The organism is Pseudooceanicola profundi, from assembly GCF_050897955.1.
Lineage (GTDB): Bacteria > Pseudomonadota > Alphaproteobacteria > Rhodobacterales > Rhodobacteraceae > Pseudooceanicola.
Genome location: NZ_JBPAXZ010000001.1, coordinates 1,779,217 through 1,889,538, shown reverse-complemented (window position 1 = coordinate 1,889,538; position 110,322 = coordinate 1,779,217). Strand labels below are relative to the sequence as shown.

The window sequence follows — 110,322 nt, the reverse complement described above, 5'->3', positions numbered from 1 at the left end:
CCGGCAAATCCGTCTCGGCGCTCTCCACCGTGCAGCTTCTGGGCGACAATGCGCATGTGGAGGGCTCCGTCACCTTCAAGGGGCAGCAGATGATCGGCGCCACGCAGGCGCAGCTGCGGTCCGTGCGCGGCAATGACATCTCCTTCATCTTTCAGGAGCCGATGACCTCCCTCAACCCGCTGCACACGCTGCAGAAGCAGCTCGCCGAATCGATTGAGCTGCATCAGGGCCTGCGCGGGGAGGCCGTGCGCGACCGGATCGTTGATCTGCTGACCAAGGTCGGTATCCGGGATCCCGAAAGCCGGCTCAACGCCTATCCGCACCAGCTCTCGGGCGGGCAGCGGCAGCGGGTGATGATCGCCATGGCGCTGGCCAACCGGCCGGAGCTCTTGATCGCGGATGAGCCGACCACGGCGCTCGACGTGACGATCCAGGCGCAGATCCTCGAGCTGCTGGCAGAGCTGAAGGCGTCAGAAGGCATGGGGATGCTCTTCATCACCCATGACCTCAATATCGTGCGCCGCATTGCCGACCGGGTCTGTGTGATGAAAGACGGGGAGATCGTGGAGACCGGCCCGACCGCCGCCATCTTCGACGCACCCCAGCACCCCTATACGCAGAAACTGCTGGCGGCCCATGCCACCGGCGCGCCGCTGGCCGCGGCCCCGGATGCGCCCGTGGTGGCAGAGACGGACAGGCTGCGCATCTGGTTCCCGATCCAGAAGGGCCTCTTCAAGAAGACCACGGGCTATGTACAGGCGGTGAACGAGGCCTCGATCTCCGTCCATGCCGGCGAAACCCTGGGTATCGTGGGCGAGTCGGGCTCCGGCAAGACAACGCTGGCGCTGGCGATCATGCGCCTCATCGGGTCCAAGGGGGATATCCGCTTCCTCGGCGAGGATGTGCATGGCTGGAGCACGCGGGAGCTGCGCGCCAAACGTGCGGAGATGCAGATCGTCTTTCAGGACCCATTCGGCTCCCTCTCGCCCCGCATGACCTGTGCGCAGATCATCGCGGAGGGCCTCTCCGTCCATCGCAAGGCCGTGGACAAACCGGTCCGGGCGCTGGTGGCCGAAGTGATGACAGAGGTCGGGCTGAACCCCGCCACGATGGACCGCTATCCGCATGAATTCTCCGGCGGCCAGCGTCAGCGCATCGCCATCGCCCGCGCCATGATCCTGCGCCCCAGGCTGGTCGTGCTGGACGAACCGACGTCAGCGCTCGACATGACGGTGCAGGTCCAGATTGTCGACCTGCTGCGCGATCTGCAGCAGAAATACGGGCTGGCCTATCTCTTCATCAGCCACGATCTGAACGTGGTGCGCGCCATGTCGCACCGGGTCATGGTGATGAAACAGGGCGACGTGGTGGAGACGGGCACGGCGGCGCAGATCTTCGACGCCCCGCAGCATCCCTATACGCAGCAGCTCCTGTCGGCAGCCACGCTGACAGCCTAGGCCTTACCTCGACAAAGGCCCGGCTGAAACCAAAAATCCCTCAGCTTTTTCTTGCCGAAAATATCCCGAGGGGTGAATTGGCCGCAGGCGAAGAGGGGGGCAGCGCCCCCCTCCCGTCGCGCGGGCCGAAGCCCGCGCCACCAAAATCAAAAGAACGCCTGCAGCCCGGTCTGCGCCCGGCCGAGGATCAGCGCATGCACATCATGCGTGCCCTCGTAGGTGTTCACCGTCTCAAGGTTCGCGGCATGCCGCATGACCTTGTATTCGATCTGGATGCCGTTGCCGCCATGCATGTCCCGCGCGATCCGCGCGATATCCAGCGCTTTGCCGCAGTTGTTGCGCTTGATCAGGGAGACCATCTCGGGCGCCGCCTTGGCCGCGTCGAACAGACGGCCCACGCGAAGTGCTGCCTGCAGGCCCAGCGTGATTTCGGTCTGCATATCGGCCAGCTTCTTCTGGTAGAGCTGCGTGCCCGCCAGCGGTTTGCCGAACTGGGTGCGGTCGAGGCCATACTGGCGCGCCTGGGTCCAGCAATCTTCTGCCGCGCCCATGACGCCCCAGGCGATGCCATAGCGGGCGCGGTTCAGACAGCCAAACGGACCTTTCAGGCCGGAGACATGCGGCAGCAGGGCCTCTTCGCCCACTTCCACATTGTCCAGAACGATTTCCCCGGTGATGGAGGCGCGCAGCGACAGCTTGCCGCCGATCTTGGGGGCGGAGAGGCCCTTCATGCCCTTCTCCAGCACGAAGCCACGGATCGCGCCGTCATGCGCGTCGGACTTGGCCCAGACGACAAAGACATCGGCGATCGGCGCGTTGGAGATCCACATTTTCGCGCCGTTCAGCACATAGCCGCCCTCGGTCTTCTTGGCGCGGGTCTTCATGCCGGCGGGGTCCGATCCCGCATCGGGTTCGGTCAGGCCAAAGCAGCCGATCCATTCGCCGGAGGACAGTTTCGGCAGGTATTTCTGGCGCTGCTCTTCGGAGCCATAGGCGTAGATCGGGTACATCACCAGCGAGGACTGGACGGAGCACATGGAGCGGAAGCCCGAATCCACGCGCTCGACTTCCCGCGCGACGAGGCCATAGGCCACATAGCCCGCGCCCAGACCGCCGTATTGTTCGGGGACAGTCACGCCCAGCATGCCGGCCTCGCCCATTTCGGCAAAGATCTCGGGCTCCACACCTTCTTCGAGGTACATCTTCTCGACCCGGCTTGCGAGGCGGTCCTGAGAGAAGGTGCGCGCCGACTCGGCGATCATGCGTTCCTCTTCTTCCAGCTGATCGTTCAGCAGGAACGGGTCTTCCCAGGAAAAGCTCGCCATATTGGGGCGGTCTTTGTCTTTCAGGATCGGGCGGTTTTCAACATCCATGATACTCTCCCTTATGAGTTTGACGAGACTTTATAGGATTGAAGCGGTGGAAGCTAACGAGTAATCATCCCAAATTGATGAGCTAAACGCATAGAGGTGCCGCCTTGCGTCATGGATATACCCCCACTGTAGCCGAGCTTGAGGCCTTTTGCGCCTGTGCGCGCGGCGGCACGACCATCCAGGCGGCCCGTGCTCTGGGCCTGACGCAGAGCGCTGTGTCGCGGTCGATCTCGGGGTTGGAGACGCGGCTGGGCGTGGCGCTTTTCATCCGGGCGCGGCAGCGGCTGACGCTGTCGGATGCGGGGCGGGCCTTCCTGCGCGAAGCAGAACCGCTGCTGGAGCGGCTCAACGATGCGGCCATGGCGGTGATGGCCTTTGGCGGGCAGGCGCGGGTGCTGCGCATGGCCGTGCTGCCGACCTTCGGGCGGATGTGGCTGATTCCCCGTCTGCGGTCCTTTCAGGCCTCCATGCCCGGGCTGTCGATCGACATGGCCGCGCGGCTCTCGCCCGTGGATTTCGAGACGGAGCCTTTCGATCTGGCGATCCAGCGAACCCAGCATAGGGCCAGCGGCGCGCATCATGTGCATCTGCTGGATGAGGAGCTGATCGTTGTCGCCTCGCCGGCGCTGGCGGGGGCCGGGCCGATGCAGACCGAAGATATCCTGCGCCTGCCGCTCTTGCAGCAGTCCACACGCCCGACGCTCTGGCCCGACTGGTGCCGGCATTTCGGGTTTGACCCGAGGGGGGCGCTGCGCGGGGCGCGGTTCGACCATTTCGACATGGTGCTGGATGCGGCGGTCGGGGGCCTCGGCGTGGCGCTGGTGCCGGAGATCCTGTCGCGGGGTCCGCTCGCCGAAGGCAAGTTGCGCAAGCTCAGCCCGCGCGATTTTGCAACCGGTCAGGCCTATTCGCTGATCTACCCTGAACGCAGCAGTGCCCTGCCGCATTTCGAACGGTTCCGCGACTGGATCCGGGCGGAGATCGAGGGGATCTGGGCCTGAGCCATGTCCTGATCCCGGGCAGCGGGGCATGTCCACTGTTCGATGGCCGTGGCGCCTCCCCGTTCTGACTTACCGTTATCGGATTGTGATTTGTGCCCTCAAAGGGCAAGTCTATGCTCAATCTGACAAGGAGCCGCCATGACCCCCGAAGAGATCGCGAAACTGCCCTATCGCCCCTGTGTGGGCGTCATGCTGGTGAATGCAGAGGGCCATGTCTTCGTGGGCCAGCGGATCGACAATCCCGGCCCGGCCTGGCAGATGCCGCAGGGCGGGGTCGACAAGGGCGAGGACCCGAAAGATGCCGCGCTCCGTGAGCTGTGGGAAGAAACCGGGGTCACCGCCGACAAGGTGACGATAGAGGCGGAAACGGCGGGATGGATCCCCTACGACCTGCCGCATGATCTTGTTCCCAAAATCTGGAAAGGGCGGTTCCGGGGCCAGGAACAGAAATGGTTCCTTCTGCGGTTCAACGGCACTGATGCCGATGTGAATATCGCCACGGAGCACCCCGAATTCTCGCATTGGCAATGGTTGGCGCCCACGGCTCTGGTCGACAATATCGTGCCGTTCAAGCGCGGCGTCTATTCTGCGGTTCTTGCGGAACTGGGGGGAAAGATATGACACCGCTTCGGATCGCGGCCCTAGCGCTCATGACTGGGGCATCGGCCGGGCCGTCGCTGGCCCTGTCCTGCATGCGGCCGGATGTGGCCACCAGCTACCAGCTGGCGCAAAAAGAGGCGGCGGACTACGTGATAGTCGAGGGGCATCTGTCGCATGACATAACCGGCGTGCCGCGCAACAGGCCCAAGGGGGCGCCGCCGGTCACGTTTCCGGCCCGGATCGAGGGGCGGGCGCTGACATCTGGCGGGTTTACTGCGCCGTTTTCCGGCCCCGTGACGGTCACGCTGACCTGCCAGTCGATCTGGTGTGCGCCTGCGCCGCCGCAGGAGGCCGAGGTGATCGTATTCCTGCGCAAGGCGTCAGGAGGGGCGTTCGTCCTGGAGGCCCAGCCGTGCCGGCGCAACATCTTTGTCGATCCGCCGGCAGGCTCGGCCGCGCGTATACTGGCCTGCCATCAGGGGCGCGACTGTCCCCGGCCCAGGCCGTGACCAGAGCCTGATCCCTCAGGTACGGAAGTCGAAAAAGCCGTCGCCCGCCCGCGCCAAAAGACCGGCTGCCATGGCGCGTCCGAGCTCGGCGCCGTCTTCGATCGGGGCGGTCTGATCGTCGTTCAGGCTTTCGGAGCCATCGGGGCGCAAAATCTCACCCCGCAGGCGGATCTGACCATTGCCGAGCTCTGCCAGGCCGGCGATCGGTGTCTCGCAGGATCCGTCGAGCGCCGCGAGGAAGGCGCGCTCGGCCGTCAGGCGCTGCGCGGTTTCCGGGTCGTGGATTGCCTCCAGCAATGCGGCTGTGGCGGTGTCGTCCGCCCGCCGTTCGATGCCGATGGCCCCTTGTGCCACGGCCGGCAACATCTCTTCCGGGGTCAGCGCAGATGTCGCGATCTCCGGGCGGTTCAGGCGGTGAAGCCCGGCCATGGCGAGAAAGGTCGCAACGGCCACGCCTTCGGACAATTTGCGCAGACGTGTCTGCACATTGCCGCGGAATTCCACGACAGTGAGGTCGGGGCGACGGATCAGAACCTGTGCCCGCCGCCGCAGCGAGGAGGTGCCGACGGTCTGGCCAGCCGGTATGACCGACAACCCGCCATAGAGGGTTGAGACAAAAGCGTCACGCGGGTCCTCCCGCGGGAGGTAGCAGTCCAGAACCAGCCCCTCCGGCTGCAAGACCGGCATGTCCTTCATCGAATGCACGGCAATGTCGATGCCGCCGGTCAAAAGGGCATGCTCGATCTCCCGGGTGAACAGACCTTTGCCGCCGATTTCCTTCAGGGGGCGATCCTGTACACGGTCGCCGGTGGTCTGGATCACGCAAATTCTGAAGGCGTCGGACGGGAGCTCGAACGCCGCCATGAGCCTGTCGCGGGTCTCATGCGCCTGGGCAAGCGCAAGCGGAGATCCCCGGGTCCCGATCTTGAGAGGTGTGGCAGAACTGGGCAAGGCGCGTGTCATGGTGCCGGTCTAGTGCCGCGGCTGCTGCGTGACAAGGTGGCGCTGTAGGGGTGCGTCGCCTTGACTCCCGCCGGTTGCGCGGCGACGAGAGGCGGAAGGAGGCCGCAATGACCGAAAGAAAAACAATCCTGAGAGCTCTGGACGGGGAGACGCAGGCGCGCCCGCCGGTGTGGATGATGCGCCAGGCCGGACGGTATCTTCCGGAATATAAGGCGACACGGGCACAGGCGGGCGATTTCCTGTCGCTGTGCTACACGCCCGATCTGGCGGCCGAGGTGACGTTGCAGCCGATCCGTCGCTATGGCTTCGATGCCGCAATCCTGTTTGCGGATATCCTGCTGCTGCCTCAGGCCCTTGGTGCCGATCTGTGGTTTGTGACGGGGGAGGGGCCGCGGCTGTCGACCCTGACGACAGAGCAGGAGTTTGCGGCCCTGAAGCCGGCTGAGGCTGTGCATGACACGCTGGCCCCGGTTTACGAAACCGTGTCCATTCTGAAGCGCGAACTGCCGTCGGAAACGACGCTGATCGGGTTCGCCGGTGCACCCTGGACTGTCGCGACATATATGATTGCGGGACGCGGGACGCCGGATCAGGCGCCGGCACATGCGCTCAAATCCGAGAACCGGGCCCTGTTTACATCCCTCATAGACAGGATCACCGAAGCAACGATCCTGTATCTCTCGGCTCAGATCGAAGCGGGGGCAGAGGTCGTGAAACTGTTCGACAGCTGGGCAGGGTCATTGTCCGGTCAGGATTTCGATGATTTTGCACTGGCGCCGACGCGGCGGATCATCCAGGCGCTCAAATCCCGGCATCCGGAGGTCCCCGTGATCGCCTTCCCGCGGGAGGCTGGCGATCGCTACATCGGGTTTGCCCGGGAGACCGGGGCGGATTGCGTCGCGATTGACAATTCGGTCTCGGCTGACTGGGCGGCGCGGCAGGTTCAGGTAGACGGATGTGTTCAGGGTAATCTGGCGCCCGGGCATCTGGTCACCGGCGGGGACGCCCTGATCGAAGAGACGCGGCGGATCGTTCAGGCGTTTTCGGGTGGTCCGCATATTTTCAACCTCGGCCACGGGATAACGCCGGATGCCGATCCGGAGAATGTTCAGCTGATGATCGATGCGGTGCGCGGCTGACCCAGGCCATCGCGGTCAGGTGGTCTGGTCAGGCGGTCTGGGCGGTTGTCGCGCCCGACTGCCGCATGGCGGAGAGCTGCAGGTTGACCACCGCACCCAGCAGGATCAGGAAGGCCGAGATGAACAGCCACATCTGCATGGCAATGGCGGCGCCAATTGATCCGTAAACCTCGTTATAATGCGCGAAATTGCTGAGGTAGTAGGAAAAGCCAAAGGATGCCACAGCCCAGAGCGATACCGCCATGGCAGCCCCCGGTGTCACCCATTTCATTCGCTCGCCGCGATTGTTTGGACCAAACCGATAGAGAAGGGCCACTCCGGCCAGCAGGACAAATATCGCGGCAGCCCATCTGAAGCCTTCGATCAGGATTGCGGAGACGGGCCCAAGCGGGACGAAAGTCAGGACAATGGGCAGGATGACGACGGCCGACATTGTCACCATTGCCACCCCCAGAAGTGTCAATGTCAGCACCAGCGCCGTCAGATAATGCCGGATCGAATTCCGGTTTGTGCGGCCATGGATGGCATTGAGCCCCAGCATCAGCGCCGCAACGCCAGAGCGGGCCGACCAGATGGCAACCATCGTCGACACGAGGCCGGTCCATCCAAGAGTATCGCCGCTGGTCGAGGCGAGCGCCTGCATCTGACCGGTCACCAGATCGCGGACCTGATCCGGCAGCAAGTCATCCACGGTCGACAGCTGTTCGACGAGCACACCCGGGTCAGAGATCAGCCCCCAGACGGCGATAATCGCCGCCAGCCCGGGAAACAGGGCGAACATGGAATAGAAGGCAACGCCCGCCGCGATCAGAAACAGGTTCTTTTCTCCGACCTCGCGGATGACGCCCAGGATCAGGTCTCTGGCATGAACAAGTTCTTGTCTGATGGGCATGGGTTCCGTGCTGTCGCCGAAATGACCTCTCGTTTGGTCTTATGCTCTTCGATCCATTGGCTGGTTGCAACGACTGAGCGTCGGTAGCGCTGGCCCTGTGCGTCGTGCGATTGGTATCGGGACGGCGCGAGGGCAGGGCTCAGGCCAAAGTTTTCCGGCTTCGCGGGCCGGCGAGCAACCAGATGATAAAGCCGAGAACGGGCAGGATCAGGACAAGCAACACCCAGAGCACTTTCTTCCCGGTCGATGCGGAAGATCCGATGATGGAAACGATGGCCCAGATATCCAGGGCCAGGATGACAAGACCGCCAAGGCTGCTGACTTCTAACATTTTCAATCTCCTGTTGGTTCTGCTTGCTAACGCCTGATCCGGGAAAGCGTTCCCGGAGCGTCCCGGAAAGCGCAGGCAAGGCTCCAGATCGCGCAATCCTTAAGGCAGATGCAGGGCGGTCGAACGGGGCCACGCGCGTCGAACGGCACCGTGTAACGTGAGGGTCAAAGCTGTCGGGCTTTGTCGCTTTGGGCTGATGCGCTGGATGGGGATAGAGACTGGCGGGGAGAGGTAAATCGGGGATGTCCCCGCCAGTCTTAACAGGTGCTTGGGGGTCACCTGTGTGTCGAACGCGGACGAGGAGCAAAGGTTCCATGAGAAAACAATTTTTTTTGAAACTGGGATGCTGCTCCGGTCGGGTGTTCCGTCGCGCGGGGCAAACCGACACTAAAATTGCGGTCAATGTGGCTGGACGCAGGTCTGAGTGTTCTCTCATGAGCTCCGTCTTAAATGCAGCCCGTCTCAGCAGCTTTTTGCGAAAGGGCGGGAACTGACTCGAGTTTGAAAAGGTTATCAAGCCAGAACTCACTAATTCAGTGAACAAAATTAGAAAGGAAATCCAATGCTTTATTGGGCGCTAACTTTCTTCGTGGTTGCAATCATTGCTGCGGTGTTCGGGTTTGGCGGTATCGCCAGCGCATCGGCAGGGATTGCACAGATCCTGTTTGTGATCTTCCTCGTGCTCTTCGTCGTGGCGATGCTTGCCCGTGCGGTGCGCGGTCGGACGCCCTGATCCCGAAATCACGAAGCGGACAATCGGCGATGCCGGGCGGTACGCAATCGCCTGGCCGCAGGACCCAGTATGAAGAACGGGCGCCGGAATTCCGGCGCCCGTTTCGTTGGAGAGAGACCGTGTCAGGTCCGCAATGTTTCGGTCGAGGAGAAGAACATCGCCTGGCTGGCGGCGAGTCGGACCTGCTCTTCCGTGTAGGGCTTGGTAATAAGGAAGGCGGGCTCTGCCTTTTCGCCGGTCAGGAGCCGTTCCGGGAAGGCCGTGATGAAGATGACAGGCACATCGCCCAGCATCGCCAGCAGATCGTTCACCGCATCAATACCGGAGGAGTTATCGGCCAGCTGGATATCGGCAAAGATCAGATCGGGGCGCTGCGACTTGCCAAGCGCCACGGCTTCGTCGCGGGTGCGGGCAACACCAGTGACCGCATGGCCCATTTCGGTGACGATCGATTGAAGGTCCATCGCGATGATGGCCTCATCTTCGATAATCATCACGCGTCCGGTCACGCTTTCCGCCAGTTCGCGCTGGGCAATGCTGACCAGTTCCTGAGCCTCGGCCGTGCCGATGCTCATGATGGTCCCGATCTGTTCGAAAGAAAACTCTTCGATCGTCGCCAGCAACAACGCTTCTCTCGTATTCGGGGTCAGTCGTCCAAGGTGATGCTGCGCCCGTGCGGCGATGCCGGATTCGTCGGCGGTCACCGGCGCGCCGGAGCTGTTCCAAATCGCATGGAATGCACCAAAAAGAGCGACCCGGGTGTTCTTTGTCCTGTCGACCATCTGAGGGTCTTCAAGGATCGCCTCAAGCGTCGCGGCCGCGTAGTTGTCGCCCGACGACTGAGAACCGGTCAGCGCGCGCGCGTAGCGCCGCAGATAGGGCAGTTCCGTTGCCACGTTCATCGCAAACTCTGCGGACCCCACCGTTTGGTTCATTTTTGACACCTTTTTTCGCATTTCCTTGGAACTTAACTCGCAGTTACGGGTTAAGTTCCCGGAAAATCGGAAATGTGGCGGCAAAAAAGTAGGCATAATGGCGCACGATAGTGAAAACGATCATGTTCTGAGGCAGATCGACGAAAATTTGAAGCGTGTCTATCAACAGCGCGTCGAGGAAGAGCTGCCCGACCGCTTCAAGGACCTGATCGCGAAGCTTAAAGATCAGGATCGGAAGGATTCAAACGCATGACATCCGATCCTCGTGAGGAGCTCGTCGAGCATCTTCCCTCGCTGCGCGCCTTCGCCATGAGCCTATGTCGCAACTCTGCCCAGGCGGACGATCTGGTCCAGGATACAATCGTCAAAGCCTGGTCGAATATGGACAAGTTCAAGGTTGGCACGAACCTGCGCGCCTGGCTTTTTACCATCCTTCGTAACACCTTCTATTCGTCGCGCCGGCGATCCGGTCGCGAGGTCGCGGATGTTGACGGTGCCTTTTCGGCCAATCTTGCGACCAAGCCGGACCACGATGGCAGGCTGGCGCTGCAGGATTTTGAGGTGGCGTTCAAGACATTGCCCGACGAACAGAAGGAAGCTCTGCTGCTGGTCGGCGCCTCCGGGTTTTCTTATGAAGAGGCGGCCGAGATGTGTGGCTGTGCCGTGGGAACCATCAAAAGCCGTGCGAACCGGGGCAGATCCCGGTTGAGCGAACTTCTCGGACTGGGCGAAAACGAAACCATGGAACTGACGGACCAGTCCACCATGGCCGTGATGTCAGCAGCGCAAATGAAATCCATGTGACGGTCGGAGATGGGCGTTAATATTCTCGATCGGCTCGGCGTCAGAGTTGTCGCCATGCTGTCGATCGCGCTGCTTCCGATCGGGCTGATCTCGCTGTATCAGACAAATTCCGTGGTCAAGTCTGCGGCCGAATTGACACGCTCCGCCTATCTGGGTCAGACGCTTTCCGCGACAGAACGTCAGAGCGACCTGATTCACGAAGGGTTTGCCTCGGCGCGTGTGCTTGGGGGGGCGCTGCTTCCGATCCGGGCGGATACGACGGCGTGTTCGGAACTGCTTCAGGGGTTCATCCGGTCGCATCCGGCGTTCAGCCTTGCCATGTTTATCCGCGCCTCCGGCGTATCCGTCTGCAATTCCCGGAACCAACCGTCGGATGTCCGGAAAGCCTCTTCCTTTGTGGCGATGCAGGCAGATCCGCGCCCTATGATGAAGGCAACGGAGCGGGGGCTCGTCAGCCAGCAGTCTGTAATGGTTATCGCTCAGCCGATTTTCGAAGGTGGCAAGTACCTGGGCTACGTCGCGCTGTCTCTGCCACGCGCGAATGCGCGGTTCGAGCCGGAATTCGCCGGCCCGACCCAACCGATTGATCTGATCACCATCAACGCGACTGGCGAAGTTCTCCTGTCGATGAGCGATCTTGAGGTGGCCGAGCGTCGGCTACCAGCGTTTCGGGATCTGAACTCTCAGTTGTACCGCCAGTTCAACGGCTTCCGGGCGCTCGATGCCGATGGCAATGCCTTTGTCTATTCTGTCACGCCAATTGTGCCCGGCGTCGTCTTTGCCGTTTCTGTCTGGCCGGAGACCAATCCGGAAGCTTCTGCTTTTGGCCGATCCGCGGTCGCCTTTCCACTGTTGATGTGGTTGGTCTCGCTTGTTGTGGCGTATTTCGCCGTGCACCGGCTGGTCATCCGCCACATCCGTATCCTGCGGCAGAAGATGCGGCGGTTCGGGGCGACATACAGCCATCAGGAACCGGGGTTGCTGGCGGGCGGACGGGCGCCGGTCGAAATCACCCAGATGGAAGAAACCTTCGACCGCATGGTCGAGCGGATCACCCGCGACACTGCGGAACTGGAAAACAACCTCCATGAAAAGAATGTCCTTCTCAAAGAGGTCCACCACAGGGTCAAAAACAATCTGCAGCTGATCGCCTCCATCATCAGTATGGAGGTGCGAAAATCCAGCGCGGCCGAAACGCGGCAAACCCTGCGGCGGGTTCAGGACCGGGTGCTGGGGCTGGCGACCGTCCATTCGAACCTCTATCACACGGCGCGGCTCGCCAATCTGAGGGCGGACGGGCTGCTCGAGGATATCCTGGAGCAGGTGGTTCAGAGCGCCCTGCCAGAAGAAGGCACAGCGCGCGTCAGCATGGATATCGAAGAGGTGGTCCTGTCGCCGGATCAGGCTGTCCCGCTGTCGCTCCTGGCCACGGAAACGGTCACAAATGCGATCAAATACATGGGTCAGCCTGAGGATGGCACGCGGCCATGGATCCATATCGGGCTTCACAAAACCGGCGACAATTCCTGCCGCTTCAGCGTCGAGAACTCCAAAGGGCCAATGGTCAACGGGAATGAGGCGGCTATTCCCGGCGGGCTTGGCCGACAGCTGATCGAAGCTTTCGCGTCGCAGCTTGGCTCACGTCCCGAGGTCCGAGAGACCGAAGAAAGCTACTGCCTGACCGTCGATATCATTCTGAGCCGGGCCGCGGTCGTGTGACACTCTGCGGCGGCCCGGGACTCAAGAGCCGCGCCGTCAGACCCATTTCGCAAGCGGCGGCAGGCTCATGAGAACGGCATTGGCGTCATGTCCGGTCTCAAGGCCAAACTTCGTGCCGCGGTCGTAGACAAGGTTATATTCGGCATAGAGGCCGCGATGCACCAGCTGGGTGTCCTTGTCCGCCTCAGACCAGCGCGTGCCGCGCCGCTTCTCGACCAACGGCAGATAGGCCGGCAGAAAGGCGCGGCCGATGTCCTGGATCAGCGCAAAATCCGCCGCCCAGTCGCCGCTGCAATGATCGTCGAGGAAAATTCCCCCGACGCCGCGCGCCCGGCCGCGGTGCGGAATGTAAAAATACTCATCCGCCCAGGCCTTCAGCCGCGGATAAAGCGCCGGATCATGGGGGTCGAGATAGGCCTTCTGGGTGGTGTGAAAATGTGCCGTGTCCTCTGCATAGTCCAGGCAGGGGTTCAGATCTGATCCGCCGCCGAACCACCAGCCATGCGGCGTCCAGAACATGCGGGTATTCATATGCACGGCCGGGCAATGCGGATTCTGCATATGGGCGACAAGACTGATGCCGCTGGCCCAGAACCGCGGATCCTCGGCCATGCCGGGCAGGCCCCGGCGCGCCGCCATGGCCATCTGCGCCCGCGCGCCCAGTTCCCCGTACACGGTGGAAACATTGACGCCGACCTTCTCGAAGACCCTCCCGCCGCGCATCACGCTCATCAGCCCGCCGCCAGCCTCGCCGCCATCCGGCGCCGCGCGCTTAGTCGGCGTCACCTCGAACCGCCCGGCAGGCTGATCGCCCAGGGGTCCGGTCTGGCTGTCCTCCAGCGCCTCAAAGGCGGCGACGATCTCATCGCGCAGCGCCCGGAACCAGCCCGCGGCCTGCGCCTTCTGCTCCTCCATCGCTCCGCTCATCGCGCCCCCTCCTTCATCTTTCCAAAAATACTCCCGCCGGAGGCATCCACCCTCTCCGGCGCGATGCGGCCCGGTCAGTGCGCCGGAACGGCCACCGGGTCCAGCAGGGTGCGCCCGCCGTCCACCGTCACGATCTGCCCGGTCATGAACCCCGAGGCGTCGCAGGAGAGATATTGCGCCGCCTCCGCCAGCTCGCCCGGCGCGGCGATGCGGTTCAGCGGCGTGTGATCCTGGATGCTGGTGCGATATTCGCCATGATCCTTGAGGGTGGTCTTCAGGCTCTCGCTCATCACCGATCCGAAGGCGATGGCATTGACGCGGATCCGATGCGGTGCCAGTGCGACGGCAAGCGAGCGGGTCATCTGCTCCAGCGCGGCGGTGGAGACGGAAAAGGCCAGCAGGTCGGGATGTGTGCGCCGCGCGGCAATGGAAGAGAGGTTCACGATGGAGCCGGCGCTGCGGTCCTCCTGCCCTTCGGACTGCTTGATCATGCGTTTCGCAACCGTCTGGCTGAGGCGCAGAGCGGCGATCATGTTCTGTTGCAGCAATGTCTCCACCGCGTCGTCATCCGGGTTCAGAGGGTCGGACCGGACGACCTGCCGTGCCGCATTCACCAGAATGTCGACCTGTTCAAACGCGTCAATCGTGGCGGAGAGCAGGTTGGCGATCGTCAGCTTTTCACGAAGGTCGCCGGCGAAATAGCGGACCTGTTCGCTTTCGGGATGTTCGCCCAGTTCACGGACCAGCGCTTCCTCGTCCAGGTCGGCAAAAACGACGTTGGCGCCGCGATCCACGAAATGTTTGCCGATGGCCAGACCGATGCCATTGGCGGCTCCGGTCACGATGGCGGTCTTGCCGGCGATGGAAAAGGACATGTCTGTCTCCTCTGACCCCAGGGGGTGCGGTTCAGCCTAATCGGCCGCGCTTTGGGGCGCGCGTGGGTTGGGTGGCGCGGATCACCTTGAACCGGGTGTCACCGGCGATCTCTTCGCTCTGGCGGAAGAGCTCCGCGATGAGCGGCTCGTAGGGCAGGTGGCGGTTGGCGACCAGCCAGAGCTCTCCTTTGGGTTTCAGCGCGGTGGCGGCGGTGCGGATAAAGCTGCGGCCCAGTTCCGGGTCAGCCTTGCGGGCAGTGTGGAAGGGCGGATTGCAGATCACCATGTCGGCATCGGCCCGCGGCTGCCAGGTCGTGGCATCGGCCCAGTGGAACCGGGCGGCCTCGCTCGTGATGTTCTGGCGGGCGCAGTCGAGCGCGGAGTGATCCGCCTCCACCAGTTCGATCGACTCGATCCCCGGACGGGTCAGCGCCTGGGCAGAGAGGTAGCCCCAGCCCGCGCCCAGGTCGATCACGCGTTTCGGCATATGGGCAGGCAGGGCTGCGGCCAGCATGGCCGATCCCGCGTCGATCCCGTCGGCAGAGAAATTTCCCGCCGCGGTGACGAACCCGTCGGGCATCTGATGTTCGGACCCGGCCCAGTCGGTCAGATCGCCGCCGGTGAACCAGAAAAGCTTGCCATGCGCCTTGTTCACCGGGCCCGCGACCTCTGCCCGTTTGCGGGCATCCTTGAGGACCGACTCGATCCCGTCCTCTTTCATGCCGTCGACGATGACGGGACCGTCGGTCACCGCCGCGGCCTCCGCAATGCGCAGGCGGGCCAGCGCCTTGGCGCGGGGCAGGATCACGACGGCAGCGGCAAACCGGCCCTCGGGGGCGAGCGCCGTGTCATAGCCCATGTCCCGGAACCAGGCATGGTCCGGGAAGACGGGGGTGATGACGGTGGTCAGGTCACGCGGGAGGGGGTCGAGGCTCTGGCCCGCGCGGGGACCAAAGACGGCAATACGGCCTTCGGGCAGCACCAGCCCGCCAGGGGCCAGCGCGAGGCCAAGCCGGGGATGCTGGGCCAAAGCCGGGTTATTCCTTTTCCATGGTGCACTGCAGCGGGTGCTGGTGCTGGCGCGCAAAGTCCATGACCTGCGCGACCTTGGTTTCCGCGATCTCGTGGCTGAAGACGCCGACAACCGCGACGCCCTTCTTGTGCACGGTCAGCATGATCTCGAACGCCTGGGCGTGGGACATGCCAAAGAACCGTTCCAGCACGGCCACGACGAATTCCATCGGCGTGTAATCGTCATTGAGCAGCAGAACCTTGTAGAGCGGCGGGCGCTTGGTCCGCGGCTTGGTGTCGGTCACAACGGAGATGTCGCCGTCATCGTCCTTGGACGACAGGCGGGTCATCTGCGCGGCGATCGCGGCAGGACGCATATGTTCGGGCGTCTGGGTCATAGGTTGCGGATGGCTCTGGCCTGGATGGGTTTCGGCGTTGGAGACTTCTATATAACGTTCCCGCATCGCAGGTGAAGGGGGCGCGCGGGCGCTCTTATCGAAAGCAGGGGCGAGATGCCACAAATTTTGACGACCGTCGGCTTCGACGCAGACGACACGCTCTGGCAGAATGAGCGCTTTTTCCAGCTTACGCAGGAAAGGTTTAACGAACTCCTGAGGGACCATGCAGAGCCCGACCATCTGGCAGAGCGGCTTCTGGCGGCAGAGCGGCGCAACATCGGGCACTACGGATTCGGCATCAAGGGATTCGTTCTGTCGATGATCGAGACCGCGCTGGAGGTGACGGAGAACCGGGTTCCGGGCACTGTCATCGCCGAACTTATCGCCGCCGGTCAGGAGATGCTGTCGCATCCGATCGAGCTTCTGCCCCATGCCCGGTCAACGGTGGAGCAGATCGCCGGCAGCCATCGGGTTATCCTGGTTACCAAAGGCGACTTGCTGGATCAGGAGCGCAAGCTGGCGCAGTCCGGCCTGGGCGATCTGTTCGACGGGATCGAGATCGTGTCGGACAAGACAATGCCTGTTTATGCGCAGATTTTTGAGCGGCACGGCGATGGCGCCGATCGTGGGCTGATGGTGGGCAATTCGATGAAATCGGACGTGCTGCCGATGATCGAAGCCGGCGGCTGGGGTGTCTTTGTGCCCGGCCAGATCACCTGGGCGCTGGAACAGGCCGAGGCTCCGGCCGGGTCAGACCGGTTCCGTGAGATTTCGGACCTGTCTTACCTGCCGGAGGTCGTGGCGGGAGTCGGGTAGTCCGGAGAGGCGGACGAGACGCTTTTTTCATCTGCGCGATTGGCCGGACCTGCCTGTCTGGTTCGTTGGGCCGACCCGACCGCTAAATATTGTAGCCGATTTTTATTTATCCTGCCTCTGCACAGATCGACTCTTTGAAAGAACGCCGGGTCTGTGTTATAGATAACGAAACAAAAAGTTGACTGTAATAGCAGCAACAAAAATCGACAGTCATTGTGAGAGGCAGCATGACGCGTCCCAGGCAGGCAACCCGGTTTCGGGTATTCCTTAGCGTATTCCTTTTGACCTTGGGTCTTGTGGGCCCTCTTTTGGCCGTTCGACCGGCCCTGGCGGCACCCTATGCGGCCATGGTGATGGATGCCCGCACGGGAGAGGTGCTTCATTCGCGCAATGCCGATGCGCGGCTGCATCCGGCTTCGCTGACAAAGATGATGACGCTCTACATCGCGTTTGAAGCGGTGCAGAATGGCCAGATTTCGCTCGACACCAATGTCACGATTTCACGAAATGCTGCGGCAGAGCCTCCGTCGAAGCTGGGGCTGAAGTCGGGCCAGAAGATCAAGCTCAGGTATCTGATCCGCGCCGCAGCGGTTAAGTCGGCAAATGACGCCGCAACTGCGATCGGCGAGGCGATCGAGGGCAGCGAAGCGGCATTTGCAAGACGGATGAACCGCACTGCCAAGGCGCTTGGCATGACACGGACCACATTCAAGAACGCGAACGGGCTGACGGAGGAAGGGCATCTTTCCACCGCGCATGACATGACAATCCTCGGTCGTCATCTGCTGTTCGACTACCCGGAGTATTACAACCTCTTCTCCCGGACAGAGACCGATGCCGGGATGAAAACGGTCTATAATACGAACCGCCGGTTGCTGGCGGCCTATCGGGGGGCTGACGGGATCAAGACAGGCTACACGCGGGCCGCCGGGTTCAACCTTGTCGCATCGGCCGTTCGGGGCGACGAGCGGATCATCGCAACGGTGTTCGGTGGCCGGTCGTCCGCATCGCGCAATGCCCAGGTGGCAGAGCTGCTGGACATGGGGTTCAAGCGGGCGCCGTCGCATGCACCGAAAAAAGCCCCCGCGGCGCCGGTTTATGCCGCTGTCAAAACTCTGGACGAGGCTGATGGTGAAACGCGGGCTGCGGGCAAGGTGATCCGTTTGCAGACGGCTGTGAAAGTTAGCCTGCGTCCCAAACTCCGCCCCGGATCCGGCACCGAAGCCGTCCAGGTCGCCGCTGACGATGTGATCGAAAAGGCCGTGGAAGAGGCGTTGTCGAATACGGCCAGTTTGCATCCCGCTTCCAAGGCATCGACGGCGGCTGTGCTTGAAAATTCCGTCCTGCCGAAAGCGCGGCCGGCCGGCCTGTTCAATACCGCTTTCGACATCGATCCGCAAAGCGACGGAGAGCGCGTTGTCACGCGGGTCTCGACCTCTGGCGGGCGGCACTGGGGCATCAATATCGGCCGGTTCAAATCGCATTCCTCGGCTGAAAAGATGCTGATCCAGACCGCGCTGAAGGAATCGGATTCACTGGATGGCGCGTTGCGCAAGGTTGTGCAGCGTCCGCAGGGGTTCGACGCGAATTTCCTCGGGATGGAGCGGGAGCGGGCCGATCTGGCCTGCCGCCGGCTTCAGGCCCGCAATGTCACCTGTTTCATGATCGGGCCGAGCTGACGGCCTCCCTCCAAACGGTAAACGGTAGGACCGCCGGTCGCAGGGACGCGACCGGCGGTTTCCTTTTACGGGTTCGGCAGGCGGTCAGGGTTTGGGATGGTCGTCCCAGTCGTCCGACAGGATGCGATTGGCGTCGCCTTCGGGGTCGTCATACTGGTTGGATTTCAGCGTGTAGAGGAAGCCCAGCAGGCCAACCCCGCCGAGGATCAGAGAGATCGGGATGAGCCATGTGAGGACGTTCATCGGACTTACCTCAGGCGGAGCGCATTGAGCGAGACGGTGATCGAGGAGAGCGACATGGCCAGCGCCGCGATCAACGGCGTGGCGAGGCCCGCGATGGCCAGCGGCACGGCGATGACGTTGTAGACGGTCGCGATGCGGAAATTCTCCCGAATGCGTTTGGTGGCGGCGCGCGCGGTCGTCAAAGCCGCCGGGATCGGGGAGAGGTCGCCGCCCAGCAGCACGATGTCAGAGGCCACGCGGGCCGCATCCAGCGCGGAGGCGGGGGAGATGGAGACATTGGCGGTGGTCAGCGCGACCGTGTCGTTCAGCCCGTCGCCCACCATCAGCACATGCGCGCCCTCGGCCTGAAGCGCCGTGATGCGGGCGGCCTTGTCGCCGGGCAGGGCGCTGGCGGTCCAGTCGTCGATGCCCAGCGTTTCGGCCAGGGCGCGGACGGCGGGGGCGGTGTCGCCGGAGATCAGGATGACGCGGTGACCGGCGGCCTTGAGCGCCGCAACGGCCTCTGCCGCGCCGGGGCGCAGGTCGTCGGCAAAGGTGAGGGGGACGGCACCCTGGCCCTCGATCTCCAGCCAGCTGGCAGTGCCGGTAGCCATGCCGTCGCCCGCCCAGCCGCTGCGGCCAAGCCGGACGCGGCGGCCTTGCCAGAGCGCCTCTGTCCCGTAGCCGTGCTGTTCGGTCAAGTCGGTGATGGCGGCGCGGGGGTGATCGGCCAGCGCCTTGCAGAGGGCGCGGGCCAGCGGATGGGCGGACCCTTCGGCCAGCGCATGGGCCAGCGACAGGGTGACCGCATCGTAGCGGTCTAGGTTGGTGGGCACGGGCGTGCCTGCGGTCAGCGTGCCGGTCTTGTCGAAGACGACGGTATCGACCTGAGCGAGGCGTTCCAGCGCGGTTTCATGTTTCACCAGCATGCCACGTTTGAAGAGCCGTCCGGAGGCGGCTGTGGTCACGGCAGGCACGGCGAGGCCAAGCGCGCAGGGGCAGGTGATGATCAGCACGGCAGCGGCGATATTGAGCGCGACACGCAGGTCGCCCGCCCAAATGAGCCAGCCGAGGAATGCCAGGGCCGACAGGATATGCACGCCCGGCGCGTAAAGCTTGGCGGCCTTGTCGGCGAGGGAGGTGTAACGCGAACGCCCGCTTTCAGCGATGGCGACGAGGTCGGCCATGCGGTGCAGCGATGTCTCCTGTCCGACGGCAGTAGCGCGGACGGTCAGCGGGCCGGTCAGGTTGACCTCCCCGGCCGAAACGGCAGTGCCCGGCGTTGCCTGCACGGGCAGGGTTTCCCCGGTCAGGAGGGAGCGGTCGAGCTCCGACCGGCCCTCCGTGATCTGCCCGTCGACGGGCATGCGGGCGCCGGGGCGGATGCGGATCAGGTCGCCGATCCTCAGCTCCGCCACGGCGGTCTGCACCTCTTCACCGTCGCGCAGGACCCAGGCGCGGGGCACCTCCAGCGCGGCCAGTTCTTCGGCGGCGGAGCGGGCGATGGCGCGGGTGCGGTGGTCGAGGTAGCGGCCTGCCAGCAGGAAGAAGGTCAGCGTCAGCGCGGCGTCGAAATAGGCATGTTCGCCCGACAGCGTGGTTTCCCAGAGCGAGGTCGCCAGCGCCAGCAGGATCGCCAGCGTGATCGGCACGTCCATGTTCAGGCGGTGCACTTTAAGCGCTGCCCAGGCATTGCGGAAGAAGGGCTGGGCGGAAAAGGCGATGGTTGGCAGGGTGATAAACGCGCTGATCCAGTGGAAGAGGTCACGGGTGGCATCGGTGGCCCCCGACCAGACAGAGACCGACAGCAGCATGACATTCATCGACGCGAACCCCGCCACGGCCAGCCGCATCAGCAGATCGCGCCCGGCGCGGTCGGTGGCGGTGACGGCGGCGCTGCCCGCGTCCAGCTCATGCGCCTCATATCCCGCTCCGGCGAGGGCGGCGATCAGCGCCTCTGGCGTGACCTCCGGCCCGGCCTCTACCTGCGCGCGCTTCTGGGTCAGGTTCACGCGGGCCTCCTGCACGCCGGGCTGGGCGTTCAGGACCTTTTCGACCGTTGAGATACAGGCGGAGCAGTGGATTGTCGGCAGGGAGAGGGTCAGCCGTACATCGCTGAGGGCGGCGCGGCTGGCGATATCTTCGGCCGAGGGGGCGGCGGAACAGGCGGGGCAGGCGGAGATCGCGGTGCTCATCTTATCGTTTCACATGCAGGATGACGCGCTGGATGAATTCCGTGCCGTCTTCGGCAATCGCGGTCATGCGGATGTTCCAATTGCCGGGGCCAAGGTCCAGCGGCGCCTCGTAGCGTTCCCCGTTGAAGGCAAAGACCGGCTCCACATCATCGGCGATCTGGGTGGCGCGGCCAACCACGGCGTGCAGGTCCTTCACCCGCACAGCGCCCTCCGCATCGTTGATATAGAGATGGACCATGCCATCCACCCAGTCGGCATAGATCTCCCAGCCGAGCGCCTGCTGCGCGGCGCGGCGGGTGTCGAATTCCTGGCTGGCGACATAGGAGTTCTTGACCTCCAGCCCGGGAAAGGTGCGCACGGCCTGCGTGGCCATGAAGACATTGACGGCGATGATGATGCCGAAGGCGCCGACAAAGCCCGTCAGCACATGCCAGCCCTTGAGGCGGAAACCAGTTTCGGGCGTGTCGGTCATATGGGACGTATCCATCAATTTTCCCTCCCATTGAAGACGGTATCGCGATAGGCGCGGTCGCCATTGGTCGTATCCTCGACCCAGAGGCGGAATTCGGTGCGTTCGGCCTCTGCCTCGGCGGTGTCGGCGGGGGCGGTGACATAGACCCTTTCCAGCTTGGCCGTGTCTGCGGGCACTGTCACGGTCTGATCCTCGCTGCCTTCGACCTGAACCACAAGATCGGGGCGGCCGTCGATGGTCAGGCGGAAAGGCCGCTCCTCCCCATGCTTGTTGCGCAGGCGGACGTCGTAGGTGTTGCGGATCGACCCGTCAGACAGCGTCACGAAGGTCGGGTTGCGAACGGGGGCGACTGTCATGTCGATATCCGAGCGGATGAAAAGCGCCACGACCAGCCCGATGCCCACCAGCGACCAGAGCGCGGTATAGAGGATCGTGCGGGGCCGGAGGATATGCTTGATGATGGGGCGCGGCGCGGCGCCGGCGCGTTCGGCCTGTTCATCGGTCAGCGCCATGTAGTCGATCAGCCCGCGCGGCTTGCCGATCTTGGCCATGACATCGTCGCAGGCATCGATGCAGAGCGCGCAGGTGATGCAGGCCAGCTGCTGGCCGTCGCGGATGTCGATGCCCATCGGGCAGACATTGACACAGGCGTTGCAGTCGATGCAGTCGCCCAGCTCCTGCGCCGGGGGCTTGCCGACGCCCGACGGCATGCCGGGCATGGGGATCAGCGGCGAGGTCCCGCCGTGTTTTTCGCCCGCGGCATAGGTCACTGCCTCGGGCGCGTCGGCGGCAACGGTGCGGCGCTTGCCCTTACCGCGCGGCTCCCCCCGCCATTCGCGATAGGCGACGGTGATCGTGTCCTCGTCCATCATCGCGGCCTGGATGCGGGGCCAGGGGCAGGCGTAGATGCAGATTTGCTCCCGCGCGAAGCCCCCGAAGAGGAAGGTCGTCATCGTCAGGATCAGCATGGTCGTATAGGCGACCGGATGGGCGTTGAGCGTGAGGAGGTCTTTCAGCAGTGTCGGCGCATCGGCGAAATAGAAGACCCAGGCGCCGCCTGTGGCGAGGCCGATGAAGAACCATGCGACCCATTTGGTGACCCGTAGCCGCGCCTTGTGGAAATCCCATTTTTTCTGGCGGTGCAGGCGAATACGGGCATTGCGGTCGCCCTCGATCCAGCGTTCGACAAGGATGAAGAGGTCGGTCCAGACGGTCTGCGGGCAGGTATAGCCGCACCAGACCCGGCCAAGCGCGGAGGTAAAGAGGAAGAGGCCAAGCCCCGCCATCACCAGAAGTCCCGCGACGAAATAGAATTCATGCGGCCAGATCTCGATCCAGAAAAAGAAAAACCGCCGGCTGGCGAGATCGACCAGCACCGCCTGATCGGGCAGGTTCGGGCCCCGGTCCCAGCGGATCCAGGGCGTCAGGTAGTAGATGCCAAGGGTCACCAGCATGATGACCCATTTCAGATTGCGGAAACGGCCCGATACGCGGCGCGGAAAGATCGGCTCGCGGGCGGCATAGAGGTGTTCCGGTTGGTTCGGCGCGCTGAGGGACACGGGCGACTCACTCCGTATGTATCTAAAAGTTTGAATGCTTCTCGCAGGGTCGATCCGTGTCCACCTTGACCTGTGTCAAATATGGGGGCCGATATGTCTTACGTGTCAGGCGCGTTTGTACGCAGCCAGCGGTGCAGTGCGCGGGCCGAGGGGCGCATGACGCCGGGGCGGGACACCAGATAATAGCCTTTCTTTCGGGTATCTTCGAAGAGCAGGCGCAGGCGCCCGGCCTCGAGATCCTGTTCGATGAAGGCCCGGGCAGAGACCGCGACACCCTGTCCCAGCCTTGCAGCCTCCACCATGAGGTGACCGGGGAGGGAGGAGACACCCCTCGCCCTGTTCAGGACGGAGCCATGAAGTTCGAGGAAATCCGAGGCCTCGTTCGTGCCGAGCTCCTGGAGCCAGTGGAACTCCGTCAGCTCTCCGGGTTCGGCGAATTGCCTGTCGCCGACAAGGGAGGGGGCGGCGACCACGGCGATGGGGGTTTCGACCAGCAGTGTCGCCTCCAGCCCCGGCCAGCTGCCGGAGCCATAGCGCACGGCCATGTCGAGCCCACCCGGTTGGATTGCTCGCAGCGCCGGGGAGGGGTCGATCATGAGGGAGATATCGGGGTGCCTTTGCCGGAAATCGGCAAGGCGCGGCATCAGCCAGAAAGAGGCGAAGGAGGGGGTCGTGGTGATCTGCACCGCCCGTTCGGCATCGCGGCCGGTCAGTTCGGCGACAAGGCTGGCGATGGTGTCGAAACCCTGCAGCGCGGCCTCGGCCAGGGCGCGACCCTCGGGGGTCAGGTCGCGGGAGGCGCCTTTGCCCTCCAGCAGGGTCAGGCCAAGGTGATCCTCCAGCGCGCGGATTTGCTGGCTTATGGCGGCATGGCTGACGTTGAGGCTGTCGCCCGCCCGCGCCATGGAACCGGTTTCGGCATAGGCGGCCAGTGCACGCAATGAGGTGAGCGGCGGCAGGCTGGTCCAGTCCATCGTAAGTTTTCCTTACATTGTCGCAACATTCCTGATTCGACGGTAAGGCAGGTATTGCTCATATTACAAGCATCGAAACGCGATAGATCAGGAGGTCGCAATGCTTGGAATTTATGCCAGAACTTTCATGGGCGCTACCGGGTTTCATCGCCCGCAGATCCGCCCTCTGCACGAAGATCACAAGCGGCATCGCCGCTGGAAGGCCGGTCGCTGGATCGATCCGCCGGAGGAATTCTGATCTAACGGAGGGCCCGCCCCTTCAGGATCGCGTCGGGGCCGAAGCGTTTGCGGATCGCATCCGTGGCACGTTCGGCATCGCCCCGGCGCCTGGCATCCGGATCGAGCAGGTCACCGGAGGCGCCCCCGTTGCTCTCCGGTACGAGGTCCGAGATGCCAACCCCTATCAGCCGGTAGGGGCCTTCGGGCCCCACGGCGTCAAACAGGCCCCGCGCGGTGCGATAGATCGTATCGGCCAGCTGCGCGGGGTCGCGCAGTGACACCCGCCGGGTGATCGCGGTGAAATCCTTCCGCTTCAGCTTCAGCGTCACCACGCGGCCCGCGGTGCGCTTGGCCTTGGCGCGGTCGGCCACCTGTTCCGACAGGCGCCATATATGGCCGTCGAGCAGGTCCGGATCGCTGGTATCCTCGTTGAAGGTCGTCTCCTTGGAGATCGACTTGACCGGCGCATGTGCCGAAATGCGGCGAGCATCCTGTCCGCGTGCGAGATGCCAGAGCCTGTCGCCCATCGACCCGAAGCGGGCGGTCAGGTCGGCCCGGTCCCATCTCAGCAGATCGGAAAATGTCCGGATGCCGGCCTTGTCGAGGCTCGCCTGCGTGGCGGCGCCGACGCCCCAGATCAGCCGGACAGGCTTGTCGCGCAGGAACTCCGCCGTCTCCGCCTTGCCGATCACCGAAAACCCGCGCGGCTTGTCGAGATCGGAGGCGACCTTGGCCAGAAACTTGTTATGTGACAGGCCGATGGAGCCGGTCAGCCCCAGCTCGTCCCGCATCCGCCGGATCAGCCGCGCCAGCATATAGGCGGGCGGGTGGCCGTGCAGCCGTTCGGTGCCGGTCAGGTCGATGAAGGCCTCGTCGAGCGAGAGCGGCTCGATCACCGGCGTCAGCTCTTCCATCATCTCGCGGATGGCTTTCGACGCCTCCACATAGGCGGACATGCGCGGCTTGATCACCACCGCCTCCGGGCAGAGTTTCAGCGCCTGGAACATCGGCATGGCCGAGCGGACGCCCCGGATGCGGGCGATATAACAGGCGGTCGAGACGACGCCGCGCCGCCCGCCGCCGATGATCACCGGCTTGGTCCGCAGCTCCGGGTTGTCGCGCTTTTCGACGGAGGCATAGAAGGCGTCGCAATCCATATGGGCGATGGACAGCGTGCCCAGCTCCGCATGCGCAATGACCCGGCGGCTGGCACAGGCGGGGCAGCGGGGCGCGCCGCCCGCGCGGGGCGTGAACCAGTTGAGGCAGTCGCGGCAGAGGGCGTCCATGGTCGGCACTTCGGGCATCGCAATTCGGATGGGCTGCATTATATCTGACCCAGAATGCAGCAACAGTCCCCCCGATCCGAAATGGAAACAGAGTTCAACGGTGCCAAGCTCATCCTGTTTGTGGGCCGGTCCCTGCTGGTGATCGAGCGCGACGATATCGACACGATCCCCTGGCCCGGCCATCTCGACTTTCCCGGTGGCGGGCGCGAAGGGGAAGAAGACCCGGAGGGCTGCGTCCTGCGCGAAACGCAGGAGGAGCTGGGGCTGGTGCTGATCCGGCGCGATCTGATCTGGTCGCGGCGGGTGGAGCGGTCCAATGGCGTCTCGTGGTTCTATGTCGCGCGCCTGCCCGACAGCGCCGCTGCCAAGATCGTCTTTGGTGACGAGGGGCAGGGCTGGTTCCTGATGGAGCCGGACCGCTATCCGCCGCATCCCCGGGCAATTCCGCATTTTGCCGATCAGCTGCAGGCCTATCTGTCAGCAGCCTGAGCCTCAGACGCGTCAGCCCTCTTGCACATGTGCACAAAAAGGCATTTCCTCTGCGCTCAGGGTTCCTCAGCGCACGAAGGGTATCATGGAGAACTGGGACGAGGTCCGCACCGCCTATCAGGTTGCCCGTCTGGGCACGGTCTCCGGCGCGGCCGAGGTTTTAGGTGTGCACCATGCCACCGTGATCCGGCATATCGACGCGCTGGAGACGCGGCTGGGCGTAAAGCTTTTCCAGCGCCATGCGCGCGGCTACACGCCGACAGAGGCCGGGCAGGATCTGCTGCGGGTCGCCCAGGCGACGGATGATCAGTTCACCCAGCTTTCGGGCCGGATCAAGGGGCGCGGGTCGGATGTGTCAGGCGAGCTGGTGGTCACCACGATCTCCGGCCTGTCGAGCTTCCTCGTGCCGGTGCTATCGCGGTTCCAGTGCGACTATCCCGATGTCACCCTGCGCTACCTGACCTCCGCCCGGCTCTTCCGGCTGGAATATGGGGAGGCGCATGTGGCGATCCGCGCCGGCTCCGCGCCCAGCCAGCCCGACAATGTCGTCCAGCCTTTCCTGCATATGCGTTTCGCCATTTACGGCAGCAAGAGCTATATCGAACGGCATGGCATGCCCTCCATCCCCGGCGATATGGAGGGGCACCGCTTTGTCGGCGCCGATGATCCGGCCAGCCGCGCGCCCTTTGCCCGCTGGATGCGAGAGAATATCCCCGAACGTCAGGTCGTTTTCCGCACCGGCGACGACAAGGCCCAGCGGGAGGCGGTGCTGAATGGCGTGGGCCTCGGCTTCATGCGCACCTACGAGAAGTCGGAAAACCCCGATCTGATCGAGGTGCATCCGCCGCTGGAGGAATGGGACAGCCGGCTCTGGCTCGTGACCCATATGGATCTGCACCGGACCAACAAGGTGCAGACGCTGCTGCGCTATCTCAAGGAGCATACGCAGCATCTGAAAGACTGCGACTGATCCCATGACGCAGGCGCTGCGCGGGCATCTGGCGATGCTGCTCTTTTCCTTCATCGTGGCGGGGTCGTTTTCGCTGGGAGCACTGGCGGCGCCGTTTATCGCACCGGCGGCTCTGAATGCGCTGCGCTTTGTGATCGCGGCGGTGCTGGTCGGGGTGGTCGCGCTGGCAACGACGGGCATCGACCGCAGCGCCCTGCGGGCCCCCTGGCGCTACCTGCTGATGGGCGGTGTCTTCGGGACCTATTTCGTCTTGATGTTCCAGGGGCTGAAGACGGCCGATCCGGTCGCGGCGGCCGCGGTCTTTACCCTGGTGCCGGTCATGGCGGCCGTGTTCGGCTGGCTTCTGCTGCGCCAGCGTACGACGGGCCGGATGATCGGGGCGTTGGCAATCGGGGCCACCGGGGCCATGTGGGTGATCTTTCGCGGCGATCTCGCGGCCTTCCTCCGGTTCCAGATAGGTCATGGCGAATGGATTTATTTCTGGGGCTGCGTGGCGCATGCGCTCTACACGCCGCTGGTGCCGCGGCTGAACCGCGGCGAGCCGCCGGTCGTCTTTACCTTCGGCATGCTCTGTGGCGCGGTGGTGATGGTCGGTGCCTATGGCTTTGGCGATATTCTCGGTACGGACTGGCTGGCGCTGCCCGGGATCGTCTGGATCACGATCCTCTATATCGCGGTCCTGTCCTCCGCCGTGTCCTTCGTGCTGATGCAATATGCCTCGCTGCGTCTGCCCTCGGCCAAGGTGATGGCCTATACCTATCTCGTGCCGTCCTGGGTCATCCTGTGGGAGGCCGGCTGGGGGCGCGGCTTGCCGCCGCCTTTCATCCTGCTGGGCGTGGCGATCACGATCCTCGCCCTTGTCCTCCTGCTCAAGGACGAACACGCCTAGGAGGGATCGGCCTCCGGCAGTTCCGCCTGGAGAAACCGCTCAAACGCGTCGAGGTTCACCGGCTCGAACTGTCCGAACCCCTGCATCCAGACAGAGGCCGCACGCAGCGCGTCAGGCTCCAGCTTGCACCATTTCACGCGGCCGCGCTTGTCCTGACTGATCAGCCCGGCCCGGGTCAGAATGGTCAGGTGTTTGGAGATCGCGGCCAGCGACATCTCGAAGGGTTCCGCCACATCGGTCACAGCCATGTCATCCTCCAGCAACATGGCGAGGATCGCCCGGCGTGTTGGGTCGGCCAAAGCGGCAAAGACGGTGTCGAGCGTATCGGACATGCCTCCATCTGGGCCCGCAACCCGCCAACGGTCAACCATCCGGTTGAGAATTCCCTTCGGCGTTGCGCGCTAAACTCAACCGCTGAGTTGAATATGCCTGACGCCCCCGTTAGCGCCGATAGTGGGGCAAAGGGCGCCCGACCCCCTCTTCATATTTCCAAAAATACTCAAAAAATTCCGTAACTTAATCTCATGTTCCGCATCCATTGAGTCAGCTTGACTTAACCATTCCTTGACCTTAGCAAGACCCAGAGAATTCCGAGGGGACAACCGTGTCTGACCACGATGCCAACCGGCTGGCCGATCTGGAAACCCGGATTGCCGCCGCCAAGGGCAAGCAGGCGCCAAAGCCCCGTGAGGACGATCACTATTCGGCGGCGAACCTCGCCTGGCGCATGGTGATCGAACTCGTGGCCGGTCTTGGGATCGGTTTCGGCATCGGATACGGGCTCGACGTCCTTCTGGGCACGATCCCGGTGATGATGCTGATCTTTACATTGCTGGGCCTCGCCGCCGGCATCAAGACCATGATGCGGTCGGCGGCAGAGATCAGCGCGGACAAGCCGGCGGGGGCTCCTCCCGCCACAGACGAAGGGAACCGAGATGGCGACTGAAACGGCAGCGGCACACGGTGAGGCAGCAGCGCACGGCGAAGGCGGCGGGCTCGTCTTTCACCCGATGGACCAGTTCATCGTCAAACCGCTGTTCGGCGACGGCCCGGTTCACTGGTATACGATCACCAATGTGACCCTCTGGATGGCGATCGCGATCCTCGGCATTGCCGCGTTGATGGTCATGATGACATCGCGCCGCGCCACGATCCCCTCGCGCGGCCAGTCGGTCGCGGAAATGGCCTATGGCTTCATCTACAAGATGGTCGAGGATGTGGCGGGCAAGGATGCGCTGATCTTCTTCCCCTATGTGATGACGCTCTTCATGTTCATCGTTTTTGCCAACTTCCTTGGCCTGATCCCGATGTCCTTCACCACGACCTCGCATTTCGCGGTGACGATCATTCTGGCTCTGGCGGTTTTCCTGACCGTCACGATCTACGGGCTGATGAAGCATGGCACGCATTTCCTGGGGCTCTTCTGGGTGACCTCCGCCCCGCTGCCGCTGCGTCCGGTTCTCGCGGTGATCGAGCTGATCTCCTACTTCGTGCGCCCCGTCAGCCACTCCATCCGTCTTGCCGGTAACGTCATGGCCGGTCACGCCGTGATCAAGGTCTTCGCGGGCTTTGCCGCCATTGCCGTGGTCTCGCCCGTGTCGATCCTGGCGATCACCGCGATGTATGGCCTTGAGGTCCTCGTGGCCTTCATTCAGGCCTATGTTTTCACCATTCTGACCTGTGTCTACCTGAAGGATGCACTGCATCCTGGGCACTAAGGTCCGGACCCGTTTCTTAAAGAACGCCAACTTCCAATCGTAAGGAGATACACCCATGGAAGGTCAACTCGCACATATCGGCGCAGGTATCGCAGGCCTCGGCACCGGCATCGCAGCTCTTGGTGTGGGCAACGTTGCTGCCAACTACCTGGCCGGCGCGCTGCGCAACCCCTCTGCCGCGGCGTCCCAGACCGCAACGCTCTTCATCGGCATCGCCTTCGCAGAAGCGCTCGGGATCTTCTCGTTCCTGATCGCGCTGCTGCTGATGTTCGCCGTCTGATCTGAAGACTGCTATCCTTACGCAGGGGCGGAGCCTTGGTTCCGCCCAATGCGCCCCGGACGGAGGTTCCGTCCTGACCCCCGGGAAAGACCGACCGAATTTCACCCGATGGTCCGACGGAGGACGATATGGCCACAGAACATTCAGACGGTCTTGCCGATGCGACCGGCGTTGCAGAGCATGCCGCAAGCACGCCCGGCATGCCGCAGCTGAACTTCGACCACTGGGGCAACCAGATCTTCTGGCTGATCGTCACTCTGGTCGTCATCTACTTCATCCTCAGCCGAGTGGCCCTGCCGCGGATCAGTGCCGTTCTGGCCGAACGCGCCGGTGCCATCACCAATGACATCGCCGCCGCCGAGGATCTGAAGCAGAAGGCCAAGGACGCCGAGGCCGCCTATGAAAAGGCGCTGGCCGATGCCCGGGCCGAGGCGAATGAGATCGTCGCCAAGACCCGCGCCGATATTCAGGCCGATCTGAACGCTGCCATCGCCAAGGCGGATGCGGAGATTTCCGCCCGTCAGGCCGAGGGCGAAAAGGCCATCGCAGAAATCCGCGCCAATGCGCTGGTCAGCGTGGAGGCCGTGGCCAAGGACACTGCCCAGGCCGTCGTTGCCTCCCTCGGCTTCAGTGCAGACAGCGCGGCCATCGACAAGGCCGTCACCGACCGGATGAAAGGCTGATCCATGCGTATTCTCGCCACCCTCGCCGCCATCCTCATGGCCCAGCCGGCCTTCGCCGCGACCGGCCCGTTCTTTTCGCTGACCAATACGAACTTCATCGTTCTGCTGGCCTTCATCCTGTTTGTCGTCATCCTGATCTACTTCAAGGTGCCGAAGACGATTGCCGGGCTGCTCGACAAGCGGGCTGACCAGATCAGCGCCGAGCTGGACGAAGCCAAATCGCTGCGCGAAGAAGCGCAGGCTCTGCTGGCCTCCTACGAACGCAAGCAGAAAGAAGTTCAGGCCCAGGCGGACCGCATCGTCGAGTCGGCCAAGAAAGAGGCGGCCGATGCTGCTGCTCAGGCCAAGGTCGATCTGGATGCTTCGATCAAGCGGCGCCTTGCCGCTGCGGAGGACCAGATCGCGTCGGCCGAGGCTTCGGCCGTGAAAGAGGTCAAGGACCGTGCCGTCATCGTGGCCGTGGCTGCGGCGCGCGAGGTCATTGCCGGTCAGATGAAGGCAGCGGATGCCAACAAGATGATCGACGATTCCATCGCGACGGTCGAGACGAAGCTGCACTGAGCCGGCGCGTCATAATCAAAGAAAAACCCGGCGCATTGCAGCCGGGTTTTTTTATGGCCTATCGGCTGTCGCGCTGACGGATCACACAGCGGGTTCTGCGGGGGTCGCGCCGGGCCGGGCGCCCTTGCTGCTGGCTTTGTGTTTCTCCCTGATGCGGGCCGCGGCTTCGTCGAAGAGAAACGGCAGGAAAGCGTATCGCCGCCCGCGTGAGACCTGGCTGACCGCATGCAGAAGCGAACAGGAGAAAACGACGGCGCCGCCCGGCGGGGCGCGGAAGCTGCGGGACCCGAATTCCGGGAAGCTGACCTCGCCACCGTCGAAATCGTCGTTCAGGTTGATTGATACGGCAAACCTGCGATGTGCGGTCGCATAGGTTGTGTCGTCCCGGTGCGGCGCAAAATGCCCGCCCTCTTCGGCGGCATAACAGGACACGATGTAGCGCTCCATCCGGGTGACCTGGAATTGGTACGCCTTGGCAATGTGCGGCATGACCCGGTCCCGGAAGCGTTGCTGAAGGGTAGAGATCAGCGCCTTGTCCGCGATTTCGTGATCGCGCCGGCTTTTGTAGGTGTGATCGGCGACTTCCACGGTCCGGCCGGCGACATTGCGCATGACCCCGCTTTCGGCACTGCCCTGTGTCTGATGGAGCGCGACCAGCCGTGTGCAGAGATCGGCTTCGAACACATTGGGGAGGAACAGGATCGGTGCCATGATCTCAGGCCCGGCCGGCGCGCCGGGCCGCGGCTGACGTTCGAGCAGCTGAATGACATCCGAGATATCCGACATGTCATCGCGAAAGGAGATGCGGGCGACAGTTTTCATCTCCGGGTCCACGATCAGCCAGAAACGGGTCAGCCGTTTGCGCCCGTCGGCGGCGATCGCATCGGGCCGTGTGCTGCCGAAGAGGTCGCTGACTTTGCCATCAAGGTCGAGGACAAGCTGGTAAGAGCCCGGAGCACCGTAGATCTGATCAGCGGAGGCGTCGCCGGGATTTGTAGAAATCAAAATGCAATCCGCGAGCTGCCCGTCGAACAGATCGGGACGCGCCTTCATCGCCTGGGCGGCGGCTGTCGACTGTCTGTTGCCGAGACTGCCCAGAAAACACAGTACAGTGAAGCGCCCGGAGCTTCCGTCAAACTCGACCGGCTGCGCATTCGGGCCGGTCTGGGTGAAGGTCGGTACATGTGTACCGGGAAGAAAAAGTCCGGGGGAATTCTGGAGCATTATCGTCTTTCAGCCAAAGGTAGCAGAGTGACGATCCATTCTCGCTTAAATTGTGACGAAAGTATGGCGGCAGCCCGATTGTCTCGGTGAGACCCCGTCCGGACTCGTCAGAATTCGACGCCGATCTGCGCTTTGATGCCAGAGCGGAAAGGATGTTTGACCAGTTCCATTTCGGTGACGAGGTCCGCGGCCTCGATCAGTTCGTCCTTGGCATTGCGACCGGTCAGGACGACATGGGTCATGTCCGGCTTTTCCGTTTGCAGGAAGGCTATGACCTCGGCCACGTCGATATAGTCGTAGCGCAGTGCGATGTTGATTTCGTCCAGCAGGACCATGCGGTTGGCAGGATCGCGGATCAGGTCTTTGGCCTTTTCCCAGGCGGCCTGGGCCATCTCCGTGTCGCGGGTCCGGTCCTGGGTTTCCCAGGTGAAGCCTTCGCCCATCGTATGGAAAGCGCATCTGTCAGGGAACGCCGACAGGATCAGGTCGCGCTCGCCGGTGGACATGCCGCCCTTGATGAACTGGACCACGGCGCAGGGCATCTCATGCGCGATGCAGCGAAAGATCATGCCGAAGGCGGCGGTCGACTTGCCCTTGCCCTTGCCGGTGTGAACGATGACCAGACCCTTTTCATCCGTCTTGGTTGCCATGATCTTGTCGCGGGCGGCCTTCTTCTTGGCCATCTTTTCGGCGTGGCGGTCGGGATCGGTGGTCATGGCTGTCTCCTGCATGGCGCGGAACAGAGGTATCGCGCGGGGCAGGGGCGGGCAAGCGAAAGGGCGGCCCGGCGGGGCCGCCCCTGATCTCTACTGCTCCGGGATTATTCCGCGGGAACTGCCGCTGTCGACCGGGGCCGTCCGAAATGCTGCCGGTTGAGCCGGAAGACGAGCAGAACCATGGCGGCCTGCGCGGTCAGTGCGACGGCCGTCAGACCCCAGTAGGCGGGCGAAAACTTGTCGATGATCTGCGCGGCCACAAGCCCCTTGTTGATGAAAAAGAACATCAGAACCTGAAAGGCGACCCCGGGGCAGACCAGCGCGTAGGACCCGGGCGAGGTTTTGTGGCCAAAGACAAAAGATTTGAAATAGCCCTGCCGGGTCATGACAACCAGGCCAAGCGCGAGGAACAGCAGCTGAACAGAGACAAACCGCGCGAGAAACATCAGCGTGTCGGCCGTGGTGGTGTGACCGCCGAATGTCGTGTGCAGGCCATGGTCCTGACGCATGATCAGAATGCCAAGGATGGTCATCAGGGGCACAACGATCATAAGCGTCGGCGCGGCTTCCTTCGCGGTACCATGGTGCAGCATGGACGACATGGCCGTGATCAGGGCAATCGCTGCATAGATGGTCGAAGCCGTCGCCAGAAATGTCGACAGGATCAGCGCAACGCCCACGGTTGTCGGATTGGTGGACATGGCAGCCGGTGCGGCCAGCCCGACGCCGGTCATGGCCAGGGCGAAGGCGGGCAGAAGCTGCCCGAAGCTGTTGTGCTGCGTCATATCGAAGGCGCCGCCCGAGGACAGGATGCGGCCGAGAAAGACCCCGATCTCGCGCAGGGCGAGGCCCGCGATCAGGACAAAGGCCAGCATGGCGGCGGGAAAGAGGTATTCGACGATATTCCAGAGGTCCGGCACGAAGACGAGGCCGACGATAAAGAGCGCGTTCACCGACATGGCCAAGGCGAGGGGGCGGGCGAGCAGGGTCGCCTCGGCATTCGACTGGCGCAATGCGGTATAGGCCTCCGTCCTGGCGAATTCTGCAAAGGCCGCGAGGTTCCAGAGCAGGGCCTTGATGTTGAGGAAGGCAAAGACCGCAATGCCGGTCATGGCGATGACAATTGCGATCTGCCGGGGCGGGGTGCCGGTGGACCAGGCGGCCAGGATGTCATTGAAGACCGGAACCGGGGCGTCTGGATGCGGCACCCAGAACATCAGGTACATGAAAAATGTGACGGCCAGGCCGCCGGCCCCAACCGAGGACAGGAAGTACAGCGGCGTGTATCGATCCGCGGGACGTGTTGGCTGTGTCATGGCGATCTCCTAAACATTCACAATTATGAATGTATATAACATTCAAAAATGTGAATGCGTGTGGGCAAGATGTCGCAGCCCGGTCTTTCCGTTAATCACATGTTAATCGGCGGGTGGTCTGAATAGAAAATGACCCGGATTTATTCTTCTTTTGCTGTGCTTTTAGCCGTCTCTACTGTCGGCGGATGCGATGCGCCGACCCCCGGATTCGGCAATGGGGCTGTCAGCCGGCACAGCGTCGAAGGCAGTGATTTCACGGTATATGTCACCGGGGATATCGCGGAATCCGTCCGGACGAACCCGCAGTTTGCGCCGCGTATCGGACCGCTTGCCGGTCGGGGGGCCATTGCAATGCAGATGGCCAGCGGATGCCGGGTCACGCAGCTTGCCGGGGATGCTGCGGTTCTTGTCGGCCGGTTGAATTGCGGCGGGCGTGCTGCCCCGGCCTGTGAGGTCGAGGCGGTGCTGAAGGGGCGGCGCGGGATCAGTCTGCCGGTGGTCCGTCACTGTTGACAGCGCGTTCGTAGGTGATGCTCGTCGGCCGGTCATAGCCCGAATGCGCCGTCCGGCCGACCTCCTGAAATCCGAGGGCCATGAATGTTGCGTGGTTTTCGGTCAGTTCGACTCGCGTCTGCAGGCGGAGCAGTGGCAGGCCAAGCGATCGGGCGCGGGTCCCGGCGTGGTCCAGCAGGACCCGGGCGAGGCCAAGGCCGCGCGCCGTTTCATCCACGGCGAGCTTGCCAATGTAGAGGTGGTGTTGATCTGGGGTCAGGATGACGCAGGCAAGTGGAGCGCTGATGGACTGCCCCGGAAGGCCCGGGCCGGGAATGATCCAGAGCTCTTTTTCCTCTGCGTCCCGCCGCAGGCTGCCCTCCGTCATACGACCAAGGGAAGAGGGCGGGTCGATCCGGCCCTCCATATAGGCGAAGGCACGTATGAGCAGGTCGCGCGTTGCCGGAATTTCGGGGGCGTTTGGGGACAGTCGGATCGGGGCTGGGACAGGGGTCATATCGCGCCAGGTTCGCTTATGGGGACAGGGGCGCGGCCGCAGCGGTTCCGCGACTGTCGGACAGAGTGCCGCTCTGGATATTCGCGGCAAGACGAAGATGATGTGCAGCGGGGGTCACGTCAGCGCCGCGATGCGGGCGCGGGCGGAGTTGGAGCGCGGCGTCCAGAGGTTGCGGTCGATGGCTTCCTGCAGGCGTTCGGCGATTTCCTTCAGCGCGGCCGGGTTGGCGTCTTGGATGAAGTCACGGGTGGCCTCGTCTTCGAGGAAGGCCTGTTCGACCAGGTCGAAATGGTGGTTCTTCACGGCACCGGTCGTCGCGGCAAAGGCAAAGAGGTAGTCGACAGTCGCGGCGATCTCGAAGGCGCCCTTGTAGCCATGGCGTTTGACCCCGTCGATCCATTTCGGATTGACCACGCGGGAGCGCAGGACGCGGGCGATCTCTTCGTCCAGCGTGCGGATCACGGGCCGTTCGGGGCGCGAGTGGTCATTGTGATAGACCGGGCGGGCGGCCCCCTGGAGGTGCTGGATCACGGCAGAGGCGCCGCCTTCGAACTGGTAGTAATCGTCGCTGTCCAGAAGGTCGTGTTCGCGGTTGTCCTGGTTCTGGACAATCGCTTGGGTCTGCGACAGCCGCTGTTCGAGGCCCGCGCGGTCCGCTGCGCCTTCGGTTTTCGCGCCATAGGCATAGGCGCCCCAGGTCAGATAGGCCTCTGCCAGATCGGCAGGGTCGTTCCAGAGCCTTTCGTCGATCATGGCCTGCAGCCCCGCGCCATAGGCGCCGGGTTTGGAGCCATAGATGCGGTGCTCTGCCTCGCCGGCGCGGGTGCGGGCGGCGGCGGGGTTGATGTCCTCGGGTTCGTCCAGCTGCTGGACCGCGCGGGCGGCGCTGTCGAAGAGTGCGATGAGCTGAGGGAAGGCATCGCGGAAGAAGCCGGAGATGCGCAGGGTCACGTCGACGCGGGGGCGGCCGAGCGTGGTGGCGGGCAGGATCTCGAACCCGGTGACGCGTCGGTTGGCGGCGTCCCAGGTGGGTTTGACGCCCATCAGCGCGAGGGCCTGAGCGATATCGTCGCCGCCGGTGCGCATATTTGCGGTGCCCCAGGCGGTGATCAGCAGGGTGCGGGGGTAATCGCCATGGTCCTGCAGGTGGCGGTCGATCAACAGGGTCGCGCTCTTCCAGCCGAGTTTCCAGGCGGTGGGGGTGGGCACGGCGCGGCTGTCGACGCTGAAGAAATTGCGCCCGGTGGGCAGGGTGTCCAGCCGGCCCCGTGTGGGCGCGCCGGATGGCGCCGGGTCGACGAATTGCCCTGAAAGGGCGGTGAGGAGGCCCGAGCCTTCCTGCAGGCCGCAGCTGCTCAGCACTGGCGCGATGGTGTCGCGGATGGCGGTGAGGACAGGGGTTGCGGCGGGGCCGGGGGCGGTCGGGCGGTTGTCGAGCCATTGGTCGAGGAGCTGCGCGGCCAGCAGTTCGAGACGCTCCACCGTGTCGCCAGTGCTCCGCCATGTCTCTGTCGAGAGCGCTTGCAGAGCCTCCGGGCGGGGGCCGGTCCAGGGAGCCGCCATGTCGCAGTCGAGCGGGTCGAAGTCCAGCGCCAGATCGGTGGCCAGCGCGCGGGGGAGGGAGGCGTCCGCCCCCTTGCCGTCGCCGCGCGGGATGCGGGTCAGGGCGATGAGCAAGTCACGATGCAGCCGGCCTGTTGGCGACTGGCCGAAGATGTGCAGCCCGTCGCGGATCTGTGCCTCTTTCAGCTCGCAGAGCCAGGCGTCGAGTTTCGCGAGGTCGGTCTCCTCCGCCCCGGTGAAGCCCGCGTCCTGATCGACGCCGGTGGCCGCGGTGAGCGACAGGATCTCGCGGCGCAGGTGGGTGATGCGGCGGGGGTCGACGCCGGCGGCTTCGTAATATTCATCCACCAGCGCTTCGAGATCGCGCAGTGGACCGTAGCTTTCGGCGCGGGTCAGGGGCGGGGTGAGGTGGTCGATGATCACCGCCTGAGCGCGGCGCTTGGCCTGTGTCCCCTCGCCCGGGTCATTGACGATGAAGGGGTAGATATGGGGCAGGGGGCCCAGCACGGCCTCCGGCAGGCAGGTTTCTGACAGGGCAATGGCCTTGCCGGGCAGCCATTCGAGATTGCCGTGCTTGCCCATGTGGATCATGGCCTGGGCGCCCCAGGCCTCTCTCAGCGCGATGTAGAAGGCGAGGTAGTTGTGCGGCGGCGGCAGGTCGGGGCTGTGATAGGTCTCTTCCGGGTCGATATTATAGCCGCGGGCGGGCTGGACGCCGATCATCACATTGCCATGCGGGTGGAGGGAGAGTTTGAAGCCCGCTGTGCCCTTGGCAGGCGGCGCGCTTGTGGTGGCGTCGGATGCCTCCGGCGGGGATATTTCAGGCAAGAAAAAGCAGGGGTCGGTCTTTGGGTCGGCCTCTGTCAGGAAGGGGTCGTCCTCGGGGCGGCCCCAGCGGGTGGTGATCTGTTGCTTCACCTCCCAGGGAAGGGCGTTGAAATGGTGGAGATAGGTGGCGAGGGGCAGGAAGGTGCCGCCCTGTCTTTCGGTGCGGTCGGTGAGGTGGTTGGTCGGGCCCGCGGTGATTTCCGCCATCAGGCCGGCGCTGTCGGCGGCGGCGTTTTTAAGGGTATAGCCGTTTTCCGCCAGCAGTCTCAGCACATGGACGGTGGCGGCGGGGGTGTCGAGGCCGACGCCATTGGCGAGGCGGCCGTCCTTGTTGGGGTAGTTCGCCAGGATGATCGCGGTTTTGCGGTCGGCGGGGGCGGTGCGGCGCAGGGTTGTCCAGTTCGCGGCAAGGCGGGTGACAAAATCGATCCGGTCGCCCCGGGTCTGCCAGCCGGCGATGGGGCATTGGGTGTCGGGGTCGAAATGGACCTCGCCCTTGAAGGCCACGGCGCGGGACAGGATGCGGCCGTCGACCTCTGGCAGGGCGACGTTCATGGCGATGTCGCGGGCGGAGAGGCCGGTGAGGGTGTCGGACCAGACCTCCTCCGACGTGGCGGAGAGGACGACCTGGAAGACCGGGCTCTTGTTGGCGGAGGCGGCGGTCAGGGGGTTCTGACCGGTTTCGTCGCCATGCGGGGAGCCGACCGCGAAGCTGGTGAGGTTGAGGATGAGCTCCGGCGTGGTTTCGGTGAAGAGGTGGTCGAGCGTGGCGGCGGAGACCGGGTCCTTCAGGGAGGCGACGTAGACGGGAAGCGGGTTCAGACCGGCACGCAGGAGCTGGCGGGTCAGGCGGTTGACCGGGCCGAGGTCCCCGGCCTGCAGGAGGGCGCGGTAGAAGACAATGGGGACGGTGGGCGCGCCTTCGGTCCAGCTCTGACGGAGCATCGTCAGGTCAGGGCCCTCGGCGCCGGGCCAGTAGAGGCCGGATTTGAGCAGGGGGCGGGGCGGGGCCGGGCGCTCCGTATCGGCGATGATGGCGCGGGCATGGGTGAGGAAGGTGGTGGCATTTTCGGGGCCGCCTTCGACGAGGGCCTGCCAGAGAGCGGTGTAGTCGTCTTCTTCGATGGTGGAGAGGGCGCGGAGTTCCGCATCGGGTTTGTCGTCGCCGGGCAGGGCGGCGAAGGGCACGCCGGCCTCTCGCAGGCGGGCGGCGTATTGGGTCAGGCCGTAGGACCAGTAGGCGGCGCCGCCGAGGATACGGGCGATCACGAGTTTCGATTTTGTCGCCGTATCGTCGAGATGCAGGTCCACGGACATCGGATGCTGCAGGTTCGACAGGTTGGCGAGGCGGAGGGTTGGCGGGTGCTCCATCGTCGCACGGGCCTGGGAGAGGGCGGCGAGTTCGGTATCGGCGGCGGAGATCACGATCAGATCAGCCGGGGTCTGGTTGAGATCGACCGCTTCGGTGTCGTCGACACGTCCGGGGGTGGCGGCGAGAAGGTGCATGGCGGGCTCCGGATCGCCTCTGCGAGGCGAGGCCTCCGGCGGGAGTATTTCGGGAAAGATGAAGGGGGCGGTCAGGCCGGGGTGGGAAGGGATTTTTCCATGAATACCGAGGTATTGTTATCTTCGTAATCGCCGAAGGGGCCGCGCCGGGTGAAGCCGTGGCGTTCGTAGAGGCGGCAGGCGGCGTCAAGTTTGTCGGCGGTTTCGAGGCGGAGGAGGGTCAGGCCTTCCGCGCGGGCGGTGTCTTCAATCTGACGCAGGAGGGCGGCACCGACGCCACGGCCACGGGCGGCTTCGGTGACGAAGAAGCTTTTGACCTCGCCATAGCCGTCGCAGAGTTTCAGGGCCGCCGTGCCGAGGGTTTCGGTCCCGTCGCGGGCGGTGAAGAAGCGCACGTCGGGTTTGGCCAGCGCGGCATGGGAGAGGAAATGGTTCTCCTCCGGGTTGAAGAGGCGGCGCATCAGGGCCTGGCTGGCATCGAGAAGATCGGAGGCGGGCGGGATCAGCGGATTGCCGGGTTCGACGGTGATCATGCGGGAACTCCGTCCGATACCAGGGCCTTTTCGATGGCGGCGCGGTCGAGGCCGGTCTGGCCGATCACGACGAGGCGGGTTTCACGGGGGGCCGTGCCAAAGGGCTGATCGTAATAGGTGTCGATGCGCGGACCGACGGCCTGCAGGGTCAGGCGCATGGGTTTACCCGTGACGGCAGCAAAGCCTTTGAGGCGGAGAATGCCGTGGGTCCGGATGACCTCGGCCACCTGTTCGGCATAGGCTTTGGGATCGGCGATTTCGCCGCGGGTGACGACGAACGACTCGAATTCGTCATGGCCGTGGTCGTGCTCATGGTCGTGGTGGTCGTCGTCTTCGTCATCATCATGGTGGTGATGATGATGGACCTCGTGGCGGGCCTCCATATCGGCCTCGGCGGCGGTCTCAAGCCCAAGCAGGACCTCGGTCGGCAGGGCGCCCATGGCGGCCTGGACGATGCGGACACCCGGGCGGACGGCTTCGGTCAGGGTCTGGGTGGTGGCGGTGAGGGCCCTGCTGTCCATCAGGTCGGACTTGTTGACCACGATCATGTCGGCACAGGCGAGCTGGTCTTCGAAGAGTTCGGACAGGGGCGTTTCGTGGTCGAGGTTCTCGTCCATCGCGCGCTGCGCATCCACGGCGGCCACGTCATGGGCGAAGGTGCCGGCGTGGTGGGCCGGGCCGTCGACCACGGTGACCACGCCGTCGACGGTGACGCGGGTGGAGATCGCGGGCCAGTTGAAGGCGCGGACCAGCGGCTGGGGCAGGGCGAGGCCGGAGGTCTCGATCACGATATGGTCGGGGCGGTCGTCGCGGTCGAGGAGCTTTTCGAGTGTGGGGATGAAATCCTCGGCCACGGTGCAGCAGATGCAGCCGTTCGACAGCTCCATGATGTCTTCTTCGCGGCAGGTCTCGTCACCGCAGCCGCGCAGGATGTCGCCATCGACGCCGAGATCGCCGAATTCATTGATGATGAGCGCGATCCGCTTGCCGTTTGCATTCTGCAGCATATGGCGGATCAGCGTGGTTTTGCCGGCGCCGAGGAAGCCGGTAACGACGGTGGCGGGGATCTTGGCGGGCATGGGGGCCTCTTCAAAAGGGGGAAAGGCGGCCCTTGCGGGGCCGCCCGTAACGGTACTCGACTGGCCTGCGGATCAGGCGGCGGCGAAGAGCCGTGGTGTGAAGAGCTTTGCGAAACCGGTGTCGCGCAGGGTCTTGGCGCCAGCGAGGACGGCAAGATCGGCCAGCGGTTCAATCAGGACAACCATCATATAGGCGGCGCCGAAGGACATGACGGAGGCGACGGTGGTTGCACCAAAACCCTGGCCGTAGAAGGCCCAGAAAGCGACCCATGCGACAACTCCGGCCTGGAAGGTGGTCGAGAGCGCAAAGGCTTGTTTGTAGCTCACATCGGCATAGCGGGTGCCTGCGGGAATGATCCGGCGGGCCAGCAGCGACATAGCGTAGAGCGGCGCCAGCAGGGTGGTCACGTTGATCGTGTACTGCGGCAGGTCGAAGGGTGCGAAAAACACGCCCTGAGCCAGAAGGCCAAGCGCCAGACCGATGGCCGCAGGGGCCGCGCCAAACAGCAGGAAGAGGGTCGAGCCCAAGATAAAGTGGACCTCTGACACGCCGACTGGGAAATGCGGCAGGATCTGGAAGAAGACAAAGGTCAGGATGGTCGACGTGACCGTGCCGATGGCGAGCCGGGCGACGTCGCCGGTCTTGACCTGATCCCATACCAGCTTGGCGGTATAGGTCGCGGCGGCGGCCGCTGTTCCATAGCTCAGCACCATTTTGGCGCCAGTGACAATTCCGGGTTCGATATGCATGTTCTGTCCTCCTGGACCGTCATCCCCGACGGCCGGTTGATATGGCGCAGGGCTGGTCTCCTGGCTGGCGGGTCTCTGCGCTGTGCCGCCTTCCCGGTTTCCCAGTGGCTCTGGCACGCGCTCTCCGCTGACAGTCGCGGGGGCGGCTGCGGCTGAAGGCCCCGGATTGGGTCACCTGTTCCGCATTCCCATTTGATCCTCGGGTGGTGTGCACCCTGATGAGGAACCTTGCCCTTTTGTAGTGACGTGGCGGCACGATCCGGTCAAGGGGCGAAAATGGCGGATTGCGGCGCAGTGGAGGGGGGCTGGGCAGAGCGTTGCTAGGGATATGCGCAATATATTGGGGATAACCTGCATGAGTGACCCATATGCTGAGGGCGCAAAGTTGACAGAAGGGGGGCGGTTCCGTCACCCTTCTCCGACAGCCGGAATCACCGACAGGCCCAGAATTTGCGCTTTTCCAAACTCAGACTGACCGGGTTCAAAAGCTTCGTCGACCCGACCGACCTGCTGATACAGGACGGGCTGACCGGCGTTGTCGGCCCGAATGGCTGCGGCAAGTCCAATCTGCTGGAGGCGCTGCGCTGGGTCATGGGGGAAAACCGCCCGACCGCGATGCGGGGTGGCGGGATGGAGGATGTGATCTTTGCCGGCGCGTCGTCGCGCGGGGCCAAGAACTTTGCCGAGGTGGCGCTGCATATCGACAATAGTGAACGTCTGGCGCCCTCGGCCTTCAACCATGCCGACGGGATCGAGATCGTGCGGCGGATCACCCGCGATGTGGGCTCTGCCTACAAGGCCAATGGCAAGGATGTGCGGGCGCGGGATGTGCAGATGCTCTTTGCCGATGCGTCTACGGGGTCGCATTCGCCCGCGCTGGTGCGGCAGGGCCAGATCTCAGAGCTGATCAATGCCAAGCCCAAGTCGCGGCGGCGGGTGCTGGAGGAGGCGGCGGGGATCTCCGGCCTCTATCAGCGGCGGCACGAAGCGGAGCTGAAGCTGAACGGGGCGGAGCAGAACCTGACCCGGGTCGATGATGTGATCGAGGGGCTGGCGCAACAGATGCAGACGCTGGAGCGTCAGGCCCGCCAGGCGCAGCGCTACCGCGCCATCGGTGCCGAACTGCGCCGGGCGGAGGGAATGCTTCTCTTCCGTCGCTGGCAGGAGGCAGAGGAAAGCCGCAGCGTGGCACTGGACGCGCTGAAAACCGCGGTGATGCAGGCAGCTCAGGCCGAAAAGGCGGCGCTGGACGCGGGCAAAGGTCGCGCGGCTGCCGAGGCCGCGCTGCCCCCCCTGCGGGAGGAAGAGGCCATCGCAGGCGCGGTTCTGCAACGGCTGGTCGTGGAACGGGATGCGCTTTCCGAAGAGGAGACGCGGGCCGCCGAGCGGATCGAGGCGCTGCGTGCGAGACTGGACCAGCTGGTTCGCGACCGCGACCGTGAGCAGGGGTTGAACCGCGACGCAGGCGAAACGATTTCGCGGCTTGAATGGGAACAGAGAGAGCTGGCCAAGGCCAGTGAAGGCCATTCGGAGGCGCTTGCCGCTGCTGCGGAAACCGCGCGGCAGGCCGGGGCGATCCTGACGCAGCGCGAAAACGATCTGTCGCAACTGACGGAAGATGTCGCACGGCTTGCGGCCCGGCATCAGTCGGCCCACCGGGTTCTTGATGACAGCCGCCGTACCATGACGCGTACCGAGGCGGAGGTCGAAAAGGCCCGGGCGGCTGTTGTCGCGGCACGTGAGGTTCTGGTCAGCGCCACGCAGGAACGCGGCGCGGCGGAAAATGCGCTGAGCATTGCGCAGCGCACCGCGCAGAATGCCGAGGATACGCTGGCCGAAGCCGATGCCGCGCGCGGGGAAACGCAGCAGCGCGAAGCGGAGGCGCGCGGCGCGCGGTCCTCGGCAGAAGGTGAGGTCAACGCGCTTGAGGCAGAGACCACGGCGCTGGCCCGGCTGATGCAGCGCGATACGGCCGAAGGCGGGCAGGTTCTGGACGCCGTTCGGGTGACGCCCGGCTATGAACAGGCGCTTGGCGCGGCATTGGCCGATGATCTGCGGGCGCCGCAGGTGGCAGAGGACGGGCCGTCGGGCTGGCTGGCAATGCCGGAATACGGCGCGTTGCCGGGGTTGCCCGGAGAGGTCCGGCCGCTGGCCGATGTGGTGACGGTCCCGGAGGTTCTGCGCCGCCGGATCGCGCAGATCGGGATCATTGAGCCGGAGGAGGCGGCGCGGCTGCAGCCGCTGCTGAAGCCCGGTCAGCGGCTGGTATCTCTCGAGGGCGATCTGTGGCGGTGGGATGGCTACCGCGCCTGGGCCGAGGATGCGCCTTCGGCCGCCGCCATGCGGCTGCAACAGATGAACCGGCTGGAAGAGCTGAAACAGGAGCTGGCCCGCGCCACGGCGCAGTTCGAAGGTGCACGGGCGGCGCATGAGAGCCTGTCGAAACGGCTTGCCGATCTGACAGAGGCGGACCGGATCGCGCGTCAGGCCCGCCGGGATGCCGACCGGCTGGTCAGCGAGGCCGCGCGCCGGCTTAACCGGGCGGAGGCCGATTTCGCATTGGCGGAGAGCCGGCTGGAAAGTGTGGGCCTGTCTGTGACACGCCATGAGGAGGAGGCTCTGGCGGCGTCCAAGCAGCTGAAAGAGGCGGAGAAGGCGGCGGGCGAACTTCCTGATCTGGAGACTGCGCGCACTGCCAATGAAGAGGTCAAGATGGCGGTCGAGGCCGCGCGCCTGACGATGATGTCGCGCCGCACCGAACATGACGAACTGCGCCGCGATGGTGAGGCACGGCTGCGCCGGTCGCAGGAAGTGATCAAGGAAATGAGTGGCTGGCGGCAGCGGCTTGAGACAGCGGACAAAAGGATTGGCGAGATCGACCTGCGTCGGAGCGAAACAGAGGCCGATCTGAAACAGGCCGGCACCGTGCCGCAGGACCTGGCCGCGAAACGTTCGGATCTGAATGCGTCGATTGCCACGGCCGAGGCACGTAAGGCAGAGGCGACTGACATGCTGACGCGTCGCGAGGCGGTGCTGAGGGATGCGGTGACCGCCGAGCGCGACGCGGAGCGGCTGGCGTCGGAGGCGCGCGAAAGTCGGGCCCGGGCTGAGGCGCGGCGCGACGCGGCGCAGGAGGCGGTGGAACGTGCGGCGGAGCGGATCGCGGAGGAACAGGAGATGACCCCCAAGCAGCTGCTGGACAGTCTGGGTGTTGATACCGGGGCGATGCCCCGGGCGGAGGCGATCGAGAATGACCTGAACCGCCTGCGGCGGCAGCGCGACGCACTTGGTGCCGTCAATCTGCGTGCGGAAGAGGATGCCAAGAAGGTTGCGTCCGAACATATGATCCTCAGCCGTGAGAAGGACGATCTGACAGAGGCGATTGCGACCCTGCGTTCGGGCATTGCCGGGCTGAACCGGGAGGGGCGCGATCGGTTGCTGGCGGCCTTTACCCAGGTGAACCGCAATTTTGGCATGCTCTTCCGGCATCTGTTTGGCGGGGGGGAGGCCAACCTCGTGCTGGTCGAATCCGACGATCCGCTGGAAGCGGGGCTTGAGATCATGTGCCAGCCGCCGGGCAAGAAGCTGTCGGTCCTGTCGCTGCTGTCCGGCGGGGAACAGACGCTGACTGCCATGGCGCTGATCTTTGCGGTGTTCTTGGTGAACCCGGCGCCGATCTGTGTTCTGGACGAGGTCGATGCGCCGCTGGACGACGCGAACGTGACCCGGTTCTGCGACCTGCTGGACGAGATGGTGAACCGCGCCGATACCCGGTTCCTGATCATCACGCACCATGCGGTGACGATGGCGCGGATGGACCGGCTGTTTGGTGTCACCATGCAGGAACAGGGCGTGTCGCAACTCGTCTCCGTCGATCTGAAGCGGGCGGAACAGCTGGTGGCCTAAAGGCCCCACGCGACGGCCCATCTTTGGTTAACCGTTCCTGACTTACCCTCCGCCCGTCGCGACACGTCGCGGCGAAAGGAGGTGATACTGCTGGATGACGCAAGTTATCGGAAATGGATGGTCGTGATCGCGGCACTGAGCCTGATCGTGGCCATCGTCCGGCTCTTTTTCGGTCTGAGCTAGATTGAAAAGAGTGGCCCGGCAGAGTAGCAGCTCTGCCGGGCCTTTTGGTGATACTCTGAATGAATATCGAGTTATCGGTGCCTTATCTTTTACCACATTTCCTAAGATCCCGTAAACCCGCGCGGCGTCACAACCGGTTCAGTAATGCAGTCGTCGGCCAGGCGTCCGCGGGCAACCCAAGCTCCTGTTGCACGGCCTGAACAGCCTCGCGCGACTTGGCACCGAGTATGCCGTCGATATCGCCCACGTCAAAGCCGCGCGCGGCGAGCTTCTGCTGCAGCTGTTTCATCTGCGGCCCGGACAGCCCCGGCTCCGGGTTGCCGGCGTCGAAAACCGGCGCGCCCATCAGGCGATTGGCAAAATACGCGGCAGTCAGAACGTAGGTAAAGCTCTGGTTCCATTCGAAATAGACGCTGAAATTGGGGTAAGCGAGGAAGGCCGGGCCCTTGCGTCCCTGCGGGATGATGACAGAGGCGGGCAGGTTCGCCGCCCATTGGCCAGAGCGGGGGCGCACGCCCATGGCGGCCCATTGGTCGGGCGTCATGGTGGTGCGCAGGCCGGTTTTGGACCAGTCCATCTGCGCCGGGACCGCGATTTCCTGCAGCCAGGGCTCACCCGCGCGCCAGCCCAGATGCCGCAGCATCTTGGCACCGGACATCAGCGCATCGGGCGCGGAGGTTTTCAGCAGGACATGGCCGTCGCCGTCTCCATCCACGCCGTTTTCAAGGATATCGCCGGGCAGCATCTGGACCATGCCGATCTCTCCGGCCCAGGCGCCGGTGGTGCGGGCGGGGTCAAAATCGCCATGTTCGAAGAGGGTGAGGGCGGAGAAGATCTGGGGCCGGAAAAGCTCTGGCCGCCGGCAGTCATGAGCGAGGGTGGTCAGGGCGTTCAGCGTGTTGAAATCGCCCTGGAAGGCGCCGTAATCGGTCTCGAAAGCCCAGAAGGCCAGCAGAACGCCAGGGCTGATGCCATAATCGCTTTGGATCCGGTTGAAGACGGAGCCGTATTTCTTCGCATTGGCGACGCCCGCATTGATCCGGTTGGCAGAGATCAGGCGGCGGGCAAATGTCGTGAAATCGAGCTGGAACACGCCTTGCGCCCGGTCCGCTTTGATCACCTTGGGGTCCTGCCGGACAGTGGCGAAGAAACGGTCGACCGCGGCCGGGGCATGACCTTTCTGCACGGCTTCCGATTTCAGGCCCTGCACGAAGCCGGAGAAACTGCCGCCGCATTGGGCCATGGCCTGCGTGGCGGTAAGGGTCAGGGCAAGCGCCACGGGGAGCAGTCGGTTCATCTGGGCCTCTCTGGTCGTTTCGGGCCAACCTAGCGAAATCGCGGGTCAGGACAATGCTTTGTATCAGAATAGCGTCAGGGCCAGTGCGGGGATCAGCAGCAGGGCCCAGGCGTGCCAGATCAGGCGGATGGCGCGGTCGATATCCTCAGCCGTGGCGGCTTTGCGGCCTGTGGGGCTGACCCAGGGAAAGTCGCGCATCTCTCCGTGGTAGGAACGCGGACCCGACAGGGCAATGCCAAGCGCGCGGGAGATCGCGGCCTCCGGCCAGCCGGCATTGGGGGAGCGATGGAGGCCCGCATCCCTGATGAGCGCCTGCCAATCCGGTTTGTGCCGGGCCGCAAGCAGGATCATCAGCGCGGTCAGGCGCGCCGGGATCAGGTTCATGAGGTCATCGAGCCGGGCAGAGGCCCAGCCGAACGCTTCGTGCTGGGGGGTGCGGTATCCCACCATGCTGTCGGCGGTGTTGATCGCTTTGTAGACCAGCATGCCGGGCAGCCCGCCCAGCAGGAACCAGAAGACAGGCGCGGTGATGCCGTCGGAGAAATTCTCGGCAGCACTTTCGATGGCGGCGCGGGCGATGGCCGGGTCGTCCATACCCGCGGTGTCGCGGCCGACGATCATGGCGACAGCAGCGCGGCCTTCGGCGGTTGACCGGCGGAGGGCCTCTGCCACGGCGCGGACATGGTCGATCAGGGATTTCTGCGCCAGCAGGATGGCGGCGGCAATGGCTTCGGGCAGGGTGCCGAAGGCCGCGATGATCGAGCCGGTGAGAGAGGCGCCGATGACCAGCGCCAGCGCCAGAAGGATGCCCTTGGCGCGGCGGTGCTGTCCCTGATTGTAGCGCGCGTCGGCCCAGCCGATGAGCCGTCCGATGAGGATTGCGGGATGGGTCAGCCGGTCCCAGAGCCATTTCGGCTCTCCGAGAGCGGCGTCGAGAAGGAGGGCGAGGAGGAGGCTCATCGGAAGGCGGACAGGGCGGTCGACAGCTGGTCCCATCGGTCCGGGTGTGGCAGGCCGAGGCGGAGCGCGGTTGCGGACCATGGGAAGGGGCGGGTCAGGATGTGATGCCGGGCCAGATGGCGGTACAGGGCGGGCGCCTGCGGATGGTCATAGAGGCGGAAGAGCGGGGTGCCGCCGGTCAGGGTCGCGCCGGTGGCGGTCATGAGTTGGTCAAGGCGCGCGGCGTCCTGTGACAGGCGGGCTCGGGTGGTTTCGGCCCAGTCGTGGTCGCGGAGCGCGGCTGTCCCGATCTGCAGCGCGGGGCCGGAGACGGGCCAGGGGCCGAGCATAGTTGCAAGGCGGCCCACCAGCTCCGGATCGCCAATGACGAAGCCAAGGCGCAGACCGGCGAGGCCCCAGAACTTGCCGAAGCTTTTCAGGATCAGCGTGCCGGGGCTGTTGGCCTGTGCGATCAGGCTGCGCTCCGGGGCGATGTCGCAGAAGCTTTCGTCAATCACGGTGAGCGCCGCCGGTTCGGGTGCCTCGTGCCAGCGGCCGTCGGGGTTGTTGGGGTGGACGAGGACACGGGCGTCTGCACCGGACTCCGAGAGGCTCCAGCCCGCGGCGCGGAAAGCGGCTTCGTGTTCGTTATAGGTGGGGCCGGGGATATGCACGCGGCCCGGCGTCAAAAGGCGCGGGATCATCGCGATGGGGGCGGAGGCGCCGGGGGTGGCGAGGATCGCGGCGCCTTCGGGGACGGACCAGAAAGTTCGGGCGGCCCCGGTCAGGGCCGTCCGGGCGGCATGGTCGGGCAGGGCCGTCCAGGCCTCTGCCCCGATCTGCGGCACCGGGTAGGGGACGGGGTTGATGCCGGTCGAGAGGTCAAGCCACCCGGCCCGGCTGCCGCCGAATTCCGCGATGGCCGCGTCGAGCCGCCCGCCGTGGTCGCGCGCAGAGGCGCTGTCACTCGGCATCGGGCAGCGGCGGGTGGCGGGTGACGAAATGGCCCTTCACGCCCTGCGGCCAGGTACGGAAGGGGACCTGTCCGGTCTCGCTTTCAGCATGCAGGGCGGCATAGGCGACGATGGCCTCCGCCGCCTCTTCGGTCGGCTCAAAGCGGCCCAGCGTGTAGTTCAGCTTGCCATCGGCCTGCACCGCGATGTTGCAGCCATGGGTGCAGCCCATCAGGCAGGAGATGCGGCGGGTCCGGACGGGTGTGCCCTCGGCCTCTGCCTCCACCAGCGCGGCCAGCTTTTCGCCATCGGTGATCTGCATGCCACGCTCGGGCCAGTCCTCGCGTTTGCAGGTGTCGCAGATGGTGATCCAGGTGGTCATCGGGGCCGGGTCCTTTGGAATGGTCCCAGCCTTTCAGCGCATTTTGACGCGGAAGGCAAATGGCCTTTGGTCAGCCGCGCCCATGCGGCGCCATCAGATCGAGGTCCGGCCCGATGGGGATGATCCGGTTCGGATTGATATGGTCGTGGCTGTAGTAATAGTGGCGGGTGATCTGGTCGAAATTCACCGTTTCCGCCACGCCGGGCCTTTGGTAGAGCTCCCGCAGGTAGCCCCACATATTGGGGAAATCGACGATGCGGCTGCGGTTGCACTTGAAATGGGTGTGGTAGACCTTGTCGAAGCGGATCAGCGTGGTGAAGAGGCGCCAGTCGGCCTCCGTGATCTGGTCGCCGGTCAGGTAGCGGTTCTCGGCAAGCAGACTCTCGATCCAGTCGAGGCTGTCGAAAAGCGGTGAAATGGCCTTGTCATAGGCCTTCTGAGAGCCTGCGAAGCCGCATTTGTAGACGCCGTTGTTGACGGTGTCGTAGATGCGGTCGTTGACCTCGTCGATCCGGGGACGCAGGGCTTCGGGGTAATAATCATCCGTATTGCCGGTGATCCCGTCGAAGGCGCTGTTCATCATCCGGATGATCTCTGCGGATTCGTTGGAGACGATCGTGCTTTGCGCCTTATCCCAGAGGACCGGCACGGTGACGCGGGTCGTCGCCTGCGGGTCGGCGGCCGTATAGACCTGATGGAGGTAGTTTTTGCCCAGCAGATCATCGCCGGTCGAACCCGGGTAGTCTTTGAAGGTCCATCCGTCATCCAGCATCTCCGGATGCACGACAGAGACGGTGATATGATCGGCAAGGCCCTTGATCTGGCGGAAGATCAGGGTGCGATGGGCCCAGGGGCAGGCATAGGCGACATAGAGGTGATAGCGGCCGCTTTCGGCCTTGAACCCGGCGTCACCTGTCGGGCCGGCACTGCCGTCTGCTGTGACCCAGCTGCGGAAGCTGGAGGCTTTGCGTTGGAAATCGCCGCCATTCGAGAGTTTCGAGAGGCTTTCGGTTTCCCATTTTCCGTCGATCAGCTGGCCCATGTCGTCTCCTTTTCGTCTGGACCGTATTTAACCTGATTGACCGGACGGGCCACCGGCGGGGCGCGCGCAAAGGGGTCTGCATTCCTGCACAGCGGGCGGTCGGCGCGCAGATTGTGGTTCGACGGCGGGTGTTTAGAGAGGCCGATGGCGCCGCCGGGCGGGACCGATGGCAAGATGCCCTTCCGTCTGTGGCAGGTCGCCCCCGGCCCTCTGAGTGTCGGGAAAGAACATTGCGACTCCATGGCCCCCTGCGTATAGAGGTCTGTGACGATGCCCCCATGGGGCCGGAAAGGTGCGGGCTTTCCCATCGACCCAGACAGGGGATGGCGGTCCGGGTCGTCCGAGGCCGCCACCCGCGGCCCGAGCCGCCTTTTCGCCAACAGGAAAGGACCCGCTCATGCGTATCGCCCTCGCCCTTCTGATGACCCTCGCGGCCTCGCCCGCGCTGGCCCATGTCGGCCATCTGGGCGATGTTGCGGGCCATGATCACTGGCTGGGCGCTGCGGCCATCGGGGCGGCGATAGCCATCGGGCTCTGGCAGGCGGCAAAGGGACGCAAGACGGCTGCGGCCAAGGCCGAGACCGAAGACGAGGCGGCGGACGAAGAGCCGCAGGAAGCCTGATCCAATGAAAACCGGAGTGATGATCTGCGGTCACGGCTCCCGCAGCCAGGCGGCCGTGGACGAATTCGCCGTGCTGGCAGACAAGCTGCCCGCGCTGCTGCCGCCCGATTGGCCGGTGGATTACGGTTATCTCGAATTTGCCAATCCGGTGATCCGGGACGGGCTTGACCGGCTGCGGGCGCAGGGCTGCGCGCGGATCCTCGCGGTGCCGGGCATGCTCTTTGCGGCGATGCATGCGAAGAATGACATTCCGACGGTGCTGAACACCTATGCCGCCAAGCACGGGATCGAGGTCAGTTATGGCCGCGAACTGGGCGTCGATCCCAAGATGATCGCGGCGGCCGCGGCCCGGATTCGGGAGGCGCTGGCGGGGGCCGATCCTGTCCCGCTGGAGGAGACCTGTCTGGTTGTCATCGGGCGCGGTGCCTCGGATCCGGATGCCAATGCCAATGTCGCCAAGGTGGCGCGGCTCTTGCACGAGGGGATGGGCTTTGGCTGGTGCGAGGTCGGCTATTCCGGCGTGACCTTCCCGCTGGTGGAGCCCTGCCTGCGCCATGTGGTGAAGCTGGGCTACAAGCGGGTGGTGGTCTTTCCCTATTTCCTCTTTACCGGGATTCTGGTGGACCGGATCTACGGGTTCACCGACCGGGTGGCGGCGGATCATCCGGAGATCGAGTTTCTCAAGGCCGGATATCTCAACGATCATGAGAAGGTGCTGGAAACCTTTGCCGAGCGTGTGATGGAACAGGCCGAGGGGGCCACACCGCCGAACTGCGGCATCTGCCCCTTCCGCGAACAGATCCTGTCGCTGGAAGACGGCGGGCATGTGCATGTCCAGGCAGAGGAGCGTGCGGCGCGGACGGATCACCCGGCGCTGGGGGCGGTACCGCCGCCGACATGTGTGCTCTGCAAATACCGTGTGGAGGTGCTGGGGTTCGAGGCGGAGGTCGGTGCCCCGCAGGAGAGTCATCATCACCATGTGGAGGGGCAGGGGGCATCCGCGCCGGGCTCCAACGTGGCGGATTGCGCGTTGTGCGATACCTTCTGCACCGGGGCCTGCCGGCTGGAGATGGCGGATCATCATCACCATCATCACGACCATGACCACGGGAACCATCACCATCATCACGGGCATGGCGACCACCATCACCCGGACTATCCGCATGCGAAGCACCCGCTTGGGCCAGAGAGCGCGCGGCGTAAATGAGCACGCCCTTTTTTGACACCCATATCGTGGTGGACTGGTCGGCGCGGAATGCACCCAGCCCCGCGACCCCCAGCAAGGATGCGATCTGGGTTGGTGTCATCCGCGACGGTGAGGCCGAGGCGCCGCGCTATTTCCGGACGCGGGGAGAGGCGGTGCAGTGGCTCGCCGATCTTCTGTCGGCAGAGGCGGCGGCAGGGCGGCGGGTGCTGGCAGGGTTCGACTTTCCCTTCGGCTATCCGGCGGGCGTGGCGGAAAAGATCTGCGGGTCGAACCGGGCGCTGGACCTCTGGGACTGGTTCGCGGGCCATGTGCAGGACGGGCCGGACAATGCCTCCAACCGGTTCGCCGTGGCAGAGGGCATCAATGCGCTTTACCCCGGTGTGGGGCCCTTCTGGGGACGGCCTGAGCAGGCGGATTTCCCGGGCATCCCGGCGAAGCAGTCAGAGCGCACTGGCGATCACCCGCCGGAGCGGCGCCATGCGGATGCGCAGGCGCGCGGGGCCAAGACGGTCTGGCAGCTGGCCTATGCGGGGTCGGTCGGGTCGCAGATGATCCTTGGCCTGCCCGCGCTGGTGGCCCTGCGCAGCGATCCGCGTCTGGCGGGGCGTGTGGCGGTCTGGCCTTTTGAGACGGGGCTGGAGGTGCCTGAGGCGCAGGTCGTGCTGGCGGAAGTCTACCCGTCGCTCTGGCAGGCGCGGGCCCATGCGGCGCGCGGCGAGGATGAGGTTCTGGATTCGGCGCAGGTGCGTGTGGCGGCGGCGGAGCTGGCGGCGCTGGATGGCTCCGGCGCGCTGGCGGGCGCGTTCCGGGGGCCGGATCTGGATGTGGCCGCGCGGGAGGATATTGCGCGGGAGGAGGCCTGGATCCTCGGGCTGGATGCGGTCGGCTCTATGCCGTCGCCCCGCGTGATGCGCTATGAACATAACCCGGCGGCGATCTATGCGCAGAGTTTTGAGACGGTGCGAAAGGAGGCGCGGCTCGACCGGTTTCCGGAGGGGATGCAGGCGCTGGCGATCCGGCTGATCCATTCCTGCGGCATGATCGATGTGGCCGACCGGCTGGTGTTTTCCTCTGAGGCCTGGGCGAAGGGCCGGGCGGCGATGCTGTCGGGCGCGCCGGTGCTGTGCGATTGCGAGATGGTGGCGGCCGGGGTGATCCGGCGGACCCTGCCGGCGGGCAACGAGGTGATCGTGACGTTGAACGACCCTGCGGTGCCGGGCCGTGCCAAGGAGATCGGCAATACGCGGTCGGCGGCGGCGGTGGAGCTCTGGGCCGACCGGCTGGAGGGCGCGGTGGTGGCCGTGGGCAATGCGCCGACCGCGCTGTTCCATCTGCTGGAGCTGCTGGATGCGGGCACGCCGAAGCCTGCCGTGATCCTGGGCTTCCCGGTCGGGTTCGTTGGCGCGGCGGAGAGCAAGGCGGAGCTGGCGGCGCGGCCGCGGGGCTGCGAGTTTGTCGCGCTGCGCGGGCGTCGGGGCGGGTCTGCCATGGCCTCTGCCGCGGTGAATGCGCTGGCGGCGGGACTGCCGGGGGAGACGATCTGATGGTGGTTTTTGCGGTGAGGGCGGATGCCTTCGGCGGGAGTATTTCTGGAAAGATGAAGGGGCGGGCGCATGGCTGAACCCTGGTTGCATATCGTGGGCATCGGTGAGGACGGGATGGAGGGGCTGCTGCCTGCGACCCGGGCTGTCGTCGAAGCCGCCGAGGTGATCATCGGCGGCGACCGGCATCACCGTCTTTCGGACGCAGTGACGGCGGAGCGGCTGGCCTGGCCGTCGCCCTTTGACGCCCTGATCGGGCAGCTGAAGGGGCTCAGGGGCCAGCGGGTCGTGGTTCTGGCGACTGGTGACCCCTTGTGGTTTTCGGTGGGCGCGCGGATCGGGCGGGCGCTGCCTGCGGGGGAAATCGTGTTCCATCCGCAGCTGTCGGCCTTTCAGCTGGCCTCGGTCCGGATGGGCTGGTCGATGGCGGATCTGGAGACGCTGACCGTGCATGGCCGCCCGGTGGAGACGATGATCGCCTTCATCCAGCCGGAGGCGCGGCTCTTGATCCTGACCACGGGGGCGGAGACGCCGGGGCAGATCGCGCGGTTCCTGACGGAGCGTGGCTTTGGCCGGTCCCGGATGACCGTTCTGGCCAATATGGGCGGGGCGGAGGAGCTGCGGTTCGACGGAGTGGCGGAGAGCTGGGCACATGAGGTGCCAGCCTTCAATACGCTGGCCGTCGACTGCGTGGCGGCACCCGATGCGGCGCTCTTGCCCCGGGTGCCGGGGCTGGAGGATGCGCTGTTTTCGTCGGACGGGACGATGACCAAGCGGGAGGTGCGGGCGGCGACGCTGGCCAAGCTGATGCCGATGCGGGGCGCGCTGCTCTGGGATATCGGGGCGGGCTGCGGGTCTGTCGCGATCGAGTGGATGCGAGGGGCGCGATATACCTCCGCCATCGGGATCGAGCCGCGCGCCGACCGGCGGGCCATGGCGGCGGCGAATGCGCTGGCACTGGGTGTGCCGCGGCTCAGGATCATTGAGGGGGAGGCACCGGAGGCGCTGGATGGGTTGGAGCGGCCGGATGCGGTGTTCATCGGCGGCGGTTTGTCTGAAGCGGTATTCGAGGCGGCCTGGTCGGCGCTGAAGCCGCTGGGGCGGCTGGTGGCCAATGCGGTGACGCTGGAGAGCGAGGCGGTGCTGATTGCGCTCCATGCGCGGCATGGCGGCGATCTGGTGCGGATCGGCGTGGAGCGGGCCGAGCCCGTGGGGCGGCTGACCGGGTGGCGGCCGTCGATGTCGGTGGTGCAATGGTCTTTGGTGAAGCGATGACGGAGCTGGTGGATGCCTCCGGCGGTGAAGTGAGCCGACCACTTGCGAAAGGTCCAGTGGACCTTCCGGGCGGCGAACGGGCGGAGCCCTTCGAAAAGATGAAGGGGCGGCTATTTGGCGTCGGGCTGGGGCCGGGCGATCCGGAGCTGGTGACGCTGAAAGCGGCGCGGCTGATCGCCGGGGCGCGGGTGGTGGCCTATCCGGCGCTGGCGGGGGCGGCGAGTTTCGCGCGGGCGATCGTGGCCGATCTGATCCCGGAGGGCGCGCGGGAGATCGTCATGGATGTGCCGATGGTGGTGGCGCGCGGCCCGGCGCAGGCGGCCTATGACCGGGGCGCGGCGGAGATCGCGTCAGTGCTGGAGGGGGGCGAGGATGTTGTCTGCCTCTGTGAGGGCGATCCGTTTTTCTATGGCTCCTTCATGTATGTGTTTGCGCGGCTGGCGGGGCGGTTCGAAGTCGAGGTCGTGCCGGGCGTGACCAGTGTGACGGCCTGTGCGGCGCGGGCGCGGCTACCGCTGGTGGCGCGGAATGAGCGGCTGACGGTCCTGCCGGGGCCGCTGGAGGAAGCCGAGTTGGCGGAGCGCGTGGCCGGGGCGGAGGCCGTTGCGATCATGAAGGTGGGGCGGCATATGGCGAAGATCCGGGGGGTTTTTGCCGGGCTGGGGCTTTTGGACAGGGCCGTTTACGTGGCACGGGCGGGGCTGCCGGACGAGCTGGTCTGCCCGCTGGCGGAGGCGCCGGAGGAGGCGCCCTATTTCTCGATGATCTTGATGAACAGGGGGATGGACCCATGGCTGTGACTATGTCAGCTGCGCCGGTCGTGATGGCGGTCTCGGGGGCGGGAGCCGGAGTGGCGCGGCGGGTGGCGGATCTGCTTGGCGTGCCGCTGGCCGGGCGGTCGGGCCGGGTTGCGGGGGCCGATTTGGTCTTTGACGATGCTTTGGTCTTTGCGCGGGACATGTTTGCGGCGGGGCGGCCTCTGGTCGGGGTCTGCGCAAGCGGGATCCTGATCCGGGCGGTGGCGCCGCTTTTGTCGGACAAGAAGGCGGAGCCGCCGGTTGTTTCGGTCTCCGATGACGGCGCGGTGGTGGTGCCGCTGCTGGGCGGGCATCGCGGGGCGAACCGGCTGGCGAAAGAGATTGCCGTGGCGCTGGAGGCAGTGGCCGCGGTGACGACGGCCGGAGATATTGCTCTGGGCGTGGCGCTGGACGCGCCGCCGGCGGGCTACCGGTTGGCCAATCCGGGCGATGCGCAGGCGGCGATGGCGGCGCTTGTGTCGGGGGCGGGGCTGAGCGTCGTTGGAGAGAATGTTTTCGGGGTTGTGGCGCGGGATGGCGTGGATTCTGTAGAGCTCTGCGTGAGCGAGGCGCCGGTGACAGGTGGGGCGCGGCGGCTGGTCTATCATCCGCAGCGCTATTGTCTGGGCGTAGGATGTGCGCGGGGGGCGGCGGCTGACGAGGTGATCGCGCTGGCGGAGCGGGCTCTGGCGGAGGCCGGGATTGCGCCGGGGGCGGTGGCGGCTGTCGGGACAATCGTGCTGAAGGCCGATGAGCCGGCCATTTTGGCGGTGGCGGCACATCTGGGGGTGCCATTGCGGCTGTTCGAGGCTGAGGAGCTGGAAGCGGTGGTGGAGCGGCTGGCGACGCCGTCGGAGGTGGTTTTCGCCGAGGTGGGCTGTCACGGGGTGAGCGAGGGTGCGGCGCTCTGTCTGGCCGGAGATGGCGGGGCCTTTGCCGTGACGAAACGCAAGACGGCGGAGGCGACCTGTGCATTGGCCGTGGCGCCGGACGTAGTGACGGAATTCGCGGGCCGGGCGCGCGGGCGGCTGTCGGTTGTGGGGATCGGGCCGGGCCAGTCGGGCTGGCGGACGCCTGAGGTGTCGCGGCTGATCGCGGAGGCTGACGAGCTGGTGGGCTACGGGCTCTATATCGATCTGCTAGGGCCTCTGGCGGCGGGCAAGGACCGGGCCGATTTTCCCTTGGGCGGGGAGGAGGACCGGTGCCGCTATGCGCTGGAACGGGCGGGCGAGGGGCGTAACGTGGCATTGGTCTGTTCCGGGGATGCGGGGATCTACGCGATGGGGGCGCTGGTGTTTGAATTGCTGGGCCGTGGTGATGCGATCGGCGGGGTGAGCGATGCGGCGCGGCGGGCGGAGGTTGTCTGTTCGCCCGGCGTCTCGGCGCTGCAGGCGGCGGCGGCGCGGGCGGGCGCGCCCTTGGGGCATGATTTCTGCGCGATTTCGCTGAGCGATCTGCTGACGCCGCGGGCGGATATCCTGCGGCGGCTTCGGGCGGCGGCAGAGGGGGATTTCGTGATTGCCTTCTACAATCCGGTGTCGAAAACGCGGCGGACCCTGCTGGCGGAGGCGCGGGATATCCTGCTGCAGCACCGGCCGGGCGATACGCCTGTGATGCTGGCGACCTCGCTTGGGCGGCCGGAGGAGCATCTGCGCTACCGGCGGCTGGATCAGCTGGAGGTGGACGAGGTGGATATGCTGACCGTCGTGCTGGTGGGGTCGTCCAATTCGCGGCTGGCGCTGCTGGGCGAGGGGCCGAGGATGTACACGCCGCGGGGCTATGCGCGGCGGATCGACGGCGATCTGGAAGGGGTCGGCAACCGCCATGTCGGGGCGGGTGCGCTTTGGGAGCCGGAGGACGGGGGCGCTGCCCCCGCCGCCCTGCGGGCGGTCCCCCGGGATATTTTGAGCAAGAAAAAGGGGGGCGGGGCGTGACGGTCTATTTCATCGGGGCGGGGCCGGGGGATCCGGAATTGCTGACGCTGAAGGCGCAGCGGGTGATCGGGGCCTGTCCGGTTTGTCTTTACGCGGGATCACTGGTGCCGCCTGAGGTGGTGGGCTGTGCGCCGGAGGGGGCGCGCGTGCTGGATACGGCGCCGATGACGCTGGAGGAGACCCATGCGGAGATTGTCGCGGCGGAGGCGCGGGGCGAGGATGTGGCGCGGGTGCATTCGGGCGACCCGTCGCTTTATGGGGCGATCGCGGAGCAGATCCGGCGGCTTCGGGCGGATGGCATCGCGTATGAGATCATTCCGGGCGTGCCGGCCTATGCGGCGGCCGCGGCGGCCCTGGGGCAGGAGCTGACGGTGCCGGAGGTGGCGCAGTCCATCGTGCTGACGCGGGTTTCGATGAAGTCAACCTCCATGCCCGCAGGCGAGACACTGGAGAATTTCGCGCGGACGGGGGCGACGCTGGCGATCCATCTGGGGGTGCGGAACCTGCGGGAGATCGAGCGGCAGCTTTCGCCCTATTACGGGGCAGAGTGTCCGGCGGTGGTGGCTTATCGTGTGGGCTGGCCGGACCAGATGTTCATCAGGGGCACGCTGTCGGACATCCATGCGAAAGTCCGGGCGGAGAAGATCACCCGCACGGCGCTGATCCTCGTCGGGCCGGTGTTGGGGGAGGTGCGGGATTTCAAGGATTCGGCGCTTTATGATGCCGCGATCCCGCATGTGCTTCGGCCTAAGGTGCGAGGATAGCTGCACGGGAAACGGAATTTTTCCTTTTCACCTGCAGGGTCTGCTTGACGCAGGTGTCCGTCGCGTCATCCTCAGCGCGGGAGGTAAGGGAAATGACCACGTTTCTGTCCAAGGAGGTGCAGGACGGGCTGAGGGTTGCGCGCAAGCGTGCCGTGGCCAGGTCCAGGCGTCTGCGCGTTGTGATCGGGGATGAGAGATATCCGATCCTGAAGCTCTGGGATGGCGGCTTTGCCGTCGCCGGGGAGGGGGTGCCGCCATTGCGGGGGCTGGTCGATGTCTATGACGGGGGGCGCCATCTGTGGCAGTGTCTGATCGTTGCCGTCGCAGAAGAGGCGGGCGAGATGAACTATGAGTTCAAGCGCCAGACCGCTGTCGACGCGGGGCCTGCGCTGGATTTCGAACGGGCGGAGCAGGCTCCTGTGGCGCTGATCCCGCGGTTCTGAGGTTCCGCCGTCGGTCATCAGGCCGTCAAAATCATTGGAAAACTGTGGTTTGACATGGCGCGTCGCCGGCGGCATCGTGGCTGCGCGTCAGGCCCGGGAAGGCAGACCGGTCAAGGTCTTTGAGGGCCGGGTCCTGGCGCGACACAGGGAGGACTTCATGACTGTTTTCACAACGGCACTGCGCGGGGTTGCCGCCGCTGCACTTCTGGCCGGATCTGGCGGGCTGGCACTGGCGCAGGAGGTGACGCTCAAGATGCACCAGTTCCTGCCGGCGCAGGCCAATGTGCCGGCGCATGTGCTCGACGTCTGGGCTGACAAGGTCGAGGCCGACTCGGGCGGCCGGATCAAGATCGACCGGTTCCCGTCGATGCAGCTGGGGGGCAAGCCGCCGGAGCTGGCCGATCAGGTGATGGACGGGATCGCGGATATCGTCTGGACCCTGCCCGGCTATACGCCGGGCCGCTTCCCCTCGACCGAGATTTTCGAACTGCCGTTCATCTCGCCTTCGGCGGAGGCGACCTCGCGCGCCTATTGGCAGTTTGCTGAAAAGCATCTGATGGAGACGGAGTTTGCCGATCTTCACATGCTGGGGCTCTGGGTCCATGGGCCCGGCGTGATCCATTCGAGCGAGCCCGTGACGGTGCCGGAAGACCTGAACGGGGTGAAGCTGCGGGCGCCGACACGGGTGACCAATATGCTGTTCACCCAGCTGGGGGCGACATCCGTGGGCCTGCCTGTCCCCGCAGTGCCCGAGGCGCTGTCCAAGGGTGTCATCAGTGCGACGGTCATCCCTTGGGAGGTGACGCCGGCGCTCAAGATCGCGGAGCTGGTGCATAACCACACGACCTTCGGTGGCGACGCGCTTTACACCGCGACCTTCATCTTCGCGATGAACAAGGACAAATACGACGCGCTGCCCGACGATCTGAAGACGGTGATCGACGAGAATTCCGGGCTCGAATTCTCTGCCTTCGCCGGTCGTCAGATGCAGGAAGATGACGCGCCGGGGCTGAAGGCCGCGCAGGATGCCGGGAATAATATCATCGCGCTGACGCCGGATCAGGTCGCCGTCTGGCGCGAGGCATCCGACGGGATCGAGGCCGCCTGGATCGAAGAGATGACGGCCAAAGGCATGGATGCGGCGGCCATGGTCGAGGAAGCCAAGGCGCTGATTGCCGAGAATTCTTCGATGTGACATCAGACGCCGCCGGTCCTTTATGGGCCGGCGGCCTTTTTGTGACCATTCCCCAATCGGTTATCATCCCGGATCATGCATCGTTTCTTCCTGACCATCGCGCGGCTCGGCGCAATTCTGGGCGGTATCGTCCTGACGGTTCTTGTTGTGCTGACGGTTGTGTCGGTCACCGGACGGGGGCTGAACGGGCTGTTTCACGCAGACTGGCTGGTAGCACTGGCGCCGGGGCTGGCGCAGCGTGCGCTCGACGCCGGTGTGGGCCCGGTTCAGGGCGATTTTGAGCTGGTCGAGGCCGGTATCGCCTTTGCCATCATGGCCTTTCTGCCGCTGGCCCAGATCACGGGGGCCCATGCTACGGTCGATATCTTTACCCAGAAACTGCCCGCGGGGCTTCAGCGCGGGCTGATCGCGTTCTGGGAGGTGCTGTTTGCCGTGGCGCTCGTCGTCATCAGCTGGCGGCTATACGAGGGGATGTCGGGCAAGATGCGGTATAATGAGACCACTCTGGTGCTGCAGTTCCCGGTCTGGTGGGCCTATGGTGCCTGCTTTGCGGCGAGCGTGCTGGCGGCGGTTGTCGGGGTCTATGTGGCGCTGGTCCGCTGTGCGGAGCTTGCCACCGGACGGGTGATCATCGGGGGCGATGCAGCGTGAGCACATTTGACATCGGGCTCTGGTCCTTTCCGGTTCTTCTGCTGCTGATCTTTCTGCGGATGCCGATTGGTCTGGCCATGTTCGCGGTGGGCTTTGGCGGGCTTTACTTCATCACCGGCGGCACCACCGTCGCGCTGGCAAAGCTGAAGTCGGAGACCTATTCGACCTTTTCCAGCTATTCGCTGTCGATCGTGCCGATGTTCCTTCTGATGGGACAGTTCGCCACGCTGGGCGGCATGTCCAAGGCGCTGTTCAAGGCGGCCGAAAGCTGGCTGGGGCACCGGCGCGGCGGGGTGGCCATGGCGGCGATCGGGGCTTGTGCCGGGTTTGGCGCGATCTGCGGGTCGTCGCTGGCGACGGCGGCCACGATGGGACAGGTCGCGCTGCCTGAGCTCAAGCGCTACGGGTATTCCGGCGGGTTCTCCTCGGCCACGCTGGCCGCCGGGGGGACGCTGGGCATTCTGATCCCGCCGTCGGTGATCCTCGTGATCTATGCGATCCTGACGGAGCAAAATATCGCGAAGCTGTTCCTCGCGGCCTTTGTGCCGGGGATACTGGCCGCCGTGGGATATATGCTGACCGTGTCGATCTATGTCCGGCTGAACCCGGACAGCGCGGGTACGCGGCCTGCGGTCCCGATGGCGGAACGCTGGCAGGCGATGGTCGATGTGATCCCGGTTCTGGTGGTTTTCCTGGCCGTTGTCGGGGGTATCTATCTGGGCCTCTTCACGCCGACGGAAGGTGCGGCGGTGGGGGCTGCGGGCACCGGGCTGCTGGCGTGGTGGAACGGCGGGCTCCGGGGGCGGGCCTGGCTCGACAGTTTCTATGCGACGGCGAAAAGCACCGCGATGATCTTCTTCATTGTGCTGGGAGCGGCCTTCTATAACGGCTTTCTGGCGCAGACGCAGGTGCCACAGAAACTGGCGGAATGGGTGGTCGCGCAGGGGTTCAACCCGTGGTCGGTGCTGGTCATGATCCTTGTGCTCTACCTCGTCTTCGGCTGTCTGATGGACAGCCTGTCGATGATCCTGCTGACGATCCCGATTTTCTTTCCAATCGTGTCGACACTGGATTACGGGCTGGGGGCGGAAGAGTTCGCGATCTGGTTCGGGATCGTCGTGCTGATCGTGGTGGAGGTTGGGCTGATCACGCCGCCGGTTGGGATGAACCTGTTCGTCATCAATTCCATGGATCGCGACACGCCAATCGCCAGGACCTACGGGGCGGTGATGTATTTCGTGGGCTCGGACATCGTCCGCGTGGCGTTGCTGGTGATCTTTCCGGGGATCACGCTGTTCCTGCTGCGCTGGCTGCACTGACGTTCCGGGAATAGCGCCCGGACCGGGGGCAGACCGGCTGCTGTCTGAGCAAAGCCTGCCTGTCGATCAGGCGGGATGCACAACCGGCCGCAGGTTGAGCATCTCCCGGGTCTGCTGCCAGGTCGCCACGGGCCGGTCGTACCGGTCGCAGAGATCGACCACGCGCGCAACCAGCGCCGCATTGGACGGCGCCAATGTGGTGCGGTCCAGGCGGACGTTATCCTCCAGCCCGCAGCGGGCGTGGCCTCCGGCGGGGACGGTCCATTCATTGATCTGAAGCTGGCCCGCGCCGATACCGGCGGCGCACCACTCGGCGCCGGGCAGCAGGCGCTGCACCGTTTTAATGTAGTAATCGAAGGTGTCGCGGTCGATGGGCATGGCGTTCTTCACGCCCATGACAAACTGGATATACGGCAAATCAGTGATCTTGCCCGCGCGGTACATGCTGGCGGCCTGATGGATATGCGACAGGTCGAATGCCTCGATCTCGGGTTTGACGGCAAAGGTCTGCATCTCTTCGGCCAGCCAGTCGACGAGGTCCGGCGGATTTTCATAGACACGGGTCGGGAAATTGTTCGACCCGACCGACAGCGAGGCCATGTCGGGGCGCAGCGACAGGTGGCCGCCGCGGTCGCGGCCCGCGCCCGACCGGCCGCCGGTGGAAAACTGGATCACCATACCGGGGCAGTGCTTTTCCAGCCCCTCTTTCAGACGTGCGAATTTCTCAGGGTCGGAAGACGGCGTTTCATCGTCATTGCGGACATGGGCATGGCAGATCGTCGCGCCGGCCTCAAAGGCTTCCTGCGTGCTTTCAATCTGTTCTGAAACGGTGATCGGAACCGCCGGATTGTCCGATTTTCGGGGGAGCGAGCCGGTGATGGCAACGCAGATGATACAGGGCTTTTGTGCAGTCTGGTCCGTCATGGCATCAGCTATTGGACCTAAGGGCCGCGAAGTCAATCAGATCGGATCATACCGGAAAGGGCGGCCCGGCGGGCCGCCCTTTGGACAGTTCGGGGGGCTGGGCCCCTTTGAACCGTCGGAACGTCAGCCTGCCTGACCGGAGGGCAGAAGCACGCGGTCGATGACATGCACAACGCCGTTGGACTGATCGACATCCGCCGTGGTCACAGTGGCGATGCGGCCATTTTCGTCCTTAAGCTTAAGTTCGCCGCCTTCCATGTAGGCTTCCAGGTTGCAGCCGCCGACCGTCGGCACGACATGCATGCCGCCGTCATCGCTGATCATGCCGGCGATATCGGTGGAGAAGGCTTCGGTTGCCACGACGTGACAGGTCAGGATCTGCTGCAGCTGCTGCTTGTTCTCCGGCATCATCAGCTTTTCGATGGATGCCTTGCTGATCATGCCGAAGGCGTCATTGGTGGGGGCGAAGACGGTGTAGGGGCCGGGGCCCATCAGGGTTTCGGCGAGACCGGCTTCGGTCACGGCAGCAACCAGCGTGGTGAGATTGGGCGCGGCAGAGGCATTTTCTGCAATGGTTTTGGTGTCGAGCATCGGCGCGCCGCCGACCATCGGGTTTTCTTTTGCAAAGGCAATGGTTGCGGTGCCGGCAATTGCCAGGGCTGCGATCAACTTGGTCTTCATCATCTGGTCCTCCAGTTGTCCGGGCGGGCGTTGTTGCCCGCCGATACCCGAGACACGGAGGTCAGGCGCGCCGAGTTTCACGGCGCAGATTATTTTTTCTGCGGGCCGGCGCGCGATCGGCCGGAAGGGGACGTGGGGCGCGTCTGCGGTCAGCCCGCGCGGGACCGGCCATCCTGCGGCGATCCTGGGCGGGCCGCGGGTTGGCAATCATTTCGAGCACCAGGAGCTGACCTTCACGCAGGGTGAGTGTAGGGGCAGCTCGGGTCATCTCCTGGGCTCTTCGCAGCCGTGCAGGGGAAACCTGCCGCAGGGCCGCTAACTGGTAGGGGGACATGGCGCGAATGGCTTCGGGCCCGAGGAACAGCGTCTCGGTCGCCAGGCCTTCGGCGCGGACAATGACATGCCCGGCGCAGAGCACATGGATATAGGTCACGCTTTCCAGATCCCGTTCGACCCGACCAAAGGCGTGATTGAGCGCGCGGGCCGGGACGAGGACCTCGTCCATGCCGTACAGAACTTCGGCTTTGGCGGATTTCACCCGGACAAGGTGTTGCTGCGATAAATGGATGTCACGCCGGGGGCGACCTGGCCCCAGAGCATCGGCAAAGATGCGGATCGGGGCAAGCCGGTGGCGGGAACTGTCGTCGAGCGTGTCCAGCTGGATCGTTCGGCTGTAGGTCCAGATCACCTCATGCGCCTTGCCATCGACATCTTCGATGTAATCGCCGGGGCGCAGGCTTTCGACGAGGCATTCGCCGCCGGGTATGCGGATCAGCGTTCCGGGTGTAAAGCAGGCGGGTGCGAAGATCGGGTAGGCGGTGCTGTCGATATCTATGACAACAGCTATTGCCGCGGTCAGATCGAGGTCACCGGCCGGATAATGAAAAAAGATCTGGCCGCCTGCTTCGAAGACGACCAGATCCACAGTTGTGCCGATCGGGACGGTGATCCCCGCCACATCGACACCGGGGGTGGCAGTTCCGGATCCGATGTACGTCACCGGATTGCCGTTAAAAGTCGAAATACCGTCGTCAGACGTGCTGAGAATTCCGTCAGAATCGATCAGCTCCGCATTTACTTCTGCCCCGAAGCTGCCGAGAACAAGGGTCTGTGTTCCCGACAGCAGGTCCAGGGCGGCAAGGGCCCCGAGATAGGGCTCAACGTCGATATTTGCGCTTCCCATTATAACCACTCACTCGTTACATGCCCAACAGGGCGGTATTCCGGAAATATACATCTGCCTGACGGGCTGATCTTCCGGGCAGGGCTAACATGCCTTGCATCCTCAGGGTCGCGGTCAGATGTGGCGGAAATTGGGCAGAGTTGTTGAAAGCGGGTGCCGATGGTAAAATTGGCTTGCTGCGGCGCGGCAAGCCATTGATTTGGATGTATATTTTATCAAAAAATTTAACATACTGGTCAGTTTTTTATCAAATATTAAAAAATTTTTTAAAGAAAGATCGTTCGTTTTCAGATTGTTACATATTTAATTCTTTTCGGAAATTTCGGATTGGAAATCGCTCTGCCACGCATTTCGGCGCAATCGCGCCAATTTTCTGCCACATTTCTGCCATTTCTCGCAGCTGCGGTTGAGAGCTATTTTTGCAAAATTGCTTAAATCGCTATTTTGCATGCATTTTATTTGATTGTCGTTGTCATCAATTCTCTGCGATGCAGAAAAAATAAAACGAGATCAGTTTGGTAATAAAAACGCCGGAGAAAAGATATCTCCGGCGCCAATGGTAATTCAGATGAGATTCAAGTTTCTGCCCTGCTACCCCAGAAGTCTGCGCGCAATAACCTGTGCCTGAATTTCGGCGGCCCCTTCAAAGATATTCAGGATGCGCGCATCGCAGAGCAGGCGGGAGGCAACATATTCCAGCGCAAAGCCGTTGCCGCCGTGGATCTGCAGCGCGTTGTCGGCGCAGGCCCAGGCGACACGGGCGCCCAGAAGCTTGGCCATGCCAGCCTCCAGGTCGCAGCGGCGGTCGTGGTCCTTCTCATAGGCGGAGAAATAGGTCAGCTGCCGGGCGATCATGATTTCCACCGCCATCATGGCCAGCTTGCCCGACACGCGGGGGAAGGACATCAGCGGCGCGTTAAAGGCCTTGCGGTCCAGCGCATATTGCATGCCGACGTCCAGCGCCGCCTGGGCCACGCCGATGGCGCGGGCGGCGGTCTGGATGCGGGCCGCCTCGAAGGTCTTCATGAGCTGGCGAAAGCCCTGGCCCTCGACTCCACCCAGAAGGTTTTCGCCCTTCACGTGGAAATTGTCGAAGCCCAGCTCGTATTCCTTCATGCCGCGATAGCCCAGCACCTCGATCTCGCCGCCGGTCATGCCCTCGGTGGGGAAGGGGTCCGCGTCGGTGCCAGGCGTCTTTTCGGCCAGGAACATCGATAGGCCGTTGTGGTCGGTCGACTTGGGGTCGGTCCGGGCCAGCACGGTCATCACATGGGTCCGGGCGGCGTGGGTGATCCAGGTCTTGTTGCCGGTGATCCTGTAGTCGCCATCCTCTCCCTTCACCGCGCGCGTGCGCAGGGAGGCGAGGTCGGAGCCGGTGTTGGGTTCCGTGAAGACAGCCGTCGGCAGGATCTCTCCAGAGGCCAGCTTGGGCAGCCAGTAGGACTTCTGTTCGTCGGTCCCGCCGGCCAGAATCAGCTCTGCCGCGATTTCGGAGCGGGTGGCGAGGGAGCCGACACCGATATAGCCGCGCGACAGTTCTTCCGACACGACCACCATGGAGGCCTTGGTCAGTCCAAACCCGCCGAGGTTTTCGGGGATGGTCAAGCCAAAGACGCCCATCTCCGCCAGCTCCTCGATGATCTCCATCGGGATCAGCTCGTCTTTCAGGTGCCATTCGTGTGCATTGGGTTCGACCTTATCCACCGCATAGCGGCGGAACTGGTCGCGGATCATCTCCAGCTCCTCATCGAGGCCAGAGGCGCCATACATGGCCGCGCCCTTCTGGTCGACGATCAGCTGCATCAGACGGGTGCGGGCGGCCTGTGTATTGGCCCCGTTGCAGAGCGTCATCACCGCGTCATGCATCAGCGCGCGCTGGTCGTCCTGCGTCAGGCCGAGGTCCTGCAGGCGCACGATTTCGTTCTGCGACATCTGGATGCCGCCGTAAATCTGCCAGAGGTATTCGCCAAAGGCGATCTGGTGGATCAGCTGCTCCAGCTCGCCGAACTTGCCCTCCCCGTCGAGCTTTTCGGCCCATTTCTGCATCTGGCGCAGGGCTTCGGCATAGGTGGCCAGCCAGGCCAGGCCGTGGGTCGCGGTCTGATGCGCCTCCACCGCCTTGGTGGAGATCTTGCCGCCGTCGGGCGCCACGGTGGACCGCACCCGCGCAATCGCATTTTGCAGCAGCGACTCGACCGGGGGGATGGCCGCTGCCGTCAGTTTCAGCAGGTCGGGGAGGAGAGCCGCCTCGGTCATCGAATCCTGTCCGTCATGTGCCATGAATCATCCCTTTCCCAAGTTCCCACCGGACATAGCGCCTTTGCAGTTGCAGCGCAACATTCATGCGCCAATACATCTTGGTGGGTTGGAATGTTGCGCGGCCGATTTCTCTGGTGCCCGTCCGGAGGGGTGCTAAACCGGCGGGATGGAACTGCTGACTGATATCGTGCCGCTGCACGCGCTCATCGCATGCCTGATGGTGGGGCTTGTGGCCGGGGTCATCAAGGGGATGGTGGGCTTTGCCATGCCCATGATCATGATTTCCGGCATGGGGTCCTTTATTTCGCCCGAACTGGCGCTGGCGGGGCTGATCCTGCCGACCCTCGCGACGAACGGCTGGCAGGCGCTGCGGCAGGGACGGGAGGCCGCCTGGGCTTCGGCCAAGAAGTTCCGCGTGTTTCTGATTATCGGTTTTTTCGCTTTGGTGATCTCCGCCCAGCTGGTGCGGGTGCTGCCGGCCGAGGTGATGCTGCTGATCATCGGGGTTCCGATCGTGCTCTTTGCCGTGACACAGCTCATGGGAATGCCGCTGAAGCTGGGGGCAAACCCGCCGCGATGGGCCGAGGTCGCGATCGCCGCGTTTGCCGGGTTCATCGGGGGAATTTCCGGTGTCTGGGGGCCGCCGACCGTCGCCTATCTGACGGCGCTGGAGACGCCGAAGCAGGAACATGTGCGGGTGCAGGGCGTGATCTATGGCCTAGGGGCGGTGGCGCTTTTTGGCGCGCATATCGTCAGCGGCGTAGTGCGGTGGGAGACGATCCCCTTTGCCATCGCCCTGCTGCCGACCGCGCTCTTGGGCATGTGGATCGGGTTCAAGGTGCAGGACCGGATCGATCAGGTGGCCTTCCGCAGGGCGACGTTGGTGGTGCTGCTGGTGGCGGGGGCGAATTTGATCCGCCGCGCGCTTATGGGATAACCGGCCAGGGCGCCGGCCTATGCGGGGCCTTTCATGCGCAAAAGCTGTGGGCGCCACATCGACAGTTGTCAGGAAATGACACCGTAGCCCGGGCATTGCTGCAGGATGGGCCGGGCGGCCAGTTCGGGAAGAACATCGAAATCCTGCCGGAGAATGACGGCGCCATCTTTCACGATCTCAAAGGTCCAGCGGCCGGGGGCAAGCTCATAGTCGAATTCGAACGTGAAGAGCCGCACTTTGGGGCCACCGGGCATCATTGTCGAAGGCCAGGATTCGGTTTCGAGATATCCTTCACCGAAGGATGGGTGTTGGGTCCGCATTTCGACCGCGAAGGCGCCAGCTTCCGGATCGGTTTCAACCTCGATGCCGAAGGCGAAGCCTATCATGGCCGGCACCTGGTCGGTCATGATGTCAAAGTCGGGCAGATTGCCCCCCGTCCGTATCTTGCCGGCGTTGGTGTCGGGCGCCGTGACCTCATCGCCATCGGGAAGGTGATTGCAGATCACCCCGAATCTGACCGAGGTGACGGGGGCCGTAAACTCTGTTCCGGCCAAGGCGGACAGGGTGGAAAGGCAAAGCGCCCCGCCGGTTAGGGCGAGGCGCTTGAGGTCTCTGGCAAGCCGCGACAGCATCAGCCGATGGCGGCCGCTTTCACGTCTTCGTCGATGTAAGGCAGGTACTGGGCGAAGTTCTCGGAGAACATGTCGACCAGTTTCTGAGCCTGTGCATCATAGGCGCCCTTGTCGGACCAGGTCGCGCGCGGGTCGAGCAGGGTGGCATCGACGCCGGGCACGGTGACCGGAACCTCAAAGCCAAAGTTCGGATCCTTGCGGAAGGTCGCCTCGTTCAGCGATCCGTCCAGCGCGGCGGTCAGCAGGGCGCGGGTCGCCTTGATCGGCATGCGGGAGCCGGTGCCATAGGCGCCGCCGGTCCAGCCGGTGTTGACCAGCCAGCAGGTCGCGCCGTGCTTGGCGATCTTTTCGCGCAGCAGGTTGCCATAGGCTTCGGGGCGGCGCGGCATGAAGGGGGCACCGAAGCAGGTGGAGAAGGTCGGCTCCGGCTCGGTCACGCCGCGCTCGGTCCCGGCCACCTTGGAGGTGAAGCCCGACAGGAAGTGATACATGGCCTGCGCCGGGGTCAGCCGCGAGATCGGCGGCAGGACACCGAAGGCGTCGCAGGTCAGCATGATAATGTTCTTCGGGTGGCCGCCAAGCGCGGTTTCCGACGCGTTGGAGATATACTCCAGCGGGTAGGCGCAGCGCATGTTGGCGGTCAGGCTGTCATCGTCGAAGTCCAGTTCGAGGGTTTCTTCGTCGAAGACCATGTTCTCGATCACGGTGCCGAATTTCTTCGTGGTGGCGTAGATCTCCGGCTCGGCCTCGGCCGAGAGGTTGATCGTCTTGGCGTAGCAGCCGCCTTCGAAGTTGAAGCTGCCGCGGTCGGACCAGCCGTGTTCGTCATCGCCGATCAGGATGCGGTTCGGGTCAGCCGAAAGGGTGGTCTTCCCGGTGCCGGAAAGGCCGAAGAAGACGGCGGTGTCGACCGGGTTGTCCTTGGCGTGGTTGGCCGAGCAGTGCATCGGCATCACGCCCTTTTCGGGCAGCAGGTAGTTGAGCAGGGTGAAGACGGATTTCTTGTTCTCACCGGCATATTCGGTGCCACCGATCAGGATAAGCTTCTTGTCGAAGTTCATCGCGATGACGGTTTCGCTGCGGCAGGAGTGACGCTCCGGGTTGGCCTGGAAGCTGGGGCAGTTGATGACGGTGAAATCCGCCATGAACCCGTCGAGCGCGGCGCGCTCCGGACGGCGCAGCATGTGGCGGATAAAGAGGCCGTGCCAGGCCAGTTCGGTCACCATGCGGACATTGATCGAATAGGCCGGATCGGCACCGCCCAGAAGGTCCTGAACGAAGTAATCCTTGCCTTTCATATGCTCCAGCATATCTGCATAGAGGTTGTCGAAGCCTTCCGGCGTCATGGCGGCGTTGTTTTCCCACCAGATCGTGTCGATGACGCTGTCGGTTTTCACCACATGCTTGTCCTTGGGCGAGCGGCCGGTGAATTTGCCGGTGCTGACAAGGAAGGTGCCGCCAAGGCCCAGCTTGCCTTCGCCCCGGGAAACGGCCGTCTCGATCAGCGCGGGCTCGATCAGGTTGTAATAGACATCACCCAGACCTGTGATCCCCTGATCTTCAAGGCGGAATTTGGGGTTTACCCGTCCGATTGTCATGTGCCTAGCTCCTCAAACCGCGCTTGCGCGGACGTGTCCGTTATGGCCGAAATGGGCCGATAAACGGCGTCATAACATGCCGCCGGAGGCGATGAACAGGACGCTTTGGCGCAGTTAGCGCCACCACCTCCGGTTTAGCGCAACCAAGTGCGAATCCGCGCATGACGTCGGGTCCAATGCGGAGACAATAAAGGCAAATGTAAGACATTTTCGCCACAATTCATACGTCCAAACTTGCGCGATTCGCGTTTAGGGATTGATTGTAAAGGGCGGAGAAGGGATTAATGTCCAAAAACAGGCATAAAATCTGAGCAGCACAAGGAAATCCGCGATGTCCAAGATCGCCCTGGTGGACGACGACAGGAACATCCTGACGTCCGTGGCCATCACCCTCGAGGCAGAGGGGTTCGAAGTCGAGACCTATAACGACGGTCAGGCCGCACTTGACGCTTTTAACAAGAAACTGCCGGACATGGCCGTTCTGGACATCAAGATGCCGCGCATGGACGGGATGGATCTGCTGCAGCGTCTGCGTCAGAAAACGACCATGCCGGTCATTTTCTTGACTTCCAAAGATGATGAGATCGACGAGGTTCTGGGTCTCCGCATGGGGGCGGATGACTATGTGAAGAAGCCGTTCAGCCAGCGTCTGCTGGTGGAACGTATCCGCGCGCTGCTGCGTCGTCAGGATGCCATCGGCGGTGAGGTCATTCCGGAAACCGAAGAAACCAAAGTGATGGAACGGGGCGAGCTGCGGATGGATCCGCTGCGCCATGCCGTGACTTGGAAAGGTCTGGACGTTTCGCTGACCGTGACCGAATTCCTGCTGCTGCAGGCGCTGGCACAGCGCCCCGGCTTTGTGAAATCCCGCGATCAGCTGATGGACGTGGCCTATGATGACCAAGTCTATGTCGATGACCGGACCATCGACAGCCATATCAAGCGTCTCCGCAAGAAGATGCGCAGCGTCGACCCGGAATTCTCCGCGATTGAGACGCTGTATGGTATCGGGTACAGATATAACGAAGAGTGATGGCACTCGCTGAGAGGATCAGTTTGCGGGACGACGCGCCGGACACCAGCGGCGATGTGGTGCTGGGCGACGATTTCGTTGCCCCAAACGCCACCGTTGACGAAGCGCTTCGCGTCCGGCGCGAACGCCGCGGGCTGTTTTCTCTCAAAGCCTCGCCTCTGACGCGAAAAATCATCATTTTCAACCTGATCGCGCTGACGGTTCTGGTCGCGGGTATTCTCTATCTGTCGGCTTCCCGGTCCAGTCTGGTCAAACAGCGCGCCTCCGGCATGGTGACGGAGGCCTCGCTGCTTGCCGACATCTTTGAGGCGCAGATGCCCGAAGACGGTCCTGTCGATCTGTCCTCCGGCGTTGGCATCGATGTCGCCCGTACGCTGGAGGAAATCGATCTTCACAAGGGCGTCGACCTGTATGTTTTTGACCGCGACGGGGCGCTGATCGGGCAGAAGTCTGGAACTATTCTCCGCGCGCTGGACGATGGCCGCACGGGACGGGATTCCACCATTCTGACCGATTTTCTGACCGCCATCTGGAACGGTATGACATCGGTGTTCTCATCCGGGAAGACGGAACGGCCCGACGTCCCGGTGGTGGATCAGGCGCGGGCGCTGGTGGCGCCGTCGCTGCAGGGCGATACGCAGATCAGCACGGGGCAGGGGGATGCCGGATCGTTTCTGGCTGTGGCCTCTCCGATCATGGCGGAGGGCGAAGGGATCGGCGCGGTCGCTCTGGCCTCCTCCGCCGGGGAGATCGATCTGGTCGTTCGGCGCGAGCGCGAGCGCGTGCTGGAAATGTTCGTGATTGCCACGCTGGTGTCGATCGGGCTCAGCCTTGTTCTTGCCTCCACCATCGCCAATCCGCTGGCGGATCTGGCCGCCGCGGCAGAGGTCGGGCGCGACAGCGAACATAAATCGCATTCGCCGGCGCGGGTCCGTATTCCCGACCTGACGGCGCGGCCGGATGAGATCGGGCGGCTGTCTGGCGCGCTGCGTGGCATGGTTGCGGCCCTGTACGAACGCATTGATGCGAACGAACAGTTTGCCGCCGATGTGTCGCATGAGATCAAGAACCCCCTGGCCTCTCTGCGGTCCGCGGTCGCGTCGCTGCGCATGGCGAAACGTGATGATCAGCGGATACAGCTGCTGGATGTGATCGACCATGATGTGCGTCGTCTGGACCGGCTTGTCAGCGATATTTCCAACGCGTCCCGGCTGGACAGCGAGCTGGTGAAAGAAGAGCAGGAAGCCTTTGATCTTGTCAAAATGCTGCGCAATATCTCCGAATATCTGGGGGATCAGGCGCAGGAAAAGGGCATCGACTTTATCTCCGACCTGCCGAAAGACCCGATCGTGCTGCACGGGCTTGAGGCGCGGCTTGCCCAGGTATTCGTGAACCTGATCACCAACGCATCCTCTTTCTGCGAAGATGGCGACGCCATCCGGGTCTGGGCGCGGCGGCGGGACAACCGGGTTCTGATCGTGGTCGAAGATACCGGGCCGGGTATTCCCGACCAGTCGCTGCAGAAGATTTTCAAAAGGTTCTATTCGCATCGGCCGGCAAATGACTTCGGCAATAACTCCGGTCTTGGTCTGGCCATTTCCAAGCAGATTGTAGAGGCGCATGGCGGTGTGATCTGGGCGGAGAATATCCGCCCGACGGATGCGGATATCACCTCCGACCCGCTTGGTGCACGGTTCGTCGTCGGGCTTCCCATCTGATGGCCGCGCCGCAGGATGACCTGACGGCACAGCTCACACTTCATGCTTCGGCGGTTGCTGTCGCGGACCAGGCGGTCCTGATCACAGGCCAATCAGGGGCAGGAAAATCGTCGTTGGCGCTGGCACTGATGGCGCTCGGGGCGACGCTTGTTGCCGATGACCGGGTCATCCTGAACTGGAACGAGGATTCGGTTTTGTTGTCCCCGCCGGGCGCCATTGCCGGGAAGATCGAGGCGCGGGGTGTGGGCATTCTGGCCTGCGAATACCAAAGCAACGTTCCACTGGCGCTGGTTGTGACTTTGGACGAAATGGAAACAGACCGTCTTCCGCCGCGGCGCAGCAAAAATTTGCTGGGGATCTCGGTACCTTTGCTTCACAATACCGGCACCGCGCATTTCGCGCCCGCGATTCTTCAATATCTGCGTGGGGGGAGGGTCGAATGATCCCTCCGGGTGGATGATGGAAGATTTGAGCCCAATAGCGGACAGCAATACCTCGGCACGTCTGGTCCTTGTGACCGGACCGTCCGGTGCCGGGCGCTCCACGGCTATTCGCGCGCTGGAGGACCTGGGCTACGAGGCGATCGACAACCTTCCGCTTTCGCTCATGCCGCGGCTGCTGGAGTCGGGTCCGCTGCAACGGCCGATGGCTCTGGGGGTGGATGTGCGGAACCGGGATTTCTCGACCAATGCGCTGATCGAAACGATCGACGGCTGGGTCCCGGATCGCGCGACGCTTGAGGTTCTCTACCTCGACTGTCGGGCCGATGTGCTTTTGAAACGATTTTCCGAGACGCGGCGCCGGCACCCCATGGCGCCGGCCGAGTCGCCGGAGGACGGAATCGCGCGGGAGCTTGATCTGCTGGGACCCATCCGCGCGCGGGCGGATCTGCTTATCGACAGTTCGGAGATGTCGCCCCATGACATGCGGGCCGAGGTCGAGCGCTGGTTTGCCGTGCGGCGGGGGCAATCCCTGGCAGTTTCCGTTCACTCGTTCAGTTACAAGCGCGGGCTGCCACGGGGCATCGACATGGTGTTCGATACGCGGTTTCTGCGCAATCCTTACTGGGATGAAACGCTTCGTGGTCATGACGGCACGGAAGAGACCGTGCAGGATTACGTTGCAGGCGATCCGCGGTACCCGGCGTTTTTCAGCAAGGTTCTTGGTCTCACGGAAATGTTGCTTCCCGCTTATGTGGCCGAGGGTAAATCATACTTCTCCATAGCCTTCGGCTGTACCGGCGGGCAGCATCGTTCCGTCACTGTGGCAGAACGACTGTCGCGGGCCCTTGCACAGAGCGGCTGGCAGGTGTCAATAAGGCATCGCGAGCTGGAACGCCGCGCTGCGGCGACGGCTTAGGGGGCGCGTATGGGCAAGAGCAGCACGGCGTCGCTGAACCACAAACTGGAAGGACAACAGCCCTTGATCGGCATTGTGATCGTTGCACATGGCGGTTTGGCGCGGGAATACCTCGCGGCGGTCGAACATGTCGTCGGCTCGCAGGACGGAATACGGACGATTTCCATCGAGGCGACACATGACCGCCAGGCGAAACAGATCGAAATCTGTGACGCGGCAGACAGTGTCGACATGGGCGAGGGGGTTGTCGTGGTGGTGGATATGTTTGGCGGGTCCCCGTCCAATCTGTCGATCATGGCTTGCCGTCCGGAAGATCGCCGCATCCTGTACGGTGCCAATCTGCCCTTGTTGATCAAGCTTGCGAAATCCAGGCAGCTTCCCCTGGGCGATGCCGTGCGCGCCGCGACGGAAGCGGGCCGGAAGTATATCGACAGTCAGAACCTTTCGGCGCATTAACGGCATATGAGCGACAAGATTTTCCGCAAGTTCGAGATCGTGAACGAAAAAGGTCTGCATGCGCGCGCCTCGGCCAAACTGGTCGAGGTTGTTGAAGGATTCGATGCCCGGGCCGAGATCAGCCGCGACGGAATGTCCGCAAGCGGCGATTCCATCATGGGGCTTTTGATGTTGGCAGCGTCGAAGGGAACGACTATTGAAGTCGAAACGTCCGGCCCCGATGCAGAGGCGCTGGCGGATGCTTTGCAAGCTCTGGTCGCGGACCGTTTTGGGGAAGACATGTGACGGCCCGAAAGGGTAGAAAGGGGCGCCTTTGGTAGACAGCGCTCAAAATCGTGCCAATTTCACCCGTCCGCGCCGCGGCGGTGTGATTCCGTCTGAGGACCCGCTGGTCTTTACGAAATACGACCGGCGTTCCCTGACCTATTCCACGTCATTCGAGGATCCCTGGCGTCGCAATATCATTCGTGCGATCGAATGGGCGACGGGCAAGGTGTCGATCATCCGCATGATCCGGAAGTTCGAAAAACGGGGCGCGCCGCAGGGGCAGGCCTTCTGGCGGGCGACGCTGGACGTGATGGGGATCGATCTGCTGACGCCGGAGGAACAGCTGGCGCGTATCCCGGCGCAGGGGCCGGTGGTGGTGGTTGCCAATCATCCGCATGGCATGGTCGATGGCATGATCCTGGCCGATATGATCGGACGGGTGCGCGACGATTACAAAATCCTGACCCGCCAATTGCTGACCGGTATCGACGAGGTCGCCTCAAGCTACATGATCCCCGTGCCGTTTCCGCATGATGCGGATGCGCAGCGCAAATCGGTGGAAATGCGCGCCAAGGCCATGGCGCATCTGAAAGAGGGCGGGCTGGTATCGCTGTTCCCCTCAGGTGTTGTTGCCTCCTCCCGTACCGCGTTCGGTCCGGTCGAAGAGGCGGAGTGGAATGTCTTTACCGCGCAGCTGATCCGCCGGTCTGGCGCGCGCGTCGTGCCGATCTTCTTTCCCGGTTCAAACAGCCGCTGGTATCAGATCGCCAATCGGCTGAGCCCGATCCTGCGTCAGTCCATGCTGCTACATGAGATCGTGCACAGCTGTCACAAGCCTCAGAAGCCCATAGTGGGCGACCCGATCGGCCCTGCCGATATGGAGCGTCTGCAATCCGACCCGCGCGGCTTCATGTCCTGGCTCAGGGCACATACGCTTGCGCTTGCTGATCGCGGTTAAAGCCCCGGTGCGGCGCAGCAGCTGCGCCGTTCTTTTCGCTAAGACGACCGGATCACCCGGAAAAAGGTAGAGGCCAGCCAGCCGGCCGCGATGGCGATGGCCAGCGACAGAAGCCCGTATGCCAGCGGCTGGTTGTTCGCCAGCAGATAGAGCCAGCGTTCAAGGCCGACCTTGCGCACCTCCAGCCCGGTATCAAAGCGTGACACGACGTGCCCCTCCCTCAGCAGGAACACGCGGGCATCGTACTGGCCCTCGGTCAGGTTGGCGGGCAGCGAAATTCGGGTGCGGAACAGCGTCTGCTGATCAAATTGTACCGACGATTCCAGGTTCTGATAGATATTCTGATCTTCCCGGATGCGTATCAGGGCCTGGGTGAAATCCACCGGGTTTTCCGTGATGGAGGCGGCGCCCACGGCACGGATCGCTCTTGGAATGCTGATGGAATGGCGCAAGTCTTCGGTCTGCCGCAGGACCTTTGCAAGGGGCCCGGAACTGGCAACAGCATAGAAACTGGGGGCTGCGCTGACATAGACCGACTGGGCGTTGACCCAGACCCCGACCCGACGGTCCTTTTTGTGAATGACCAGCGGTTCGGCGGGCCCGGCGATGGTGACGATCACGTCGAGCGGCGGGTCGATGACCGGGCTTTCCCGTTTGACCGCACCAAAAATCAGAATTTCCGATCCGTCGAAATTTGCAGTGATCCTGACCCTGTCCTGGCTCAGGCCAAGGACGACCTCCTCCTGCGCAAGAAGCGGAAAGGGCAGGAGAAGGCTGATCAGGAGGAAGAGGAGGCGGGTCATAGCGGCCTTCCGATCTCATAAAGTTCGGACGGGCGCAGCAGCAGATCGAGGCCCAGCTTGATGCAAACCGCGAGGACAAGCGCGGCCAGCAGAACGCGCAAGCTTTCGGCCTTCATCTTCGCGCCGATCATAGCGCCGAACTGGGCGCCAATGACGCCGCCCAGGATCAGGATGACCGCCAGAAGCATATCGACCGTCTGGTTGGTCGTCGCATGCAGAAGCGTCGTGAAGGCCGTGACGAAAATGATCTGAAACAGCGATGTGCCGATCACCACCTTCGTCGGCATGTGCAGAAGGTAGATCATGGCCGGGACCATGATAAAACCGCCGCCCACGCCCATGATTGCGGACAGGGTCCCGACGGCCATGCCAACCAGAAACGGCGGCAGCACGGATATATACAGGCCCGACGTCCGGAACCGCATCTTCAGTGGCAGGGCATAGACCCAGCCTTTCTGGCGGCGGGGCCGGGGCGGCGCAACCGTGCCGGGGGCGGCGCGCGACCGGTGCAGGGCGCGCAGGCTTTCGATAAACATTAGCCCGCCGATGACCCCCAGAAAGACCACGTAGCAAAGGTTGACCAGCAGATCGACCTGGCCAAGGCTGCGCAGGTAGTTGAACACAAACACCCCGAGCCCCGACCCGGCAAGGCCACCGGCCAGCAGCACCGCCCCCATACGCAGGTCGACGGTCTTGCGCCTGAGATGGGCGAGCACGGCGGAAATGGAGGATGCGACGATCTGGTTGGCGGATGTCGCGACGGCCACTGCCGGCGGAATGCCGACAAAGAACAGCAGCGGCGTGATCAGAAATCCGCCCCCCACGCCGAACATGCCGGACAGGATGCCCACGATGCCGCCGATCCCGAAAAGGAGAAGGGCATTCACCGAAACCTCGGCTATGGGCAAATAGAGCTGCATGTCCTTTCCTAATCCCGCTTGCTGCACTGCCGCAAGATGGCAGCACCGGTCAGCGGTGCGCAAACAGCTGATGCGGCTGGATTACCGCTCTTTCACGTAGGGTTCGCCTCCAGCGCGCGGCGGAATGGCCCGGCCGACAAAGCCGGCGAGGATGATCACGGTCAGGATATAGGGCAGGGCGTCCAGCAGCTGGACCTGCACCTTGATGCCGATGGTGTTCTGGATCACGTCCGGACGCAGCGCCAGCGCCTGCAGAAAGCCGAAGAGCAGGGTGGAGAAGAGCGCATACCACGGCCGCCATTTGGCAAAGATGAGGGCGGCGAGGGCGATATAGCCGCGTCCTGCCGACATATCTTTGACAAAGCCGGCCTGCAGTGCGGTGGCGAGATAGGCGCCAGCGACCCCCGTCAGGACGCCACAGATCGCAACCGCAGCATAGCGCAGTTCAACAACCGAGACGCCGGCGGTGTCGACGGCGGCCGGGTTTTCGCCGACAGCCCTGAGGCGCAGACCGAACCGGGTGCGGTAGAGGATCCACCAGCTGGCCGGGACCATCAGGAAGGCCAGATAGACAAGGATCGTATGGCCGGAGATCAGTTCGTAATATATCGGCCCCAGCACCGGAACGTCCTGCAGGCTCTCCGCAAAGGGCAGCTCGATCGGGCTGAACCGTCCGGCACCGCTGAGCGATGGCGTGCGGCCGCCCTGTTTGAACCAGTCCTGTGCAATCAGCACAGTCATGCCGGCGGCGAGAAAGTTGATCGCAACGCCGGAGATCAGCTGATTGCCCCGGAAGGTGACAGCTGCAAGGCCGTGCAGGGCCGAGAGCACCATCGAAGAGACGATACCCGCCAGCAGACCCAGCCAGACATTGCCGGTGACATAAGCCACAGCGGCAGAGAAGAAGGCCGAGATCAGCATCTTGCCTTCCAGCCCGATGTCGAAGATGCCCGCGCGTTCGGAAAAGAGCCCGGCAAGGCAGGCCAGCAGCAGTGGCGTGGCCAGACGGATGGTCGAGTCGAGCACCTGCAGGATGGTCAGGAAATCCATGGCTCAGCCCTCCTTCCGGCGCAGCGCGATGAAGATGCGCTCCAGCGGCATGCGCACCATATTGTCGAGCGCCCCAGTGAAGAGGATCACCAGCGCCTGAATGACCACGATCAGCTCGCGCGGGATATTGGTCCAGAGCGCCAGCTCTGCCCCGCCCTGATAGAGGAAACCGAAGAGGATGGCCGCCAGCAACACGCCGAACGGGTGGTTGCGGCCCATGAGTGCCACGGCGATGCCGATGAAACCCGCGCCCTCGGTCATGTTCAGGATCAGCCGTTCGGATTCGCCCTGCGTCGTGTTGACGGCCATCATGCCGGCCAGCGCGCCGGAGATCAGCATGGAGATCACGATGATCTTGGTGCCGGAGATGCCGGCGTATTTCGCCGCGCTTTCCGACCAGCCGAAGGCGCGGATCTCGTAGCCGAGGCGCGTGCGCCAGATCAGCAGCCAGACGAAGAGGCAGGCGAGCAGCGCCAGGAAGAATGAGACGTTGGCCGGCGCGCCACGGAAGAGCGGGTTGTCGGGCGTCGCGAACATGTCCTGAAAGGTCGGCAGGTTCGTGGCCTCCGGAAAGCGGGCGGTGGCCGGATCCATGGCGCCGACCGGGCGCAGCAGGTTCACGAGGATGTAATTCAGCAGGGCGGCTGCGATGAAGTTGAACATGATCGTGGTGATCACGATATGGCTGCCGCGTTTGGCCTGCAGATAGGCCGGGATCAGGGCCCATGCGGCGCCAAAAACGGCCGCGCCTGCGGCAGAGCCCAGAATTGCCAGGTACCAGTTGGGCCAGGGCACGTAGAGGCAGACCAGCGCCACGCCCAGCCCACCCAGCATCGCCTGACCTTCGCCGCCGATATTGAACATGCGTGAATGGAAGGCGACCGACACGGCGAGGCCGGTAAAGATGAAATTCGTTGCGTAATAGAGCGTATAGCCCCAGCCCGAGGATCGCATCAGCGCGCCTTCGACCATCAGTTTGAAGGCATCGACCGGGTTCTCGCCGATGCCGAGGATCACCAACGCCGAGAGCGCGGCGGCCAGCAGGAGCGAGATGATGGGGATCAGGACGATATCCGCCCAGGCCGGCATCTTATCCATGTTTGGGTTCCTCGCCGTGTTCGACCGCCTCGATATTTTCCTCGACCGCCTGCCAGTCGGGTTTGTCCGGCTCTCCGGCGATCCCGGCCATCAGCAGGCCCAGCTCGCGCTCGTCCGCCATGGCGGGGTCGCGTTCGCCCATGATGCGACCGTCGAACATGACGGCGACGCGGTCCGACAGCGACATGATCTCGTCCAGCTCGACAGAGACGAGCAGGATCGCCTTGCCCTCGTCGCGCAGGCGCACGATCTCCTGATGGATGAATTCGATGGCGCCGATATCGACGCCGCGCGTCGGCTGGCCGACAAGAAGGAGGTCCGGGTTCTTCTCGATCTCGCGGGCCAGGACGATCTTCTGCTGGTTGCCGCCCGAGAAATTCTTGGCTTTGAGCGAAGGGATCGGCGGGCGGACGTCGAACCGTTCCATCTTGGCCTGGGCTTCCTGGATGACGGCGGCGTTTTTCATCAGCGGTCCGGCGGCCCATTTCGGATCGCGGTGATAGCCGAAGATAGTGTTTTCCCAGGCGGTATATTCGAGGATCAGCCCCTCTTCATGACGGTCTTCGGGCACATGGGCGATGCCGCGTTTGCGGCGCGACTGGCCGTCGGATTTGGCCCCGGTCAGGTCGATCGGCTGGCCGTTCATCGTGATGGTCCCGGTGGCCTTGCGCATGCCGCCCAGCACTTCCATCAGTTCGGACTGACCATTGCCCGCCACGCCTGCGATGCCGAGGATTTCGCCGGCGCGAATACGCAGGCTCACGTCCTTCACGCGGTGCACGCCTGCACCGTCGGTGACGTTCAGGCCTTTGACCTCCAGCACCGTTTCGCCGGGCGTTGCGGGTTTCTTGTCGACCCGCAGCAGCACCTTGCGGCCGACCATCAGCTCTGCCAGCTGCTCTGGCGAGGTTTCGGCGGTCTTGACCGTGGCTGTCATCTCGCCCCGCCGCATGACAGAGACGGTGTCGGTGATTTCCATGATTTCCCGCAGCTTGTGGGTAATCAGGATGATCGTTTTGCCTTCGCGCCGCAGGTTGTCGAGGATGCGGAACAGGTGATCGGCCTCTGCGGGCGTCAGCACGCCGGTCGGCTCGTCGAGGATCAGGATATCGGCCTCGCGGTAGAGCGCCTTGAGGATTTCGACGCGCTGCTGGTGGCCAACGGACAGCTCTTCGATCAGCGCATCGGGGTCGACGTTAAGTTCATATTCATCGGCCAGCCGTTCCAGCGACTTGCGCGCCTTGGAGATGGAGGGCTTTAACAGGGCGCCATCCTCGGCGCCAAGGATCACATTCTCAACCACGGTGAAATTGTCGACCAGCTTGAAATGCTGGAAGACCATGCCGATGCCAGCGGCGATGGCGGCCTGGCTGTCGGGAATGTCAGTTTTGGTGCCATTGATGAAGATTTCACCTCTGTCGGCCTTGTAGAAGCCGTAGAGGATCGACATCAGGGTCGACTTGCCGGCGCCATTTTCGCCGATGATGCCGTGGATCGTGCCCGGCATGACGCGGATCGAGATATCCTTGTTGGCCTGAACCGGGCCAAAGGCCTTTGAAATGCCCTTAAGCTCGATCGCGGGTTCGGTTCCGGCCATCCTGTCCCCCAGTCTGTCGTATTAAACTGAAACAGGCCGCACCCCGGGGCGCGGCCTGAATTCGTCTGGCGTGGATCAGAAGTCCAGCGCGGGGCAGGTGCTGTCTGCCATGTAGTCGTGCACTTCCAGCTCGCCGGAGGCGATTTTCGCTTTGGCGTCGTCCACGGCAGTCTTCATCTCGGCAGAGACGAGCTCGGCGTTGTTGTCGTCCATGGCGTAATCGATGCCACCATTGGCAACACCCATCACATTGATGCCGGTCTCGAGGTCTACGCCGCCCTTCATGGCGTCATAGACGGCGTTGTCGACGCGCTTGAGCATGGAGGTCAGGACCTGACCCGGGTGCAGATAGTTCTGGTTGCTGTCCACGCCGACCGACAGGATGCCTTCGTCGGCCGCGGTCTGCAGAACGCCAACGCCGGTGCCGCCGGCTGCGGCATAAACGACGTCCGCGCCTTGGGAGATCTGGGCTTTGGTCAGCTCAGACCCTTTCACCGGGTCGTTCCAGGCGGCCGGGGTGGTGCCGGTCATATTGGCCACGACAGTTGCGTCGGCATTCACGGCCATCACGCCCTGGGCATAGCCGCAGGCGAATTTGCGGATCAGCGGAACGTCCATGCCGCCGATGAAGCCGACGGTGCCGGATTCCGACGCCATCGCGGCCATCATGCCGACGAGGTAGGAGCCTTCATGTTCGTTGAACACGACCGAGCGGACGTTGGGCGCATCCACGACCATGTCGATGATCGCGAATTTGGTGTCGGGGTAGTCGGGGGCCACTTCGCTCAGCACGTCGGCAAAGGCAAAGCCTGTCATAACGACAGGGTTGGCGCCGGCTTCGGCAAAGCGGCGCAGGGCCTGCTCGCGCTGCGCTTCGGACTGCATCTCGATTTCGCGCACGGTTTCGCCGGTTTCTTCCATATAGCGGGTGAGACCGGCAAAGGCCATTTCGTTGAAGGATTTGTCGAATTTGCCGCCAAGATCGTAGATCATCGCAGGCTCGGCCGAGGCGGCGCCGGCGGTCAGGGCGACAGCGGCAGCAGCACCAAGGAATTTGGTCATCAGGGTCATAGGTTTCTCCCGGTTGGCATGGGGCGGTTGGCTCCGCCCGGCAACAGATCGTTGTTGATCATGGGGGATTAAGGCGCTGGCATCGGCACGGGTCAAGGGTGAATCCGGCCTTAACGCTGGGCAAACGCTGAATTTTGCGTCACGTCACGTCAGGTTTTTGCCCATGATTTCAGCGTCGATCTGTTGGCCCTCGGGTGTGGTGTAGTACCGCGATCTGCGGGCCTTTGTGGCCCATCCTGCTGCGGCGTAAAGGGCACGTGCGGCGTGGTTTTCCGCCGAAACTTCAAGAAAGAGTTCCCTTGCGCCGCGAGCTGCGGCCTCGGCTTCGAATATGGCGAGGCAGCGTTGGCCATGTCCGGCACGTCGCTCTGCGGGGTCGGTGGCGATGGTGAGCAGCTCCGCCTCTCCGGCGACGACCCGGCCCAGGGCAAAGGCCGGGCCGCTCTGCGTCAGGAAGACCAGCGGGGAGGACAGGAGGTCGGTGAATTCAACCGCAGTCCAGGGGCGTGGCGTGGTGAAGCTGGCGGCGTGGATGCGGGCCAGATCGTCAGGTGTCACGCGACGATCTCCGGCGGGGCGTCGCGTGGCGGGGCAGCATCGGCGGGACGCAGGTAGAGCGGTTTTGGTGCGGGGGCGCTGACCGGATCGGCATCCCGGGCGACCTTTGCAATGGCCGTGGCGAGTGCTGCGGGCGCCGGCGGATAGAGCGCGCCTGCGGCCAGTTCAGCGGGCAGCAGTTCCGGGGACGCGCCCGGCCTGTCCAGATAGACCTGATCACGGGGGGCAGGGACGGCGACGCTGGCCTCCGGTTCCGCGTGGCGCACGGCCTCGAAGGTCGACACACCGATCGCCGGGATACCCAGCGACAGGGCAAGTCCGCGCGCGGCGGCGACAGAGATGCGGACGCCTGTGAAATTGCCGGGTCCGACGCCGACGCCGATGCGGTCGAGGTCGGACCATGAGAGGCCCGCTTCGGCCAGCACCTCCTCCAGCAGGGGGAAGAGGCGTTCGGCCTGTCCCTTGGTCATCTCCTCTACCCGCGTGGCGAGGACATGGTCGTCTGACACAAGCGCGGCGGCGCAATGGGCGGCCGAGGTATCGAAGGCGAGCGTGATCATGGCGCAGGTGACGGGCCCAGAATGACCGCGCGGGAACTGGCAGCCTCCCGCGGGAGGTCATCCGCGATGTGCAGCCAGCAAAGGCGCGCGGCGGCATGGGCGTGCAGGCGGGGGGCTAGGGCGTCGGGATCGTCCATCACCCCGACAGGCAGGTAGACCTGACCGGGCAGGTAGTCGAACCGCGCGGTCAGGGGCGAGCCGCAGCTGCCGCAGAACTGGCGCAGGACGCCAGCCGTGGCCGCGACGTGCCGGACGGGGCCGGTGACGGTCACGGTGCCTTCGGCCACGGCGGCAAAGGCCGCAACGGGCCCGCCGGTCACGCGGCGGCAGTCGGTGCAGTGGCAATAGGCGGCGGTCAGCAGGGGGCCGGCAGAAATGGAACAGGCGCCGCAATAGCAGCGCCCGCTCAGAGGTCTCGTGGCCGCCTCAGACGGCAACCGGACGAACCTCGGTCACCTCGGGGATGTAATGGCGCAGCAGGTTTTCGATCCCCATTTTCAGCGTCAGGGTCGAGGAGGGGCAGCCCGCGCAGGCGCCCTGCATATGCAGGTAGACCACACCACGGTCAAAGCCGTGGAAGGTGATGTCGCCGCCGTCCTGCGCCACGGCAGGCCGCACGCGGGTATCAAGCAGTTCCTTGATCTGGCCGACGATCTCTCCGTCCTCGCCGTCGTGGTCGGCATGGCCGGAGGCAGCCTGTTCGCCGGTATCCATGACCGGGGCGCCGGACTGGAAATGTTCCATAATCGCACCCAGCAGGGCTGGCTTGATATGGTCCCATTCCACGGCATCGGCCTTGGTCACGGTGACGAAATCGGTGCCGAAGAACACGCCGGTGACGCCGTCGACCGCGAAGATGCGGGAGGCGAGCGGGGATTTGCCGGCAGTGTCGGCAGAGGGGAAATCGGCGGTGCCGGCTTCCAGCACGGTCTGGCCGGGCAGAAACTTCAGCGTCGCCGGATTCGGGGTGGATTCGGTCTGAATGAACATCTGCGGGAGCCCTTTCTGGATCAGGTCTCCGATATGCGCCCCAGGGCGGCCTGAGTCAAGGTTTAGAACGGTTCTAATATGTCGACGGTGGCCGCACCTGACGTTTCCTGCCGCAGGACAGGAGGGTCCGGGCCTGCACATGGCAGTCCCAGCTGTCCGTGAGAGGTGGGGGATTCGGGCTGAGGAAAGACAGAACAGCCGGCCTACAGGGCGCCCCTTGCGTCAGTCAGGTGGTCGCCTCCAGCCGCTCTTTGGACATGTCACCGGGCACGATGGTCATCGGGATGGGTAGCGACCCGGAGGATTTCGCAAGCTGGCTGACCAGCGGTCCGGGGCCGTTCTTTTCCGTGCCCGCGCCAAGGACAAGCACCCCGATGTCCGGGTCTTCGCGGATCTGGGTCAGGATTTCCGTCACAGGTTCGCCTTCGCGGATGACCAGCTCCGGGTCGATGCCCTGCCGGTCGCGCATCCATTTGGCGAAGACCTCGTAATGCACGACGATGCGTTCGCGGGCCTCTTCGCGCATGATGTCGGCGACGCCGATCCAGTGCTGGAATTCCTCCGGCGGGATGATCGACAGGATGGCGACGCCGCCGCCGGTCTTGGCCGCACGCATGGCGGCAAAGCGCATGGCGTTCAGACATTCGCGGCTGTCGTCGAGGATGACGAGAAACTTGCGCATGGGGCTCTCCCTTCCGGCCGGATCATGGCCGATGGGGCGGGGCGCGTCTATCGTGGAATTGATGTGCGGTCAGGCGGGCGCCGGGGCGGGCGGCCTGGGCGTGGCGAGGGCCGTGGCGATCTGCACGATCCCGGCAAAGAGGCCGAGGCCCACGCCCAGCTGCCAGGCCAAGGTGTAATTGCCCATGTGGTCGTAGAGCCAGCCACCGCCGAAAGCGCCCGCAAAACTGCCGAACTGATGCGACATGAAGGCCAGCCCCTGAATCATCGCCTGCCATCTGAGACCGAACATCTCGGCCACAGAGCCCGCGACCAGCGGCCCGACCCCCAGCCAGAGGAACCCCATGAGCGCGGCAAAGAGCAGGGTGGATTGCGGTGTCGGCAGGTCATGGAAATACCAGGCGAGGATAAGCGAGCGGCAGAGATAGATCATCCCCAGCAGCACCATTTTGTTCCAGCGCCCGCCGGCCCAGCCGAAGAAGAGGCTGCCGAGGATGTTGAAGAACCCGATCAGCGCCAGCGCCTGTGCGCCCAGCATCGGGTCCATGCCGCAGATCGCGAGGTAGGAAGGCAGGTGGGTCGTCAGGAAAATGAGCTGCATGCCGCAGACGAAATAGGCGGCTGCCATGATCACGAAGGGCGGTGTGGAGAGGGCTTTTTTCAGCGCGTCCCTGCCGGAGAGGCTGTCGCTGCCGCCGGGGGTCGCCGTGGGCAGGGGCTGACGGTCGATCCGTCCGGCGAGGATTGCAGCGGGAATCATCAGCGCGGCAAGGATCGCGAAGCCGGTCATGGCGGCGCGCCAGTCGATCATCTGGGTCAGGGTCTGACCGAGGGGGGCGGCGTAAAGCGTCCCGGCGGAGCCCGCCGCGGAGATGATGCCGAGCGTCAGGCTGCGCCTTTGCGGAGAGACGGCGCGGCTGGCCACGGACATGGTGATGGCGGTGCCGACGAATCCCATGGCCGGGCCGATGCAGAGCCCGGCGGTCAAGAAAATGGTCAACGGGTTCCAGGCCATGGACAGCCCCAGCAGGCCGGTGATGTAAAGCGCGGCACCGATCAGCATGATATTGCGGAAGCCAAGGCGCGGGACCAGACCGCCCGCCAGCGGCTGGAAGACGCCCCAGGCCAGGTTCTGTACGGCGATGGCGAGGGTGAATTCGGCGACGTCGATGCCGAGGTCCGTGGTCAGCGGCTGGGTGAAAAGGCCGAGGCTCTGCCGCAGGCCCATGGCGAGGCTCAGCAGGGCAGCGGCGGCGGCGACGACAATCACCGGACTGACGGCGGGTTCAGGGCGGGTGGACATCTGCTCCTCCGGGACTCGGTCGTCACTGGACCAGTCGGTCTGTATTGTCTTCCTGACGCATGTCAGGGTCAAGCGCAGTCTTCGCAACGGCAGGATGTGGCTCTGCGCAATTCTGTTGACCTTGCGCCGCCTGCCGGGCTAGGGGCCATGGCGCACGGAGGGCCGGATGGCCGCGGGTGAATGCCCGAGGAAAGTCCGGACTCCACAAGGCAACGGTGCCGGGTAACGCCCGGCGGGGGCGACCCCAGGGACAGCGCCACAGAGAACAGACCGCCTCCGGCTTCGGGGGTAAGGGTGAAACGGTGCGGTAAGAGCGCACCGGGGGACGGGCAACCGGACCCGCAAGGCAAGCCCCACCGGGAGCAATGCCGAATAGGAACCTCGCGCGGGCCAGGTCGGGCAACCGATACCGCCGCAGGCCGCCTTGGCCGGGGGGTTCGGGTTGGCAGCTTGAGGCGCCGGGTAACCGTGCGTCCAGAGGAATGGTCATCGAACCGGCGTCAGCCGGGGAACAGAATCCGGCTTACAGGCCCTCCGTGCGCATTTACTTGGTCTGCGCTCTTTCGTTTCCGCCTGCGGGCGTTACAATCATGCATATGAATATGTGAGGAGGAGGCATCATGCTCACGCGGAGGACCCTGCTGCAGGGGAGTGCGGCTGTTCTGGGGCTGGGGGCCACGGGCACCCGCCTTGTAGCGGAGGCGAAGATCGGGACCGGCATGCTGCGCACCGTCAGCGACGGCAATCTCGTCCTGCCCGGCGATTTCATGTTCGGTGGCCTGCCGGAGGCGGAGCTGGGGCCGATCCTGACCGCAACCGGGGTCGATCCCAAGGTTGTGGAGCCGGAATGCAACGTGACGCTCTGGCAGGATGGCGACCGCACGGTCCTGTTCGACGTCGGCGCCGGATCGAGCTTCATGCCGAGCGCGGGCGACCTGCCCGACAACCTCGATGTGCTTGGCATCGCGCCGGAGGATGTGACGCATGTGATCTTCACCCATGCGCATCCCGACCACCTGTGGGGGCTGCTTGACGATTTTGACGACCCGCGTTTCCCGAATGCGGAGATGATGATGGGCCGGGCCGAATGGGATTACTGGTGGAATCCCGAAACCGTCGACACGATCGCGCCGGACCGTCAGGCGTTTGCCGTGGGGGCCAAACGCCGGCTGGAGGTGGTCGAGGACCAGATGGGGTTTTTCGACGATGGCGAGGAGGTGTTGCCGGGGCTGGCAGCCGTGCTGACGCCGGGCCATACGCCGGGGCATATGTCGTTCGAACTGCGGCAGGGCGGGGATGCGGCGATGATCCTGGGCGATGCTGTGGGCAATCACCACGTGGCCTTTTCGCGGCCGGGATGGGCGGTGAATTCCGATCAGGATGGGGATCTGGGCGCGCAGACGCGTGTGGCGCTGATGGACCGGATCGCGTCAGAGCAGATGCGGATCGTGGGCTTTCACCTGCCGCAGGGCGGTATCGGCCGGGCGGAGAAGACCGCCGATGGCTATCGTTTTGTGCCGGACGGGGCCTGAGGGTCAGAATTCCGTCGCGGCGGCAACGATGCGGGCGAGCAGGTCTTCGACCGCGTCCATCGGCCCCTCGGGATAGGTGCGGTAACCCATGGTGACCGCGCCGTCCTTTTCGAAGACGAAGATCCCGTACGGGCAGTAGGCGATGTTGAGCGGATCGGCCTCCATCACCTCGCGCGAGGTGGTGGCGGAACAGAACTGGTAGACATCGGCCGCGTCGAAGATCGTCACGTCCGACCCGACATCCGCCATCGTCCGGTTCAGCATCTCGCCAACATGGGAGATGTGATCGACCACCAGCCCCTCGCTGATGATGGCGTTTTCCAATGCAAAGGTGGCATCGGCAAAGGCGCCGTCGAAGGGGGTGGTGATGACCTCCTGCGCGGCAAGCGGAGTTGCCGCGAGGGTCAGGGCAAAGGCCAGTTTCAGCATGATCTCGTCCTTTCGGAAGCAAAGGCCCCCCGACGTCTCCGCCGGGGGGCCGCATTGGCAGGATATGGCGCGGCCCGGGTCCGCGTCTACGGCGTGAAGGTGGAGAGATAGGCGATGACCGCCGCGATATCCTCGTCCTTCTTGAGGCCGGCAAAGGACATCTTGGTGCCCTTCATGGCTTTCTTGGGGTTGGCGAGGAAGTCCGTCAGGGTGGCCTCGTCCCATGTCTGACCGGCGTCATGCGCCTCTGCCAGGGTCTTGGAATATTTGAACCCGTCGTGGGCGCCGATGGTGGCGCCAACCACGCCATTCAGCACCGGGCCGGTCTTGTTGGAGGCGTCGGGGCCGACCTGGTGGCAGGCCTTGCACTTCTTGAAGACAGTCTCGCCTGCGGCGACCAGTTCCGGATCGGGACCGGCGGCGGGCGCTTCGGCGCTGGCCTCTGTCGGGGTTTCGGCATCTGTATCGACTGCGGCGTCTTCTGTCGCGGGCGCAGTGGCTTCAGCAGCGGTCATGTCAGACGCGTCGGCCTTGTCCCCGGCGTCCGGCGCTGTCGCCGCCGCCTCGGCTGCCGTCTCTTCCGGTGTCACGTCGAGGACGGAGGCCTCCATCGTGATCTTCACCTCGTTCTTGCAGTTTTCCATGCAGGGGTCGGTGCGCCACTGGGGGTATTCCGTTTCTGCCCGGTCATCGATGATGAAGTTGTCGGCATTGGGCATTTCGACATCCAGGAAGTTCTCGTTCGACAGGACAAAATCGTCTTCGACCAAATAGTTGGAATAGAGGATATAAGCGACGATGGCGTAGGTATCGTCGACCGAGATGCTCTGCGCATTGCCGAAGGGCATGGAGCGGTGGACATAGTCGAAGGTGGTCGACAGATAGGGCCAGTAGGAGCCCACCGTTTTGACCGGATCAGGATCGGCCAGCGTGCCGTCGCCGCCCGCCAGCTTGGGCCAGTTGTCGACGCCTTCGGCGAATTCGCCATGGCAGACGGCGCAGTTCTCCGAAAAGATCATCTCGCCATCTTCGACGGAGCCGGAGCCGACGGGCAGGCCGGTGCCATCCGGCGAAACATCCAGATTCCAGGCAGCGACCTCTTCGGGCATGGCGACGCGGCCAAGGCCGTAGGGGCCGGAGGAGGGCTCTGCGTCAGCGGCGGTCGCCTGCTGGGCGGGGGCCGCTTCCTTGGCCGGTTCCGGCTCTGCCGTCGCTTCAGCCGTCTTGTCTTCGGCGGGTATCGGGGCGTCGGATTGCGCGGTGGCAGAGGCATCGGCCGTCTGCTCTGGCTTCGGCTCTTCCGCCGGGGCAGGGGCCTCCGCCGTAGCCTCTGCCGTCTGCTCCTCCGCTGGCGCCGCCTCGGCGGGGGCTTCGGCGGTCTGGGCTTCAGGTGTGGCTTCGGGTTCCGCCGGCGCGGAGACCTTGGTTTCCACCGCAGAGGCCGCCTGTTCCGGCGCGTTCTGCATATTGGCGATATTGTATTCGGTCGCGCCCGGCACTGCGTTGATCATGCCGCCGGCCATGCCATAGGCCACACCCAGCACAACCGCCGCGCCGACGCCTGCGCCCAGCATGAGATTAAGAGACTTCGACATTTTCGGCCTCCCCGTTCGGTTTGACCCACCAGGTTTGGATGCAATTGTTGTGGTAGACGGAATTCAGCCCGCGCACCTCGCGCAGCTGCGTCTTGGTCGGCTGGACATAGCCCGTCTCGTCCATGGCGCGGGATTGCAGGAACATCTCCTCTCCGTCCCATTCGGTATCAAGGTAGAAGCGGACGAGCGACTTGTTGCCCGGTTCCGCCGCCAGACGGGCGGTTTCCCAGCTCATGCCGCCATCCTTGGACACGTCGACCCGGGTGATCTTGCCATGGCCGGTCCAGGCGAGGCCGGTGATGACCAGCGGGCCTTTGCCATGGGTGATCGGCGATTGCGGGCTGGGGGAGGTGACAACAGATTTCGCATCCATCACCCAGGTCCATTTGCGCGCGGTGCCGTCGGCCAGCGTGTCGGTGTATTTGGAGGTCTCTTCGCGGCTTTCCACGGGGTGATCCATCACCTCGATCCGGCGGAGCCATTTGACCCACATGTTGCCTTCCCAGCCGGGCACGACGAGGCGGACGGGATAGCCGTGTTCCTTGCGCAGGGCCTCGCCATTGGCCTTGAAGGCGACGAGGCAGTCTTCCAGCGCCTTTTCCATCGGGATCGAGCGGCCATTGGAGGAGGCATCGGCGCCTTCGACATAGACCCATTTGCCGGTGGGATCGGCGGCGGTGTCATAGCCCGCCTCTTCCAGCAGCGTCTTCAGCGGCACGCCGGAATATTCCATATTGTGGATCATGCCATGGGTGAACTGGGCGCCGTTCAGCTGCGCACCGGCCCATTCCATGCCGGTATTGGCGGCGCATTCGCAGAAATAGACGTGGTTTTCGCGCGGGAAGCGTTCAAGATCGGCGTAGGAGAAGATCAGCTGCTGGCCCACGTCGCCGTTGACCATCAGCCGGTAGTCTTCCTTGCGTAGCTCGATCGCGCCGGAATGGTGACGCTCAAAGGCGCAGCCCTGCGGCGTGATCGTGCCGTCCAGCGCATGGATCGGCGTGAAGTTGATGGAGGAGATCGGATCGGCGGTCAGCCAGGGCACGTTGCGACGGATCACGTCACCTTCGTACTGGATGGGCAGACCGTAGGGCGTGGCATCCACGCCGTCGCCGAGGCCCGTGGCCCAGGGTTGTTTTTCGGTGATTAGCGGATCCGGCGTCTGGGCGCTGGCAGCCGTGGCGCCAAGCGTCAGCGCACCCGTTGCGGCGCCCTGCAGAAAGGCGCGGCGGGAGGGGCTGGTCTTTGGGTCTGACATCCTGTCTCTCCTCTCACATCATGCGCCGACAACTTCGACGGAGGTGTTTTCCCCCAGCTCGATCCGGCCCATGCTCTTGATATGCGCTTCGACCACGTCCCAGATCTGGGGCCCCTCGGTGCCTTCGTTGACAGAGGCCCAGCCGGCGACGGTGTAGGTTTTCGCGGGGTCGATCGCTTCTCCTGTCGAAAGCAGCGTCATGTTGGAGATGCGTTCGCCCACGGGTGCGGTCACGTCGATCCGGTAGCCCATGCCGCCGATGCGGACCATGTCGCCGCCCTGCTGGTAGTAGGGGTCGGGGTTGAAGATATTGTCGGCCACGTCCTCAAGGATGACCTTGATGAATTCGCCGGTCATTTCAGACCGGTAGGCCTCTCCGTAGGTCATGGAGGTGACGTTCCAGATATCCTCCCGGGTGATTGCGTCACCGGGGGTCAGGGACGGGCCCCAGCGGACGCCGGGGGACATGGCGATCTGGGCGTCGCGCTGAGTCATCAGCGCATCGCAGATCAGGTCGTCCCAGGTGCCGTTGAAATTGCCGCGCCGGTAAAGGAGCGTGTCGGTATGGCCGATGACCTCTTCCAGCTGTGCCTGGTAGGGGGCGCGCTGTTCGTCGATCAGCGCGGCCATCTCCGGATCGGGCGTGATGACGTCGGAGAAGATCGGGATCAGCTTGTGGCGGAAGCCCATCATCCTGCCGTCGCGCACGTCCAGATCGACGCGGGAGACGAATTTGCCGTTGGAGCCGGAGGCGACGATGATCGTCTCGCCCACCAGCACCGGCTCCGGCAGGGCATCGTGAGTATGGCCCGACAGGATCACGTCAATGCCGGTCAGCCGTTCGGCCATCTTCTTGTCGACGTCGAAGCCGTTGTGGGACAGGCAGACGACCAGCTCCGCCCCCTCGGCGCGCACCTCGTCGACCATTTCCTGCATATGTTCGTCGCGGATGCCGAAGGAGTATTCGGGGAACATCCAGCGGGGATTGGCGATCGGCATATAGGGGAAGGCCTGGCCGATCACGGCGATCTTCACGCCGCCGGATTCGTAGAATTCATAGGGCTTGAACAGCTCCGACGGCTCGTCCCATTCGGCGTCAAAGATGTTCTGGCCCAGTGCGGCAAAGGGCAGGCCCTCGACCAGCTCCTGCACGCGTTCGGATCCCAGGGTGAATTCCCAGTGGAAGGTCATGGCGTCGGGCTTCAGCGCGTTCATGACGTTGACCATGTCCTGCCCGGCCGTCTGGTAGCAGGTGTAGGAGCCGTGCCAGGTGTCGCCGCCGTCGAGCAGAAGCGCATCGGGCCGGTCGGCGCGGATCGCGTTCACCACGGTCGCAACCCGGTCGAGCCCGCCAACCTTGCCATAGGCCTGCGCCAGGGCCGAGAAATCGCCGGAGGAAAGGGCGTAATGCGAGGGCGCGCCGTCCGCGATCCCGTAGAGGCGGCGGAAGTCGGCGCCGGTGATATGCGGCACCTCCCCCTTGTTGGGGCCGACGCCGATATTGACCGAAGGTTCGCGGAAATAGATCGGCTTCAGCTGGGCATGGATGTCGGTGATGTGGATCAGGGAGACATTGCCGAAAGTGTCGAACTGCAGAAGCTCATCCTGCGTCAGCCGCTGCTGGGCGGCGAGCCGGGCCCACCGGCCAAAGCCAGAGGCGCCGTAGATGGCGGAGGCGGCCATGGACATCTGAAGGAAATCGCGACGGGAGAGCATCTCAGCACCTCTGAATTTATACAATCACATGTGTGAATGTGTTTGGCGTAGAAAACCCCGCGCGGGCCATGGCCGCGCGGGGTCTTTGATCAGTTGCGGACCGAGGGGCCCTCGACCGACAGGCCGTTGCCGCGGGAGGCGACATAGAGCTCCAGCGCAACGAATTCCGGGGAATCCGTGGCATAGGTCTCTGCCCGCGTGTCACGGATGCAGCCCTTGAAGCGGGAATGCGAGCCGTTCAGCTTGGCATTCTTCAGCCGGTAAGTCGGGAAACCGTTGATCTGGCCCTGCGACAGGTGGTCGGCGCGGATGTAGTTGCCGTAGTTCTGCTCGTGGCAGTTGGCACAGCTCAGTTCCAGCTGACCGGTCCGGGTGTAGTAAAGCTCCTTGCCCTGTTCCCAGGTCTCGGCGGCGGGGCCGTCGATGGCCACGTTCACCGGCATGCCGCGCGACACGGACGCCAGCAGCGCTTCCATGTTGATCGCGTCGCCGGAATCGTATTTCCACGCCTCCGCGCCCATCCGTTCGGTGCGGCAGGCGTTGACCTGCATCTGAAGCGTGCGGACTTCGCCGGCTTCTTCGCTCCACTTCGGATAGACGGCTTTGACGCCGGCCAGCGCCTCCGGCGTATCGTGGCAGGACGCGCAGGATTTGCCTTCCGAGCCATCGGCGGCCGCGAACATGTCCCGCGCCTGATCGACAAAGATCATGCCGGGATTGTCGAAGTCATCCATTTCCATGGCCTGGGTGCCGTCGTCGCGGAAGTGCCAGCCGGAGATGACCTCGTCAAAGGCGCCATCCAGATGGGCCGGCGCGGCGGCCTTGGTGGTAATCTCGAGATCGCCGTTGATGATCAGCTCATCATCATCGGCGCCACCGGCATAGGCCATCGGTGCGAGGATCAGTGCCAGCGCCGTCAGTGCCTTGAATTTCATATCGTTATCCTCCCTGAGTGACCGGCCCCCGGCGGGCGGGGGCTGGTGTCGTTTCAGCTGACCTCGATCGCCTTCGTCTCGGTATAGGTCGAGCCGTCGTCGTCTTCCCAGGTGAAGGTGAACTCACCGGCTTCGGGCACAACTGCGTCGAACTCGAAGTAGGGGTTGGTGGAGATTGCGGGCTCCATCACGATGTCGATCACGTTCTGGCCGTTAAAGTCGCAGGTGAAGTGATTGATGATCGAACTCGGGATCTTGTTGCCGTCGCTGTCCTTGCGCTGGCCGCTTTCCATGGGGTGAGAGATCAGTGTCTTGATCGTGATCGTCTCGCCGGCGGCGGCCGATTTGGGGACTTTGACGCGGGGTTTGACACCAGATGCCATTGTCGTTGCTCCTCTGTTAGCCGCCGCAGCCGCCGATGGTGACCTTCACGGTCTTGGCGGCGCGGGTGAATGTGCCGTCTTCCATCTTGGCGATGGCGACGACGTCCTGGGTTCCGGCCAGACGGATGCGGGTCGAGGCAGAGCGCGACCCGGCCAGCGGGCCGAAGGTGAAAGTGCCGACCGGCGGGGTCGGGTTGCCGGTTGCCAGCACCATGATGGCGCTCGCGCCTTCGGCGGAAACGGCGATTGGAACGGTGTTGCCGTTCTCCGCGATTTCGGGGGCGGTCAGCTCCAGCGCGCCGCCCTCGGTCACCTCCGCACCGCCGGTGAATTCGGCGATCAGGTCGTCGGAGGCAGAGGCGAAGGCGCGGAAGGGCAGGACCGTCATCAGGGCCGCGCCGGCACCAAGCGCCAGAGTTTCACGTCGGTTCAATTCCATAGGAAATTCCTCTCGTCAGCTGTCCTTGAGGGTCATCAGGAAGGCGACAACGTCTTCGATTTCCTGAGCCGTGAGGATGGGGGGCAGGTCGCCATTGGCGGCCTTTCCGGTATAGCCGTCACCGGGACGGATATAGCCGTTGGTCTTGTAGAACGCCGGCATCACAGTGCCGTCGAATGTCATTTTGGCATTGGCGACGATGCCGCGCAATTCCGGCTCCGTCCGGTATTCGGCGAGCCCGTTCAGCGCCGGTCCGACCTCTCCGTGGAAGGGCGCGTCGCTCAGGGCGTCAATCGCGTGGCAGGCCACGCAGTTGCCCTTGGACCGGGTGGTCATGATGACCTTGCCGTTTGCCGCGTCGCCGGGCACGCCGGTCAGCGATGTTTCGATCTCTCCGTATTCGGAGTAGGTGACATCCGTCGGGGCCGTAACCTCCGCCAGGGCGGCGGTGGCGGCAAGGCCTGCGACGGACGCGATAAGGACCGTTCGTTTCATGTTTCCTCCCTCAGACTTGGCTGGATACTACGGCACACCGGCCTTCGCACGCAACAACAAATTCATAGACATGAATTTTATGATTTGACGGTTTGGCCTTGTTTTTATGCCGCAATGCGGCATTGCGGGGCGGGTTCCGGCCCCGTTATAGAGCTGCATGGCAGAGACATCAAAGCCTCATTCAGCCCCTTCGCTCAGCTTGCGGGCATGGTATTTCTGGAAGGGTTCATCGCCCTCGTAGCCCTTTTCCAGAACCCAGGTCAGCGTGTTCTTCGTGGTCCCTTTGCCAAAGGCGCCGGGCACCGTGGCGACGGCGGCCTGGGCGGCGGTCTGATCTTCGGGAACCTCTTCCGGCAGGAAGACCATCGTGGGGGTGAAAAGCATGCCCCATTTGCGGATCATCTCTTTCTCGGGGAGCGACTCACCGTCGAAATCGGTGACCTCCACATCGCCGAACATGTTCAGTTGGACGACGAAGTAATCCTCCGTCAGCAGCTGCTCGATCTCCGGCACGACGAAGACCTCTTCGTACATCTTCTTGCAGTAGATGCAGCCGCGCTGTTCGACGATCAGCATCAGGCGTTTGCCTTCGGCGGTGGCTTCGGCAAGGTCGTCGCGCAGGTCCTTGAACGTATCCATCTGCCAGGGCGCCTTATGAAGCCCGTCGTCGCCCAGTTCCGCCGCGAGGGCGGGCAGGGCGAGGGCGGCGCTGGCGATCAGGGCGGCGAGGGTCTTGCGCAGGGGTTTCATGTCATCCTCCCGGGATTATCCGATGGTTTCGAACCACGATATATTCTCAAGCATCCATTGGGCGATCAGGTTCACGCTGTCCGTGGCGATCAGCACACCAAACAGGATCAGCAGCGCGCCCATGATCTTTTCGATCGTGCCGAGGTGCCGGCGGAACCGCGCCATGAAGCGCAGGAAGGGGCCGATGAATCCGGCGGCCAGCACGAAGGGCAGGGTCATGCCCAGACCATAGGTCAGAAGCAGCATGGCGCCACGGCTGGCCGTGTCGGCCCCGGCGGCGGTAAAGAGGATCGTCGCAAGTACCGGGCCGACGCAGGGCGTCCAGCCGAAGGCGAAGGCGAGGCCGATGATATAGGCGCCAAGGAAGCCCCCGGTGTTCTGCGCCGCGTTATCGGCGCGGAGCTGGCGATAGAGGATACCGATCTTGATGACGCCCAGAAAATGCAGGCCCATGACGATGATGATCGCGGCGGCCACGTATTTCAGGACGCCGAACCAGTCGCGCACCATCTGGCCAAAGACGGTTGCGGTTGCCCCGAGGCCGACAAACACCGTGATGATCCCGGCGGCGAAGAACAGCGCGCCGATAACCGCGCGGCGGCGCAGGCCGGGAGGGGTCACTCCGGTCTGGGCGACGGTCTGGACGCCGGTCCCGGCGAGGTAGGACAGGTAAAAGGGCACCATCGGCAGAATGCAGGGCGACAGAAAGGACAGGAGTCCTGCGACGAATGCGCCCAAAAAAGTGACATCGAGCATGCGGAGGTCGCCTTGGCATTGATAAATTCAGATATTTAATTATGTTTAGCCGACTGCGCCACGTCAATCCGTGTTAAGGTTTTTGGCATCATGAAACTGTTTGGACCGCTTTTGTCCCTTCTGCTGGTCGCCCTGCCGATTTCGGCCGTGGCGGAGACCTATCTTTTGATGGCCGAAGAAGAAGGCTGCATCTACTGCGCGCGCTGGAATGCCGAGGTGGGCGATGCCTATCACAAGACCGAAGAGGGCGCGGCGGCGCCGTTGCACCGGGTCGATGTGAAGGCAGATGTCTCGGATCTGCAATTGGCGCGGCCGCTACACTTCACGCCGACATTCGTGCTGATTCGTGACGGAGTGGAATTGAGCCGCATAGAAGGCTATCCTGGAGAGGACTTCTTCTGGGGCCTGCTGGACCGGATGCTTGAAGATGCCGGGGAGGATTTGAGTGACCATGCTGGATAACAATGCCGGTGGGCAGGGTGTCGAAGGGTCGATCTTCGACCGGGGTCTCTGCGCTGACGATATGGACCGGCTGGAGAAGAAGGCCGAAGCCGCGACCAACTTTCTCAAATGTCTGAGCCATGAGGGGCGGCTGATGATCCTGTGTCACCTCGCCTCCGGCGAAAAAACGGTGACGGAGCTGGAGGACCTGCTGTCGGCCCGGCAAGCCGCCGTGTCGCAGCAGCTGTCGCGGCTGCGGCTGGAGGGGCTGGTGCAGCCCCGGCGCGACGGCAAGACAATCTATTACAGTTTGACGGATGACCGCTCCAAGCGGATCATGGACGTTATCTACGACCTGTTCTGTCGGGAGGAGTGATCCGCTGCGCTGAGGCGCGGAGGGTCAGGAACGGAGCGAGGAGATGCTCGACTATGTGAGCGAGGCCACTTTTGTGGTCTGCGTTGGGTTTGTCGGTGGTCTGGTGCTGGGACTTGCGGCCCGGTATGGTCGATTCTGCACGCTCGGCGCGATTGAGGACTTTCTCTATTCATCGGATGACAGGCGGCTGCGCATGTGGGGCGTGGCGATTGGCGTGGCCGTCATCACGACACATCTGGCGATGTCGCTGGGCTGGCTCCGCAGTGAGGAGACGATCTATATCGCCCGCGCCTGGACACCGCTGGGCACGGTGCTGGGCGGGCTGATGTTCGGCTATGGCATGGCCCTGTCCGGAAACTGCGGCTACGGCGCGCTGGCCCGGCTGGGTGGCGGCGATCTGCGGTCGCTGGTGATCGTCGTCGTCATGGGTCTGACGGCCTATGCCACGATCTCCGGTCCGCTGGCCTACCTGCGGGTGGCGCTCTTTCCCGATGATCCGGCTGTCCGGGCGCAGAGCCTGTCGCAGCTTCTGCCGGTGGCGCCCTGGGTGCCGGGGCTGGTGGTGGGCGGGGGGCTGATCGCCGTTGCGCTGGCCTCGGCCCAGATGCGGCGCGCGCGGGCGATGATCGGCTGGGGCGCGGCAGTGGGGCTGGCTGTGACCTCTGGCTGGATTGGGACGCAATGGGTCGCGACGCATGGGTTCGACCACCTGCCTGTCGTGTCGCACAGCTTTGCCCGCCCGCTGGGCGAATCGCTTTTGTGGATCATGACGGCCTCGGGGTTCGGGCCGACATTCGCCGTAGGCTCCGTCTTTGGCGTGCTGGTGGGCGCGCTGGCCGGGTCGTGGCGGCGCGGCCATTTCCGGTGGGAGGCCTGCGAGGACCCGCGCGAGCTGAAACGCCAGATCCTGGGGGCTGCGCTGATGGGGCCGGGCGCGGTTCTGGCCCTTGGCTGTTCGATTGGTCAGGGGATCACGGCCTTTTCCCTGTTAAGCTTCAGCGCGCCTGTCGCCCTGATCGCGATCTTCATCGGTGCGGCCATCGGTCTGCGGCAGCTGATCGAAGGGTTCAGCCCGGCGGAATGACCGCAGCGCGGGATTTTTGCCATTCCGGGAGTTGACTCAGGGCGGAGCATCGGTAAAAGGCAGGCTTCATAGATTTCGCGGGCGCGAAGCGTGCCCGGTGCAGGAGTTAAGAAAATGGCGAAGCCGACGACCATCAAGATCCGTCTGAACTCGACCGCGGGCACGGGCCATTTCTACGTGACCAAGAAAAACGCACGTACCATGACCGAAAAGATGACCGTACGAAAGTACGATCCGGTCGCGCGGAAGCATGTCGAATACAAAGAAGGCAAGATCAAGTAAGATCGAAAACCTTTGAAAGACATGAGAGCCGCGCCGCAGAGCGCGGCTCTTTCAGTTTCGGGCCGCCCTCTGCCTCCTCCCCGATTGACGCAGAGTAAAGGACTCGCCCGATGTCCCTCCATTCCCTTCGTGCCGCGCCGGATGCGCCCCCCGGCCCCGGTTTAAGTGATCTGATCATCCGCCCTGCCATGCCCGCCGATACGGAGGGGGTGAGCCGGATGCTCGCCCGCTCCTACCGGGCGCTGCTGGCGCCGGACTACCCGCCCGACCTGCTGCGGGAGACGCTGCCGATCATCTCCCTCGCCCGGCCATCACTGCTGAGCTGCGGGACGTATTTCCTGGCAGAGATCGGGGAGCGGATCGTGGGGGCGGGTGGCTGGACCGATGCCTCCCCGCATGGGGCGCCGGGGCGTTATGGCGTGGGTCACGTGCGGCATGTGGCTGTCGATCCGGAGGTCGCGCGCTGCGGGGTCGGGACCCGCATCCTGAGCCGCGTCTTCGGCTCTGCCCGGTCTGCGGGGGTGACGGAGCTCAGGGTACAGAGCACGCTGACCGGGGAGCCGTTTTACCTGGAACTTGGGTTCAAGACTGTCGCCCGGATCGAGGTGCGGCTGCCAACCGGCGCGTTGTTCCCGGCGGTGCAGATGCGGCATCTGTCGGAAACCTGAGGCAAAGGAAAAGGGCCGGTCGCTGTGACCGGCCCTTTCAATTCGGGATGTTCCGTCCGCGTTATTCGCGGTTGCCCAGCAGCTGCAGCAGGAACATGAACATGTTGATGAAGTCGAGGTAGAGGTTCAGCGCGCCCATAATGGCGGCCTTGCCCAGCCATTCCTGATCGCCATGCGCCGCGTGCTGCACATAGGTGTTCTTGATCGACTGCGTATCGTAGGCCGTCAGGCCCGCGAAGATCAGCACACCGATGATGGTGATCGCGAACTGCAGCGCCGACGAGGCCACGAAGATGTTGATGATCGAGGCCACGATCAAGCCGATCACGCCCATCATCAGGAAGGTGCCCATGCCGGACAGGTCCTTCTTGGTCACATAGCCGTAGAGCGACAGACCCGCGAAGGCGATCGCCGTCACGAGGAAGACCTGTGCAATGGAGAAGCCGGTGAAGGCCACGAAGATCCAGCTGAGCGACAGGCCCATTACCGCCGCGAAGGCGTAGAAGAAGAGCTGTGCGCCGGCGGCAGACAGGCGGTTGATCGCTGCGCTGAAGGCAAACACCATGATCAGCGGGGCAAACATCACAATCCAGCCGAGGATGTTCGGCTGCAGCGTCATCGGGTCACGGAAAACAGACAGAAGCGCGGGGGACGTCCCGACAGCCCAGGCGACGAGGAAGGTCAGCACCATGCCGACGGACATCGTCCCGTAGACTTTGTTCATGTGGGCGCGGAGCCCTTCGTCGATGGCTGCGGTGCGTGTGCCAGCCGCTGCGCGCATCGTGTTGAATTCAGCCATTAAAGCCTCCGATAAAAGATCCGGACAATCCGTTGTGGATGGTCCGGACCAATATCGGGGCTGCGGGCTGCGTTTTCAAGGTTCTTGCGACCGATTTGTAAACGGTTCGCATTCGGGGATCAGCGCAGCCAGTTGCAGGGCACATCCCAGACCGGCCGGGAGGCCTCACGCTTGGCCTGATCAAGGCTCACACCGATGTCTTCCAGCGCCGCGCCGTCGAGCTGCGCGAGCTGTGCGCGGGACCGGCTGAGCGCGAGCAGCGAGAAGGTCGCGGCGATCAGCTGACCGGGCCGGAGGGAGAAGGAGGGGGCGGTGGAACGGAGGACGGTGGACATGGTTTAGCCTTTCGATTTCGTGATGCTTGGTTCCAGGTTGATGATTTATGTTGATGGATATGGCATGGGGCGGTAAATTCTCAAAATGAATGTTTCTGACGGCAAACATCACGGAGATTGATTGATGCGAAATCTGGACATGACCGCGCTGCGCAGCTTTGTCGCCGTGGCCGATCAGGGTGGTGTGACACGGGCGGCGGGCGTGCTGAATTTCACCCAGTCTGCGGTCTCCATGCAGTTGAAAAGGCTGGAGGAAATGCTGGACGTCGTTCTGCTGGACCGGGCCAATCGCAAGGTCACGCTGACACCCAGCGGGGAGCAGCTTCTGGGCTATGCGCGGCGCATCGTCGAGATGAATGACGAGGCGCTCTTGCGGCTGACCAGCAAAGTTTTTGAAGGCGAGATCGTGATTGGTGTCCCTCATGACATCGTCTACCCGGTCATCCCGCGGGTGTTGCAGCGCTTCAACGCTGAATTTCCGCGCATGAAGGTGAACCTCGTGTCCGGCTACACCTCCCTGCTGAAGGAAGAATTTCGCAAGGGCACTGCGGATGTGATCCTGACCACCGAACGCGTCCCTGATGCGGATGCAGAGCTGCTGGACGAGCGGCCGCTGTGCTGGATCGGTGCGCCGGGCGGATCCGCATGGCGCCAGCGTCCGATCCGTTACGCGGCTGCGCGCACCTGCATGTTCCGTCCGACGGCGATCTCGGCGCTGGAAGATGCGGGAATCGACTGGGAGAATGCCGTCGAAACGGAGCAGGACCGGACGGTTGAGGCGACGATATCGGCGGATCTGGCGATCGGCGCCATGATCGAGGGCACGGAGCCCCTGCAGCTGGCCCGAATCGCACATGATGGTGAGCTGCCGCAGCTCGGGCTCCAGAAGATCTGCATGTATGCTCAGGATCGGGGGAAAGGCGAAGTTCTGACCCGGCTGACCGCCATCCTGCGCACCGGGTTTGCCGGGGCACCGGCGGGAGCACGGAGTTCCGGCGCAGAAGAGGACAGGGTCAGATCGTTATGACGATTTTCCCGGTGGAGCGCCTCTCTTTGAGAATGCTGAGCCCCTCGGATACCTGATCCAGCGGCAGCACGTGGCTGATATGCGGGGTAATCCGGCCCTCTGCCGCCCATTGGAAGAGAGTCGTAAGGCTGTCTGTGATCACTTCGGGCCGGAACTTCATGTAGCCGCCCCAGTAGAAGCCGAGCACATCGATATTCTTGACCAGAAGGTGGTTGGCCGGGATTTGGGGGACATCGCCCGAGGCATGGCCGATCACGAGGATCCGCCCCTCTGGTTTCATCGCCCGGAAGGCGGCGCGGAACAGATCGCCTCCGACGGCATCATACACGACATCAGCGCCGCCAAGGGATTTGATCCTGTCCCTGATGTCCGGGTCTTCTGCGTCGATAACGTGGTCCGCACCTGCGCTTCGGGCGATCTCCAGTTTCGCCTCACCACGGGCCACAGCAATCACGGTTGCGCCCATAAGATGGCCCAGTTCGACTGCTGTAAGGCCAACCCCGCCAGCTGCCCCCAGAACGACCAGAGTTTCGCCCGGCTTTAGCCGTGCTTTATGATCCAGGGCGACGTGGCTGGTGCCATAGGCAATCTGCAATGCGGCCGCTTTGACATGGTCGAGTTCGTCCGGGAGATGCACCGCGCGGCTGGCGGGGTATACGCCAAATTCGGCCAGCCCACCCTGTCCGCCAAAAACGGCGACGCGGTCGCCCGGGGCGATGTTGTCCACGTCCGGGCCGATCGCCTCGACAATCCCGGAGGCCTCCATCCCCAAAGTGAACGGCAGATCGGGAATGTCCTGATACTTCCCGCGGATCATCAGCAGGTCCGCGAAATTCAGACCGCAGGCCAGATTGCGCACCAGTATCTCACCACTGCCAGCTTGACATTTATCTAAGATACATAATTTTGGTTTCTGATCGAATTCGGACAGCTGAAAAGCCTTCATGTGTATCCGGCCTGTAGAATCATTGGTTTCGGAGCGTTGTGAGACCACGAAGGTGTGGTGCATGTGCTGACCAATAACGGCAATTGCACCTTATTGTATACGCAAATGACCTTAGCGGTTGTGCTGACGCTAGGGTAAATCGGCTTTGCGTCGTTGTTGCCTATTGCGCATCGGAAAGATGGTGCTAACTTTTATCTTATCCTATGGGATAGGTTTTCCGGGTGAGACAACTATTGGTTGTGTCGGCTGGATCGTGGCGGGGGGCGGATCCCATCGGACTTTATTTAAGGAGCAACGTATGACCCATCCGGTCGATGTTCATGTCGGAAAACGGATTCGCCATCGCCGGTGGCTGGTTGGCATGACCCAGCAGCAGCTGGCAGAGCGTGTCGGCATTAAGTTTCAACAAATTCAGAAATACGAGACGGGCGCGAATCGTGTCAGTGCCAGCCGTCTCTGGGACATCGCGGATGCGCTTGAAACGCCTGTCAGCTACTTTTTCGACGGGCTGAACGAGGGTGAGGAGGTCAAGCCTTCGTCCTCCATTCCGGCTGATATTCTGGGTGACAAGGAAGCGCTGGACCTCGTGCGGTCCTATTATGCGATCCCGGAAGCACAGCGGCGCCGTCTGTTCGAACTTGCCCGGGTGCTGAGCGACGTTGCCTGACCTGGGCCGGTGACTGTTCTCAGGTCCCGAAACCCTGAATTTTGTCAGGCCGTTGCGCGCGAATGCTGCTGACGGGACTGGCGCGTCCTGCTACGCCCTAGGCATGGATATCGAGGACATCACCCAGACCGCCCATGAAATGGCGGATGCGGCCCGTGCGGCGATCCTTCCGTATTTTCGGACCCGCAGCCTGGCCGCCGACAACAAGCTGGAAACCGGGTTCGACCCGGTCACACAGGCAGATCTGTCGGCAGAGAAAGCGATCCGCGCCGTTCTGGCCCGGCGGCGTCCGCTGGACGGCGTGCTGGGCGAAGAGTTCGGCACATCAGAGGGGTCGTCCGGACTGACCTGGGTGATCGATCCGATCGACGGCACGCGCGGATTCATTTCCGGCACGCCGACATGGGGCGTTCTGATCGCTTTGTCGGATCAGAAGGGCCCCATATTCGGGCTGATCGACCAGCCTTATATCGGTGAACGGTTCGAGGGCGGATTCGGCCGGGCCAGCTGTGCCGGGCCGCAGGGCGCGACGGAGCTGCGGACATCCGGCGTGACCGACCTGGAGTATGCGACGCTCTTTACCACTTTTCCCGAAGTCGGCACGACGCGGGAGCGGGACGGGTTCGCCGCCGTCGCCAGCGAGGTGCGGCTGGTGCGGTACGGGATGGATTGCTATGCCTATGCGCTGCTCGCCGGAGGGCATGTCGATCTGGTGATCGAGGCCGGGCTCAACGCCTATGACATCCAGGCGCCGATCGCGGTGGTGCAGGCGGCGGGCGGCATCGTGACGGACTGGTCCGGCAATCCGGTGCATCAGGGCGGGCGCTGCGTGGCGGCTGCCAATGCGGAACTGCACGCAGCTGCGCTGGAGCGTTTGCAGAGATTTACCTGAAGGGGTGGCGATGACGATCCTGATCCGTAAAGCCCGGACAATCCTGACGATGGACGGCGCCCGTCGGGAGTTATCGGAGGCGGATATCCTTCTGCGCGGAGGGGTCATCACAGAGATCGGCACCGGACTTGTCGCACCCGAAGGGGCGGAGATTGTGGAGGCCGGCGGCTGTGTCGTGACGCCGGGTCTCGTGAATACGCATCATCATCTGTATCAGACCCTGACCCGGGCCGTGCCGGGCGGGCAGGATGCGCTGCTGTTTGGCTGGCTCAAGACGCTCTACCCGATCTGGGCCCGGTTCGGGCCGGAGGAGATGCATGTTTCCGCCCTGCTCGGCCTGTCAGAATTGGCGCTATCGGGATGCACGCTGAGCTCTGACCATCTGTATCTTTACCCTAACGGCGCGCGGCTGGATGACACGGTCGCAGCGGCGAAAGAGCTTGGGATGAGGTTTCATCCGACACGCGGTGCCATGAGCATCGGGGAAAGCGCGGGCGGGTTGCCGCCGGATGGGCTGGTCGAGGCAGAGGGCGCGATTCTGGAGGATTGCATCCGGGTGATCGACGCCTTTCACGACCCCCGCGAGGGCGCGATGGTGCGGGTCGGCGTGGCGCCCTGTTCGCCGTTCTCGGTATCGCGCGAGCTGATGCGGGATGCGGCGGTGCTGGCAAGGGATAAGGGTGTGATGATGCACACCCATCTGGCCGAAAACGACGAGGATATCGCCTATTCTCTGGCGCAGTTCGGGTGCCGTCCCGGCCAGTATGCAGAGGAGCTGGGCTGGACCGGCCCCGATGTCTGGCATGCACATTGCGTGAAGCTCGACGGGCAGGAGATCGACCTTTTTGCCCGGTCGCGGACGGGCGTGGCGCATTGCCCCTGTTCGAACTGTCGCCTCGGGTCGGGGATCGCGCCAGTGCGGGCAATGCGGGACGCTGGCGTGCCTGTGGGCCTGGGGGTCGATGGCTCTGCCTCCAACGATGCGGGCAATCTGGTCGCAGAGGCGCGGATGTCGATGCTGCTGCAACGTGTCGCGCGCGGGGCGGATGCGATGAGCGCGCGGGAAGCGCTGGAGATCGCGACGCGGGGCGGGGCGGATGTGCTGGGGCGCGCGGATTGCGGGCGGCTGGAGGTTGGTAAACGGGCGGATGTCGCGATCTGGGACGTAACGGGGGTCGAGAGCGCCGGCTCCTGGGACCCCGCGGCGCTGTTGCTGGCGGGACCTACGCGAGTGAAGCATCTGTTCGTGGAGGGTCGGCAGGTCGTGCGTGACGGACAGGTCGCGACGATTGACCTGCCAAATGTCGTGGAGAGGGCGAACCGGCTGGCGCGGGCGCTGGCGGGGTAGGCGCCCGTCACGGGTTTCGGCGATGGGTGCGCTTTGGGGATGGGTGCGAAGCACCCATCCTACGGGGCGCTTGAGCGCGCGCCATGGGTTAGAGATCCGGCGTAGGATGGGTGGTTCCACCCATCCGGGACCGGCCCGCGTCACAGCTCCCCCGCCACCTTTCCACCGATCCACGTGGCCCGCACCGCACGGTCATCCCCCATCATGATCGTCGCAAAAAGCTCCTCCCAGCCGTCCTCGGCCCTCGCGGCGCGCTGCGCAATGGCGGGGGTGGAGGACATGTCGAGAATGCAGAGGTCGGCCTCATGCCCCGGCTCCAGCCTGCCGATCCGGTCGCCCATGCGCAGGGCCCCGGCGGACCCGGCCGTGGCCAGCCAGATCAGCTGCGCCGCATGCAGGGGCGTGCCGCGCAGCTGGCCGATCTCATAGGCCGCCGCCATGGTCCGCAGCATCGAAAAGGAAGAACCGCCGCCGGTATCTGTGGCCAGCCCGATTCGCTGGCCCTCCGCCATCAGCCCCGCCATATCGAAGAGGCCCGATCCGATGAAGGTGTTGGAGGTCGGGCAATGCGCCAGCGCGCCGCCCACCTCCCGCAGCCGGTCGCGTTCGCGCGGCTCCAAGTGGATCGCATGGCCGTAAAGGCCATTTGCGCCCAGCAGCCCGTGCTGTTCATAGGTGTCGAGGTAATCCCGCGCCTCCGGATAAAGCGCGCGGACCCAGGCGATCTCATCGGTCTGTTCGGAAAGATGCGTCTGCATCAGGCAGTCCGGATATTCGGCCCAGAGCGCGCCCATGGCCGCCATCTGCTCCGGCGTCGAGGTTGGCGAAAAGCGCGGCGTGATGGCGTAGGAGAGGCGGTCGACGCCGTGCCATTTCTCCAGCAGCGCCTTGCTGTCGTCATAGGCCGACTGCGCGGTGTCCTGCAGGCCGTCGGGCGCATTGCGGTCCATGCAGGTCTTGCCGGTGACGATGCGCTGGCCGCGCGCCTGCGCCTCTGACATCAGCGCGTCGACGGAGGCCGGGTGGATCGTGGCGAAAGAGCAGACGGTCGTTGTGCCATGCGCCGTGGTCAGGTCGAGATACCGCGCGGCCACCTCCGCCGCATAGGCGGGATCGCCAAAGCGCATCTCCTCCGGAAAGGTATAGCTGTTGAGCCAGTCAATCAGCCGCTTGCCCCATGAGGCGATGATCGCGGTCTGCGGGTAATGCACATGGGCGTCGACAAAGCCGGGGCAGATCAGGTCATTGCCATAGCTGATCTCCGTCGCATCGGGATGGGCTTTGCGCAGATCATCGACCGGCCCCATGGCGCGGATCAGGCCGCCTTCCAGCACCAGCCCCCAGCCGGTTTCGATCCGGAGCGCCTCTTCCGGCGGCATATGGAACGGGTCACCCAGAGTACGCAGCAGGCGTCCGGTCAGAAGGATGTGGGGCATGGGTGATCTCCGCTTCGGCAGTGCAGCGTAACGTGGCACGGGCGGGCAGTAAATTGCCGGTGCGCCATTGTTTCTTTCACAATTCCCGCTCTATTACGGAAAGGCAAAAGAAGGAGCGCGGCATGGAAGACGAGGTGGCGGAGGTCGATCTGGAAGAGCGTATGGACACGGATGATCTGAGCCTCGACCCCAAGACCATTGCCGCTATCCTCTATTGTGTCGACACCGATGATCGGGACAAGCTGGTCGAGCTGATGGAGCCGCTGCATGCGGCCGACATCGCCGACCTTCTGGAACAGATCAACGCCTTTGACCGGCGTCGTCTGGTCCTGCTTTACGACAAGGAATTCGACGGGGAGATCCTCTCGGAACTGGACGAGTCCATCCGGGAAGAGATTATCACGATACTCAAGCCCGACGTGCTCAAGGAAGCCGTCCGGGAGCTTGATTCCGATGACGTCGTGGACCTTGTCGAATATCTGGAGGACGAGCAGCAGTCCGCCATTCTGGATGCGCTGGAGGACAGCGACCGGGTCGCCGTGCAGCAGGCGCTGGCCTATCCGGAGGAATCCGCCGGCCGTCTGATGCAGCGCGAGGTCGTCGCCGTTCCGGAGTTCTGGAACGTTGGCCAGGCCATCGACTACATGCGCGAACGGGAAGACCTGCCGGAGCAGTTCTATCATGTGATCCTTGTCGATCCGCGGATGAAGCCGATTGCTCATGTCCAGCTGGGCAAGCTGATGGCGGCGCGGCGCGCGATGCCGCTGTCGGACCTGACGGAGCCGTCCTTCCGCACCTTTTATGCGACGGTGGACGAGGGGGACGTGGCCTATGCGTTCAACCAGTATCACCTGATTTCAGCGCCTGTCGTCGATGACAATGACCGGCTTGTTGGCGTGATCACCATCGACGATGCGATGATCGTGCTGGACGAGGAACATGACGAGGACATCCTGCGTCTGGCCGGTGTGAGCGAGGAAAGCTCCCTGACGGACCGGGTCATCGACACGACCAAGCGCCGGTTTCCCTGGCTGGCGGTGAACCTTGTGACGGCGATCATGGCCTCGCTTGTGATCGCCCAGTTCGAGGCGACGATTGCACAGTTCGTGGCGCTGGCGGTGCTGATGCCCATCGTGGCGTCGATGGGGGGCAATGCGGGGACGCAGTCGCTGACCGTTGCGGTGCGGTCGATTGCGACGAAGGACCTTACCGGGGCCAACGTCTGGCGAGTGATCCGGCGGGAATGTCTGGTGGGGCTGGTGAACGGCGCGATCTTTGCGGTGGTGATGGGGATCGTCGGGATGGTCTGGTTCGGATCGCCCGCGCTTGGGTATGTCATTGCGGCGGCCATGGTGATCAACCTTGTGGTCGCGGGGCTGGCGGGGACGGTGGTGCCGGTCGTGCTGGATCGCGTGGGTGTGGATCCGGCGCTGGCTTCAGGCGCCTTCGTGACGACGGTGACGGATATCGTCGGCTTCTTCGCCTTCCTCGGGCTCGCCGGGGTGATCCTGCTGTGAGCCTGCTGCCGGACAGTACGGCGGAGAAAGCAGCGGCTCGCAAGGCCGCTTTTGCCCGGCGCAAGGCAGCGCATGCAAAGGCCGGCCCCGGTGCCTGTGGCGTTCTGTCCGAAGTGCTGGCGGGCTATCGCGGTGTTCCTGTCGCGGGCTACATGCCGATCCGGTCCGAAATCGACCCGCTGCCTGCGATGGCGGAGGCCGCAGCCCATGGCGAGGTCGGCGTGCCGGTGATCGTCGGCGAGGGGCAGCCGCTGGTCTTCGCGCTCTGGGAACCGGAGGTGCCGATGGTCGAGGGGCCGTTCGGCGCGCAGGTTCCGGCGGCGCTGGTGCCGATGGTGCCGCAGATCCTCATCGTGCCGCTGGTGGCGTTCTCCCGCGCGGGGGGGCGACTGGGATATGGCGGCGGATACTATGACCGCACGCTGGAGAAACTCCGGGCGGAGGGGCCGGTGCTGGCGATGGGCTTTGCCTATGCGGCGCAGGAGGCGGAGGAGCTGCCGCTGGAGGCAACAGACCAGCGGCTCGACATGATCGTGACGGAACGGGGCGTGATCGAACCGCGGCGGTAAGGCCCCCCGTCATTCCCGGATTTACCCGGCGTCCCCCTTCGGATAAGACGCGCCGACACGAGCGAGGAGGCCCCCTATGTCCGCCCATGGCACCCCCATTCCGATGATCTCTGACGCCTGCGGCCCGCTGACGGGCACGGCCCATGTGCCGGGGGATAAGTCGATCTCTCACCGGTCGCTGATCCTAGGCGCGCTGTCCATCGGAGAGACACGGATTTCCGGCCTGCTTGAAGGGCAGGACGTGCTGGATACCGCCAGGGCGATGCGCGCCTTCGGGGCGGAGGTCGAGGATCTGGGCGGTGGCAACTGGCGGGTGCAGGGTGTTGGCGTCGGTGGCTTTGCCGAGCCGGATCACGTGATCGACTGCGGCAATTCCGGCACTGGCGTGCGGCTGATCATGGGGGCGATGGCCACCTCCCCCATCACCGCGACCTTTACCGGGGATGCGAGCCTCAACGGGCGGCCGATGGCGCGGGTGACCGATCCGCTGGCGCTTTACGGGGCGCGGGCGGTGGGCCGTGCGGGCGGGCGCCTGCCGATGACCATCGTCGGCGCGGCCGATCCGGTGCCGGTGCGCTATGAGGTGCCGGTGCCCTCGGCGCAGGTGAAATCGGCGGTTCTGTTGGCCGGGCTCAACGCGCCGGGCCAGACCGTCGTGATCGAGAAGGAAGCGACCCGCGATCATACCGAACGCATGCTCGCGGGCTTCGGGGCGGAGATCACGACTGAGGTGACAAATGAGGGCCGGATCATCACCCTGACCGGCCAGCCGGAGCTGACGGGGCAGGTGATCGAGGTGCCGCGCGATCCGTCCTCCGCCGCTTTCCCGGTCTGTGCGGCGCTGATCGTGCCGGGCTCGGATGTGCTGGTGCCAAATATCGGGCTGAATCCCACACGCGCCGGGCTTTTCGACACGCTGCGGGAGATGGGGGCAGACCTGAGCTATGAGAACCCGCGCGAAGAGGGCGGGGAGCCGGTGGCGGATCTGCGCGCGAAATTCTCTCCGAACCTGAAGGGGATCGAGGTGCCGCCGCATCGCGCCGCCTCCATGATCGACGAATATCCGGTGCTGTCGGTTGTTGCGGCCTTTGCCGAGGGCAAGACGGTCATGCGGGGCGTCAAGGAGCTGCGGGTCAAGGAAAGCGACCGGATCGACGCGATGGCCGTGGGGTTGCGCGCCAATGGGATCGAGGTCGAGGACGGGGAAGACTGGTGGATCGTCACCGGCCTTGGCCATGGCAATGTGCCAGGCGGGGCAGAGGTGGCCAGCCGTCTGGATCACCGGATCGCCATGTCTTTCCTGATCCTCGGCATGGCGGCGCAGGCGCCGGTGCGGGTGGATGACGGCGGACCGATCG

116 protein-coding genes, 1 other RNA gene and 1 riboswitch (2 of these 118 cut by a window edge) are annotated in these 110,322 nt (G+C 64.0%); of the genes, 56 read left to right on the top strand and 61 right to left on the bottom strand.

The features are described 5' to 3' along the window. Positions 1-1,457, top strand: the 3' portion of a protein-coding gene (locus ACRARG_RS09420) for an ABC transporter ATP-binding protein (protein WP_432689752.1). Its footprint begins 139 nt before the window's first position; only the last 1,457 of its 1,596 coding nucleotides appear in the window; its start codon lies off the left edge, out of view; its stop codon occupies positions 1,455-1,457. A 146-nt stretch (positions 1,458-1,603) separates the two neighbouring features. Here the strand turns inward: ACRARG_RS09420 and ACRARG_RS09415 are convergent, their stop codons facing one another. After that, complete coding sequence (locus ACRARG_RS09415) at positions 1,604-2,830, bottom strand: acyl-CoA dehydrogenase (RefSeq protein ID WP_432689751.1); 1,227 nt, start codon at positions 2,828-2,830, stop codon at positions 1,604-1,606. Positions 2,831-2,934: 104 nt separating this feature from the next. On the opposite strand from ACRARG_RS09415, the gene ACRARG_RS09410 reads away from it, so the two are divergent. From ACRARG_RS09410 to ACRARG_RS09400, 3 genes are all read left to right on the top strand, one after another. Further along, positions 2,935-3,831 (top strand): LysR substrate-binding domain-containing protein, encoded by an 897-nt coding sequence (locus ACRARG_RS09410; protein WP_432689750.1) that lies wholly within the window; start codon positions 2,935-2,937, stop codon positions 3,829-3,831. 138 nt (positions 3,832-3,969) lie between these two features. Continuing rightward, a complete protein-coding gene (locus tag ACRARG_RS09405) occupies positions 3,970-4,452 on the top strand; it encodes an RNA pyrophosphohydrolase (protein ID WP_432689749.1) in 483 nt (160 codons plus the stop codon). After that, the gene (locus ACRARG_RS09400; RefSeq protein ID WP_432689748.1) at positions 4,449-4,940 is read left to right on the top strand and encodes a hypothetical protein; all 492 of its coding nucleotides are present in this window, start codon (positions 4,449-4,451) and stop codon (positions 4,938-4,940) included. Before ACRARG_RS09405 ends, ACRARG_RS09400 begins: the two co-directional genes overlap by 4 nt. A 15-nt stretch (positions 4,941-4,955) precedes the next feature. Here ACRARG_RS09400 and hemC read toward each other — a convergent pair whose 3' ends face one another. Then, on the bottom strand, positions 4,956-5,903 hold the full coding sequence (gene hemC / locus ACRARG_RS09395) for a hydroxymethylbilane synthase (protein WP_432689747.1): 948 nt from the start codon (positions 5,901-5,903) through the stop codon (positions 4,956-4,958). Positions 5,904-6,010: 107 nt separating this feature from the next. Between hemC and hemE the strand changes: the two genes are divergently transcribed. After that, positions 6,011-7,042 carry a uroporphyrinogen decarboxylase gene (hemE, locus tag ACRARG_RS09390; RefSeq protein ID WP_432689746.1) on the top strand — a complete coding sequence of 344 codons (1,032 nt, stop codon included), beginning with the start codon at positions 6,011-6,013 and terminating at the stop codon, positions 7,040-7,042. A gap of 28 nt (positions 7,043-7,070) precedes the next feature. Here hemE and ACRARG_RS09385 read toward each other — a convergent pair whose 3' ends face one another. Both ACRARG_RS09385 and ACRARG_RS09380 read right to left on the bottom strand, forming a co-directional pair. Next, positions 7,071-7,934: a YihY/virulence factor BrkB family protein gene (locus ACRARG_RS09385; protein WP_432689745.1), complete on the bottom strand. Its 864-nt coding sequence runs from the start codon at positions 7,932-7,934 to the stop codon at positions 7,071-7,073. Positions 7,935-8,073: 139 nt separating this feature from the next. Further along, positions 8,074-8,265 (bottom strand): PLDc N-terminal domain-containing protein, encoded by a 192-nt coding sequence (locus tag ACRARG_RS09380; protein ID WP_432689744.1) that lies wholly within the window; start codon positions 8,263-8,265, stop codon positions 8,074-8,076. A 562-nt stretch (positions 8,266-8,827) separates the two neighbouring features. Here ACRARG_RS09380 and ACRARG_RS09375 point away from each other — a divergent pair. Then, a complete protein-coding gene (locus ACRARG_RS09375; protein WP_432689743.1) occupies positions 8,828-8,998 on the top strand; it encodes a DUF1328 domain-containing protein in 171 nt (56 codons plus the stop codon). Positions 8,999-9,120: 122 nt separating this feature from the next. Here ACRARG_RS09375 and ACRARG_RS09370 read toward each other — a convergent pair whose 3' ends face one another. Then, positions 9,121-9,933 (bottom strand): response regulator, encoded by an 813-nt coding sequence (locus ACRARG_RS09370; protein WP_432689742.1) that lies wholly within the window; start codon positions 9,931-9,933, stop codon positions 9,121-9,123. 25 nt (positions 9,934-9,958) lie between these two features. Between ACRARG_RS09370 and ACRARG_RS09365 the strand changes: the two genes are divergently transcribed. The 3 genes from ACRARG_RS09365 to ACRARG_RS09355 are packed head-to-tail and all read left to right on the top strand — an operon-like array spanning position 9,959 to position 12,456. Further along, positions 9,959-10,186, top strand: coding sequence for a NepR family anti-sigma factor (locus ACRARG_RS09365; protein ID WP_432689741.1), 228 nt, complete (start codon positions 9,959-9,961; stop codon positions 10,184-10,186). Next, a complete protein-coding gene (locus ACRARG_RS09360; protein WP_432689740.1) occupies positions 10,183-10,737 on the top strand; it encodes an RNA polymerase sigma factor in 555 nt (184 codons plus the stop codon). The genes ACRARG_RS09365 and ACRARG_RS09360 overlap by 4 nt, the downstream gene beginning before the upstream one ends. A 9-nt stretch (positions 10,738-10,746) precedes the next feature. After that, on the top strand, positions 10,747-12,456 hold the full coding sequence (locus ACRARG_RS09355) for a sensor histidine kinase (protein WP_432689739.1): 1,710 nt from the start codon (positions 10,747-10,749) through the stop codon (positions 12,454-12,456). A gap of 36 nt (positions 12,457-12,492) precedes the next feature. On the opposite strand, the gene hemF is transcribed toward ACRARG_RS09355, so the two are convergent. From hemF to clpS, 4 genes are all read right to left on the bottom strand, one after another. Further along, a complete protein-coding gene (gene hemF / locus ACRARG_RS09350; protein ID WP_432689738.1) occupies positions 12,493-13,383 on the bottom strand; it encodes an oxygen-dependent coproporphyrinogen oxidase in 891 nt (296 codons plus the stop codon). Positions 13,384-13,457: 74 nt separating this feature from the next. Then, the gene (locus tag ACRARG_RS09345; protein WP_432689737.1) at positions 13,458-14,258 is read right to left on the bottom strand and encodes an SDR family NAD(P)-dependent oxidoreductase; all 801 of its coding nucleotides are present in this window, start codon (positions 14,256-14,258) and stop codon (positions 13,458-13,460) included. Between the two features lie 31 nt (positions 14,259-14,289). After that, positions 14,290-15,288, bottom strand: coding sequence for a class I SAM-dependent methyltransferase (locus tag ACRARG_RS09340; protein WP_432689736.1), 999 nt, complete (start codon positions 15,286-15,288; stop codon positions 14,290-14,292). A 7-nt stretch (positions 15,289-15,295) separates the two neighbouring features. Further along, a complete protein-coding gene (gene clpS, locus ACRARG_RS09335; protein WP_432691346.1) occupies positions 15,296-15,619 on the bottom strand; it encodes an ATP-dependent Clp protease adapter ClpS in 324 nt (107 codons plus the stop codon). 162 nt (positions 15,620-15,781) lie between these two features. On the opposite strand from clpS, the gene ACRARG_RS09330 reads away from it, so the two are divergent. Together ACRARG_RS09330 and ACRARG_RS09325 are read left to right on the top strand one after the other, a co-directional pair. Further along, positions 15,782-16,483: an HAD family hydrolase gene (locus ACRARG_RS09330; RefSeq protein WP_432689735.1), complete on the top strand. Its 702-nt coding sequence runs from the start codon at positions 15,782-15,784 to the stop codon at positions 16,481-16,483. Between the two features lie 227 nt (positions 16,484-16,710). Continuing rightward, on the top strand, positions 16,711-18,162 hold the full coding sequence (locus ACRARG_RS09325) for a D-alanyl-D-alanine carboxypeptidase family protein (RefSeq protein ID WP_432689734.1): 1,452 nt from the start codon (positions 16,711-16,713) through the stop codon (positions 18,160-18,162). Positions 18,163-18,246: 84 nt separating this feature from the next. On the opposite strand, the gene ccoS is transcribed toward ACRARG_RS09325, so the two are convergent. The 5 genes from ccoS to ACRARG_RS09300 form a co-directional block, all read right to left on the bottom strand. After that, complete coding sequence (gene ccoS / locus ACRARG_RS09320; RefSeq protein WP_432689733.1) at positions 18,247-18,405, bottom strand: cbb3-type cytochrome oxidase assembly protein CcoS; 159 nt, start codon at positions 18,403-18,405, stop codon at positions 18,247-18,249. A gap of 5 nt (positions 18,406-18,410) precedes the next feature. Beyond that, positions 18,411-20,579 (bottom strand): heavy metal translocating P-type ATPase, encoded by a 2,169-nt coding sequence (locus tag ACRARG_RS09315; RefSeq protein ID WP_432689732.1) that lies wholly within the window; start codon positions 20,577-20,579, stop codon positions 18,411-18,413. 1 nt (position 20,580) lies between these two features. After that, entirely contained in the window at positions 20,581-21,066 is a 486-nt protein-coding gene (locus ACRARG_RS09310; RefSeq protein WP_432689731.1) for a FixH family protein, read from the bottom strand. Then, a complete protein-coding gene (ccoG, locus tag ACRARG_RS09305) occupies positions 21,066-22,610 on the bottom strand; it encodes a cytochrome c oxidase accessory protein CcoG (protein ID WP_432689730.1) in 1,545 nt (514 codons plus the stop codon). Before ccoG ends, ACRARG_RS09310 begins: the two co-directional genes overlap by 1 nt. 98 nt (positions 22,611-22,708) lie before the next feature. After that, entirely contained in the window at positions 22,709-23,584 is an 876-nt protein-coding gene (locus ACRARG_RS09300) for a LysR substrate-binding domain-containing protein (RefSeq protein WP_432689729.1), read from the bottom strand. Positions 23,585-23,684: 100 nt separating this feature from the next. Here ACRARG_RS09300 and ACRARG_RS09295 point away from each other — a divergent pair, with 100 nt between their 5' ends. Next, a complete protein-coding gene (locus ACRARG_RS09295) occupies positions 23,685-23,822 on the top strand; it encodes a hypothetical protein (RefSeq protein WP_432689728.1) in 138 nt (45 codons plus the stop codon). A gap of 1 nt (position 23,823) precedes the next feature. Here the strand turns inward: ACRARG_RS09295 and ACRARG_RS09290 are convergent, their stop codons facing one another. Further along, positions 23,824-25,089, bottom strand: a complete 1,266-nt coding sequence (locus tag ACRARG_RS09290; RefSeq protein WP_432691345.1) for a DNA polymerase IV — start codon at positions 25,087-25,089, stop codon at positions 23,824-23,826. A gap of 81 nt (positions 25,090-25,170) precedes the next feature. Here ACRARG_RS09290 and ACRARG_RS09285 point away from each other — a divergent pair, with 81 nt between their 5' ends. From ACRARG_RS09285 to ACRARG_RS09275, 3 genes are all read left to right on the top strand, one after another. After that, positions 25,171-25,578, top strand: coding sequence for an NUDIX hydrolase (locus ACRARG_RS09285; protein ID WP_432689727.1), 408 nt, complete (start codon positions 25,171-25,173; stop codon positions 25,576-25,578). Between the two features lie 85 nt (positions 25,579-25,663). Continuing rightward, complete coding sequence (locus ACRARG_RS09280) at positions 25,664-26,548, top strand: LysR family transcriptional regulator (protein WP_432689726.1); 885 nt, start codon at positions 25,664-25,666, stop codon at positions 26,546-26,548. Between the two features lie 4 nt (positions 26,549-26,552). Beyond that, positions 26,553-27,437, top strand: coding sequence for a DMT family transporter (locus ACRARG_RS09275; protein WP_432689725.1), 885 nt, complete (start codon positions 26,553-26,555; stop codon positions 27,435-27,437). Here ACRARG_RS09275 and ACRARG_RS09270 read toward each other — a convergent pair. Beyond that, entirely contained in the window at positions 27,434-27,769 is a 336-nt protein-coding gene (locus ACRARG_RS09270) for an ArsR/SmtB family transcription factor (RefSeq protein WP_432689724.1), read from the bottom strand. The two genes, ACRARG_RS09275 and ACRARG_RS09270, sit on opposite strands and share 4 nt — an antisense overlap. Before the next feature lie 272 nt (positions 27,770-28,041). Between ACRARG_RS09270 and ACRARG_RS09265 the strand changes: the two genes are divergently transcribed. The 5 genes from ACRARG_RS09265 to ACRARG_RS09245 all read left to right on the top strand — a co-directional run bounded on the left by ACRARG_RS09265 (position 28,042) and on the right by ACRARG_RS09245 (position 30,679). After that, complete coding sequence (locus tag ACRARG_RS09265) at positions 28,042-28,383, top strand: AtpZ/AtpI family protein (RefSeq protein ID WP_432689723.1); 342 nt, start codon at positions 28,042-28,044, stop codon at positions 28,381-28,383. Next, positions 28,373-29,155 carry a F0F1 ATP synthase subunit A gene (locus ACRARG_RS09260; protein ID WP_432689722.1) on the top strand — a complete coding sequence of 261 codons (783 nt, stop codon included), beginning with the start codon at positions 28,373-28,375 and terminating at the stop codon, positions 29,153-29,155. Before ACRARG_RS09265 ends, ACRARG_RS09260 begins: the two co-directional genes overlap by 11 nt. Positions 29,156-29,210: 55 nt before the next feature. Then, complete coding sequence (locus ACRARG_RS09255) at positions 29,211-29,435, top strand: F0F1 ATP synthase subunit C (protein WP_303466943.1); 225 nt, start codon at positions 29,211-29,213, stop codon at positions 29,433-29,435. Positions 29,436-29,563: 128 nt separating this feature from the next. Further along, positions 29,564-30,118 carry a F0F1 ATP synthase subunit B' gene (locus tag ACRARG_RS09250; protein ID WP_432689721.1) on the top strand — a complete coding sequence of 185 codons (555 nt, stop codon included), beginning with the start codon at positions 29,564-29,566 and terminating at the stop codon, positions 30,116-30,118. Positions 30,119-30,121: 3 nt separating this feature from the next. Beyond that, positions 30,122-30,679 carry a F0F1 ATP synthase subunit B gene (locus ACRARG_RS09245; RefSeq protein ID WP_432689720.1) on the top strand — a complete coding sequence of 186 codons (558 nt, stop codon included), beginning with the start codon at positions 30,122-30,124 and terminating at the stop codon, positions 30,677-30,679. Positions 30,680-30,760: 81 nt separating this feature from the next. Here ACRARG_RS09245 and ACRARG_RS09240 read toward each other — a convergent pair whose 3' ends face one another. The 3 genes from ACRARG_RS09240 to ACRARG_RS09230 form a co-directional block, all read right to left on the bottom strand. Further along, positions 30,761-31,903 carry a 2OG-Fe(II) oxygenase gene (locus ACRARG_RS09240; RefSeq protein WP_432689719.1) on the bottom strand — a complete coding sequence of 381 codons (1,143 nt, stop codon included), beginning with the start codon at positions 31,901-31,903 and terminating at the stop codon, positions 30,761-30,763. Positions 31,904-32,010: 107 nt separating this feature from the next. Beyond that, the gene (cobO, locus tag ACRARG_RS09235) at positions 32,011-32,619 is read right to left on the bottom strand and encodes a cob(I)yrinic acid a,c-diamide adenosyltransferase (RefSeq protein WP_432689718.1); all 609 of its coding nucleotides are present in this window, start codon (positions 32,617-32,619) and stop codon (positions 32,011-32,013) included. Between the two features lie 104 nt (positions 32,620-32,723). Beyond that, positions 32,724-33,935, bottom strand: a complete 1,212-nt coding sequence (locus tag ACRARG_RS09230; RefSeq protein ID WP_432689717.1) for a TsoY family (seleno)protein — start codon at positions 33,933-33,935, stop codon at positions 32,724-32,726. A gap of 129 nt (positions 33,936-34,064) precedes the next feature. Between ACRARG_RS09230 and ACRARG_RS09225 the strand changes: the two genes are divergently transcribed. After that, positions 34,065-34,448 (top strand): hypothetical protein, encoded by a 384-nt coding sequence (locus tag ACRARG_RS09225; protein WP_432689716.1) that lies wholly within the window; start codon positions 34,065-34,067, stop codon positions 34,446-34,448. Here ACRARG_RS09225 and ACRARG_RS09220 read toward each other — a convergent pair. From ACRARG_RS09220 to ACRARG_RS09200, 5 genes are all read right to left on the bottom strand, one after another. Then, positions 34,420-34,944 carry a GNAT family N-acetyltransferase gene (locus ACRARG_RS09220; protein WP_432689715.1) on the bottom strand — a complete coding sequence of 175 codons (525 nt, stop codon included), beginning with the start codon at positions 34,942-34,944 and terminating at the stop codon, positions 34,420-34,422. The genes ACRARG_RS09225 and ACRARG_RS09220 overlap by 29 nt on opposite strands. A gap of 114 nt (positions 34,945-35,058) precedes the next feature. Then, a complete protein-coding gene (gene cobN, locus ACRARG_RS09215) occupies positions 35,059-38,841 on the bottom strand; it encodes a cobaltochelatase subunit CobN (protein ID WP_432689714.1) in 3,783 nt (1,260 codons plus the stop codon). A gap of 71 nt (positions 38,842-38,912) precedes the next feature. Then, positions 38,913-39,374, bottom strand: a complete 462-nt coding sequence (locus ACRARG_RS09210; protein ID WP_432689713.1) for a GNAT family N-acetyltransferase — start codon at positions 39,372-39,374, stop codon at positions 38,913-38,915. Continuing rightward, complete coding sequence (gene cobW, locus ACRARG_RS09205) at positions 39,371-40,453, bottom strand: cobalamin biosynthesis protein CobW (protein WP_432689712.1); 1,083 nt, start codon at positions 40,451-40,453, stop codon at positions 39,371-39,373. Before cobW ends, ACRARG_RS09210 begins: the two co-directional genes overlap by 4 nt. 72 nt (positions 40,454-40,525) lie before the next feature. Then, positions 40,526-41,203, bottom strand: coding sequence for an energy-coupling factor ABC transporter permease (locus ACRARG_RS09200; protein WP_432689711.1), 678 nt, complete (start codon positions 41,201-41,203; stop codon positions 40,526-40,528). Positions 41,204-41,236: 33 nt separating this feature from the next. Next, a riboswitch (cobalamin riboswitch) is annotated at positions 41,237-41,449 on the bottom strand. Positions 41,450-41,653: 204 nt separating this feature from the next. Here ACRARG_RS09200 and smc point away from each other — a divergent pair. Further along, the gene (smc, locus tag ACRARG_RS09195) at positions 41,654-45,109 is read left to right on the top strand and encodes a chromosome segregation protein SMC (RefSeq protein WP_432689710.1); all 3,456 of its coding nucleotides are present in this window, start codon (positions 41,654-41,656) and stop codon (positions 45,107-45,109) included. A 310-nt stretch (positions 45,110-45,419) separates the two neighbouring features. On the opposite strand, the gene ACRARG_RS09190 is transcribed toward smc, so the two are convergent. The 5 genes from ACRARG_RS09190 to ACRARG_RS09170 all read right to left on the bottom strand — a co-directional run bounded on the left by ACRARG_RS09190 (position 45,420) and on the right by ACRARG_RS09170 (position 49,905). Next, positions 45,420-46,589 (bottom strand): lytic murein transglycosylase, encoded by a 1,170-nt coding sequence (locus ACRARG_RS09190; RefSeq protein ID WP_432689709.1) that lies wholly within the window; start codon positions 46,587-46,589, stop codon positions 45,420-45,422. 63 nt (positions 46,590-46,652) lie between these two features. Then, positions 46,653-47,549 (bottom strand): adenosylcobinamide-phosphate synthase CbiB, encoded by an 897-nt coding sequence (gene cbiB / locus ACRARG_RS09185; protein ID WP_432689708.1) that lies wholly within the window; start codon positions 47,547-47,549, stop codon positions 46,653-46,655. Beyond that, the gene (locus tag ACRARG_RS09180; RefSeq protein WP_432689707.1) at positions 47,546-48,502 is read right to left on the bottom strand and encodes a threonine-phosphate decarboxylase; all 957 of its coding nucleotides are present in this window, start codon (positions 48,500-48,502) and stop codon (positions 47,546-47,548) included. The genes cbiB and ACRARG_RS09180 overlap by 4 nt, the downstream gene beginning before the upstream one ends. Continuing rightward, on the bottom strand, positions 48,492-48,863 hold the full coding sequence (locus tag ACRARG_RS09175; protein WP_432689706.1) for a DUF1636 family protein: 372 nt from the start codon (positions 48,861-48,863) through the stop codon (positions 48,492-48,494). Before ACRARG_RS09175 ends, ACRARG_RS09180 begins: the two co-directional genes overlap by 11 nt. A 70-nt stretch (positions 48,864-48,933) precedes the next feature. Beyond that, positions 48,934-49,905, bottom strand: a complete 972-nt coding sequence (locus ACRARG_RS09170) for a glutathione S-transferase family protein (protein ID WP_432689705.1) — start codon at positions 49,903-49,905, stop codon at positions 48,934-48,936. Between the two features lie 397 nt (positions 49,906-50,302). Here ACRARG_RS09170 and ACRARG_RS09165 point away from each other — a divergent pair, with 397 nt between their 5' ends. From ACRARG_RS09165 to ACRARG_RS09115, 11 genes are all read left to right on the top strand, one after another. Further along, positions 50,303-50,527, top strand: coding sequence for a DUF6732 family protein (locus ACRARG_RS09165; RefSeq protein ID WP_432689704.1), 225 nt, complete (start codon positions 50,303-50,305; stop codon positions 50,525-50,527). A gap of 4 nt (positions 50,528-50,531) precedes the next feature. Further along, the gene (locus ACRARG_RS09160; protein ID WP_432689703.1) at positions 50,532-51,734 is read left to right on the top strand and encodes a sirohydrochlorin chelatase; all 1,203 of its coding nucleotides are present in this window, start codon (positions 50,532-50,534) and stop codon (positions 51,732-51,734) included. Between the two features lie 908 nt (positions 51,735-52,642). After that, entirely contained in the window at positions 52,643-53,278 is a 636-nt protein-coding gene (locus ACRARG_RS09155) for a precorrin-8X methylmutase (protein WP_432691344.1), read from the top strand. Positions 53,279-53,347: 69 nt separating this feature from the next. Further along, positions 53,348-54,550, top strand: a complete 1,203-nt coding sequence (gene cbiE / locus ACRARG_RS09150) for a precorrin-6y C5,15-methyltransferase (decarboxylating) subunit CbiE (protein WP_432689702.1) — start codon at positions 53,348-53,350, stop codon at positions 54,548-54,550. Between the two features lie 98 nt (positions 54,551-54,648). Beyond that, positions 54,649-55,350 carry a precorrin-2 C(20)-methyltransferase gene (gene cobI, locus ACRARG_RS09145; RefSeq protein WP_432691343.1) on the top strand — a complete coding sequence of 234 codons (702 nt, stop codon included), beginning with the start codon at positions 54,649-54,651 and terminating at the stop codon, positions 55,348-55,350. Between the two features lie 2 nt (positions 55,351-55,352). After that, entirely contained in the window at positions 55,353-57,281 is a 1,929-nt protein-coding gene (cobJ, locus tag ACRARG_RS09140; protein ID WP_432691342.1) for a precorrin-3B C(17)-methyltransferase, read from the top strand. Then, on the top strand, positions 57,278-58,045 hold the full coding sequence (cobM, locus tag ACRARG_RS09135) for a precorrin-4 C(11)-methyltransferase (protein ID WP_432689701.1): 768 nt from the start codon (positions 57,278-57,280) through the stop codon (positions 58,043-58,045). The genes cobJ and cobM overlap by 4 nt, the downstream gene beginning before the upstream one ends. 92 nt (positions 58,046-58,137) lie before the next feature. Then, positions 58,138-58,488 carry a hypothetical protein gene (locus ACRARG_RS09130; RefSeq protein WP_432689700.1) on the top strand — a complete coding sequence of 117 codons (351 nt, stop codon included), beginning with the start codon at positions 58,138-58,140 and terminating at the stop codon, positions 58,486-58,488. A 157-nt stretch (positions 58,489-58,645) separates the two neighbouring features. Next, positions 58,646-59,683: a TRAP transporter substrate-binding protein gene (locus tag ACRARG_RS09125; protein WP_432689699.1), complete on the top strand. Its 1,038-nt coding sequence runs from the start codon at positions 58,646-58,648 to the stop codon at positions 59,681-59,683. 75 nt (positions 59,684-59,758) lie between these two features. Next, positions 59,759-60,334: a TRAP transporter small permease gene (locus ACRARG_RS09120; protein WP_432689698.1), complete on the top strand. Its 576-nt coding sequence runs from the start codon at positions 59,759-59,761 to the stop codon at positions 60,332-60,334. Continuing rightward, positions 60,331-61,653, top strand: coding sequence for a TRAP transporter large permease (locus tag ACRARG_RS09115; protein ID WP_432689697.1), 1,323 nt, complete (start codon positions 60,331-60,333; stop codon positions 61,651-61,653). Before ACRARG_RS09120 ends, ACRARG_RS09115 begins: the two co-directional genes overlap by 4 nt. Before the next feature lie 66 nt (positions 61,654-61,719). Here ACRARG_RS09115 and ACRARG_RS09110 read toward each other — a convergent pair whose 3' ends face one another. The 3 genes from ACRARG_RS09110 to ACRARG_RS09100 all read right to left on the bottom strand — a co-directional run bounded on the left by ACRARG_RS09110 (position 61,720) and on the right by ACRARG_RS09100 (position 64,441). Next, complete coding sequence (locus tag ACRARG_RS09110; RefSeq protein ID WP_432689696.1) at positions 61,720-62,577, bottom strand: 3-oxoadipate:acetyl-CoA acetyltransferase; 858 nt, start codon at positions 62,575-62,577, stop codon at positions 61,720-61,722. 123 nt (positions 62,578-62,700) lie between these two features. Then, positions 62,701-63,258: a fasciclin domain-containing protein gene (locus ACRARG_RS09105; RefSeq protein ID WP_432689695.1), complete on the bottom strand. Its 558-nt coding sequence runs from the start codon at positions 63,256-63,258 to the stop codon at positions 62,701-62,703. 61 nt (positions 63,259-63,319) lie between these two features. After that, positions 63,320-64,441: a Hint domain-containing protein gene (locus tag ACRARG_RS09100; RefSeq protein WP_432689694.1), complete on the bottom strand. Its 1,122-nt coding sequence runs from the start codon at positions 64,439-64,441 to the stop codon at positions 63,320-63,322. An 89-nt stretch (positions 64,442-64,530) separates the two neighbouring features. On the opposite strand from ACRARG_RS09100, the gene ACRARG_RS09095 reads away from it, so the two are divergent. Then, on the top strand, positions 64,531-64,851 hold the full coding sequence (locus ACRARG_RS09095; RefSeq protein ID WP_432689693.1) for a hypothetical protein: 321 nt from the start codon (positions 64,531-64,533) through the stop codon (positions 64,849-64,851). 181 nt (positions 64,852-65,032) lie between these two features. Here the strand turns inward: ACRARG_RS09095 and ACRARG_RS09090 are convergent, their stop codons facing one another. Then, positions 65,033-66,721 carry an acyl-CoA dehydrogenase family protein gene (locus ACRARG_RS09090; RefSeq protein ID WP_432689692.1) on the bottom strand — a complete coding sequence of 563 codons (1,689 nt, stop codon included), beginning with the start codon at positions 66,719-66,721 and terminating at the stop codon, positions 65,033-65,035. A 145-nt stretch (positions 66,722-66,866) separates the two neighbouring features. Here ACRARG_RS09090 and ACRARG_RS09085 point away from each other — a divergent pair, with 145 nt between their 5' ends. Next, a complete protein-coding gene (locus tag ACRARG_RS09085; RefSeq protein ID WP_432689691.1) occupies positions 66,867-67,637 on the top strand; it encodes a sulfite exporter TauE/SafE family protein in 771 nt (256 codons plus the stop codon). Between the two features lie 68 nt (positions 67,638-67,705). Here the strand turns inward: ACRARG_RS09085 and ACRARG_RS09080 are convergent, their stop codons facing one another. Both ACRARG_RS09080 and ACRARG_RS09075 read right to left on the bottom strand, forming a co-directional pair. After that, entirely contained in the window at positions 67,706-68,269 is a 564-nt protein-coding gene (locus ACRARG_RS09080) for a DUF3859 domain-containing protein (protein ID WP_432689690.1), read from the bottom strand. Further along, entirely contained in the window at positions 68,269-69,867 is a 1,599-nt protein-coding gene (locus ACRARG_RS09075; RefSeq protein ID WP_432689689.1) for a phosphoenolpyruvate carboxykinase, read from the bottom strand. Before ACRARG_RS09075 ends, ACRARG_RS09080 begins: the two co-directional genes overlap by 1 nt. A 331-nt stretch (positions 69,868-70,198) precedes the next feature. Here ACRARG_RS09075 and ACRARG_RS09070 point away from each other — a divergent pair, with 331 nt between their 5' ends. The 7 genes from ACRARG_RS09070 (at position 70,199) to ACRARG_RS09040 (ending at position 75,658) form a co-directional block, all read left to right on the top strand. Then, the gene (locus ACRARG_RS09070; protein WP_432689688.1) at positions 70,199-70,900 is read left to right on the top strand and encodes a response regulator transcription factor; all 702 of its coding nucleotides are present in this window, start codon (positions 70,199-70,201) and stop codon (positions 70,898-70,900) included. Then, positions 70,900-72,618: a sensor histidine kinase gene (locus ACRARG_RS09065; RefSeq protein WP_432689687.1), complete on the top strand. Its 1,719-nt coding sequence runs from the start codon at positions 70,900-70,902 to the stop codon at positions 72,616-72,618. The genes ACRARG_RS09070 and ACRARG_RS09065 overlap by 1 nt, the downstream gene beginning before the upstream one ends. After that, on the top strand, positions 72,618-73,061 hold the full coding sequence (locus ACRARG_RS09060; protein ID WP_432689686.1) for an HPr kinase/phosphorylase: 444 nt from the start codon (positions 72,618-72,620) through the stop codon (positions 73,059-73,061). Before ACRARG_RS09065 ends, ACRARG_RS09060 begins: the two co-directional genes overlap by 1 nt. 13 nt (positions 73,062-73,074) lie before the next feature. Continuing rightward, positions 73,075-73,977 (top strand): RNase adapter RapZ, encoded by a 903-nt coding sequence (gene rapZ, locus ACRARG_RS09055; protein ID WP_432689685.1) that lies wholly within the window; start codon positions 73,075-73,077, stop codon positions 73,975-73,977. 63 nt (positions 73,978-74,040) lie between these two features. Next, entirely contained in the window at positions 74,041-74,433 is a 393-nt protein-coding gene (locus ACRARG_RS09050; RefSeq protein WP_432691341.1) for a PTS sugar transporter subunit IIA, read from the top strand. A 6-nt stretch (positions 74,434-74,439) separates the two neighbouring features. Beyond that, positions 74,440-74,718, top strand: coding sequence for an HPr family phosphocarrier protein (locus tag ACRARG_RS09045; RefSeq protein ID WP_432689684.1), 279 nt, complete (start codon positions 74,440-74,442; stop codon positions 74,716-74,718). 82 nt (positions 74,719-74,800) lie between these two features. Then, positions 74,801-75,658, top strand: a complete 858-nt coding sequence (locus ACRARG_RS09040; protein ID WP_432689683.1) for a lysophospholipid acyltransferase family protein — start codon at positions 74,801-74,803, stop codon at positions 75,656-75,658. Between the two features lie 38 nt (positions 75,659-75,696). Here the strand turns inward: ACRARG_RS09040 and ACRARG_RS09035 are convergent, their stop codons facing one another. The 12 genes from ACRARG_RS09035 to ACRARG_RS08980 all read right to left on the bottom strand — a co-directional run bounded on the left by ACRARG_RS09035 (position 75,697) and on the right by ACRARG_RS08980 (position 86,289). Further along, entirely contained in the window at positions 75,697-76,461 is a 765-nt protein-coding gene (locus ACRARG_RS09035; protein WP_432689682.1) for a TIGR02186 family protein, read from the bottom strand. Continuing rightward, a complete protein-coding gene (locus tag ACRARG_RS09030) occupies positions 76,458-77,381 on the bottom strand; it encodes a sulfite exporter TauE/SafE family protein (RefSeq protein WP_432689681.1) in 924 nt (307 codons plus the stop codon). Before ACRARG_RS09030 ends, ACRARG_RS09035 begins: the two co-directional genes overlap by 4 nt. Positions 77,382-77,462: 81 nt before the next feature. Beyond that, complete coding sequence (locus ACRARG_RS09025; RefSeq protein ID WP_432689680.1) at positions 77,463-78,431, bottom strand: ABC transporter permease; 969 nt, start codon at positions 78,429-78,431, stop codon at positions 77,463-77,465. A gap of 3 nt (positions 78,432-78,434) precedes the next feature. Then, positions 78,435-79,529, bottom strand: coding sequence for an ABC transporter permease (locus ACRARG_RS09020; protein WP_432689679.1), 1,095 nt, complete (start codon positions 79,527-79,529; stop codon positions 78,435-78,437). Continuing rightward, complete coding sequence (locus ACRARG_RS09015; protein WP_432689678.1) at positions 79,522-81,126, bottom strand: ABC transporter ATP-binding protein; 1,605 nt, start codon at positions 81,124-81,126, stop codon at positions 79,522-79,524. The genes ACRARG_RS09020 and ACRARG_RS09015 overlap by 8 nt, the downstream gene beginning before the upstream one ends. Before the next feature lie 75 nt (positions 81,127-81,201). Continuing rightward, positions 81,202-82,197 (bottom strand): BMP family lipoprotein, encoded by a 996-nt coding sequence (locus ACRARG_RS09010; RefSeq protein WP_432689677.1) that lies wholly within the window; start codon positions 82,195-82,197, stop codon positions 81,202-81,204. A gap of 144 nt (positions 82,198-82,341) precedes the next feature. Beyond that, positions 82,342-82,755, bottom strand: a complete 414-nt coding sequence (locus ACRARG_RS09005) for a GNAT family N-acetyltransferase (protein ID WP_432689676.1) — start codon at positions 82,753-82,755, stop codon at positions 82,342-82,344. Next, complete coding sequence (gene tsaB / locus ACRARG_RS09000) at positions 82,752-83,315, bottom strand: tRNA (adenosine(37)-N6)-threonylcarbamoyltransferase complex dimerization subunit type 1 TsaB (protein ID WP_432689675.1); 564 nt, start codon at positions 83,313-83,315, stop codon at positions 82,752-82,754. The genes ACRARG_RS09005 and tsaB overlap by 4 nt, the downstream gene beginning before the upstream one ends. Further along, positions 83,312-83,752: a GFA family protein gene (locus ACRARG_RS08995; protein WP_432689674.1), complete on the bottom strand. Its 441-nt coding sequence runs from the start codon at positions 83,750-83,752 to the stop codon at positions 83,312-83,314. Before ACRARG_RS08995 ends, tsaB begins: the two co-directional genes overlap by 4 nt. After that, positions 83,742-84,305 carry a NifU family protein gene (locus ACRARG_RS08990; protein WP_432689673.1) on the bottom strand — a complete coding sequence of 188 codons (564 nt, stop codon included), beginning with the start codon at positions 84,303-84,305 and terminating at the stop codon, positions 83,742-83,744. The genes ACRARG_RS08995 and ACRARG_RS08990 overlap by 11 nt, the downstream gene beginning before the upstream one ends. A gap of 226 nt (positions 84,306-84,531) precedes the next feature. Further along, positions 84,532-84,987, bottom strand: a complete 456-nt coding sequence (locus ACRARG_RS08985; protein WP_432689672.1) for a universal stress protein — start codon at positions 84,985-84,987, stop codon at positions 84,532-84,534. Between the two features lie 69 nt (positions 84,988-85,056). Beyond that, a complete protein-coding gene (locus ACRARG_RS08980) occupies positions 85,057-86,289 on the bottom strand; it encodes an MFS transporter (protein WP_432689671.1) in 1,233 nt (410 codons plus the stop codon). A gap of 154 nt (positions 86,290-86,443) precedes the next feature. Here ACRARG_RS08980 and rnpB point away from each other — a divergent pair. Next, positions 86,444-86,831, top strand: an RNA gene (gene rnpB / locus ACRARG_RS08975) — RNase P RNA component class A. Positions 86,832-86,909: 78 nt separating this feature from the next. Then, on the top strand, positions 86,910-87,821 hold the full coding sequence (locus ACRARG_RS08970; RefSeq protein ID WP_432689670.1) for an MBL fold metallo-hydrolase: 912 nt from the start codon (positions 86,910-86,912) through the stop codon (positions 87,819-87,821). 3 nt (positions 87,822-87,824) lie between these two features. Here ACRARG_RS08970 and ACRARG_RS08965 read toward each other — a convergent pair whose 3' ends face one another. The 10 genes from ACRARG_RS08965 to ACRARG_RS08920 form a co-directional block, all read right to left on the bottom strand. Then, positions 87,825-88,250 (bottom strand): DUF302 domain-containing protein, encoded by a 426-nt coding sequence (locus tag ACRARG_RS08965; RefSeq protein WP_432689669.1) that lies wholly within the window; start codon positions 88,248-88,250, stop codon positions 87,825-87,827. 86 nt (positions 88,251-88,336) lie between these two features. Continuing rightward, a complete protein-coding gene (locus ACRARG_RS08960; protein WP_432691340.1) occupies positions 88,337-89,359 on the bottom strand; it encodes a c-type cytochrome in 1,023 nt (340 codons plus the stop codon). 469 nt (positions 89,360-89,828) lie between these two features. Then, positions 89,829-91,103: a sulfite dehydrogenase gene (gene soxC, locus ACRARG_RS08955; protein ID WP_432689668.1), complete on the bottom strand. Its 1,275-nt coding sequence runs from the start codon at positions 91,101-91,103 to the stop codon at positions 89,829-89,831. Between the two features lie 18 nt (positions 91,104-91,121). Continuing rightward, entirely contained in the window at positions 91,122-92,819 is a 1,698-nt protein-coding gene (gene soxB / locus ACRARG_RS08950; RefSeq protein WP_432689667.1) for a thiosulfohydrolase SoxB, read from the bottom strand. Positions 92,820-92,908: 89 nt separating this feature from the next. Further along, a complete protein-coding gene (gene soxA, locus ACRARG_RS08945) occupies positions 92,909-93,754 on the bottom strand; it encodes a sulfur oxidation c-type cytochrome SoxA (protein WP_432689666.1) in 846 nt (281 codons plus the stop codon). Positions 93,755-93,807: 53 nt separating this feature from the next. Further along, positions 93,808-94,137, bottom strand: coding sequence for a thiosulfate oxidation carrier complex protein SoxZ (soxZ, locus tag ACRARG_RS08940; protein WP_432689665.1), 330 nt, complete (start codon positions 94,135-94,137; stop codon positions 93,808-93,810). A 16-nt stretch (positions 94,138-94,153) separates the two neighbouring features. Next, a complete protein-coding gene (gene soxY / locus ACRARG_RS08935) occupies positions 94,154-94,576 on the bottom strand; it encodes a thiosulfate oxidation carrier protein SoxY (RefSeq protein ID WP_432689664.1) in 423 nt (140 codons plus the stop codon). 15 nt (positions 94,577-94,591) lie between these two features. Continuing rightward, positions 94,592-95,071 (bottom strand): sulfur oxidation c-type cytochrome SoxX, encoded by a 480-nt coding sequence (gene soxX / locus ACRARG_RS08930; protein WP_432689663.1) that lies wholly within the window; start codon positions 95,069-95,071, stop codon positions 94,592-94,594. A 177-nt stretch (positions 95,072-95,248) separates the two neighbouring features. Continuing rightward, positions 95,249-95,821: a SoxW family protein gene (locus ACRARG_RS08925; RefSeq protein ID WP_432689662.1), complete on the bottom strand. Its 573-nt coding sequence runs from the start codon at positions 95,819-95,821 to the stop codon at positions 95,249-95,251. Between the two features lie 15 nt (positions 95,822-95,836). Continuing rightward, positions 95,837-96,577, bottom strand: a complete 741-nt coding sequence (locus tag ACRARG_RS08920) for a cytochrome c biogenesis CcdA family protein (protein WP_432689661.1) — start codon at positions 96,575-96,577, stop codon at positions 95,837-95,839. Between the two features lie 111 nt (positions 96,578-96,688). On the opposite strand from ACRARG_RS08920, the gene ACRARG_RS08915 reads away from it, so the two are divergent. The 5 genes from ACRARG_RS08915 (at position 96,689) to ACRARG_RS08895 (ending at position 99,428) form a co-directional block, all read left to right on the top strand. Then, positions 96,689-97,039 (top strand): thioredoxin fold domain-containing protein, encoded by a 351-nt coding sequence (locus ACRARG_RS08915; RefSeq protein ID WP_432689660.1) that lies wholly within the window; start codon positions 96,689-96,691, stop codon positions 97,037-97,039. A 61-nt stretch (positions 97,040-97,100) separates the two neighbouring features. Next, positions 97,101-97,394 carry an ArsR/SmtB family transcription factor gene (locus ACRARG_RS08910; protein WP_432691339.1) on the top strand — a complete coding sequence of 98 codons (294 nt, stop codon included), beginning with the start codon at positions 97,101-97,103 and terminating at the stop codon, positions 97,392-97,394. Between the two features lie 43 nt (positions 97,395-97,437). After that, positions 97,438-98,478, top strand: a complete 1,041-nt coding sequence (locus ACRARG_RS08905) for a YeeE/YedE family protein (protein ID WP_432689659.1) — start codon at positions 97,438-97,440, stop codon at positions 98,476-98,478. 114 nt (positions 98,479-98,592) lie between these two features. After that, positions 98,593-98,760, top strand: a complete 168-nt coding sequence (gene rpmG / locus ACRARG_RS08900; RefSeq protein ID WP_005630270.1) for a 50S ribosomal protein L33 — start codon at positions 98,593-98,595, stop codon at positions 98,758-98,760. A gap of 110 nt (positions 98,761-98,870) precedes the next feature. Beyond that, on the top strand, positions 98,871-99,428 hold the full coding sequence (locus tag ACRARG_RS08895) for a GNAT family N-acetyltransferase (RefSeq protein ID WP_432689658.1): 558 nt from the start codon (positions 98,871-98,873) through the stop codon (positions 99,426-99,428). 61 nt (positions 99,429-99,489) lie between these two features. Here the strand turns inward: ACRARG_RS08895 and ACRARG_RS08890 are convergent, their stop codons facing one another. Both ACRARG_RS08890 and ACRARG_RS08885 read right to left on the bottom strand, forming a co-directional pair. Further along, positions 99,490-100,227 carry a Bax inhibitor-1/YccA family protein gene (locus ACRARG_RS08890; RefSeq protein ID WP_432689657.1) on the bottom strand — a complete coding sequence of 246 codons (738 nt, stop codon included), beginning with the start codon at positions 100,225-100,227 and terminating at the stop codon, positions 99,490-99,492. A 119-nt stretch (positions 100,228-100,346) separates the two neighbouring features. After that, complete coding sequence (locus ACRARG_RS08885) at positions 100,347-100,562, bottom strand: DUF1127 domain-containing protein (RefSeq protein WP_432689656.1); 216 nt, start codon at positions 100,560-100,562, stop codon at positions 100,347-100,349. Positions 100,563-100,686: 124 nt separating this feature from the next. Here ACRARG_RS08885 and ACRARG_RS08880 point away from each other — a divergent pair, with 124 nt between their 5' ends. After that, positions 100,687-101,589 (top strand): LysR family transcriptional regulator, encoded by a 903-nt coding sequence (locus ACRARG_RS08880; protein WP_432689655.1) that lies wholly within the window; start codon positions 100,687-100,689, stop codon positions 101,587-101,589. Here the strand turns inward: ACRARG_RS08880 and ACRARG_RS08875 are convergent. Next, positions 101,576-102,535, bottom strand: a complete 960-nt coding sequence (locus ACRARG_RS08875) for an NADPH:quinone oxidoreductase family protein (RefSeq protein ID WP_432691338.1) — start codon at positions 102,533-102,535, stop codon at positions 101,576-101,578. The two genes, ACRARG_RS08880 and ACRARG_RS08875, sit on opposite strands and share 14 nt — an antisense overlap. A gap of 298 nt (positions 102,536-102,833) precedes the next feature. Between ACRARG_RS08875 and ACRARG_RS08870 the strand changes: the two genes are divergently transcribed. The 3 genes from ACRARG_RS08870 (at position 102,834) to ACRARG_RS08860 (ending at position 105,442) form a co-directional block, all read left to right on the top strand. Then, entirely contained in the window at positions 102,834-103,202 is a 369-nt protein-coding gene (locus tag ACRARG_RS08870) for a helix-turn-helix domain-containing protein (RefSeq protein ID WP_432689654.1), read from the top strand. Between the two features lie 103 nt (positions 103,203-103,305). Next, positions 103,306-104,094, top strand: a complete 789-nt coding sequence (hisN, locus tag ACRARG_RS08865) for a histidinol-phosphatase (protein WP_432689653.1) — start codon at positions 103,306-103,308, stop codon at positions 104,092-104,094. A gap of 10 nt (positions 104,095-104,104) precedes the next feature. Further along, positions 104,105-105,442 (top strand): 8-oxoguanine deaminase, encoded by a 1,338-nt coding sequence (locus ACRARG_RS08860; RefSeq protein WP_432689652.1) that lies wholly within the window; start codon positions 104,105-104,107, stop codon positions 105,440-105,442. Between the two features lie 140 nt (positions 105,443-105,582). Here ACRARG_RS08860 and guaD read toward each other — a convergent pair whose 3' ends face one another. Continuing rightward, the gene (gene guaD / locus ACRARG_RS08855) at positions 105,583-106,878 is read right to left on the bottom strand and encodes a guanine deaminase (RefSeq protein ID WP_432689651.1); all 1,296 of its coding nucleotides are present in this window, start codon (positions 106,876-106,878) and stop codon (positions 105,583-105,585) included. A 122-nt stretch (positions 106,879-107,000) separates the two neighbouring features. On the opposite strand from guaD, the gene mgtE reads away from it, so the two are divergent. The 3 genes from mgtE to aroA all read left to right on the top strand — a co-directional run. Beyond that, the gene (mgtE, locus tag ACRARG_RS08850; protein ID WP_432689650.1) at positions 107,001-108,395 is read left to right on the top strand and encodes a magnesium transporter; all 1,395 of its coding nucleotides are present in this window, start codon (positions 107,001-107,003) and stop codon (positions 108,393-108,395) included. Between the two features lie 5 nt (positions 108,396-108,400). Beyond that, positions 108,401-108,964, top strand: a complete 564-nt coding sequence (locus ACRARG_RS08845; RefSeq protein ID WP_432691337.1) for a 5-formyltetrahydrofolate cyclo-ligase — start codon at positions 108,401-108,403, stop codon at positions 108,962-108,964. Between the two features lie 76 nt (positions 108,965-109,040). Then, positions 109,041-110,322, top strand: the 5' portion of a protein-coding gene (gene aroA / locus ACRARG_RS08840) for a 3-phosphoshikimate 1-carboxyvinyltransferase (protein ID WP_432689649.1). The gene runs 65 nt beyond the window's last position; the window shows 1,282 of its 1,347 coding nt (coding positions 1-1,282); its start codon is at positions 109,041-109,043; its stop codon lies off the right edge, out of view.

Coding starts and splice junctions, on each gene's coding strand:
- ACRARG_RS09325 (WP_432689734.1), top strand. CDS start 16,711: ATGACGCGTCCCAGGCAGGCAACCCGGTTTCGGGTATTCCTTAGCGTA.
- ACRARG_RS09380 (WP_432689744.1), bottom strand. CDS start 8,265: ATGTTAGAAGTCAGCAGCCTTGGCGGTCTTGTCATCCTGGCCCTGGAT.
- ACRARG_RS09370 (WP_432689742.1), bottom strand. CDS start 9,933: ATGAACCAAACGGTGGGGTCCGCAGAGTTTGCGATGAACGTGGCAACG.
- ACRARG_RS09160 (WP_432689703.1), top strand. CDS start 50,532: ATGAAAACCGGAGTGATGATCTGCGGTCACGGCTCCCGCAGCCAGGCG.
- ACRARG_RS08875 (WP_432691338.1), bottom strand. CDS start 102,535: ATGAAGGCTTTTCAGCTGTCCGAATTCGATCAGAAACCAAAATTATGT.
- ACRARG_RS08870 (WP_432689654.1), top strand. CDS start 102,834: ATGACCCATCCGGTCGATGTTCATGTCGGAAAACGGATTCGCCATCGC.
- ACRARG_RS09385 (WP_432689745.1), bottom strand. CDS start 7,934: ATGCCCATCAGACAAGAACTTGTTCATGCCAGAGACCTGATCCTGGGC.
- ACRARG_RS09275 (WP_432689725.1), top strand. CDS start 26,553: ATGACGCAGGCGCTGCGCGGGCATCTGGCGATGCTGCTCTTTTCCTTC.
- hemC (WP_432689747.1), bottom strand. CDS start 5,903: ATGACACGCGCCTTGCCCAGTTCTGCCACACCTCTCAAGATCGGGACC.
- soxZ (WP_432689665.1), bottom strand. CDS start 94,137: ATGGCATCTGGTGTCAAACCCCGCGTCAAAGTCCCCAAATCGGCCGCC.
- ACRARG_RS08890 (WP_432689657.1), bottom strand. CDS start 100,227: ATGGCTGAATTCAACACGATGCGCGCAGCGGCTGGCACACGCACCGCA.
- ccoS (WP_432689733.1), bottom strand. CDS start 18,405: ATGAACGTCCTCACATGGCTCATCCCGATCTCTCTGATCCTCGGCGGG.
- ACRARG_RS09130 (WP_432689700.1), top strand. CDS start 58,138: ATGACCACGTTTCTGTCCAAGGAGGTGCAGGACGGGCTGAGGGTTGCG.
- ACRARG_RS09165 (WP_432689704.1), top strand. CDS start 50,303: ATGCGTATCGCCCTCGCCCTTCTGATGACCCTCGCGGCCTCGCCCGCG.
- ACRARG_RS09285 (WP_432689727.1), top strand. CDS start 25,171: ATGGAAACAGAGTTCAACGGTGCCAAGCTCATCCTGTTTGTGGGCCGG.
- rapZ (WP_432689685.1), top strand. CDS start 73,075: ATGATGGAAGATTTGAGCCCAATAGCGGACAGCAATACCTCGGCACGT.
- ACRARG_RS09090 (WP_432689692.1), bottom strand. CDS start 66,721: ATGGCACATGACGGACAGGATTCGATGACCGAGGCGGCTCTCCTCCCC.
- ACRARG_RS08990 (WP_432689673.1), bottom strand. CDS start 84,305: ATGTTCATTCAGACCGAATCCACCCCGAATCCGGCGACGCTGAAGTTT.
- ACRARG_RS09220 (WP_432689715.1), bottom strand. CDS start 34,944: ATGACCCCTGTCCCAGCCCCGATCCGACTGTCCCCAAACGCCCCCGAA.
- ACRARG_RS09100 (WP_432689694.1), bottom strand. CDS start 64,441: ATGGGAAGCGCAAATATCGACGTTGAGCCCTATCTCGGGGCCCTTGCC.
- cbiE (WP_432689702.1), top strand. CDS start 53,348: ATGGCTGAACCCTGGTTGCATATCGTGGGCATCGGTGAGGACGGGATG.
- ACRARG_RS09375 (WP_432689743.1), top strand. CDS start 8,828: ATGCTTTATTGGGCGCTAACTTTCTTCGTGGTTGCAATCATTGCTGCG.
- ACRARG_RS09230 (WP_432689717.1), bottom strand. CDS start 33,935: ATGACACAGCCAACACGTCCCGCGGATCGATACACGCCGCTGTACTTC.
- ACRARG_RS09240 (WP_432689719.1), bottom strand. CDS start 31,903: ATGCTCCAGAATTCCCCCGGACTTTTTCTTCCCGGTACACATGTACCG.
- ACRARG_RS08970 (WP_432689670.1), top strand. CDS start 86,910: ATGCTCACGCGGAGGACCCTGCTGCAGGGGAGTGCGGCTGTTCTGGGG.
- ACRARG_RS08910 (WP_432691339.1), top strand. CDS start 97,101: ATGGACCGGCTGGAGAAGAAGGCCGAAGCCGCGACCAACTTTCTCAAA.
- cobJ (WP_432691342.1), top strand. CDS start 55,353: ATGTCAGCTGCGCCGGTCGTGATGGCGGTCTCGGGGGCGGGAGCCGGA.
- ACRARG_RS09105 (WP_432689695.1), bottom strand. CDS start 63,258: ATGAAGACCAAGTTGATCGCAGCCCTGGCAATTGCCGGCACCGCAACC.
- ACRARG_RS09360 (WP_432689740.1), top strand. CDS start 10,183: ATGACATCCGATCCTCGTGAGGAGCTCGTCGAGCATCTTCCCTCGCTG.
- ACRARG_RS09020 (WP_432689679.1), bottom strand. CDS start 79,529: ATGGATAAGATGCCGGCCTGGGCGGATATCGTCCTGATCCCCATCATC.
- ACRARG_RS09125 (WP_432689699.1), top strand. CDS start 58,646: ATGACTGTTTTCACAACGGCACTGCGCGGGGTTGCCGCCGCTGCACTT.
- ACRARG_RS08960 (WP_432691340.1), bottom strand. CDS start 89,359: ATGCCCGAAGAGGTCGCTGCCTGGAATCTGGATGTTTCGCCGGATGGC.
- ACRARG_RS09035 (WP_432689682.1), bottom strand. CDS start 76,461: ATGACCCGCCTCCTCTTCCTCCTGATCAGCCTTCTCCTGCCCTTTCCG.
- ACRARG_RS08885 (WP_432689656.1), bottom strand. CDS start 100,562: ATGTCCACCGTCCTCCGTTCCACCGCCCCCTCCTTCTCCCTCCGGCCC.
- ACRARG_RS09355 (WP_432689739.1), top strand. CDS start 10,747: ATGGGCGTTAATATTCTCGATCGGCTCGGCGTCAGAGTTGTCGCCATG.
- ACRARG_RS09110 (WP_432689696.1), bottom strand. CDS start 62,577: ATGACGGACCAGACTGCACAAAAGCCCTGTATCATCTGCGTTGCCATC.
- ACRARG_RS09260 (WP_432689722.1), top strand. CDS start 28,373: ATGGCGACTGAAACGGCAGCGGCACACGGTGAGGCAGCAGCGCACGGC.
- ACRARG_RS09270 (WP_432689724.1), bottom strand. CDS start 27,769: ATGTCCGATACGCTCGACACCGTCTTTGCCGCTTTGGCCGACCCAACA.
- ACRARG_RS09030 (WP_432689681.1), bottom strand. CDS start 77,381: ATGCAGCTCTATTTGCCCATAGCCGAGGTTTCGGTGAATGCCCTTCTC.
- ACRARG_RS09075 (WP_432689689.1), bottom strand. CDS start 69,867: ATGACAATCGGACGGGTAAACCCCAAATTCCGCCTTGAAGATCAGGGG.
- ACRARG_RS09010 (WP_432689677.1), bottom strand. CDS start 82,197: ATGACCCTGATGACCAAATTCCTTGGTGCTGCTGCCGCTGTCGCCCTG.
- clpS (WP_432691346.1), bottom strand. CDS start 15,619: ATGACCCGCCTGTCGTCCAAGGACGATGACGGCGACATCTCCGTTGTG.
- ACRARG_RS09300 (WP_432689729.1), bottom strand. CDS start 23,584: ATGGACTGGACCAGCCTGCCGCCGCTCACCTCATTGCGTGCACTGGCC.
- ACRARG_RS09080 (WP_432689690.1), bottom strand. CDS start 68,269: ATGCTGTCGCGGCTTGCCAGAGACCTCAAGCGCCTCGCCCTAACCGGC.
- hisN (WP_432689653.1), top strand. CDS start 103,306: ATGGATATCGAGGACATCACCCAGACCGCCCATGAAATGGCGGATGCG.
- ACRARG_RS09345 (WP_432689737.1), bottom strand. CDS start 14,258: ATGTCCTTTTCCATCGCCGGCAAGACCGCCATCGTGACCGGAGCCGCC.
- ACRARG_RS09330 (WP_432689735.1), top strand. CDS start 15,782: ATGCCACAAATTTTGACGACCGTCGGCTTCGACGCAGACGACACGCTC.
- ACRARG_RS09200 (WP_432689711.1), bottom strand. CDS start 41,203: ATGCATATCGAACCCGGAATTGTCACTGGCGCCAAAATGGTGCTGAGC.
- ACRARG_RS09015 (WP_432689678.1), bottom strand. CDS start 81,126: ATGGCCGGAACCGAACCCGCGATCGAGCTTAAGGGCATTTCAAAGGCC.
- ACRARG_RS09255 (WP_303466943.1), top strand. CDS start 29,211: ATGGAAGGTCAACTCGCACATATCGGCGCAGGTATCGCAGGCCTCGGC.
- ACRARG_RS08880 (WP_432689655.1), top strand. CDS start 100,687: ATGCGAAATCTGGACATGACCGCGCTGCGCAGCTTTGTCGCCGTGGCC.
- cobI (WP_432691343.1), top strand. CDS start 54,649: ATGAAGGGGCGGCTATTTGGCGTCGGGCTGGGGCCGGGCGATCCGGAG.
- ACRARG_RS09280 (WP_432689726.1), top strand. CDS start 25,664: ATGGAGAACTGGGACGAGGTCCGCACCGCCTATCAGGTTGCCCGTCTG.
- tsaB (WP_432689675.1), bottom strand. CDS start 83,315: ATGATCACGCTCGCCTTCGATACCTCGGCCGCCCATTGCGCCGCCGCG.
- ACRARG_RS09045 (WP_432689684.1), top strand. CDS start 74,440: ATGAGCGACAAGATTTTCCGCAAGTTCGAGATCGTGAACGAAAAAGGT.
- ACRARG_RS08895 (WP_432689658.1), top strand. CDS start 98,871: ATGTCCCTCCATTCCCTTCGTGCCGCGCCGGATGCGCCCCCCGGCCCC.
- ACRARG_RS09095 (WP_432689693.1), top strand. CDS start 64,531: ATGCCTTGCATCCTCAGGGTCGCGGTCAGATGTGGCGGAAATTGGGCA.
- ACRARG_RS08905 (WP_432689659.1), top strand. CDS start 97,438: ATGCTCGACTATGTGAGCGAGGCCACTTTTGTGGTCTGCGTTGGGTTT.
- ACRARG_RS09120 (WP_432689698.1), top strand. CDS start 59,759: ATGCATCGTTTCTTCCTGACCATCGCGCGGCTCGGCGCAATTCTGGGC.
- ACRARG_RS09060 (WP_432689686.1), top strand. CDS start 72,618: ATGGCCGCGCCGCAGGATGACCTGACGGCACAGCTCACACTTCATGCT.
- ACRARG_RS08985 (WP_432689672.1), bottom strand. CDS start 84,987: ATGCGCAAGTTTCTCGTCATCCTCGACGACAGCCGCGAATGTCTGAAC.
- ACRARG_RS09190 (WP_432689709.1), bottom strand. CDS start 46,589: ATGAACCGACTGCTCCCCGTGGCGCTTGCCCTGACCCTTACCGCCACG.
- cobO (WP_432689718.1), bottom strand. CDS start 32,619: ATGACCACCGATCCCGACCGCCACGCCGAAAAGATGGCCAAGAAGAAG.
- soxB (WP_432689667.1), bottom strand. CDS start 92,819: ATGCTCTCCCGTCGCGATTTCCTTCAGATGTCCATGGCCGCCTCCGCC.
- ACRARG_RS09405 (WP_432689749.1), top strand. CDS start 3,970: ATGACCCCCGAAGAGATCGCGAAACTGCCCTATCGCCCCTGTGTGGGC.
- ACRARG_RS09070 (WP_432689688.1), top strand. CDS start 70,199: ATGTCCAAGATCGCCCTGGTGGACGACGACAGGAACATCCTGACGTCC.
- cbiB (WP_432689708.1), bottom strand. CDS start 47,549: ATGAGCCTCCTCCTCGCCCTCCTTCTCGACGCCGCTCTCGGAGAGCCG.
- ACRARG_RS08980 (WP_432689671.1), bottom strand. CDS start 86,289: ATGTCCACCCGCCCTGAACCCGCCGTCAGTCCGGTGATTGTCGTCGCC.
- ACRARG_RS09310 (WP_432689731.1), bottom strand. CDS start 21,066: ATGGATACGTCCCATATGACCGACACGCCCGAAACTGGTTTCCGCCTC.
- ACRARG_RS09170 (WP_432689705.1), bottom strand. CDS start 49,905: ATGGGCCAGCTGATCGACGGAAAATGGGAAACCGAAAGCCTCTCGAAA.
- mgtE (WP_432689650.1), top strand. CDS start 107,001: ATGGAAGACGAGGTGGCGGAGGTCGATCTGGAAGAGCGTATGGACACG.
- ACRARG_RS09065 (WP_432689687.1), top strand. CDS start 70,900: ATGGCACTCGCTGAGAGGATCAGTTTGCGGGACGACGCGCCGGACACC.
- soxX (WP_432689663.1), bottom strand. CDS start 95,071: ATGAAACGAACGGTCCTTATCGCGTCCGTCGCAGGCCTTGCCGCCACC.
- ACRARG_RS09085 (WP_432689691.1), top strand. CDS start 66,867: ATGGAACTGCTGACTGATATCGTGCCGCTGCACGCGCTCATCGCATGC.
- ACRARG_RS09210 (WP_432689713.1), bottom strand. CDS start 39,374: ATGATCACCGTCGAACCCGGCAATCCGCTGATCCCGCCCGCCTCCGAT.
- ACRARG_RS09175 (WP_432689706.1), bottom strand. CDS start 48,863: ATGACCACCTGGATCACCATCTGCGACACCTGCAAACGCGAGGACTGG.
- ACRARG_RS09315 (WP_432689732.1), bottom strand. CDS start 20,579: ATGAGCACCGCGATCTCCGCCTGCCCCGCCTGTTCCGCCGCCCCCTCG.
- ACRARG_RS09225 (WP_432689716.1), top strand. CDS start 34,065: ATGACCCGGATTTATTCTTCTTTTGCTGTGCTTTTAGCCGTCTCTACT.
- ACRARG_RS08860 (WP_432689652.1), top strand. CDS start 104,105: ATGACGATCCTGATCCGTAAAGCCCGGACAATCCTGACGATGGACGGC.
- guaD (WP_432689651.1), bottom strand. CDS start 106,878: ATGCCCCACATCCTTCTGACCGGACGCCTGCTGCGTACTCTGGGTGAC.
- cobN (WP_432689714.1), bottom strand. CDS start 38,841: ATGCACCTTCTCGCCGCCACCCCCGGACGTGTCGACGACACCGAAGCG.
- ACRARG_RS09180 (WP_432689707.1), bottom strand. CDS start 48,502: ATGCCGAGTGACAGCGCCTCTGCGCGCGACCACGGCGGGCGGCTCGAC.
- cobW (WP_432689712.1), bottom strand. CDS start 40,453: ATGCCCGCCAAGATCCCCGCCACCGTCGTTACCGGCTTCCTCGGCGCC.
- ACRARG_RS08920 (WP_432689661.1), bottom strand. CDS start 96,577: ATGCTCGATGTCACTTTTTTGGGCGCATTCGTCGCAGGACTCCTGTCC.
- rpmG (WP_005630270.1), top strand. CDS start 98,593: ATGGCGAAGCCGACGACCATCAAGATCCGTCTGAACTCGACCGCGGGC.
- soxY (WP_432689664.1), bottom strand. CDS start 94,576: ATGGAATTGAACCGACGTGAAACTCTGGCGCTTGGTGCCGGCGCGGCC.
- hemF (WP_432689738.1), bottom strand. CDS start 13,383: ATGAGCGGAGCGATGGAGGAGCAGAAGGCGCAGGCCGCGGGCTGGTTC.
- hemE (WP_432689746.1), top strand. CDS start 6,011: ATGACCGAAAGAAAAACAATCCTGAGAGCTCTGGACGGGGAGACGCAG.
- ACRARG_RS09415 (WP_432689751.1), bottom strand. CDS start 2,830: ATGGATGTTGAAAACCGCCCGATCCTGAAAGACAAAGACCGCCCCAAT.
- ACRARG_RS09250 (WP_432689721.1), top strand. CDS start 29,564: ATGGCCACAGAACATTCAGACGGTCTTGCCGATGCGACCGGCGTTGCA.
- ACRARG_RS09025 (WP_432689680.1), bottom strand. CDS start 78,431: ATGGATTTCCTGACCATCCTGCAGGTGCTCGACTCGACCATCCGTCTG.
- ACRARG_RS09290 (WP_432691345.1), bottom strand. CDS start 25,089: ATGGACGCCCTCTGCCGCGACTGCCTCAACTGGTTCACGCCCCGCGCG.
- ACRARG_RS09295 (WP_432689728.1), top strand. CDS start 23,685: ATGCTTGGAATTTATGCCAGAACTTTCATGGGCGCTACCGGGTTTCAT.
- ACRARG_RS09155 (WP_432691344.1), top strand. CDS start 52,643: ATGCGCTATGAACATAACCCGGCGGCGATCTATGCGCAGAGTTTTGAG.
- ACRARG_RS08925 (WP_432689662.1), bottom strand. CDS start 95,821: ATGAAACCCCTGCGCAAGACCCTCGCCGCCCTGATCGCCAGCGCCGCC.
- ACRARG_RS08965 (WP_432689669.1), bottom strand. CDS start 88,250: ATGCTGAAACTGGCCTTTGCCCTGACCCTCGCGGCAACTCCGCTTGCC.
- soxC (WP_432689668.1), bottom strand. CDS start 91,103: ATGTCAGACCCAAAGACCAGCCCCTCCCGCCGCGCCTTTCTGCAGGGC.
- ACRARG_RS09400 (WP_432689748.1), top strand. CDS start 4,449: ATGACACCGCTTCGGATCGCGGCCCTAGCGCTCATGACTGGGGCATCG.
- ACRARG_RS09245 (WP_432689720.1), top strand. CDS start 30,122: ATGCGTATTCTCGCCACCCTCGCCGCCATCCTCATGGCCCAGCCGGCC.
- soxA (WP_432689666.1), bottom strand. CDS start 93,754: ATGAAATTCAAGGCACTGACGGCGCTGGCACTGATCCTCGCACCGATG.